The following is a 115343-nucleotide window of genomic DNA, read 5'->3' as shown; positions in this document are numbered from 1 at the left end:
CAGGTCCCTTTTTGCATCTTGTCTATTTTAGATTATTGAGCGTTAAGCTGCTGGCCATTAACCTCGAGAGAGTCATTGCCCATTAGGTAGAGGTAAGTTGCCATTATTTCCTCTGGAGCCTTGATAGATTGTGGGTTTTCAGCAGGATAGGCATTGGCACGCATACCAGTACGGGTAGCACCTGGGTTGATACTATTTGCACGCACATTTGAACCGTCATATTCATGGGCGATAGCTTGCATCATGCCTTCGGTGGCAAATTTAGAGATGGCATACTCTCCCCAGAATGCTTTGCCTTGACGACCAACGCTGCTAGAGGTAAACACCAATGAAGCTTGCGGCGCTTTCTTCATCACTGGAAGTAGAGCTTTTGTCATCATCACTTCTGCAATCACGTTTACCTGCATGACCTCTTTTACCGAATCCATAGAGATATGTTCAAATGGGCCTAATACACCCAACATGCTCGCATTGTGTAGTAGTCCATCTAAGTGACCAAACTGCTGTTCTATGGTTTCAGCCATGTCAGTATAGTTCTGCTCTGTGGCTCCCTTAAGATCCAGCGGTACGATGGCAGGTTTTGGGTAACCAGCTTGTTCAATAACATCATAGACAGCTTCCAATTTCTTCACTGTCTTTCCCAGTAAGATAACCGTCGCACCGTGCTTGGCAAAACTGATGGCAGCTGCACGGCCAATGCCGTCCCCAGCGCCTGTGACTAGGATTGTTTTGTTAATAAGTAGATCTTTTGCTGCTTGATATTCCAACATGGGTCAATATTTCCTATCGGCGGAAAAGCCCGCCACCTCTAGAGTCACTGATGTGATGAACGTGTGTTTAAAACAAATGATTAATTATTGTTCGCATATTCATGAGTTTTTGTGACAAAATTGTAGCTAAGTCAATATATTTGCGTTAACTTGAACTAAGGTAGGGACCTATAAAAGTCCTATTTGGCCACATATGATTGCCTATTGTGACCAAATTTTTTGGGGAAAACAAAAATTATTACAACAAGATTTGGGGAAGAAAGATGAAAAGACTCTTTTTGGGTGTTGCAATTGCATCTGCGCTTGGGCTGACGGGATGTAGTGAGGATAGTGTTGAAGAAATTAAAGATAAGGTAGAGCCTCTAATCCCTGTGTCACATTTGGCCTTTGATCCTGCAAATGGCGTAGTACCTCTGCCAAACGATCTTCTTTTTAGTGGCACCAGTGACGGCACACTTAACCTGCCTGGTGAGGCTGCTGACGGAAGCAGTGATTATACAGATCCTTCTATGGCACTAGGTGCGTTAGATGGTTGGTCCACAACATCCCCAATCTCAATTACGGTAGAGCCTGCAAGTGATCATGATGGCTCTGTGTTGTCATTAGATGTTACCTCTGTGTCACAACCTGGCGCTGTGAGAATGTTTGAAGCGACTGTGGGGGGGGCACTTTCAAGCGACCCTGAGTGTCAGGCTGCAACCTCTGTAACAGCGTGTAAAGTTGGTGAAGAGCTTCAATATGGCGTTGACTTTATCTCAAAAGGTTCAGGTAATACGATTGCTATTATTCCGCTTAAGCCACTTAAGCCAAATCAATCTTATATCTACGCGACCACTAACCTTATTATGGACTCAAAAAGTCGTAGCATAGCGCCATCGACAACTTATGGCCTGCTAAAGCTGGATTTTGAAACTGAGACTTTAGAGACTGACGATCAGAAGCTGTTGCAAGAGATAGTTAACAGTTATGAGAAAGGAATGGCCGCAGCTCACGGCGTCGATGCCGAGTCGATCACCTATTCAGGACTGTTTACCACTCAATCGGTTGCCGATGTCTATGAGACAACTAAGCTACTGATGTTAGATCCAACTCCAGGTAACCCCTTCGCACCTTCAATCTCTCTTCCGCAGCCTCACCCTCTAGGGATCACGGTTGCGCAAGCGGCAGGTTTGACTCCTGCTGATGGCGTTGCATATGCGGTGTCGAGTTTAGCGGATGTTTATACCGCTGAGCTGACTATCCCCACCTTTGGTGCTTGTGATTCGACAAAGTGTTCAGGTATTAGTGGCTCATGGAAAGCATTGGGCGATAGCCCGGTATCTGTACTCCTTGCACTTCAGGCGGGGACGTTAAGCCAAACAAACTTTGGAATGCAAGCTGCGGCTTACAATATTGACCCTGCAGCTGCATTAGCTAATCCTGCATTATTAGCGGGGAAAACTTGGTTACTGGATGATGGAACTGCTGCTGATAAAGCAAAGCATTTGACCAAGTTTAACCCTATTCCACAACCTACAGGGCAAGAGGTTATTCCTGTTCTCATCTCTATGCCTGATGCTGAGCGAGTTGCACAGTTTAGTGCTAGTCAGGGACTGGATTTCACACCACCTACTGCAGGTTGGCCAACCACCATTGCTATGCATGGTTTAGGTGGCGGTAAAGAGATGTCTCTTGCTTATGCTGGCTCTTATGCTGCATTAGGAGTGGCGACAATCGCCATTGATATGCCACTTCACGGTGCGCGCTCTTACGATGCTAACAGTGATGGCGTGTATGAAGTATCTGCAACTGATAAAAGTTTTGGTAGTGTTGTGGGGACTCCTGATGCGTTTGCAAATGGTAATCCTTTAGTATTTATTAATATCGAAAGCACACTGAGTGTCCGTGATAATTTCCGTCAGGCAACTAATGATCATTTAGCACTTCGCGCGTCACTAACTGGTCTTGCTGGGGCACTTGCACAAGCTCAGTATCCACAGATGTTTGATATTAATAATATCAGTGCACAAGGGCTAAGTTTAGGCGCCATTGTTGGGACTAACTTCTCTACTTACGCGAGTACTGGTGTGACTCACCCAGAGTCGGGGCTTGATTTAAGTTATGTTTATAAACTGAATGCGGCATCACTAGTTGCCCCAAGTGGTGGATTTGCTGGGACCTTTATAGGGTCGGCGACATTTGGTCCGTTACTCTTTGCCAATGTGACGGCGAGTGATACTTTCCAAGCATTAGTCGATGAAGCTAATACTGCGGGTTATGAGCCTGGCTCTACTGAGTATGCTACTCTGGTACAAACTGTTTATGCTAACTTCTTGCCTACCTTTGCTTTTGCAGTACAAACTGCTGTGGATAGCGCCGATCCGATCAACCACGCCGCTGCGCTTAAAGCGACTGAACTTCCAATACACTTGATTGAAGTGGTGGGAGACGGTGATATGCATCTACCAGATCAGGTACTGCCTAATCGCGTTGAGAATTTCCCTGTATCGGGTACTGAGCCTTTAATTGCTAATTTAGGGTTGGCCTGTGTAGACACGACAACAACGGGTGCTTCAGGAGCAGTTCGATTCTCTAAAGGTCACCACAGCTCAATTGTGAGCCCTGAAGGTGTTGAAGGCTCTGCAGATGCAACAACTGAGATGCAGACACAAGTTGCTAGCTATGCCCTTACTGCAAGTAAAGGAAGTGGGAGCATTATTGTTTCTAACGACAAAGTTCTTCAAGAGTGTCCTTAACTCCCGAAGAGGTGTTTGCTTTGAGCTATAAATTTAGCTCAGAGTGAACTGTAAACTTGTTTAAAAACCCAGCGAATGCTGGGTTTTTTTATGGTTAACTCATCTATTGTTACTTTTGTTATTAGCCTCTTGGCTGTTAGAATAAGCCTCAATTTTTAGATTGAATTTATACCTATGGGTATTAGATCGATTTGCAGGAGCATATTTTGGAATTTTTGTACGAGTATGGGATGTTTTTTGCTAAAGCGATCACGGTCGTGTTATCGATTATTGCGGTTGTGATTGTTGTTTTAGCGTCTGCTGTTAAGCAAAAAGGCGGTAAAGGTGAGTTAAGGCTGACCAATATCTCTGAAGAGTTGAAGGAGCTGCAACACGATCTTAAAGAGGAGCTGTACACTAAGCAGCAGTTTAAAGCTTACGAGAAGCAACTTAAAGCCGATGAGAAGGCCAAAGAGAAGGCGCTTAAAGAGCAGAAAGAACCTGTCTCTGAGCCAAGAGTCTTTGTAGTTGATTTTAAAGGTAGTATTGATGCCAATGAGGTTTCATCGCTGCGTGAAGAGATCAGTGCCATTATCGCCATTGCAGAGCCAGGTGATGAGGCTATTGTGAATGTAGAGAGTGGCGGCGGTATGGTTCACGGTTATGGCTTAGCCTCGAGTCAATTAGACCGTCTTCGTCAGGCTAATATTCATCTTACAATCTGTGTCGATAAAGTAGCTGCCAGTGGCGGTTACATGATGGCCTGCGTTGCTAATAAAGTGTATGCGGCTCCCTTTGCTATTGTTGGCTCTATTGGGGTGGTTGCACAAGTGCCAAACTTCAATAAACTGCTTAAAAAACATGATATTGATTATGAGCAGCACACCGCAGGTGATTTTAAGCGCACCTTAACCGTATTTGGTGAGAACACAGATGAAGGGCGTGAGAAGTTTCAGCAGGAGCTTGAGGAGACCCATGAGCTATTTAAAGGCTTTATCTCTCAATATCGTCCTGAGCTTGAGCTTGCGAAAGTGGCTACCGGTGAGCACTGGTATGGGCAGCAAGCAATTGAGCTAGGTTTAATTGATGCTATCGCTACTAGTGATGATGTGGTGATGAACTTAGCCAAAGAGCGAACAGTGATAAGAGTGAAGTATCAGCTTAAGAAGAAGTTTGCCGATAAGCTTGCTCATGCGGCTTCTTTGTCTGTAAGCTCAGTGTTTAATAAAATGGCTGAGAAAAACCAGCCATTGACCTAGATGCCGACATCTTGATACCGATTGATATAAAGCCTGCATTTTGCAGGCTTTTTTTTAATTCATTTTTAGCTTTTTCAGAAAGTACTGTTAAATCTTCGCTGAATAATATACAAAATAGGTAAGAATAAAAAAGAGACTCCAGATGAAGTACGTCCAAAGTTACAAGAGGAATATGCTGGTCGGTGATCAATCATACCCTGCCTATCAACTACGTAACCTGCTTAACTACCTTAAGGTGCATTTTGGTGATGAGGTCGTTGATAACTTATGCTCGCAGATAGGTCTTGGGGTATCTGAGTTAGAGCATCTGCAGCTCATCTATGTTTGGCAGGCGGACTTTGCGATGGAGTTTCTACAGCAATATACCCAAGATCCAGAGATAGGTGCCAAAGTGGGCAGTCAGTACCTGGTGAAAGATCTGGATTTTCTACTGACTTTTTTCAATCAATGCAAAACCATAGGCGAATGTCTGCAGTTTGTACTCTCTCACCCTGAGCGGGTAGGAAGTTTTACCGATACTTTAGTGACCAATGAAGATGGCGAGCTTCGTATACGTTGGCTTAACACCGGAAGAATTAATAGAGAGCGTTACTCCTGTCAGTTTCAACATAGTGTGTGTGGTTTAGTCAAAATAGGTTGTGGTTTAGCGGGCCAAACTATTCGCTTTGGGCGAATTTCATTGGCTGAAGAGGAGCGCGATGCGAGCTTTTTAGCCTCAGTGACTGGCGCTGATGTACAGTTTGGTTCGGAGTTTAATGAGTGGTCGATAGAGCATAAATATCTTTCGCTACCTGTGACCTATGATTTTGATCAAAACCTGATTAATACGGTCTCAAATCAGCAACCTTCCTATATTGAACACCTGTTAGATCAACTAAGGAGCTCTTTTCCTGATTGCCCCAATATGGAGCAGATGGCTGAAATACAAAGTATGAGTTCAAGAACCTTAAGGCGTAAGATATCTCAGGCGGGCAGTAGTTATCAGAAGTTGGTCGATCAGGTTCGATCTCAAGCCGCCATCGGTCTTATCTTGTCAGAAGAGCATAAGGTTGAGGACATTGCCGAGGTGATGGGATTTGGCGATGTCAGTCATTTTCGGCAAAGTTTTAAACATTGGTTAGGTCATCCACCAGGTCATTTCTTGAGGCTTAACGAGAAGGCTAAATGAGAACAAGTAGCGACCGTGTGAGTAAGTGGCTTTTCAGCCACTTGGACAGACTAGCTTTGGCAGTTACCTAAACTTGGGGGAAGGGAGTCAATCCACTGTTTAATCAGTATGACAGCTTCTTGATGTACTAAGCTTCTGCCAATGGGAGGCATTCTGTCTTTCGGATTATTCAGCTCCTGCCTGTAGAGTAAAATCGAGTGTTCACCATCTCCCGGGATCAAGTCAAAAGAGAGGCCTTTAGCCCCGCCATCCCAGCCAGGAGGTTGCTTACATACACCATATTGGTAGCTGGTGTGATCGATATGAAAGCCAAGTCTCAGTCCTGAAATGCTCGCAAACCCTTCCGCTCTATGGCAATGAGCACAGTTGATATCGAGATACCCTTTCACTCTTTGGGTCAAGTCGGCATCTTTGTCAAACAGTGATGGTGCCGAGGCAACTTCAGTGATGTTGGGTAGGGATCCGAGTAGCTCCCTATCAGCCCAAAGCTGGAGTTGGTTAACGGTTTGACCTTGATAGTTAATCTCTGTGTTTAACAGGTGAGCTTTGAGTCCAATAGGGGCGATTTTACTTTCGCCATCACGGTTTATCTGGTGGCAAAGTTTACACTCTGCACGGCTAGGAACGTGATAGTCAAACTGAGCGACCTCTCCTTGATGGTTTAACGTATGAGGAATATCGGCACCGCCAAGGGTGAGTTTTGCCTCACCCTCTTGCCAAAGGTAGGGGAGAGTCGTCCAGCCACTTTCTCTGTGGATCAACAAGCGTGTTTCTATCTTTATCTCATTTTCTGCCCCTTTGACTTGGCTATCATAGGGCATGGAGAAGGATTTAGTTAGTACGGTCCCCACTGGGAACTGGAAAGCATCGGTTGGGTGATAGTTGGCTTTTTCCCCTTCAGGTATAAATATAAACCTGTGTTTGCTGGCGTAATTTGTAAAAAGTTGAGTGGAGAGCTCATAGGCAAGACCTGGAGAGACGGGATCCGATGTTGGGCTGACAGGATCGATAAACAGTCCATATTGAGAAAGAGTGTCGCAATCCTCATTCATTAATGCCTCCCAGTTAACTGAGCTGGTGGTTTGTTCACACAATGAGCTGGGAGCTGGGATTACTTCTGGTGTTTCTGTGCTGGGAGAGGTGGGTGTTTCTGTGACTTGGCTGTCGCCATCGCCACCCCCGCATGCCGAGGTAAAAAGGAGCAGAAATATCAATTGGGCTAATAAGCGCATACTTTACCTATATTGTGGCTCTGGTAAGAGAAAAAAGGCCGGGGTTAACCGGCCTCATATTTTTCTATCTAGGAGCTATTACTGTGAACAGCTTGCTAAAGGTAGACGTCTTATCCATTCATGGATAAGCTCAACCCCCTCACCATGGGTTAAGCTACGCCCAATCTCTGGCATGCGATCGCCTGGCTCATTAGTATCCATTCTGAAGTGAAGGATAGAGCGCTCAGGAGCCGATGGCACGACATCATAACTAAGCTCTCCACCACCATAGGCCACTGGTGACTTACAGGTTCCGTGGGCAAACCCATCTGCATAGGGTCTCCAGTACTCCAATGTTAGACCTGTGTTTGAAGCGTTACCTTCAGGGCGATGGCAATGTGCGCAGTTAATATCTAAGTAACCTTTAGCGGTATCCATTAACTGCTCATCTGAAAGCGAAGCTAAATCCGCTTCGTCACCGTCAGTAAATGTAGGAACGGTATCAATGCTTGTCACATCGGGTACACCTTCCAATATACCTGCAGCTTGCCACTTCATGAGCTGATTCATGGTGCCGTCAGTGTAGGTATAGTCTTTGTTTAGGTAACGCGCTTTAGGTCCAATTGGGACAAAAATCGCTGGGCTATCAGGCGCGGCCTTGAACTGGTGACACTGCTTACATTGATTCATGCTTGGTACGACATAATCAAAATCGAGTGTTTCCCCATTATGGACCACCTGCTTACCTTGAATGGCACCCGCTTTTGCTAACACGGCATCGCTTTTCTCTGCATTATAGATATAGGGCAGTGCTGACCAACCAGTTTCGCGGCGGATCAATAAGCGAGTTTCAACCAGATCTTCTTTGTCTAGGCCACGTTCATTGGTATTAGCGGGCAGAGCGAAGGCTTTGCTTATCACAGTACCAACTGGGAAATCCATGCTCTCCTGTGCTGAGTAACTTGCCACCTTTCCTTCGGGTACAAATACAAAGCGGTATTTACTCGCATAATCTGTGAACAGTTGAGTATTCATGTCATAGGGTAAACCACCAGAGTTGGCGCCAGTTGATGGGTCTGAATTATCGGCAAAGAGATTATAATCTGATAAGTTTGGACAGTTAGCACCTAAAAGCGCATCCCAGTTGACCTGATCGCCTGTGGTTTCACACAGGGTTAAATCTCCATCTCCTACCAATCCGCCTTCACCTTCACCTATGGAGCCACCGCCGCCGACTAAGTTACCGCCATCGCAACCCGCTACATCGTCATCGACGCCACAACCGAAGATCTCATCACCAAAGGTGACTGTGTGGACGGGTAAACTGAGTTGAGCACATTTCATTATCTCATCTTGTGTCGGCTCAAATAGGACATCGGGAATACTGAGATCGGTATTATCGTTGGCGTAGAGTCGACCAAATGAAACATCGCCATTATTAGTCGCACAGATATTGTCACTGCCATCTTCGGCAAAGGGTTGCTCCTGTAGGCCGAGATACGCTGCGGTGCCGTTATTGGACAACATTTCACCTAAACCGTCGTACAGAACACCAGGGAACTGACCATGGGTAAGCACATAGGCTTTGATAATATCGTCAATAAGGTAACCGTTGGGTTTTTTACCAAAGTCGGTGATCACATTATCATGGAGGTAGATGTTGCGTGGCGTTGGTCTCCAGCCATCTTCTATGGGTTGATCTGCTTGTCCATAATTAGCGACAAAAGCGTTCATGTCTGGTTCTGCGATAAAGAAGCTAGTGATCGCAACTCCCATGGTATCGTGATTGGTAATTTCGTTATTAAAGATCTCCACATCATCGGTAGAGAGGATGATCATGCCTGTTCCTGGTGGAACGATATGGACACCAGCAGGATTGGCAGAGGCATTAGCAAAGTTCTTGGTGTTATTATCGTACACCTTGTTATTGAAAATACGTACGCTTGAGCCATATCTGTGGTTATTAATCGGTAAATCAAAAACTAAGATACCACCGGTGTTGCCCATGGCTTCGTTATCATAGACATCTGCATATTTCGAGTTCTCAATCTCAATACCTGCAACGTTCTCTTTGGCGATATTGCGGCGAACCACAATATATTCAGACTGACCGACGTAAATACCCGCATCGGCACTGCCTCGAACATAGGTGTCTTCAATCAGAATATTTTCACATTCAACAGGGTAGAGGCCGTAGGCGCCATTGTTTTCATCGAGCTCCCCTTCCCAAACTGTCGCCAAACGTCTAAGAATGATCCCGTTTGTATTTTTAAGTTTAATTCCGTTATTTTTAGCTTCATTCACAGAGAGATCTTGAATGATAACGTTCACTGCATTTTGTACGAAGATACCATCACCGGTTAAGGATTCTGAGAAGTCTAATACTGTCTCCTCCATGCCATATCCCATAATGGTGATATTTTTTGCCATTGAGCCATCACCGTCGACATCACCATCAAATAGTAAGGTTGAGGCTATCTTGAAGTTCCCCTTAGGGAGCACGATAACGTCATTGCTCTGGGCGTTAATCAAGGCTTCCTGAATTCGGATGGTTAGGTTTTCCCCATCTTCAATCATGATTGCTCCCTCGGGGAAGATAGGCGTGGGGTCGGGGATAGGTAGTACCGCAGGCTTATCCTCTACAACCGGGTCATCATCATCCGATGAACATCCACTTAGACTTAGCGCGACGGCACTGGCCACAAGCGAGGGCAGTAACCATGATGGTTTCTTGTTAAACATAGCGTCTCCAGCTTATTTTTATTATTCCTTTCCTAGATTGCACTGACGTACCATATATGCAATGTGAAATCTGGCCAACAACTGATTAACAAGCTTGTATCAATTTGTGTTTTAAAAAAATTAAACGAGATTGGTTTTATTTTTCTTTGTAAAACAATATGAAAGATATGAAAGTAAACGGAGTTGGATTAAGGTGAGCTGATAGAAAATATTTTTAAGAAAAAGCAATAATGACTAGATGCGGAGTGAGGATGTTAAATGATATGAAAGGCCGCATTGCGGCCTTATAAAATTAGCTAAAACGTATTAGATATCGATACCGAAGCCGATGATAAATTGGTAATCATTTTGCTTAGGTATATTGTTATCTGAGTCTGGTTGTGGCTTATTGGTATGATCCCAAACAAAAGAGAGATCAAGATCAAACATGTCGGTTAACTCGATCGAGAAGCCAGCTACCGCATGGTGTGTATAGCCACCGGATGTTTCACTGCCATACTGAAGTCGATATAGGGTGTTGAAGTCGATATCACTGGTGATCTCTGTGTCAAAGTAAGTTTCGACTACTAGCGCTGCACTGCCTTCATCCTCTTTCTCACCTGGTGCAACATTATCAAACTTGGTGTAGTTGTAAGCTGGACCACCACTGATACTCCACTCTGTTTTTGAGTTGTCTATGATGTCGTAACCCACACCGAAGCCGAGTGTTGTTTTGTATTGGATGTTTTTAATCGGGTCCATATAAACTTCCGCAAACACGGGCCTTAAGTAAAACTGTTTTGATAAATACCAATCAAAGTAAGTATTGATACGATGATTATTGATATTGTTCTCACCCTCAGTCTTAGAGTAGTTTCCTAAGTAATCCAGATTATATCTAGATTCTGTAGTGCGGCGCTGAGTATTGGCAATTGCGCTGTAATCAAGCTGTTTGGTATTACCTGAACGTAGATTGGCACCTAAAGATATCTTGCTTGACCAGTAGTTTGCTTCTGTCTGCTCACCAGCGATAATGGTCATTATCTTAGTGCGATCAAACTCTTCACCGCCAATATAGGTTTTGCCATCTTTTACTAGTAACTTTCCAGTCTTGGTGCTCAGATCGGTAAAGCCAACACTGACCAGACCATTACTTTGTAACACCTTAATATCTTCCCAGTCGATATACAGGGTATCAAGCTCATCACTTTCAAATTCAAGCTTGTCATCATAAAGGTTTTTTATTTCGCCCTTTAAGAGTTCAAATGAGGTCAACTGAACCCAATCAAATGCACTATCTGCTGGCGGATAAAGTTGTGCTGGAACCATCTGCTGCTCAGTAGGTTTCATTGGCGTAGTTGCGGATGCGGTAGATGCAAAAGCTAAAGGTGAACATATCGCTAATATACTGGAAACGATAGTGATGTTGTTGAAACGACTCTTCACAAGTCTTCCCCTAATGACTGATATTTGAAAGGGCGAAAATTCTACAGAAGATCCCCTTTTCAAACAAACACTGAGTCAAAGTTTTACCTCATAATGGGATCTATAACGTTTTTTCAATCCAAGGTATGACAAACTCGGCGATATCATTTTGAGCGGCTGCATTTGGATGAATACCGTCTCTTTGCATAAAGTCTGGATTAATGGCTATCTTAGTCATAAAAAATGGCATTAGGGTAATTTGGTGCTCTGCGGCTAGATCTGCATAGACCTGATTGAACATCTTGGCATATCGAGGGCCATAATTTGGCGGAACCATTATCTCTGAAAGGAGTAGCTGACTCCCTTTAGCCTTGGTTAAGGTTATTATTTTTGTAAGATTTTCTTTCAGCTGTTGTGGTGTAAATCCTCTTAGCCCATCGTTACCACCGAGCTCAACCAGAACCAGCTCAGGCTTTACGGAGTCAAGCAGGGCGGGGAGTCTGCGCAATCCTCCCGCAGTTGTTTCACCACTGACAGAGCCATTGACTATCTCATGTTGTGGCATCTTCTTGCGCATTAAGTTAACCCAACCTTGATCTTCATCGACACCATAACTTGCGCTTAGGCTATCACCTAGGATTAATATAGGAGCAGCAATCACTTGAGAACAAGATAGAATGGCCGCTAAGCTCATTAGGCTAAGTGAACGTTTAAGCATCGAGGTAGAGAAGAATTTTATGTCAGAAATCAGTGCAATCACAGTAAAGGCTCTCGTTAAATCAGTGGCTACCCAAGAGGGAGAGCTTACTATCCTCAACGGCATTAATATGGATGTCAAGCAGGGAGAGAGTATTGCGATACTTGGCCCGTCCGGCTCAGGTAAGTCAACCTTGCTTGGGTTACTTGCCGCCCTTGATTCACCAAGCAGCGGTGAGATCATACTCGATGGTGTGGCGTTACACTCCTTGAATGAAGAGAAGAAAGCAGCTCTAAGAAAACAGAAGGTCAGCTTTATTTTTCAGTCCTTTATGTTGGTTGATACCCTCAATGCATTAGAGAATGTCATGTTGCCTGCTGAGCTTGCAGGCATTAATAAGGCGAAGGAGAAAGCGCAGGCTATGTTAGAAAGGGTCGGGCTAAGTCATCGACTGACCCATTTCCCGAATCAACTCTCAGGTGGTGAGCAGCAGAGAGTGGCCATTGCAAGGGCCTTTATTTGTGAGCCTAAAGTGCTGTTTGCCGATGAACCGACCGGAAATCTGGATGCGGCAAATAGCCAGAAGGTTGCCGATATGCTGTTTGAGCTTAACCGTGAAAGTGACACAACGTTAGTGCTGGTTACACACGATCTTGCATTAGCCAAACGCTGCGAACGTCAACTACTGATGAACAGTGGTGAACTAACCGAAGACTCTGAGGCGGAGAATCAAAAGAGGGCTCAGAAACCTGTTAGTCTGCATAGTGTGGGAGCGAGTTAATGGAGATGCAACTGGCTTGGAGGCTGTTTAAACGTGAACTACTACAGGGGCAACTGCTATTAATTGTGTTAGCGATAACACTCGCTGTGTTATCGGTAACAGGTTTAGCGAGAGTAAGTGAGCGTTTACAGATAGCGATTAATGGACAGGCATCTAAATTTATTGCCGCCGACCGAATTATTAACTCTCCTGTCAAGATAGACGAGACTATTTTAGCTAAGGCCGATGAACTCGGGCTGCATCATGTGTCCAGCATGCAGTTTAACTCTATGGTGTTTGCGCAGGATAAATTTCAACTTGTTACCGTTCGCGCAGTCGAGGAAGGATACCCACTAAAGGGTAAGATAGAGCTTAATGAGAAGGAGGGAGCACAGTACTCAGAGCTGCCTAGAGCAGGGCACCTCTGGTTTGAAACCCGTCTTGGAGGGTTATTGGGTTACCCTAAAGTGCTTGAGCTGGGTAATCAAGAGTTTAGTCTGAGCGCCGAGATAGCGCGTTTGCCCGATGCAGGCTTTAACCCCTTTGCCTCTTCACCCGTTGTATTGATGAGGATAGAGGATGTGGCAAGTACAGGGGTTATTCAGCCTGGTAGCCGCGTGACCTATCTTGCACAATTTGCAGGTGAAGCTGAGCAGTTAACTGAGTTTGAAGCCTATGCAAAACCGCTGCTTAACAGCTCTCAGCGTTGGGTGGATGTACAATCTGGTGACTCACCCATCGCCGATGCTGTTAAGCGTGCTGAACGTTTTCTGTTATTGGCCAGTCTACTGGGGATCGCGCTTGCATGTGCTGCAATCGGTATCGCGGCTCAGCGATACTGTCAGCGCCACTATGACGTGGTCGCCATGTTAAAAACCTTTGGGGCGTCAGCAAAACAGATCCGCATCCTGTTTGGTGTTCATCTGCTGTTAGTGACCTTTTTCGGGGTGGTGTTAGGACTTATTGGGGGATTTGTCTTAGATGGGACGATAACGGCATTCTTACCTGCGGAGATCGCAGCTTACTCACCGCCATTATTGAGACCCATACTACTTGGGCTTGCCACAGGTTTTATTAGCGCTTTTATGTTTTCGGCTTACCCGCTAATGAGGCTTCTCTCTATTCCACCTTTGCGGGTGTTACAGCGTCAGTTAGAAGGCTTACAGTTGGGGATGTGGTTGCACCTTATTTTAAGTCTATTAGCCATGGCTGTTCTAGGCTATCTCTACTCTAAGAGCTTACCGCTAACCTTGACGGTCGTGGCTGGCGTACTGTTACTGGGCCTGCTGTTAAGCGTGCTAGGCTTTGCCATGATCCGTGCTGGGCACAGTATCGGTATGAAAACCACCAATCCGCTGCAGCTGGCTTTAGCGGGCTTAAGGCGACGAGCCAAGCAAAATGCGATACAGCTGGTGGGATTTAGTAGCGCCTTGGTCTTACTGCTGACAATTCTGGCTCTTCGCCAAGATCTACTGAGTGAATGGCAAAATCAGCTACCTGAAAATGCACCTAATTACTTTCTGGTGAACATTGCGCCGGATGAGTCTGAGCCATTGGGCGAGTTTCTTGCACAAAACACCGTGAAAACCACCGATATCTATCCCGTTATTCGGGGGCGCCTAATCGAGATCAATGGTGAAAAGTTGATATCCGCAGAGCAGGAAAAAGAGGGTATAGAGGGCAGACGTGGGATCTCACGTGAGTTGAATCTGACTTGGCGTGATGAGCTACCTGAAAACAATGAACTACTTGAGGGGGAGTTTAACGTCAATGATAATGATGTGTCTGTCGAGTCAGGTGTTGCCGAGCGATTAGGGATAAAACTGGGTGATAGCCTTACTTATGTGATTGATAATCAAAACTTGACTGTGAATGTGAGTAGTATCAGGGAGGTGCATTGGGAGACGCTGCAGCCTAACTTTTTTATGATCTTTACTAAAAGCTCACTCTCCTCATTTGCACACACCTCGATGGCCAGTTTTTATCTGGATGAGGGACGCTCAGATGTGGTACTACAGATCATTAAACAGTTCCCTACAGTCTCGATTATTGATGTAGGAAATATGATTAAGCAGCTTCGTCAAATTATCGATCAGGTATCACTTTCGCTTACATTGGTGCTTGTATTGGTGATCCTTGCAAGCAGTTTGGTGATGATTGCTCAGACCGAAGCGGGCATGGCGACCCGTCAAAGAGAGTTGGCGGTATTAAGGACCTTTGGTGCTTCTGGCTGGCTACTTAGAATGGCGACCGGGCTGGAGTTTGCTCTGCTGGGCGCTATTGCGGGGCTTCTTGCTGTGATAGTGGCCGAGTTCACTCTTTACCTGCTGAAAACTCAGGTGTTTGAGCTTAATGTGTATATGCACTGGCCTTGGTGGGGAATAGCACCTGTGTGCGGCGCACTCATTGTGGCCCTCTTAGGTGTGTGGCGCTGTCGTCAGCTGTTAAGTAAGTCCTGTAGTGAACTGTTAAAGTCACCCGCATAGTGATGCGCATAGCGTAATAGATAAAGAGCGATGTCTGCGGATATCGCTCTTTTTGATCTAATAACTTTTTTTGGCCAATATATCAGTAAGGGCATAGCTGAGCTGCGGGAACTTAAATCTGTAACCTGCTTCTATAAGCCTTGTGGGGAGAACATATTGCCCCTGGGTTAATAACTGCGCCATTTCACCTAATAAAGTATTGAGTACAAATGCGGGCATGGGGATAAATGCAGGTCGTGACAAGGTATCCGCTAAGGCTTTAGAGAAAGAGACGTTACTGATCGGGTGAGGCGCTGTTGCATTAAATACGCCGCAGCATGTATTACTTTTTATTAGGAAGAGAATTAAGGAGACCAGATCATCTTGATGTATCCAGCTCATCCCCTGTTTGCCTGAAGCGATAGGCCCACCTAGTCCTAATTTAAATGCTGGTAACATCTTAGGTAGTGCACCACCAGATAGACCCAAAACTAAGCCAATACGGATAACACAGACTCTGGTTTGTTGGGATGAAGCATTTAGTGCTAATGTTTCCCATTTTTGGCAAACGGTTTGAGGGAAGGGAAGTGGCCTCTCATCTGTTTGAGGGAGCATGAAGGTTTCATCGACGGGCTGCGCTTCTTGATTGCCATAAATGCCGATAGCTGATGCGTTAATCAAGACTGATGGTGGTGTTTGGCTTTGTTCAATGAGTTGAGCTAAACGCGCTGTTAGATTCCAGCGACTGTGACATATCTTCTCTTTTTGAGAACTGCTCCAACGTTTGTCAGCGATAGGTTCGCCAGCGAGATTAATCACAACATCAAATCCATCGAGGTTGGCTAAGTCATCTAAACTCGCTAGGTACTGATGCTCTGTGCCAAGACGTTCTCTTGCTTTAGCCGGATGGCGTGAAAGTAGATAGAGTTGATGTTCATCTTCTAAGGCCCTGACGACTTGATGTCCGACAAAGCCACTGGCTCCGGTTATCAATATTTTCATAGTATCTCATCAGCTTAAACATGAATATACTCTCAGAATAGCAAAAATGCTCCTGTTGAACGAATATGACTTAAAGTTGCTAGGCCCAAGGTTTGGCTGCAGATGTCGATCACTTTTCCTGTAAGGTGTTCAAGTAAGAAAAATTGATTATGCTCAACTAATGCGACTTTGGTTTTTTATCGAGGGTTTTAGTTCATGGCTGCCGATAATTCATTGCAGCCATGTTAGGTAGCTCGACTGTTTGTTTTCAGGAGCTAGCAAAAATTAGTCACTGTTTTTGTGGTAGCTCAGCTCCATTGAGACTGAATCGGCAAAACGAAGGGCGTGGGGCTTATCGATTTCAACTTTAGCAAAATCGACCCAGTCATGTTCGCTGGTGATATCGAGTACTTGGCCTGTAAGGTGCTCAAGTAAGAAAAATCGGTTATGTTCAACTAATGCGATGATTTTTTTAGTTCATGGCTGCCGATAATTCATTGCAGCCATGCTAGGTCGACTATTTGTTACCTGTTGTTAGTAGAAATTAGTCACTGTTTTTGTGGTAGCTAAGCTCCATTGAGACAGAGTCGGCAAAACGAAGGGCGTGGGGCTTATCGATTTCAACTTTAGCAAAATCGACCCAGTCATGTTCGCTGGTGATATCGAGTACTTGACCTGTAAGGTGCTCAAGTAAGAAAAATCGGTTATGTTCAACTAATGCGATGATTTTTTTAGTTATCGTGCGATAATTCAGTGCGTCATCCATATTATCGCTGTTTCTCGCTTTCTCGGCGCAGTAGTGGATCTCAGCATTGATTAAGACATCTTGCTTGTTCTGAGTTTCATCATCTTTAATGCCGATGAATGTACGTAGACGTAGATTTTTAATACGAATTACCGCAATTTCTGGTTTCATAATTATTACTAGCTCTATGTTGTAGTTGCTACTAAGCCTATCAATGTATTAGTTAATCAAGAAGGATTTTATTTAAATGCCAAGAATTGATACCCAATCAGTTGCCTATAAAGGCTTCGCCATAATGGCCTTTATCGTGGTGATTTTGGCAGGTATAAAAGCCGCAAGTCCCATTGTGGTCCCCTTTGTTTTATCCGCTTTTATCGCTGTGATCTGTAATCCTGTGATCGGCTGGCTCACTAAGCTACGTGTTCCCAGAGCGTTAGCCGTCCTATTCCTGATGGTCTTTATTGTGATGATGGGTCTATGGCTCGCACAAGTTGTCGGCAGCTCGATTAACGAGTTTTCCAGTCAGCTTCCTCAGTACCGAGATCAACTAGTCGATCAGTTTGGTTGGGTGATTGAAAAGTTACGTACATTTAATATCATCATTACCAAAGAGCAAGTATTGGCTTACTTTGACCCCGGCGTGGCACTTTCCATGACGACGAATATGTTGTCAGGTGTGGGCAGTGTGATGGCGAATCTATTTTTGATCATCTTAACCGTGGTCTTTATGTTATTTGAGTCGGAAACTTTGCCGAAAAAGTTGCACTTTGCGCTGGATGATCCAGACATGAGAATGCAGCAAATTGATAAATTCCTCCAATCTGTTAACCAGTATATGGTGATTAAAACGTTAGTCAGTATAGGTACCGGTGTGATTGTCGGCGTGGGATTGGCAATTATAGGTGTCGATTATGCGCTGTTGTGGGGGGTGGTTGCTTTCCTGTTTAACTATATTCCAAATATTGGTTCGATTATCGCCGCTATTCCAGCTGTGCTACTCGCCTTTATTCAACTTGGCCCAGCGGCAGCTGGTGCAACTGGATTACTTTATTTGGGAACCAATACAGTGATGGGGAATGTCATTGAGCCTAAATATATGGGGCGAGGCTTAGGGCTCTCTACCTTAGTGGTATTTTTGTCATTGATCTTCTGGGGATGGTTATTGGGCTCTGTGGGCATGCTGCTCTCTGTGCCTTTGACCATGATTGTTAAAATAGCACTGGAATCGAGCAAAGGTGGCAGTTGGTTGGCTATCTTGTTGGCTGATGATGTGGATGAGTTAAAGCCTGTTTCTAAGTTAGAGCTAAACCCAGAACTTAAGTCTGAAATTAAGACAGAACTTAAGCCAGCCCTCGAGCAAGAGGTTAAGCCTGAGTTGAAACCTGAAAGTGCGCAGCCTGGAGAGGATGATTCGTCAGAAACAGCTAAATAATACGTAACTACTCGTTTGAAGTAGAAATAATAGTTTGAAGTAAAAATTAAAGTGAATTGAATGCAGTTATTTTTTGATGAATTGAGTAAGGCCACGTTAACCGACGAGGTTAATCGACTTTTCCATGGCCGAGGCGGTGTTTACCCAGGTATGGAGCACCTATGTTTAGATTGGTTTCCACCGGTACTCTTACTGACGAGCTTTAAGCCTTTAGCTGAAGATGAGCTGGCAGTAGCGACCCAAGGCTTAACTCAGTTTTGGGCGGGCCAGCGTGGCGATGAACCTATGAATCTGGTTTATCAGTACCGCAGTGGTGGCCAAACTCATACCGATCTTATTGCAGGTTCGGTGCCAGAGCAGCATACAGTGTGTGAGAATGGCGCTAAGTTTCATGTTCATCTCTTAAGGGGCCAGAATCATGGTCTGTTTTTAGATATGAAGAATGGTAGGCAGTGGGTGAGGGAGCAGGCACAAGATAAGAAGGTGTTGAATCTGTTCGCTTATACCTGTGCTTTCTCAGTGGCTGCACTGCAAGGGGGAGCTGACAGCGTAGTTAATATCGATATGAGTAAGGGGGCTTTGTCTATCGGTAAACAGAACCATCTACTCAATGGTTTTGGCTCTGGTGCTCGTTTTTTTGGTCATGATATTTTTAAGTCTTGGGGAAAACTGACTAAACTTGGGCCCTATGAGATGATCATTGCTGATCCACCAAGTAACCAACGTGGCAGCTTTGTGGCGACGAAAGACTACTCCCGCTTACTAAAACGCTTGCCAGAGCTCTTAACATCTGAAGGTGAAGTCCTCTTGTGCTTGAATGCTCCTGAGCTTGGAATTGAGTTTTTGATGGAGCAGGTGAAGGAGTACAGTCCTAGTCTTGAGTTTGTTGAGCAACTTGAAAATCCACCAGTATTTATAGATGTTGATGTAAATAAAGCCTTGAAGGTATTGCGTTATAGGCGGGTGTAATACCAGTCAGCATAAAGTGTTAACTTCATCGTCTAAAGCTTAGGATGTAGGCGATGAAGTTATTGTTGGCATAGCTTATGGGGAGTATGCCTTTAATACCCTAAGCGCTCATTTAAAATAGAGTGCCCGTGTGATTCGATAATCAGCTCAATTTTGGATCTGTCTAGACTCTCAAGTGATGAGATCTCAAAAAACAGTTTATCCTGAACGTCATAGGGCATCTTCATCATATCCATGAACATGTGTATATTTAGAGAGTCCCCTTCATCGAACAGATCTGCTAATTTTCCTGCTTCAAACTCAACCAGTGCATTCATAACTACTACCTCTTTTGAATGACCCATTTTTATAGGTATCCTTTATTGATAGCAGTTGGCAAGCCGATGCCTAGATCATTTGGCTGTAAAAGGGAGCTCTTTATCACTTATAATTATTAAAAACTGAAAGACTTTCAGTTGAAAATACTGTTTTTGACGGAAATTAGCTTTTTTTCAGGTTTTAAGCTGTTTTTTTGAAACTAAAGTGAAAGTATTCTGTAACTCCTGGCTTTGGGCTGATATAATTTATCTTAAGAAGCGGATTGAACATCGACCTCTTACTTTTAGGCAAAATGTCATCAAAGTAATGACATACCTCAGACCCTACAAACAGTGATTCGGAGTTGTTATGGAAGTTCAAGAATACGAAGGCGCATATTACCAAGTACAAGATGAAGTGATTGAATCTTTACCGGTAGAGATGGATGAAGAAGCGTTTTTGGATTAAGGAACAATCCTTCAATTTACAAGCTGTAAAAATAGCAACCTAAGGGTTGCTATTTTTTTATCTGAAAAAGACTGATTAATTAAGGTTTCCTTTTTCAGGGAGTATCTCAACAATCTCCCATTTCACACCTGTCTTCTGAAGTCTGAGGGTTCGATCATCAATCCAAGGGCTTCCACCTTTCAATCCATGCATCTTGACGATGACAGTGACATCATCGGTAAATTTGCGGAAAAAATCGATATCAATTTCAGCAATCTCAAGTTTAACATCAGTCATTGATAGGTTGAGCATATGGCGCTGAACTGCTGAGGCGATATGGTAATGAGCAATGACCTCTTTCATTGGTTCGTTAACATATTCTTGGGCCTTCTTAATATCTTTATCGATATAGATAGCAGTAAAAAAACCGAGTGAGACATCTTCAGGCGAACGAACCGGCCCGCTGTCCGAGAGTTCAGGACCGCACCCTAGAAGGAAAAACAAACAAAATATCGCTATTATTCTCATATACTTGATACAGAGTGGATTTGGATTAAGTATCGCTATTTAGAGGAAGGTTCGCAAGTAGGCTTTCTGTTTCAAAATTTTAATACTTGACTCAAATCTTAAAATCAGTCATATCTGAAAGGATAAGTGTTAATGGTTATCCACAAAATCTGTGGACAAGTATGTTGAAGACTAGATGCATAACTTTTACGTCATTGATTTTAATGGTTTTATTTTACTGGTTAAAAAGTGACGCATATTTGTAGCAAGCATTTTTATTCAGGTTATATACAGTTAAAGCTCCCTTCGAGATATAAAAAAAGCCTGTCATTGACAGGCTTTTTGCTTTTTCATACGAAATAATTACTCAGCTTGTGAAGCCTGAATAGCAGTCAGTGCGATGGTGTAAACGATATCGTCAACCAGTGCACCACGTGAAAGATCGTTAACTGGCTTACGCATACCTTGGAGCATTGGACCAATACTGATTAGGTCTGCACTTCTCTGTACCGCTTTGTATGTCGTATTACCAGTATTTAGGTCTGGGAACACAAATACCGTTGCTTGACCAGCTACAGGGCTGTTAGGGGCTTTAGATTGAGCAACATTTGGCATAACTGCAGCATCGTACTGCAATGGACCATCGATGATCAGATCTGGACGCTTCTCTTTAGCGATACGCGTTGCTTCACGTACTTTATCAACATCAGAGCCTGTACCTGAGCTACCGGTTGAGTAACTGATCATTGCAACGCGTGGCTCGATACCAAATGCAGCGGCTGAATCGGCTGACTGGATAGCGATATCGGCAAGTTGATCGGCATTTGGATCTGGGTTAATTGCACAGTCACCGTAGATCAGTACTTGATCTGGCATCAACATAAAGAAGATTGATGAGACTAAGCTTGAACCAGGAGCCGTTTTAATCAGCTGTAATGGTGGACGAATGGTGTTAGCTGTGGTGTTTACTGCACCAGAGACAATACCGTCGACCTCGTTTTGCGCTAGCATCATGGTGCCTAGTACCATGTTGTCACCGAGTTGTTCACGGGCAACCACTTCAGTCAGGCCTTTGTGACGACGTAGATCAAGCATAGGCTCGATATAACGCTCACGTGCAGTGTCAGGCTCAACAATCTCAACGCCTTCACCTAAAGTCACGCCTTGCTGTGCAGCGATACGCTCGATCTCTTCACGATTACCAAGAAGTACACACTTGGCGATGCCACGTTCAGCACAGATGCTTGCAGCTTCGATAGTACGTGAATCATGACCTTCAGGCAGTACAACTGTTTTACGGGCTGCACGGGCAAGCTCGGTCAGTTTGTATCTGAATGCAGGAGGGGAGAGTCTGTGCTCACGAGGAGAGTTTTTGGTCGCCGTTTCAATCCAGTTTTGGTCGATATGGCTAGCAACATACTCTTGAACCTCTTCGATGCGCACTGCGTCATCAACAGGGACTTCATGGTCGAAACGTTGAATGTTTAGCGATGTCTGCCAAGTATTGGTATCGATTAGGAATACTGGTAGACCCGTTTCGAATGCTTGCTCACACAATGCCATGATCTCTGGCTCTGGCTCATAGCTACCGGTTAGCAGTAGTGCACCGACTTTTACGCCGTTCATCGCTGCAAGACAGGCTGATACGATCACATCAGAGCGATCGCCAGATGTTACTAACAGTGAGTCAGTCTTAATGTGAGTGACCATGTTAGGGATACTACGAGCACAGAAGGTCACTTTACGTAGGCGACGAGTGTTCATCTCACCAGCATTGATGATCTTTGCACTTAAGTGCTTAGCAAGATCCGATGCGCGAGGGGCAACAAGGTCTAAGTTGTAAGGCACACTACCTAAAATACGCAGTGAACTCTTACCTGGAAGTTGGAACATGCTGGCAGCGTCAGGGCGCTGAACATCTGCATGGTCGAATACTTCTGATAGATCAGGACGTGCGCGACCTTCGTTATCAACAGGTGCACCAATCTTATTGATCATGGCGCCAATAATACGCTTGTTCTTAACACCGCCCCATTTGTTATGGGCGATCTCTAAGCGGTTCATCAAGGCTGTAGCACTTTCGTTACCCGGTGTGGCAACAAAGATGATGTCAGCATCGAGAGATTTTGCGATAGCGTAGTTGATATCGCTTGAGAACGGGTGATTTCTTGTTTGAACTAAGCCTTCAACCACGAGAGTTTCGGTATCGTCAGTGCTCTCCGTCACGCGAGCAATGATCTGCTCCATTAAGACGTCAGTCTTGTCGCCACGAATAAGTCCCTCTGCATGATCCATATCGAAAGGCTCAAGCGGGTTAACAGTTGGCGACTTACTTAAGATAGTCGTTGAACGCTCGGGTCCGCTGTCTTGTGGACGCTGTTGGGCAATCGGTTTGAAAAAGCGAACTTTAACACCGTGATGCTCAAAAGCTCGAACGAGTCCTAAACTGATGGATGTGAGACCGACACCTGTGCCGATAGGGATTAGCATAATATTGCGAGACATAAAAACCTCTGTTTGAAGCTTAGACTGGCGTAGTAATACTACGCCGAACTGTATGGTGCAACTCAAAAATAATGAGTTTTGGCCTGAAACCGCTGAGCGATTTCAGGCCAATGTGTTACTTCAGAAGGCGCACTGCATCTTCTGCGATAACCCACTCTTCATTTGTTGGGATAACCATAGCGATAGTGCCGTTATCTGTTGTGATCTGGCCTTGGTTACCAAAGCGAGCTGCCTTGTTGCGCTCATCATCAACTTCAAAGTTGAAGATCTCAAGCAAGTTAAGCACTTTCGCGCGGATAAGATCAGAGTTTTCACCGATACCGCCGGTAAACACAACTGCATCTAAACGTCCTAACGGTACAGTGTAAGAAGCGATGTATTTAGCTAAGCGGTAGCAGAAGATCTCAAGTGCTAACGTTGCGCCTTTATGGCCTTCGCTGTAACCCTCTTCGATACCACGGCAATCGTTAGTTAGCTCAGAAATACCCAATAGACCACTTTGCTTGTTCATCAGGTTGTTTACTTCATCTAAGGTGTAACCTAAACGGTCAACTAGGTGATGAATGATTGATGGGTCGATATCGCCACAACGAGTACCCATTACCAAACCTTCAAGTGGCGTCATCCCCATAGAGGTATCAACACTCTTACCGCCTTTAATCGCAGTGACTGATGCGCCGTTACCTAGGTGAGCACAGATGATGTTGCTATCTTCGATGTTCTTACCCATAGCTTTAGCCGCTTCACGGCTAATGAATAGGTGGCTAGTGCCGTGCATGCCGTAACGACGGATGCTGTTTTCACGGTATAGCTTGTATGGAAGTGCGTAGATGAAGGCTTTTTCAGGCATAGTCTGGTGGAAAGCAGTATCAAATACAGCAACTTGTGGAAGCTGCGGGAACGAAGCTTGAGCGGCACGAATACCGATCAAGTGAGCCGGGTTGTGAAGTGGAGCTAGTGCTGCACAATCTTCAATACCTTGGACTACGCTTTCATCGATGATCACAGATTGGGTGAACTTCTCGCCGCCGTGGACAACACGGTGTCCGATAGCTTGGATCTGTGATGCGATCTCTGGGTGTGCACCAAGAACGTCTTTAACAATAAACTCAACCGCTTCACGGTGAGATGAGAAGGCACCTAAGCTAGCGTCATGCTTAACACCATTAACTTTCCATTTAATCTTAGCGTCTTCAAGGCCAAAACACTCAGCAAGACCTGAGATCTGGTCATCACCTGTAAGGGCGTCGATAATCGCAAATTTTAATGACGAGCTACCGCAGTTAAGTACCAATACCAGTTTATTTGACATCTTTAAAACCTTTTTACAATGTAGTGAACGTTTGTCACTGAACAATAATGACTTCATTGGTAAAAATACCGAAGCCGCTAGAAGTGCTCTGAGTTCAGAGCGAAGGAACTACTCATTTAGCGCGCAAATGCCTTGGGGCTCTATCATTGCGTGTGCTATTGTAAAAGCAGTATCCCATTCAATCGGTGTAACCTTTGCGCATTCAAGTTCTCAAAACATTGGGTCAAGGTCGTCAATATATGAAAACCTGGCCTATGGTCAGACAACTCAGTTTCTATTTTCCTGAGTATCGCGTTATTCGCGCGACTCAGATCGCTTTGCCTGTTATGCCAATCCTGGCACTACTGGCTGCAGCGAGTCAGCTGTATATCCATGGTTGGGAATTTCTTCCTCAAGCCATAACATTGGCGCTGTTTTTTATTAGCTTGCCTATTCAGGGCTTACTATGGTTGGGTTGGCGCTCACGCCATCCGCTACCTTTAACTTTGCTTGAGTGGTGCGATAAGTTGACCACTAAAATGATCGCCATGGGGATCAGTTGCCGTCCATTAGGACCTAAAGCGTGTTATTTCGATATGGCGCTTATTCTTAAAGCAGCATTCGAACGTTTAGATGAGCAGTATTGGGAAGAGCTTTAATTTCCTCGTTAAATACCGCTCCATCTTAATGCTTAGTAGATAGCGTTTAAGCCTGCATCTACAAAGACTTTCTTAATCTGTTCCATCGTTTCACCTGAAGGAGGGGAGATATCATTAAGCTCATACTCCTCTCCCATCGCTTCCCACTTATGTTTACCTAGCTCGTGGTAGGGAAGTAGCTCGACTTTCTCTACGTTAGTCATAGGTTTCAGGAAGTCGGCCAGTTTTTTCGCTGAATCGATATCATCTGTGTATCCACCCACTACCACATAGCGTATCCAAGTTTTTTGCTGGCGCTTATGTAGGTGCTCTGCAAACTGTAAAGTGCGGTGGTTACTGACCTTAGTGAGGTCGATATGACGTTGGTCGTCAATGTGTTTTATATCCAGTAAAACTAAATCAGTATTGTCGAGGAGCTCATCGATAATTGGGGTATATTTTCTGACAAAACCATTGGTATCGAGACAAGTGTGAATGCCTTCTTTCTTACAAGCTTCAAAAAGAGCTGAGACGAATTCCGCTTGTAAAATTGCTTCACCACCGCTGGCTGTAACTCCACCACCGCTGGATTCAAGAAAAGGGCGGTAGCTGATTATCTGCGACATTAGCTCTTCAACTTCAACATCTTTTCCGCCGTGAAGATCCCAAGTATCGCGATTGTGACAGTACTGACAACGCATTAAGCAGCCCTGCATAAAAGTGATAAACCTTATGCCAGGACCATCTACGGTGCCAAAGGATTCCAATGAGTGGATCCGACCAGTTACTGCCATTGTGACTCCATATGTATACGCTGAATTCCTAATATTGCAACTTTAGCTTTCAAGCCACAATCTTAAGTTTTAAATAAATATACCCAAACTGTTACATAATGCTTAATCTGCATCGAGAACAGTTTGGGTATCGGCTGCACAAGAGGTGCAACCAAGTTATCGCCGTTATTTACCTTTATCTATCAAAGATAATGGTGATTACATACCTTTAGTGAAGGTACGAGTGATAACGTCTTGCTGCTGCTCTGGAGTCAGTGCATTGAAGCGAACTGCATAACCAGATACGCGGATCGTAAGTTGAGGATACTTCTCTGGGTTAACCACAGCATCTTCAAGCATTTCACGATTCATCACGTTGACGTTTAGGTGTTGACCACCTTCACGGCTATCACTGTGAGCGAAGTAACCATCCATCAGTGCCGCTAAGTTAGCACGACGACCATCTTCATCTTTACCTAGCGCATTTGGCACGATAGAGAAGGTATAAGAGATACCGTCTTGAGCGTGTGCAAATGGAAGCTTAGCAACAGAAGTTAGTGATGCAACAGCACCTTTCTCGTCACGACCATGCATTGGGTTTGCGCCCGGAGCAAATGGTGCGCCAGCTGGACGACCGTCTGGAGTCGTACCGGTTTTCTTACCGTACACAACGTTAGAAGTGATAGTAAGAATTGACTGAGTTGGGATAGCGTTACGGTACATCTTCATGTTACGGATCTTAGCCATAAAGCGCTCTACAAGCTCAGTTGCTAGATCGTCAACACGTGGGTCGTTGTTACCAAATTTAGGGTAATCACCCTCGATTTCGAAATCAACAGCGATGCCATTTTCATCACGAACTGGCTTAACTTGTGCAAACTTAATTGCAGAAAGTGAGTCCGCTGCGATTGAAAGACCCGCAATACCACATGCCATAGTACGACGTACGTCACGGTCATGAAGTGCCATCAAGGCTGCTTCATAAGAGTACTTGTCGTGCATGAAGTGGATAGAGTTAAGTGCAGTCACATATTGTACTGCTAACCAATCCATCATGTTATCCAAGCGGCCCATAACGTCATCAAAATCTAGCACTTCAGATGTGATAGCGTCGAACTTAGGACCAATTTGAGTCTTCAGTTTCTCATCTACACCACCGTTGATGGCGTAAAGCATCGTCTTAGCTAAGTTAGCGCGTGCGCCGAAGAACTGCATATGCTTACCCACAACCATTGGGCTTACACAACATGCGATAGCATAGTCATCAGACTCGAAATCAGGACGCATTAGATCGTCGTTTTCGTACTGGATTGAGCTAGTGTCGATAGAGACTTTTGCACAGTATTTTTTGAAGTCTAAAGGTAGTTTTTCAGACCATAGTACAGTGATGTTTGGCTCTGGACTTGGACCCATGTTGTACAGGGTGTGCAAGAAACGGAAGCTAGACTTAGTCACTAAAGTACGGCCATCTAGACCCATACCTGCGATAGACTCTGTAGCCCAGATAGGGTCACCAGAGAATAGCTCATCGTATTCAGGGGTACGTAAGAAACGAACCATACGAAGCTTCATGACGAAATGGTCAACCATCTCCTGAGCTTGCTCTTCAGTGATCACGCCATTTTTGATGTCGCGCTCGATGAAGATATCAAGGAAGCTTGAAGTACGACCAAGAGACATAGCCGCGCCATTTTGGCTCTTAACTGCAGCTAGGTAGCCGAAGTAGGTCCACTGAATCGCTTCTTTTGCATTGGTAGCTGGTAGAGAGATGTCGAAACCGTAGCTTGCTGCCATCTTCTTCATCTGACCAAGTGCACGGTGCTGTTCTGCGATCTCTTCACGAAGTTGCATAGTGTAAGAGAGGTCTTCACCGGCTTCAAAACCTGCTTGAAGTGAACCAAACTGAGCAAACTTGTCGGCCATTAGGTAGTCGATACCGTAAAGTGCGATACGACGGTAATCACCGATGATACGACCACGACCGTATGCATCAGGTAAACCTGTTAGGATACCTGACTTACGACAACCCATGATCTCTGGGGTGTAGATGTCGAACACACCTTGGTTGTGAGTCTTACGTAGCTCAGAGTAAACGTATTTAACGTCTGCGTTTAGCTCACGGCCGTAGGCTTTACAAGAACCTTCAACCATACGGATGCCGCCATTTGGCAACATTGCACGCTTAAGTGGTGCTTCAGTCTGTAGACCAACAATAGTTTCAAGCTCTTGCTCGATGTAGCCTGCTTCATGTGATGTGATTGTTGAGACTTTTTCGGTATCGAAATCAACAGGTGCGTGAGTCGCGTTTTCCTGTTTGATCCCTACCATTACTTTGTCCCAAAGCTGAGTAGTAGCAGATGTTGCGCCAGCTAGGAAAGATTCATCACCCTCATAAGGAGTGTAGTTAGCTTGGATAAAGTCACGAACGTTGACTTCAGTTTTCCAGTCGCCAGAAGTAAAGCCTTCCCATGCGTTTGCAAACTGTTCAGTTTTTTCGGTCATCGTACAAATACCTTTTGGTTGAGATAGATGTTATTGGTTATCGACGTTGGCTTTAGAAAGCAAGGGACCGATACACCAATAGCTAAGTCTTAAAAAGCTTCCTCGCAGTATTCTCTGGAGGAGGAAACTGGTTTCCGAGGTGTTAGCCTCGGAGTGAATCTGTCTTTCTGATACCGATATGAAAATGATCCGTTCTTAATGAATATCGGTTACTAGAAAAATTGGTAAGACCAATTAACCATGGTTATATTAACATAAGCAGAGATAGCCTGCATCTTAATACCTGAGCTTTTGGTCTATTAATTCAAAAACTGTTATCCATGCATCAGTTTTTAACTAAAATAATGTTTGCACCTAGCACTAATGTCAGTTAACCCAGTGATGACAAGTCGCTAATGTTGCGATGATTAGCATCTCTGTTGAAAGTTGATAACAAACTGGTGTTGCGTGTTTGTCACAGCCTTAATCGAGAATTATCTCTCTATCTTGTGAGTTTATCGTCATCACTAAAACTGATATTAATCTTAGGTGTTTTTAATGGCGGGAAAACCTCTCCCGCCATGAACACTCCTGTTATAGAAGCGCTGGGATCCCTGTGATCATGCCTACTGCTAGCATGGCGGCTAAACAGATAACAAAAGCAAGGCCTGGAATGACTAAACGGTCAGTGACGGAGAGAGTTTTAGCACGCTCTTTATCACCGATAAGTCCGTTATTGTCTAAGAACATAGTCAATGCCCATGCTAGAACAGGGTTGGCAACGAAAGAGGCAAAAATACAGATCCCTGCCGCTTGACTGTTTTGAGTGTCTTTTACCATCTGCATACCAGCTTCAAGTAGTGGCAAGAACACACCAACGAGCAGTGCGATTGACATAACAGGTCGCCATACAGTGACATCCATTGGATAACCAATAATGGCCACTGCAATACACATGATACCAAGCAAGATCGCACCCGCTGGAATAGGGCGTTTAGCGATAGCTGCTGGGATCATATAAGTACCCCAAGATGAAGTGATGTTACCGCCACCGACTGCTGTACCTACGATTTGGCGTAGTGAACAGGTTGTCATAGTGTCATCAACATCCATTAGTACCTTGTCAGTGCCTTTAGGGTAGTTCAGCTCCTGGAAAATACGGTGTCCCAAGAAGTCAGGAGACCACATGGCAACGGCCAAGATTGCAAATGGAAGAGAGGCGATAAAGTGTTGCATGTTAGGTAAACCTAATTGCCAGCCATGTTCAGTTGAGCCCCACCAGTAAACAGGGTTTAGATTCGGGATCCCTGGTTCAGTGATAAACTGCAGATCCAATCCGGCACCTAAGCCAAAAGCCAACGCAATAGCGGCGATTGAACACAGTGGGATAGCTAACCAACGTTTACCCACTTTTGCCAAGTAAGCGTAGAGGATCACGTTTGCTAACAGGATAAAGAAGGCGACATAACCTAAGCTATAATCGAGCTGGTGCTTTGATTGTAAGCTACCAGCCCAATCAAAGAGTGAAGTGATCTGACTCTTAGCTCCCATAAAGCCTAAGAAAACCAGCAGGCCACCGGCAACGCCACTACTGGTGAGGTTAACGAGTTTAGAGCCTCCCTTAAAGTAGCTGAGCATGAGTCCAAACAGACCCAATAAGATAGCCAATGCTAATGGATGAGCCCCAGCCAGTGCGATTGCACCGATAAGTGGGATCATAGGGCCGTGGTTACCCGCTAAGTTTGCTTTAGGATTGATAAAGCCTGAGCTGATAATGCAGAAAAGTAGTGCAGGGATCAGCATCTCGACGCGGACAACTTGAATCGCAAAGTCAGCCCCAAGATTGATATGATCCCATCTCTCTGTCAGACCAGCAGCCCATGCCGCCATAACAGCTGAGTACATTACGGTAATACCAATAGTACCTGCGATAGCGGGTACAAGGTCTTCCCATTCAAATCGGAAATCGCGGCCAGGTAGGTTTAAGCCCCAACGCTTAGGCTTCATGATTTTTAGCTCATGGTCTAAATACTCTTCGCGAGTTTCAAACTCAGATGCAGGGCGGTGAAGCTCTCGATAGGATTTCGTTGAGTCTTCGATTTGTTCGTTTTTCACTGTTTCTGACATAATTTCTCATTCTCCGAGAAGAACATAGTGATTCATCTATTGCGATGACAACTTTAATGATCCTTGAGTATTGACCCATGTATTAGGCGCTTGATTAGCTGCACTATAATTACAGAGTTAATTTACCTGCATGATGTGGCAGAGCATGGAGCTGGCTCTGGTTGGTATGCAGTTGTCTTCCCTTACAATTCCGGTTTAATTGGTAAGACCAATTTACCTCATAAATATTAACACAGAGATGAGTCATCTTCATTAAGTATCAATATTCTTGAATCAGGTGATTAAGCTATTTGAGATCCAGTTAACAACTTATATAGGGATCCCTAAATAAACATGGGGTCGGCATATTAATTGCGTAGTTATCTTGTCACGTTTTTCGCGGCATTTGAGCGGTAGATCTCCTCACTGGCAATTAAGTGGCTTAGCTCGACCTATGCCTAATAGTGTGATCATTGTGCCTGCGGGCCTGGGGGAAACTGTGATCGTTGTCACGGATGTTGGCTTTGACGACCTTCTCATTAGGTATGGGGGTTTGGAACTTTAGGGTTATGTTCGCTCGTGATTTCTGCATCAAACTTATTTATATCGATGCAAAATTGGAATTGTTAGCCCTTATAAAGCTGCGGCTTACTCTCGGCTCACTACTTTCCCTGAACAGAGAGTTATCGTGAGTTCTAAGCTGTAAAAATAAAAGTAGAATTAAAACAGTTGCTTGCCTTGTTCTTTCGTTCCCTTGTTAATTTAACATACTGAAACATCCTCTTTCGTGTATCAATTTTATTGATGCTGGTGATAACGAATATCAAATTTTATTGCTCTAAATTTCTGGCTATCTTGTTTGTACAAAACAACAAGCAGATAGATAAGCGGAGATATATGAATGAAAAGTAATTGGTTTCGACGTCACCCAAGGGAGATTAATAAATGACGTCTAATCAAAAGGTTAGTGGGATTACTCTGGCGAGAGTAATGAAAAATAGCGAGGAGATGACTCAGACTGCGCCAGTGAGCTTATACCAACAAGCAGAACACTACGGCAAAAGTAAAGTGGTTAAATCAGCTTGGCAATCTTTTGGTTTAGCGGCGTTTGCTGGTGCCTTTATTGCGTTGGCTTTTGTCTTCTACATCACAGTCACCACAGGCAACGATGGAAGTGCATGGGGTCTAATGCGTTTGGCAGGTGGCTTAGCATTCAGCTTAGGCTTGATGTTAGTTGTTATCTGTGGTGGTGAGCTCTTTACCAGCACAGTGTTAAGCAGCGTTGCTTGGGCTCAAAAGCTAGTGACAGGTCGCGAGCTCATTAAGTGTTGGGGGCGGGTCTATGTAGGCAATCTGCTAGGTGCTTTGATTATGCTTTCTCTGATTATGTCGGCTCGTATGTATGAGCTTGATGGTGGCCAATGGGGCTTAAACGCACTACAGATAGCGCAACATAAACTTCATCATACTTGGTTGCAGGCCTTTGTACTTGGGATCTTGTGTAACATGCTGGTGTGTTTGGGCGTGTGGATGACCTTCTCGAGTAAAGATGCGCTGACCAAAGCTGTGTTACTTATGCTACCTGTTGCCATGTTTGTCAGTAGTGGTTTTGAGCACAGTATTGCCAACCTGTTTATGGTGCCGTTAGGGATCGCTATTTCACAACTCGCCCAACCTGAGTTTTTTATCAGTCTTGGTATTGATGCTGCACAATTTACCGATCTGACAATGAGTCACTTTATCATCAGCAATCTAATCCCAGTGACCTTAGGCAACATAGTTGGCGGAGGCGTATTTGTTGGTTTAGGTTACTGGCTCATTGAAAAGTCAGCTCAAAAGATTAAATCCCCACTTGCTCTTTGCGTACCACAGTTAGAGACCTCAGCTCAAATACACTCAATTTCGACTTCAGGAGTATCGAATAAAATGCCAAAAACAATTCAAAAACTATGTGTGCAAGATCTAATGGATACTAGCCCGTTAACCATCGCTTCAGAGCTGTCGGTCTATGCCGGTCTTGCGTTACTGAGCGATAATGACTGTCGTAGCGCACCAGTGCTTGATGAGAATCAGCACCTACTTGGATTTATCTCTCAGCAAGATTTGTTGCGCAGCTTATGGTCTGAAGAGTTTGCCAGAGGCGTCTCTTATAAGGTGGCTGATTTGATGCAAAAGGAGGTGATGACTCTATCACCACAGGATTCGGTAGCCGAGTTGATTGAGTTGATGGTGGTGGACCGTAATAAACTGTTCCCTGTGAATGAGAGTGGGATCTTAACGGGCAACACCTTCAAAAGCTATGAAGAGCGGTTACGTTGTGCTTCTGCTGATAAACCGAGTGTTTTTCCTGTTGTGGAGAGAGGTTTGTTGTGCGGTGTTATCACTCGTGAGGCGATAGCCAGAAAGGTATGTGATATCTACAAGGTATAACAGCGACATTGGTTAAGCGGCGGAGCTATTATTAGCTCCGCTCTTGTTTGGAATGACTTTAAAACTTATCAATTATTGATTCAGAAGCCTCAATCGATATCTTTTCGTTACTTACCGTTACCTTTTAAGTAGGCGATTGCGGCTCAATCGTCTGGCCTCTGTGATAATACAGTCGCGCAGAGGGTTCTCCCCTGAATCTGCACGCCAGATAAATGAAAGGTGGCGCTGCATATTGAGTTGCGGCGTTGGTAGAATCACCAGCTCACCATTGGCGACCTCTTTCTCTACATCTAAATAGGGTAGACTACTGATATATTGACCATTTTTAACCAAAGATTTTAGTACCGATACCTGCTCATACTCTTTCCACACATTGAGTTTCTCGATAATGCCGTGAATAGCGCCTTCGAAAATTCGTCTTGTTCCTGCACCTTGTTCCCGCAATACCCATTTGGCTTGTTCAAGTTGAGATAAGCTGGCACTTTCATACTTGGCATAGGGGTGATGTGGTGAGGAGAAGACCACAAGGTGATCGTCAATCCAACGCTCCTGATGCAAGCGACTGTCGTCATTGCGACCTTCGATGATGCCAAGATCAAACTCATAGTTAAGTAGTCCATCGATCACATTTTCGGTATTTTCTACCATAAGATCGATCCTTAACTCAGGAAAATCAGTATCAATTCTGCTGATAAGTTCAGGGATCAGATGTTCAGCAGCTGTTTGGCTAGAGCATAAACGGAACCGACCACTGATAAGGTGTTGTTCGTGAAGGCCTAATTCGATATGTTGAGCATCTTGTAGCAAGCGTCTGGCCTTAGGACGTAACCAGTTACCCCAGTGGCTTAATGTTAACCGGTTCCCCTGACGAATAAAAAGTGGTCGCCCCAACAAATTTTCTAATTGACCCAGTGACATACTAACGGCCGACTGGGTCATAGATAATTTTCTTGCTGCAGCGCTGACACTCTCTAGGCTGGCTACGGCGTCAAAAACGGTGATCTGTTTGAGTGAGTACTTCATCTCTACCTGTGACTTCCCTATATGAAAAAAACAACCATTGAAACTATCAATTTAATTGATGGATGCAGAGTTGTGATTTTAGTGTGTATAAATGGGCTTAACAAGCAGAGTTAGCGGTGATGTAGTAGAAGTTAGATGAGCCTCACCCTTTTTAGGTTGATGAGCCTGATATTCAGTTTATTTTAAGTTTTTTATCAAAATAATCTGTAGGTTACAAAATCGAGTATTGGTACGTATCGAAGGTATAAAACCAGTATTGCGCTCTTTTCCACCTAATATGGATGTTAAAGCCGTTTGCTTATCTGGCTGCTTATTTCAGTTGATTAGAAAGTGTTAGAGCGATTTAAGTTACTTCTTATTAATAAACTCAAAGGCTCATTATTCAGCCTTGGCCTGAGTGTGAGTTAATCGCTAGTCGTTGGTAATGTTTAGGTATAAAATCTGCCGTCTGATTCTACTTCCCATGTTTGATTATGTTTTCACTCTCTAAAACAGCACTAATCCTAATCGCGGTTTATTTTGTCTTGTGGTGTGCAGGCCCCGTGTTTATTGATGAGGCTTGGCTTTGGTTAGGGATGCCTGTTTGGTTTTGGTTCTCCTGTATTTTTGCGCCTGTCGTATTGATTTTGTCGCTTATCTTTTTAATGGGCTTGTTAGTGGGAAATAGTGATGACTAATCTAATCCCTCTGCTTATTTACCTAGTACTAAGTTTGGTTATCACTCGTTGGTGGAGTGGTCGTCAAGCCGATGTTGGCCAGCTACATCAAGATAAAGCTAAGCGTTTTTTTATCGGTGGCTCCTTCCTGAATGGCCCTATGTTAGCCCTAACCTTGGTGGCGACTTATACCAGCGCAAGCTCCTTTATTGGCGGGCCAGGTGCGGCATATCAGATGGGGCTTGGCTGGGTGTGGTTAGCCTTGATACAGGTGCCTGTGGCCATATTAACTTTAGGCGTGTTAGGTCCTAAGTTTTTAGCGATGCGCAGTGCAGAGCATACAACCTTAATCGAGTGGCTCGACAGTCGTTACCAACACCCCTGGCTAAGCAGCTTGGCTATTGTGAGTTTAGTGATGGGTTTTATCGCCATGATAGCGGTGCAATTTATTGGTGGAGCTCGCTTATTCTCTGGCGTGAGCGGCATAAGTTATGAGATAGGGTTAGGCCTATTTGTACTAACAGTACTGGCTTATACCTTAACTGGTGGCTTTAGGGCTGTGGTGTTAACCGATGTCCTTCAAGGAGTGGTGATGCTTGCAGGACTGATCTTACTATTTGGCGCAATTCTATCTCAGGGGACGCTGCCTCAGTTGATGGAGAAAGTGAAGGCATATTCACCGCAGATGCTGAGCCCTCATGGAGTGAATGATTATCTCGGTTGGCCTATGATGCTCTCATTTTGGGTATTAATCTGTTTTGGTACCATGGGGCTTCCCCATACTTTGGTGCGCTTGTTAGCGGTTAAAGATAGTCGCTCTTTGAAGCGTGGCATGGTGTGGGGGACGATAATCTGCTTTTTGATGACCTTGCTACCACATCTGTGTGGGGTATTTGGCCGCGCACTTTATCCTGAGTTAACAGTGCCAGATGAGATAATGCCTAGATTGATCTCTGGCTTGTTTCATCCATTTTGGGCTGGTGTGCTGCTTGCTGCGCCCATTGCTGCTGTAATGTCTTCGGTAGACTCTATGCTGCTTCAATCTGCTGTAAGCTTAATTCGAGATGGTGTGATGAAACAGTATCCGAGATTGAGCGCCACTAGGCAGATTAAGCTAACGCGAGTTGCCATGTTGCTAATAACGGTATTGGCGACCTATTGGGCGATTGAGCCACCAAAGATGATAGTGTGGATCAATTTAGCCGCGTTTGGGGCGTTGCAGGCTGTATTTCTATGGCCCATCATTGCTGGGGTGTTTTGGAAAAACATCAGTGGTAATAGCGCGTTTGGTGCCATGGGAGCAGGATTGATAAGCTATCTTGCTTTCCAGCTTAACGCTCCACTTGTGTGGAAGATCCATCCGATAGTTCCCGCTTTAACCATCTCTTTGTTGGTTATGCTACTGATCCATGCTGTCACTCCTCAAGCGAATGTTAAGGTATTGGATGGTGAATCTTAAATAGAATAGAGAAGAGGAGGTTTATCGTGATCTTTGTACAAACAGATGATTAATGGGCCTCACCTTATTTAACTCACTCATATTTATCGTTAACTCCATATACACACTCTTACGGAATTAGTTTATATTTGCGGCCATATAATAACTAGAATGGTCTTAATATGGACAGAACAGTCACAACTCCTTCCCACGATAACTCCTTAGGGAGTGTTAGTCGCTGGCAGATGCCAGATACCTTAGTCATTATCTTTTTTGTTGCTGTAGTGGCAGCAATGCTCACCTATTTTATACCTACCGGCTCATTTCAAACCCAGGAGGTGACCTACCTTGCTGATGGTGTAGAGAAGAGTCGCAGTGTGATTGATCCCAGCTCATTTGCCTATGCGCTTGATGATAATGGAGAGCCTAAGTTAGCACCGGTTGGTTTATTTGAAGGTCATGGTGGTGCTGGTTTTTTCAACTTTGCTTTTGAAGGCTTAGTGTCAGGCTCTAAGTGGGGCAGTGCTATCGGCGTTATCATGTTTATGTTAGTGATAGGTGGCTCCTTTGGTGTAGTGATGGCTACGGGGACCATAGACAATGGTATCTTGAAGCTGATCGACAGAACACGGGGAAATGAATCACTCTTTATTCCAGTTATCTTTGTGCTGTTTTCACTTGGCGGCGCCGTTTTTGGTATGGGAGAGGAGGCGATTGCTTTCGCCATTATCATCTGCCCGCTAATGATACGGCTGGGATATGATGGGATTACGACGGTTATGGTGACCTATGTTGCGACTCAGATAGGCTTTGCTAGCTCTTGGATGAATCCATTTAGTGTCGCGATTGCGCAGGGGATTGCTGGGATCCCTGTTTTATCTGGCGCAGGTGTGAGAGTGATGATCTGGTTTGGCTTTACCCTGATGGGGCTTATCTTTACCATGCGTTACGCCAATAAGATTAAGCTTAAGCCGCTGTACTCCTTTAGTTACCACAGCGATGCCTATTTCCGAGAAAATCAGAGTAAAGCTAGCTTAGATAGCCGATTTAATTTAGGTGATATTCTCGTGCTCGTCACCATTATTGCGACGATAGTTTGGGTTATCTGGGGCGTGGTATCTCAAGCTTGGTTTATTCCTGAGATCGCCAGTCAATTTTTCACTATGGGGGTTGTGATTGGCATCATAGGTGTGATTTTTAAGCTCAATGGGATGACTGTTAATGATGTAGCGACAAGCTTCAAGCAAGGAGCTGCCAATATGCTTGAGCCCTGTATTTTAGTTGGCTGTGCATCGGGTATTTTAATACTGCTTGGCAATGGTGGACCCAGTGAGCCGAGCGTGCTTAACTCCATACTCAATAGTGCAGGGGAGCTTATCGGTCAGCTTCCTAATGCCCTTTCTGCATGGTTTATGCTGATTTTCCAATCGGTATTTAATTTCTTTGTGACCTCTGGCTCGGGGCAGGCTGCGTTGACTATGCCATTAATGGCGCCACTTGCAGATATGGTGGGTGTGACTCGTCAAGTGTCTGTACTTGCATTTCAGCTCGGAGATGGTTTTAGTAATGCAATTGTGCCGACATCGGCGTCATTAATGGCGACATTAGGCGTGTGCCGAGTAGACTGGGGCGACTGGCTTAAATTTATCTGGCGCTTTATGCTGGCGCTGTTTGTGGTATCCAGTGTGATTGTAGTAAGTGCGCACTATTTAGGGTTTAGTTAATCCACTATAGATGAGAGAACAAAAACGGCACCTTAGGTGCCGTTTTACTTTCAATCATATTAAGTGAAGGAGTCTTAGAACTTTACTTCACCTTCTAGGAACCATTCACGACCGCGCGCGTTGTAGATTGAGCGCTGGTAATGTGGCCATGATGTTGCTGTTGGATCAAAGTTTGGTCCAGCATCAAATAGGTTAACGACACCAGCCTTAACTTTAATATCGTCAGTGATGGTGTAACCAGCTGTCAGATTCCACTTAGTTTGTGAAGCAACTTCGTGTGCACTTTCGTCAAACTCAGTACCAGCATCTTCTGCTGACTCTTTGAATGACTTGTACTGCATGCCATGCATGCGAGCCGTGTGATAAGCACCTAATGTTGCTTCGAAATCTTCGATAAACCAACCAAGTACTAGGTTTGCACGGTATTGAGGCAGTCCACCATTATCGATGTCATCTTCAACAGGATCAGTTGGAGCAAGCTGACCTTCAGATAACAGAATATATGTACCCTTGAAGTTAAGCTTAAGCTCACCTAGGTTATTTAGATCCCAGTTATAACCTGCGGATAAGTCGATACCACGAACTTTTTGGAAGGCTAGGTTTTGAGCAACTGCATCAATATGAGTAATGGTGCCATCGGCATCACGTGTCAGCATATTTTCATACTGCTCATATTCACGAGCGGCTTTACTAGCACTGATGTCACTTACCATGTCATCAAGCTTCCACTCCCACAAATCTAATGATGCATTGAGAGACTCTCCGCCCCACACGGCACCTACATTTGCTGTATAACCAGTTTCAGCTTCTAGGTCTTTATTTGCACCCGTTTTAGTGGTGATATGCAGCTCATTACAGATCTCGTTGATTTTTGTATCTGAATGAGGTTGACCAGGTGTACCACCCATAGCTTGACACTGTTTGAAGTCAATGACTTGGTTGAAACCATTGGTTGCATCACCGTATACACGGTGCATGTCTGGTGCGCGGAATACACTGCTGACAGAACCACGAACAAGCAGCTCCTCAAGAGGGCGATACTCGATTGCAATCTGTGGTGATAAGTTACCACCGAAGTCACTGTATCTATCATAGCGAACTGCAGCATCAACAGTTAGTACATCCAACACTGGAATACTTAGCTCTGCATACGTTGCCCAGAAAGAGCGTTCACCTGCACCTGATGAACCACCAGTTGTCAGGATATTGCCTTTAGCTGATTCAGAATCTGACTCTGTTTGGTAGTCTTGCTTAGTGTATTCTGCACCGAAAGCGAATAGTGCATCGCCTTCAGGCATTTCGAAAGCACTACCTGTAATGTTAGCCTGTACGTTCTTTTGTGTTGATTGCGCTTTCTCAAAAGGAGAGTAAGAAGCTGCTTCAACATCGTCAGCAGTCATGTTTTTTAGAAGAGAGTTACCGTTGTCACCAGCTGTGATGTAATCAAACATACCTGCAACTGTTGCATAGCCACCACGGAAAACATCTACATTGGTACGCCCATAGTTTACAGAAGCGTCCCAGTTGTAATCTTCAAAAACTACACCTTCAAGGCCAGCTGTGAAAAAGTAGTTACGAGTTTTAGTTTCACCCATACGGTTACTAAATTCATGTAAGCGGCGAACGTAGTAGTAGTCACCATCTTCAGCATTAGCAAAGTCACCGCCGAGTGCTGTAGTTTTGTCAGCAAATGTTTTGCTTAGGTCACCATTGCTGACAGTTAAGCCATTACCATCAACCTTAATGTCGTAGTCATTGATTGCCATTGGCTCAATGCGGGTAGTTGATTTCGCTTCTGCAAAATCTAGGCGACCCACAAAGCTAATGTCATCGCTTAACTCATAGTTAAAGTTTGTAGAGCTGATAAAACGTGTGCTTTCTGGTTGAAGATCGCGCCACTTTGAACGGTCATAACCACATAAACTACGGGCTGCATCCCAGAAGAATCCGCCTGCTGTACACTCTGCAGGTGTTAATGCACGAGCACCTGAACCGCCAGCAATACGCGCACCGTATGAACTATATTGAGAAAACTCGCTATGAGGAACTTTATCGGTATGAAGACCGAAGTTCTCACGATCAGTCGCTTTCAATTGCTGGTTATCAGTAAACTCAATAAAGCTTGATACGTTACCGCGATCTGATGATGCGCCAACAGAAAGTGCTATACGATCACTTGCTCCGCCACCTTCGAAAGTGTCACCGTGGCGATATTTAAGAGCGATACCTTCAAAGTCTTTTTTCAAGATGATGTTGATAACACCACCAACTGCATCTGCACCATAAACGGCTGATCCACCAGATTGAAGAATTTCAATGCGCTGTACAGCTTCCATTGGAAGATTAGCTGTATCAACGAAGTTATCGGTGCCATTTGCAGGTTTTGGGTATTGGTTAAGACGCTTACCATTAATCAGTGTCAGAGTACGACTTGGACCTGCACCGCGAAGACTGATTGATGAGGCTGCTGGAGTGAAGCCGTGTACTGATTGAGTCGTCATTGCACTTGTTGTGGAAGTTAGGCTTTCTAGTGCATCTTGAATGTTTGTAAAACCTTGTTTTGCCATATCATCAGCGCTTAATACGGTTACTGGTGTTGCAGTTTCCATATCGGTACGCTTAATACGTGAACCTGTAACTTCAATTCTTTCTACTTTTTCATCATCTGTTGCTGCAAAAACTGCTGGTGCAGTCAGTGCTGCAGTTGCTGCGCCACTGATTAATGAAAATCGAATAGCTTTAGCTATTACTGAATTAGACAACATATTATTATCTCCCTGATATAACTTTAAGTTTTATTATTGGTTTTAATTGTTTGCTTCTTGTTCTTAGACGGTCTAAATAGTTTTCACTTTGTTAACTATTGGTGTCCGAGTCTGGATATAAACACATACTGATAACAGGTGCAATCAGCTTAAAGTTGTTACTTAAATAGACCTTGTTGCACCATTTTGCAACAATTCTCGATACTCTTTGTTAACAATTTGGTGTTTTTAATAGTTTTTATCAGTGAGTTATGAAATTGGTGGCGCTTTTTCACTCTGTAAAGGGGAGATTTTGGGTTAAATAAATGTTTTTGGTTAACACTTTGGTAATAATATTTTTTTAGTTTTTTATCATTTAAATTAAAATTAACATTATATTTATTGTGAGTAAGTGTTAGCTTATTTTACCGAATGCTTTACTGTATTAAATTTAACCGGATTATGGAGGGTTTAACTTGCTTTATATTTAAAGTGTTAAATTTAATGTGTTGTGAAAATCTATTTTAATGCTTAGCTCATTGTCTTTTACTTTCAATATTTCTTAGGCGGTTAGAATATTTGGCCTGTAGTGAGAAAGGTAGCGATATGCGACATACAGCACAACAGCTGTTGAGATGAACAACTCTAGTTGCGCAGCATGCGAAATCAGTTCGGTAAACTGACTCTCACCAAAGGAGTGACTTAGCCAGTGTGATGCTTTAAATAGTGCTGTGGCACCAATTACCATAGGAAAGGTGAAAGCAGCGTAGCCAGGTGAGAATGGCAGCCTTAAAAGATGAAAGAAGGCTAAATAGATAACACTAGTCATCAATAGCGCTATGCTAAGCAGGAGCGCAACGATAACCAGTGAAGGCTGGCTACTTACTGTTAAGTATCCTGCGAGCGATAGACTTGCTGGTGCAGCCATTATCGCGATGGTTGGTTTTGCGACATCGGCTATCGGTGCACAGAAAATCAAACGATATAACATGATTGGTAGCATAATGAGGTAGCAAGTCATGCCAAAGTTAAGTGTCGCGTTTGCCAGCCATTGGTACTGAACCCCTGGGAAGGTTACCGCTGCTACTATGATCCCAATGGGTGGTACAAACCAGCTTGGAACCATATGTTCGAGTTTAAAATCGATAGCTCGAAAATAGATGAACATAGCTAAGAAGACTAAATGTATGGCAATTGCAGTAAGCCATAGAGAGAGTCCAAGCCTTGGTAAGTAGAGCCCCAGTGCATTAGAGACAACCATTAAGCCCATGGCAAAAGTTGGGATCACGCTGCCAACCACTGGGTGTGAAAGTTCCTGTTTTAAGATAGTTGGATGAAGGACAAATTTAATCACCAGTGCCATTAACATGAGTGCTGCAACTACGGCGCTGATTAACTGACCGCGTCCATGCATGCTTGGTAACATGTTTTCCCACGCCCAGCCCAAACTGGCAATCGCCAGTGCCAGTCCAGCCATAGGGCTTGGTAATTTCGATGCATGATATGAGATTTTTTTGAATGAGGATTTCATCTCTATTTTCCGGTAAGTAATCTATGAATAGATAGTAGGAGAGTAGAGGTGGTAAGAAAATTTGATTTTAATTAGTCATAGATTAAATGAAACTTAATCTATGACTAGTGGTTAAGTGTTATAAAACTGACTAAAGCTGCGTTGGCTTACGCTTGCACCTTAGGAGGGTGTGACCTAAACCTATCTCATCGATATCCTCATCCACATAAAGGCCTGCCTGTGAAATTAGCGATAACATCTCTTTTGAGTGATACATACGGCTGTCACCGTTTGCCATGGCTGTGAAATAGATAGAGGTGGCGTTAACACAATAGGCTCCCGCTTCAAAAGGTTGTCTATCCCAATAGGTTTCTAAAATACAGAGCTCACTATTGGCATTCATGCTTTGTGCTGTACGAGTTAGGATGCTCAGAATTTGCTCTTTTGAGAAACAATCAAGAAATTGACTCATCCAGTAGAGATCACCGTTTGGACAGAACTCCTGAGACTCTTTGAGCAGATCGCATTGAAAGCCTGATACTCTATCGGCGACGCCTTTCTCTTCGGCGTTCTTTAGGGCGACCTTTAGTTGCCCAGGAAGATCCATGATGGTGACTTTGACATTGCTATCATAAGCCGTACAAGCCAATGCCCATTTACCTGTGTTACCTCCTACGTCGACGATATGTGTTGGTTTAGCTTGGAAAATTAAGGGGAGAAGTTGACCAAAGGCATGGTCTGAATAGTAATGATCGAACTCAAACCAGCTCTTTTTAACCTGCTCTGGTAGCTCGCTGAGGGTAGGGTAGATGGTATTCCAATCACCAAATACTTTAAGCCCTTTTGGCTTACCTTCGACTAATGAAGCTTCAAGTTCAAACATGCCTTGATAGCAAACATCATGAACAAAGTTGAGATTGACCTTTGCCATATCATCCTCAACTAAGAAATGGCCAATTTTATCGAGCAGGTACCTATCCTCTTTCTGCCATAACAGACCCATGCTAAGCCCCATATCGATAAGAACACTAATAGCGTATTGTGATAGTTCGGTCTTTTTTTCAATATCATCTAAGGAGCAACCTTGCTCTGCAGAGGAATCTATCTGTTCTAAAATGCCGAATTTAAGTAGACAACGGGCAACCTGAAAGCTGATGGGAGCGAATGCGATTTTTTGTGCTTCAAATTTTGCGTCGAAAGCGCTGATCTTCATGGGAGATTGGTAAAAAGCCATAGATATTATAGTTCTCATTTTTCAAGATAGGGAGACCTTATCATGATCAACTTAAGTTTGAGTAGGGATTTGATCAATGCATAGGGTAATTGAACACATACTTAGCAACGCTAGGTTGTTATTTTTATTGAAGTGATCGGCTTGTGATTAACCAACAACACTTTTAATAGTGTCAGCAAACAGTGCGGGAAATGTCCCTAGGCTCATGACTAGTAGGATAATGAACCAAAGGCTTGCGACCTCTCCAGCAGTAGAAGGGCTGCTATGACGGGTTTGTGTCGATGATAACATTACCATAATGACTCTAAGATAGAAGAATAAGCCGATAACGCTCGCGATAACTAAAAAGGGAAGTGGCCAAATAACCTGATAAGAGATACTGGCGGTCACCAGATAAAATTTTCCCATAAAACCGAGTGTTAAAGGGATCCCCGCCAGCGAAAGCATGACAATACTGAGGCTAGCGGCATGCAGTGGCTTGCTCCAGAAAAGTCCTGTTAATGCTTCGAGTGATTTTTCCTCCTCCAGCTTCATCAAAATTGAGAAAGCACCAGTTAAGGTTATGAGGTAAGCACTGAGGTAGAAGAGTAGTGCTTCGAGTGGAAAGGTGGGGTTATCTAAAAGATCTGCATTGTGGTTAAACAAAAACAGTAGGATAAGCAGGTATCCAAAATGAGAGATAGAGGAGAATGCTAAAATACGCAAGATACTATTTTGGAGTAGAGCCAGTAGATTTCCAATTAACATTGAGGCCACTGCTACCATACCAATAAGAGTTAAGACTACCTGATTTTCTTGCCAATTACCCAAATGAAATAGCTTCCAAAGTACGACAAATGAAGCCAATTTGGACACGGTAGATAAAAGTGCTGTAGAGGGGAGCGGCGCACCTTCGAAAATATCGGCAACCCACAGGTGACAGGGAACTAAAGAGAGCTTAAAGAGGAGTCCTATCAAAATAAAGATGAGTCCTATTGTGAATAACATAGAGGATGGGGTTGTGTTATTAAGATTTTCTGCAAGATATTGGAATGAGAGGCTGCCTGTTTGCAGGTAGATAATGGCGATCCCCATTAACATAAAGGCTGAGGCCACCGCTGACAGTATGAGGTACTTAATTCCCGCTTCTTGACTGTTCGGCTGACTTTGTGAGTAGGCAATAAGCCCAACAAAGGAGAGGCTCATCAGCTCTAAGCTTAAAAAGAAGCTGGCAAAGTGCTCACTCACTATCATGCCTAATGCGCCTAAGCCCGCAAGCAAGAGTAGAAGGTAAAACTCCTCCTTGTGGTTAGCTTCATGTTTTTCGAGCCAAGTGTGTAGCTGTAACCAGATAAAGATCAATATGCCTAGCAGTAGAACACTGAGCACGACACTCATTGAAGAGAAGCTAAATAGCTCGTCAGAAAAATGGAGTTCACTTAAATGTGAGGCACGTAAAAGAGAGCATTGACTAAAACAGGCGATAAAAAGCCCTGCGCCAGTAATGTAAAATGCTAATTGGTGGCTGCGTTTTAGGGCGATGACAAGCAGTAAAACCAATATTGCAATATTGAGGGTTATCGCTGGTAGATAATGAAGGCTCATAGCTGCACCTCAAGTAGTGGGCTTTCAGGCTGTAAAGGGGACTGAATAAGCGAGAGAATCTCCATGAGCGAGCTATTCACTAACGTGAAAATGGGTTGTGGATGTAATCCCATGATTATCAGGCCTAAGCACATCAACATTAGAGTTAGGCCCTCTTTAACGCTAAGATCTGTGATATGGTGTGTGTGAGCATCATTAAGGCGTTTTGCTCTTAAACCCGCCGAGCTGTTATCGAGGTCGTTTTTTGAGCTGTTATCACTTGATTTTTTATCACTAAAACTAGTCTCAAGGTTTAAGTTCATTCCGAAGAAGCTTTTTTGGATCATGCGTAGTGAGTAAACCGCTGCTAATATCAAGCCAGAGCTTGCTACTATTGCGAATATTGGCGCCTGCTTAAAGGCGCCCAGAAGTACCAGTAACTCCGCGATGAAATTTCCCATTCCCGGCATCCCTAAAGAAGCCACACCAAAAAAGAGTCCCATGGCTGATAGTTTAGGCAAGGTGTGCCAGAGTCCACCGAGATGGTTGAGATCTCGAGTGTGGAATCTATGTTGTATCAGTCCTACTAACATAAACAGAGCGGATGTGCTCAGTCCGTGAGCCAACATCTGCATAACCGCGCCTTGTAGCGCGTAAAAGTTGAAACTAAAACAACCCAATAATACAAACCCCATATGGCTAACACTGGAGTAGGCCACTAAGCGTTTAAGATCTGTTTGGGAAAAGGCCATGATGGCGCCGTAGATAATACTCACACCTGCCAGTGTCATCATCAAGGGGGCCCAAAATTGTGCCGATTCTGGAAACAGAGGCAGAACAAACCTAAGCAATCCATAGCCACCAGTTTTGAGAAGCACCGCGGCTAAAATAATACTGGCAGGGGTGGGGGCTTGAGTATGGGCGTCGGGTAACCAGGTATGGAAAGGAAAAGCAGGTAGCTTGACAATAAAAGCGATAATAAAGCCCAAGCAGATCCATTTAGCTAACTCTGATTGGATGGGAGATTGAACCAACACCTGATAATCGAAGCTTAGTATGCCAGTTTGCTGATAGTGTATGACAGTCAGCGCGATGATACTCAATAGCATCAATAGGCCGCCAGCCTGCGTAAAGAGGAAAAACTTTAAGGCAGCGTAACGACGGTTTTCATTTCCCCAAATAGCGATAAGAAAGTACATGGGAACCAACATCACCTCCCAGAAGACGAAGAACAGCAGCAGATCCATCGCCAAGAAAACACCAATAATCCCAGCTAGAGTCCACAGGTAGTTGCCATAAAAGAAGCCCTTGTGTTGATTAATCTCGCTCCAAGCAGACGATAAACCCACAAGTCCCATCAGCAGAGTTAACAGCAGTAAGACAAAACTCAGTCCATCCATAGCAAGGTGTGCGGTGATATTGAGTCTAGGGATCCAAGCCCTCGGCTCATCAACTAGCCATAACTCCAAGTTTTCTATGTTATTGGTCAGCTTAATGGAGATTAGGAAGGCTAACGTGACGAGTGTGCAGATAGCGGCTATCCACTTAGGGGCATCTTGATGTACGCGTTGGCTCCAACATGCCAGAAATCCACCGATAAGTGGTAGTATTACTAAAGTAAACAGCATCATAATGTTAGCCCCCAAGCGATGGCCAAGATGCAAAAAATCACTAAGCTGGTGCTATAGTGCCTTAGTTGCCCAGTTTGAAAGCGGCTAAGTTGCCGATAGAGGAGTGAGCTTAAACGCTCAAGTTGCCGATAAAGCTGATCGATAATATCTCTGTGGTTATATTTACTGATGAGTCTGAAAGGCTTAATTAATATTAGGTGATAAAGACTATCGAAAGCCCAGCCTGAATGTAAAAATCGCTCTAGTTGTTGTTTAATGCTTACTGAGGATTGACTCGGCTGACTATCAGGCGTGAACACGCCTTTAATAAACAGAAACCAAGCTAAAATGACGGTTAACACGGGTAAAATAATGGGTAGCCAGTGTTCTAATGCGCTAAGAGAGGGAGCTGGTATCTGTGATTGTTCAAGGGCTGTAAAGTGGGCAAATACGCCTTGAGGCTGTATACCGCCTATGAGTGAAAGTAACATTAACGCTATGAGAACTGCTGCCATCGCTCGGGGAGTATTATGGGTACTCGGTCTGTTTAACTTACCAAAAAAGATGACAAAAAATAGTTTGGCACTATACAGCGCCGTAAAAAATGCCCCAATAACGCCACCCCACCAGAGTAAAGGCTGCTGAGCAAGCAATGTCTGTTCTAGGATAAGCTCTTTACTAAAGAAACCTGAGGTCATGGGAAGCGAAGCAAGCGCTGCACACCCTATACCGAAGGAGAGCGCTAATAAGGGTTGAGACTTTCTTAGCCCTCCCATCTTAAAGATATCTTTTTCATGGTGCATGCAGTAGATAAGCGCACCCGCACTAAGAAAGAGTAGGGCTTTAAAGAAGGCGTGAGTCATGAGGTGAAAAACGGCCGCAGAGGCTGAGCCAGCACCAAGTGCGAGGAACATGTAACCCAGCTGGCTGATGGTGGAATAGGCGAGTATGCGTTTAAGATCTGTTTGAGCCAGCGCTGAAGTTGCACCTAAAATTAGAGTGATAACACCGACAATAGCAATGAAATGAAGTACATCAGGAGCTAAACTAAAGAGTTCCATATTTCTGGCAACTAAGTATATTCCTGCGGTGACCATGGTTGCTGCATGGATTAAGGCGCTGACTGGTGTTGGGCCCGCCATCGCATCGGGCAGCCAGGAGTGAAGCGGTACTTGGGCTGATTTACCTGCAGCCCCTGCAAAAAGAAGTAAGCAGCACAGGCTAATGATCCCTGCTCCTCCTTTTGTTAAAAGCTCACTGTTTTGTAAAAGTTGCTGAGAGTGTGCTTGTATCTGTTGAATATTCAGGGTATCAAATTGGTAAAAGATTAAGATGATGCCGATAAGCATGGCGGTATCACCAATGCGTGTGATGATAAATGCTTTGTTGGCCGCCTGACTATTTTTAACCTCTCGATACCAAAAACCGATAAGCAGATAACTGCATAATCCCACGCCTTCCCAGCCCAGATAAAGCAAGATCAAGTTGTCGGCAAGCACGAGAAATAACATGGCTGACACAAACAGATTTAGATAAACAAAGAAGCGACAAATATCTGCATCCTCTTTCATGTAGCAGGCTGAGTAAAGGTGTATCAGCGCGCCGATACAAGTGATGATGGTGATCATCACCAGAGAGAGAGGGTCGAGATAGAGAGTAAAGTTCAATGAAAGCTTATCGATGGTCAGCCATTGACCTAATGAAGTCTGCAGCACAAATTGTGTCTGATCCCAAAGTGCAATATTAAGGCTTAGAGCTAATAGTGCAGCCAAGCTCACCGAGCCCACCCCGATGACTTGTGTCGTCGCAATTTTAGGTTGCCAGAAAAGCAGTAAGCAGGCACTAAGCAGTGGTAGTAGTGGGATTAAGCTAAGTAATATCTCCATATTAGCCTCGCAACTTAGTCAAAGTGTCGACATCGAGGCTTTGTTGTTGTTTGTAGATTTGTACGACTAAAGCCAGACCCACTGCTACCTCTGATGCGGCTAAGGTCAGTACCAATAGGTACATTATCTGGCCGTCATTATTTCCGTGAAGGTTTGATGCCGCCACAAACAGTAAGATGATGCCATTTAACATTATCTCCAATGAAAGCAAGACAAAAAGCAGGTTCCTCCTGCTTAGCAGGCCAAAAGTACCGATGGCGAAAAGCAGGAAGCTTAATATTATGACCCAAGTTGTCTCTATCACGGGGCTGCCTCCGACGCTTTCGACTCCGAGTCCCCATTCACAGGCGAGTTTTCGGTAAGCTTAGAGCTCTTTCTCGCAATATGTATGGCTGCAATTAGAGAGGCGAGCAGTAACATTGCAGCGATTATGACCAGCAGTTTATAGGGACCATATAACTGTTTGGCGAGTGATTTTACTGAGGTGAGTGAGGCCGTTTTGCTGCCCGCTGAAAGCTGCTGGCTTTCACTGTTAACCGTATTTAAAGCTGTCTGTGAAGAGGGGTTATCTAACGGTGTTATGCCGATAAGTAATAATTCAATGACCAGTATTACAGCCAGTAACAGTGGGCCTTTTGCTGTTTTGAGGCTAAATAGCGTCCTCTCATCAATGATACTTTGCTCGCCTTGATGCAGCATCATGGTGACAAAAACAAACAATACCATGACGGCGCCTGCATAAACGATGATCTGCAGCGCCGCAGCAAAAGGAGAGCCAAATAGGAAGAAAATAAGTGCGATGGCGATCATCATAGTGACCAGATAGAGCAAAGCGTGCACTGCGTTATGGGCTGTGACGGTTAATAAAGCTGAGATGACACAGACGATCGCTGTAGTAATAAAGATTATCTCAATCATAATCCTGTCCCTTTGCTGGTGTTGAGGAAAAGCTGCTTTTAACCTTCATGGTAATAAGCTCCTAACATTGATGGGAGGCAACTCATTATGCGCTTCACCTTTCATCTTCCCATTAACCGATTTACCACTGATTTTGTAGAAGTTGTAATCATGGTATTTCCCGGGACCAGAGATAAGCAGGTGCTCTTTTTCATACACCAGATTTTGTCTGTCATATTCAGCCATCTCCACATCCGGTGTTAACTGAATGGCGTGGGTAGGGCAGGCCTCTTCACAAAAGCCGCACATGATGCAGCGTGAAAAGTTGATGGTGAAGCTCTGTGCTTCCCAGCGCCCATCCTCCTTCTCGGTTTTGACCACAGAGATGCAATCAACGGGGCAAGCCACTGAACAAAGGTTACAGGCGACACATCGCTCCTCACCATCAGGGTCTCGGGTTAAGAGGATACGGCCACGATAACGAGGTGAAAGGTAAGGTTTCTGCTCTGGATACTCGACAGTGTCCGCACGGGTAAAAGTGTGTTTTAGGATTGTGATGAGTGTCCTTATTTGACTTAACATGCCACGCTCCTTTTAAAAACCTAAGGTTAATTGCCATACTGCGGTGAGCAGCAGGTTTAACAGTGCCAGTGGGAGTAAAACTGACCAGCCAAAACTCATCAGTTGATCGTACCTAGGTCTAGGTATTGCTGCGCGCAGTAAAATGAAAAACATCACAAAGAGAGCCGTTTTCAGCATAAACCAGATAATGGGAGGGAGCATTGGTCCCTGCCAGCCTCCAAAGTAGAGTGTGGTGATAAGCGCGGAGATAAAGATGACGCCTAGGTACTCACCAATAAAAAACATACCAAATTTCATGCTGGCGTATTCGGTATGGAAACCCGCTACAATTTCAGTTTCTGCTTCGGGAAGATCAAAAGGAGCGCGATGACTTTCAGCGACCCCAGCAAAGAGAAAGAGTAAAAAACCCAATGGCTGACTGAGGATAAACCAGTAATCACTTTGCGCCGCAACTATCTCATTGAGACTAAAGCTGCCAGCGATAACCACGACGCCCATTAAGGCTAGCCCCATAAACACTTCATAGGAGAGCATCTGCGCTGCGGTTCGCATCGCCCCTAAGAGTGCATATTTACTGTTTGATGAAAATCCAGCCAACATAATGCTGTATACAGATAGGGAGCTTAGTGCCAATACAAATAGCAAGGCGTTATCAAATTCAACTATCTGAATATCTGGCGAGAAGGGGATAATCGCGAAGCCCAGTAGCGTCATTATCATTAAGATCATAGGCGCAATAATAAAGAGTGCTTTGTCTGCAAAAGGCGGGATCCAATCCTCTTTTGTGAAGATCTTTATCATGTCGGCAATCACCTGTAGTAGACCAAAAGGGCCGACTCGGTTAGGCCCCAACCTGTCTTGCCAAATGCCTAATAAACGGCGCTCAAGCCAGGTTGACCAAGCTGCTGCAAGGAGCAAAACAATGAGAATGATGAGTGGGGTTAGTAGCGCGCTAAGTTCAATCATCTCTCCTCCTCATTTGAGAGAGGCTGAGTACTCTCTTGCGTTGACGTCTCTGACCGTTTCTGTGCAGGGAGTGGCGTTAATCTTGCCCAAGTTCCAAGCTGTCTAAAATAGTTTGTTGGAACCGAAATAGTGCTTTTTGCTTGGTTTGAGTCAAATAGGCACTCAAGCGCTACTTGAGATCTATCTGAGTACAGTCTAATTTGCTGATTCTCTTCTAGTTGCCACTTGCTTGCTGTCTCAGGATGTATGCGGGCAAGCTTATGTGGCGCCAATGAGGTAAGCGCTTTTGAGTAACTGGCTAATTCAAAATCGGCGTAAAGGTTAGCACTGGGAGTTAACCTAATCTGCTCACTTTCTAATGGCATTGAGGAGTGAGTTTGCTGATAGCCCAACTCTCTTTTGGCCTGCGGATTAGGTGAGAAGATCTGTACTCCTTGAGTCCATGGGGAGGTGGTGCTACTGCTTTGATCCCTTGTGTGATTAACACCTGCACGACTTCCTGCTTGATCTGAGTTCCACTTAGGTGACCACTGATCTGCTGGTAAAACTGAAATAGGTTGCACCAGTGCTTGTCTAAACCCTGCAACTCCCTCCATTGAGTGAGTAAAGGGGCCATTTAAATCTATAGGCGGTTGCTCCTCTTTGACATGTTCAACAGCATCAATGGCGGTTCGAGAACTGGATCTAACAGCTTGTCTGGCGACCCTAAAGGGGGATAACTCATTAAATCTGGCTAATTCGGCAAAGGTTTCAATCGCTTTTAGTTGTGGGAGTTGCTCGGATATCCATAAGACTAGTTCGCAATAGCTGGGTATGCCTATTTGAGTTGATAACCACTGCCATGGGGTTAACCTCTCCTCGATAGGCACCATGGTCGCGAAAGATAACTGTAATCTACCCTCTGAGCTTAAGTAACAGCCGTAGGACTCAGCAAAAGAGGTTGCGGGGAGAATAAGATCGGCCATAGCGGCGGTTTTAGTGAGTAACTGGTCGATGACGACTATCTGTTTGACTTGGTTGAGTGCATCATCAAGCTGAGATTTGTCTAAGTAACGGTAGAGATCTGTTTCCAATATGATTAAAGTTTCGACTGTGCCACTATTTAGCCGCTTAAGGAGTGAGTCTAGCCCTTGGCTTGCGTTTTTTGGATGTGAATTAGCTGTCATCATGCCAAGGTGAAGATCATTTCCATCTTGAGTGACTGCATAAAAGCCTGTGTCTTGCTTTAGCTGTTTTAGGGTGTTGGCTATCTCAATGCTCAAGGAGACTTGTTTCAAATCACGGTTTTGTACGCCAGTAATCACTAGTGGATACTCAGCTGCCATCAAGTCATTAACTATTGCCTTCGCCTCGCTGGATGCGGGTTGCTCAGCTTGTGAATTCAGATGTGTTGTTAATAGTGAGGCGATCTCTTGGAGTAGCACTGTCTGTGCAGCGGAATTTAAGATTATGCTTTGAGTTGCTATGTCGCTAAGTTCACTCCCATGGCTCTGCACAATATGTACCGGTGAGAGTGTGGTTTGGGCTATGTTACGCACCGCATCATCTTGCCAATATTTGATCCCTAACTTGGCTGCTTGTTTTAGCCCAGCATTGCGACTCATCTGCCTCAGACTTAAGGCAAGTCTTGGTGCCGTGTGGGTGATATCTTCATTTATGATAAGTGCAGCATCACATCGCTCAACTTCGGCTAAGGAGATGGGGCTGAGTGAGGTGTCATGGTAGGCACTACAGAGCATATTTAATAACTGAGCATGGCTATCGTCGATACCTAGATAAAACTGCTGCTCACCAAACAGTTTAAGGAGCGCTGCATTATTCTCAATATGGGTGCGCACTGAGCCCACCGCGATGCAGTTTTCATTTGGAGTTTCACAATACTCTGCCAATAGTGTTTGCGCTTGTTCTGGCGTTAATTTATCGGTAGTTTTATGCTCATTATTACGTTTAAGTGGCCACTCAAGCCGCTCATTATGGTTGACATGTTCATAACCAAATAAGCCAGTGTTACAGAGGAAGTGACCATTTACCTCGTCATGGTGACGGTTGGTTATCCTTCTAATGCTGCCGCTACGTTGGCCTAAGTTTATATTACAACCAAGGCTGCAGTGGGGGCAGATGGCGGGGGCTGTTTGTAGATCCCATTTACGACTGTAGTGGTGTGAGAATGGCTTATCGGTAAATACGCCTGTGGGGCAGACTTGTGCAAGGTTTCCAGAGAAGTGACTCTGTAATACGCCTGACTCAGCCCGGCCAAAATAGAGGTGGCTTTTAGAGCCAAACACATTGAGATCTTTATCGCCACAGTAATCACGATAGAAGCGAACGCAGCGGTAGCAGCCGATGCAGCGGTTCATCTCGTGGTTGAGTAGCGGGCCTAAAAACTGATTAAGATGAGTGCGCTTTTTCCCTGAATATCGTCGATTAATGTGCTTACTCATCAAGGTCATATCTTGAAGGTGACAGTTACCTCCCTCTTCACAAACTGGACAATCATGGGGATGGTTGGTCATGATCGCTTCAATGTTGGTTTCCCTAAACTGCTGTGATTTGTCATCTTTAAGAGAGATGATCATGCCTTCAGTTAACGGTGTCATGCATGACATGACTAAACGGCCTCGGGTATCTTCACTGTTTTGATATTGAGTGACGGCGCATTGCCTGCAAGAACCGACTGAGCCCATGGCTGGATGCCAGCAGAAGTAGGGCAGATCTAAACCAAGGGAGAGGCAGGCTTGCAGTAAATTTTGTCCCTTCTCTACGCTATAGCTTTGATTATCTATTGTAAGGGAGATTAAGTTTTCAGTGCCCTCTGGTGACTGTGGTTGATTAGAGCTGTTCATATTTGTCACCCCCAGAACCTTTGATACAAGGAGTGCCTGTCTCATCAATACCTTGTCTTTTTTTATCATGAAAAGGACAGCAAGCTTGATTAATATGAGCTTCGAAATCTTCTCTAAAGTATTTCAGCGCGCTCTGTAGAGGTTCGACAGCTCCTGGGGCTAGGGCACAAAATGTATTGCCAGGGGCGGCAAAGCGGCATAACTCTTCAAGTTGATTGATATCCTCTGGCTCCCCCTCTCCATGCTCAATTTTCTCAAGTAAGACCTGAGCCCAAGGCAAGCCGTCGCGACAAGGAGTACACCAACCACAGGACTCTTGCGCAAAGAATTTAATAAGGTTGAGCACCATAGCCACTGGGCAGTATCTGTCATCCAATATGATGATGGTACCTGTTCCCATTCGGCTACCCTGTTTGCTAATGGTGTCGTAATCCATTGGAATATCCAGATGCTCAGCCACTAAAAAGTCGGTGGAGCCACCACCGGGGAGAAATCCTTTAAGCGTGTATCCATCACGCATGCCACCTGCGTGTTGCTCTATGATATCCCTGATTGGTGTGCCCATTGGTAACTCCCAAAGACCTGGGTGGTTCACTCTGCCGCTAACACCAAATATCTTCGTTCCCGCATCATCGTTAAGACCCAGATCTTTAAACCATTGAGGGCCGAAATGGATGATGTGAGGCAAGTTACAGAAGGTCTCAACATTGTTGACTATGGTGGGCTTTCCCCATAGGCCCGCGACTTGCGGAAAGGGAGGTTTAGCCCTAGGGTTGGCGCGTTTTCCCTCCATGGAGTTGATTAAGGCGGTCTCCTCCCCGCAGATATAGCGACCTGCACTGGTGTGGAGGTGAATATCAAAATCTAATCCGCTTCCCAGTATATTTTCCCCTAAGAGGTTGGCATCTCTGCACTCTTGAAGCGCTTTAGTTAGGCGTTTCTCGGCCAGATAGTAATCCCCACGAAGAAAGATATACCCAATAGACGCTCCTAAAGTCTGGGCACCGATCAGTAAGCCTTCAATTATCTGGTGAGGCGTTTTCTCCATAAGCATTCGGTCTTTAAAGGTGCCAGGCTCCATCTCATCGGCATTAACGATGAGATAACGGGGGGAGGGAGCATCATCGCCTCGAGGCACAAAACTCCATTTAAGCCCTGTGGGGAAGCCTGCGCCGCCGCGGCCTCTAAGGTTAGACTCCTTTAGAGTATCAAGGAGCTGCTCCTGACTCAGGGTTAAAGATTTACGAAAACCTTGGTAGCCGCCCTGATTTTGATATTGCTCAATTGACCAGCAGCTCTCATCATCTGTGATAAAACGAGTTAGCGGATTATGGGGTAAGGTTTGATTCATCAGCTCACCTCGTTAAATGTGCTGAGTAACTTAGGAAGCTCATCTGTTGTCACATTTTCGAAGAGTTGCTTGTTGGCTATCATCACTGGCGCCTTATCACAGGCACCTAGACAGGGCAGTGGGATCAGGGTAAAACGGTTATCAGGTGTGGTTTCCCCTGCCGTGATGTTTAATTGCTGCTTCAGGCATTGACGAATATGCTCACCTCCCATTAAGTCGCAACTGATCCCGTCACAGGGATGCAGCACAACTTTACCGACTGGCTGCCGAAAAATAAGGTTGTAGAAGGTGGCAACACTGTCAAGATCGGCAACAGGGATCTGAGTGTAGAGCGAGAGGGCATGCAAACTTGCATCGCTGACCCAGCCACGCTCAGCTTGTATCAGCTTGAGTGCATCAATCGTGATCCCCGCAAGTTGCGGCGAGTGGGAGATTAACTCATCGATACCCTGTTGCTCTTTTGAGCTCAGCGAGATATCAGGGGTCTCAATGACAGAGACTGGGATGGTTTGTTGCTCTTTAGTTGCCATAACCTCTCCTACCTATCCACATCAGCCATCACAAAATCGATACTGGCCAAGATCACAATGAGATCTGCCACCATTAAGCCTTTTGCCATTTTAGGTATCATCTGTAAGTGAGCAAAAGAGGGGGTACGAATACGAGTGCGATAACTGGTATTGCTGCCATCACTGATAATGGTGTAGGCGTTAACCCCTTTGGTTGCTTCAACTGCGAAACAGGACTCACCTTTTGGCATAACCGGTCCCCAACTGACATTGAGAAAATGCTGAATTAAGGTTTCGATATCATGCTTGCTACGCTGGCTTGGTGGCGTGGTTAATGGATGATCGGCTTTGACTTCGCCCTCCGGCATGTTGTTGATGCATTGCTGGATAATCTTGACACTCTGTCTCATCTCCTCAACCCTAAGTTGGCACCTGTCGTAGGCATCACCTTTGTGTCCAGTAGGAACCTCAAAATCATAATTTTCATAGCCAGAATATGGGCGAGCTTTACGCAGATCCCACTCTAGACCCGTGGCACGTAAACCAGCGCCGGTGATATTCCAATCTAAGGCTTCTTGGGTGTTGTATTGACCAATACCGATTGAGCGCCGCTTTAGTATGCTGTTTTGCATCACCATCACTTCATACTCGTCGAGTTTTTTGGGGAACTCATCGACAAACTCCTGCATCATGGTGTCCCAGCCTTTGGGAAGGTCTTGAGCAAGCCCACCAATTCTGAACCAGCTTGGGTGCATACGTGCTCCCGTTATCGCCTCGATGATCCCGAACAGTTTTTCTCTGTCGATAAACAGGTAGAAAATGGGAGAGAGTTGACCAACATCTTGAGCAAAGGTGCCAAAAAACAACATATGGCTTAAGATCCTAAAACATTCAGCCAGCATGACTCGGATACATTTGACCCGCGCGGAGACCTGTATATTGGCTAACTGTTCAATGGCCAAGATATAGGGAAAGTTATTCATCACTCCCCCTAGGTAGTCGATTCTATCTGTGTAGGGAATAAAGCCATGCCATGTCTGGCGCTCTGCTATCTTTTCGGCCCCCCTATGGTGGTAGCCAATATCAGGCACTGAATTGATGATATGCTCGCCATCGAGTTGCAGGGCGATGCGAAAAACCCCATGAACACTGGGATGGTTAGGTCCCAAATTTAAAAACAGATAGTCATTGTCTTTATTACTCTGCTCCATTCCCCAGCGTTTGGGATCGAATTTGAGTGCTTCCTGTTCAATGGCCAGACGTTCATCGTCTAAGCTAAAGGCTTCAGTCTCAGTGGCTCTACAAGGGAACTCTTTACGTAGCGGGTGACCCTTAAATGTGGGAGGAAGCAGCAGTCGATAGAGGTTGGGGTGATCATTAAAGACGATACCAAACATATCCCAAGCTTCACGCTCATACCAGTTAGCCGATGGCCAGAACGCGGTAATGCTGGGGATATCTGCTTGGTCGTTGGCCAGCGCGACTTTGAGCCTGATATCTTGATTACGGCTAATCGAGCAGAGTTGGTACACTAAGGTGAAATCTTGTGCGGGTAGCTTGTCTCTATCTAGCCTTAACCGTTCATCGACGCCGTAGAGATCAAGTAAAAGATCAAAGGGCTGGGGCATGGTTTTAAGCAATTTAAGGGCTGGGATTAACTCTATCTTATCTATCCAGAGTGTGAGTATGCCGTCGATGCATTTTTGCTGCTCTACTGAGTCGCTTAATAAACTTTTAAGCTCAGGTAACATCTCCAGAGTTAACATCTGTTTTATGTTGCCTGATTGGCCATTTTTTGCTGATACCTCCTGAGTGAATATGCTCATGCTTACACCTCATCTGGCGGTGTGAGCTTATCGGCTTTGATCCTCTGCTCGTGCTTTTCATCACGCATATTGCGACAGACAAACGCTTGTATCTCTTCGGGGGTAATAGTGCGATTGAGTGGTCTTGCTTGGCGGGGGGCACCATCCTTAATCGCCTCCTGAAGTAGTGTCAGACCGTACATTAAGGCTTCGGGTCTGGGAGGGCAGCCTGGAACATAAAGATCGATAGGAAGAAAGCGGTCGGCACCTTGCACCACACTATAGACATCATACATGCCGCCTGAATTAGCGCAGGATCCCATGCAGATCACCCATTTAGGTTCTAACATCTGATCATAGAGGTGTTTGATGACCGGTGCCATCTTAAGGAAAACCGTACCAGATATCACGATTAAGTCAGCCTCTCTGGGAGTGGCGCGTATCACCTCTGAGCCGAATCTGGCGATATCATGACGGCTAGTAAAGGAGGTGGCCATCTCAACATAACAGCAGGAGAGCCCAAAATTAAAAGGCCAGAGAGAGTTGCTTCGACCCCAAGCCACTAAATCTTCGAGTCGAGTAACAAGCAGGTTTTTCTCAACGACTTCCTGCATGGTTTGAGTTGAGGTTGGAATTATCTCAGGTTTACTCAGTTGCCAGCGCATGGCTACTCCCCTTGTTGTCTTTTACCCCAATTGAACGCACCCTGTTTAATCTCATATATCAAAGCAATAAACAGGGCTAAAATGAAAAGTCCAGCTGTGGTTAATCCTGGCCAGCTGGTTTCAAGTACGACAAGGGACCATAGGTAGAGGTAAACGGCTTCGATATCGAAGATGACAAAGGAGATAGCGATTAAGAAGTAGTTAACGTTCCAGCGGATGTTTGTATCCCCCACGGGCACAATACCTGATTCATAGGGGTAGCTATTTTTCCTTTTTTGACCTCTGGGATTGAGCGCATGGGAGACGAGCAGCATTGTCAAAGTGACAATGATGATAGCGAAAGAGTAAAAAATAAAACTCGCAGATACCATAACCTAGCGCCTTATTCTTTGTTTCTTATATTTTATTAGCTTGTTTTTTGCTGGTTAAATTATAAACAGTAATGTGCAAGCTGCCTGATTTATGAACAATGATCAAGTTTTAAAGCAGGATTTATATGTTAAAAGTCTCGCCAAATACTTCTGATTTGATACTACAAAGCCTTCAAATAGCGAAAAGAAACGAGTTAAACCCTTGCCATGATTAAACCAGACGAGAGTGCCCATCTTGGTACATAGCTTTTAACTGATCATCAATTGCCTTTAAAACATCTGAGCGGGTGATAACACCAATGAGTTTGTTGGATTCATCTATGATGGGGTAAATTTTGGGTTTTGCGTGGGTCATCTGCTGAGCCAGATCTAAGACGGAGCCATCTGGACGAACAGTGAGGGGTTTATCATGCATGAGATCGCCCACCACATAATGATTTTCATTTAGGTAAGTGGCTTCAAGCATCTTGATTAAACAGTCCTGCTCAGAGAGGAAACCTACGACGTAATTATTCTCATCTATTACTGGTCCGCCAATCTGTTTTGCGCGAAGAAATATCTCAACCGCTTCAGCAATGTGCATATCAACAGTAAAGGTTACTGGACGTCTATTCATGTAGCTGGATATTTTAATTGATTCCATTTTAACCCCTTAATTGCAACTAGGTAGTCTTGTCTGCCATAGTGAGCTTAATGATGAGTGGATGACTCTTTGGTTGATTTTTATTCCACTATTTATAAGGTTAGTCTGAAAAAAAAATTTTGTTGAAGAATATAGAGAAATTATCTACGGCTAGCTTGATATGAAAATCTTATACCAATTAGTATAAGACAGTAGTCAGCTCAGAGCTGTTTTAGGCAAACTAGTTCAAGGCGGATAACTGAAGTAATGGTGACTCCCTTGGGAAGTTATTCAACGAAGAAGTAGGCAGCCTAAAACGCTCCTAAAAGGCGAGTCTTAGCGCTTCTGAATACTACGTCATCGAGTTTGATCGTAGAGCAACTATGCCCTTCACTCGCTTCCTTGTCTCACAAGCGCTAAGTTCTCGCTGAGTGACTACATCTTTATACTAAATGGTATTAGCTGAAAACAGATAGGGTTTTCACATAAGATGTGTGCAAGTTGAATCTATAGGCTGTTATTTGATAGAGGTTAAAGGAAGAGTGATGAGCCACCCATTGAGCTATATTGGTCGTCAGACAAGCCGCAGTGACTGAGAAGCAAGAAGGGTGACTATTCTTGAGGCTACCCTTAGGCTTATTGTTAAAGAGGGGATACGTGGTGTACGACACAGAGCCGTGGCCAAAGAGGCGGGAGTTCCTTTAGCGTCTACCACCTATTACTTCAAAGATATTAAAGTCTTGATCAGTGACTCTTTAACTTATTTTGCGGAGAAGACACTATGGATGAACAAGGCCTTGGAAGCTCGCAGCTTTGAGTTGATAAACTTTCTAGGTGAGGATGGAAAGAGTCGTGATGATGAGCATCTAGTGAAATATTTAACCCAGTTTATCTGTGAGCATATTCGTGAACAGGTTAAGCATAGTGACGATAGGATTTTAGAGATGGCCTTTCATGAGGAGGCGCTGCGAAATCGTCAACTGGCAGGGGCTATCAAAACCTTAGATGATTCATTTTTAGCGACAATAACGCTCTTTTTTCAAAAGCTAGAGTCTGATACTTGTCTAGCCGATGCCTATCAGGTGCTGGGGTTGATTAAGCTACTTGAGTATCAATATGTGATGAGGGGCAATATTGATGAAGATAAAGCCCAATTTGAATCTATTGTTAACGCTAGCGTTCGAAAAATCATTGGTCACAGGGAGTTAAAATCTGAGGCATAAAAAAAACCAGGCTTAGCCTGGTTTTTTTATGCCTTCAGAGAGGTATGTTTACTGAATATTTTCAGCGTCACCAAATTCACCTTGGAACAGGATAGATGACAGGTAGCGCTCGGCTGCAGAAGGTAAGATAACGACTATATTCTTATCTTTAAACTCCGGCAGAGCTGCAATGCGGTTGGCAGCAACAACTGCGGCCCCTGAAGAGATCCCAACTAAGATCCCCTCCTCCTTCATTAGACGCTGAGCCATCTCAATTGACTCTTCGTTAGAGACAGCCTCGACGCGGTCAATCATCTCAAGATCTAAGTTGCCAGGAATAAAGCCAGCCCCAATACCTTGGATCTTATGTGGACCAGGTTTAACCTCAACACCTGAAATGGTCTGTTGAATGACAGGTGAGTCAACCGGCTCAACAGCAACAGAGGTGATTGCCTTGCCTTGCGCATTTTTTATGTAGCGGCTAACACCAGTAATGGTTCCACCAGTACCGACACCTGCGACAACAACATCGACTTCACCATCGGTATCATTCCAGATCTCAGGTCCAGTGGTTTTCTCATGGATCTCAGGGTTAGCTGGGTTATCAAACTGCTGTAAAAGAACATACTTCTCTGGTGCTGATTGACGGATCTCTTCCGCTTTATCAATAGCCCCTTTCATGCCTTTAGCACCTTCGGTAAGCACCAAGTTAGCACCTAGGGCCTTGAGCAGTTTACGACGCTCTAAGCTCATTGTATTTGGCATGGTCAGAGTAAGCTTGTAACCACGGGCTGCAGCCACATAAGCGAGGGCAATACCTGTGTTACCTGATGTTGGCTCAATCAACTCTTTATCTTGAGTTAATGTTCCTTTTTTCTCAGCGTCCCAAATCATGTTGGCGCCGATACGACATTTTACGCTGAAGCTTGGGTTTCTAGCTTCAACTTTTGCTAATACATTACCTGGGCTAACGCGCTTAAGACGAACAAGAGGGGTGTTACCGATAGTATGTGAATTGTCTTCGAAAATTTTGCTCATGGGTCGCTTGCTCCTAACAATATAGTACTTAAATGATAATGACCTTTGACGGCATTAGAAGTGATTGTTTGTTCTTCTTTATTCCATTTGGTTATTAATGTATTAGTTCTTATTAATAAAACCTAAATTGTTTTAGTAGTAAAAGTGTTAATCTATTGCTGCGAATTATTAAAACTCCTCTATCTCAAGAGTTTAGTGATTGAATATAGTTTAATTTCAGCCAAGGTGTAAACGCTTGGCTTTGAACTGGATAACAATAATTAAAAATAATAAGAAAGTGACTTGATATGATTAGGGAAAATCCCAGTGTCGACTCTAAAACAATGGTAACTCCTTTCGCTTTTGAGATCGCTCCAGAACTTCTTTATAGCCCCCTAGCCAGCCCATTAAAAAGGGGGGGAGCCATGATCATTGATGGGTTGCTGGTGGCTGTTTTAGCTGAGCAGGCAGGTTGGGTATTTATTCTTCTTGTTGGCCTAACCTTACTTATTCAGAAAAAAAGTCGTCAATTGGGGAAGATCTTCAAGTGGGGACTCTACTCACTCATGTTTGTCATGATGATCTTTGTCGCTTTTGATAATCTCATTACCACTACTTCCTCAAATACTCCTTCACAAGAGCAGGGGAAGCAGGTTGAAGGTGTTGAGCTTAGCTCCTTTCAAGTGTTAGGTGAGATACTTGATTACGCGCCTAAGCTGGTCAGTTTTAGTCAGTGTAGTGATATGGCTTGTGCAGAAAGCGAACTGGCGGAGCTACTTCCCGCTGTTACAACATCAAGTTTAACTTATGCTGAGAAGAGCTCGGTATTAAAAGGTGCTATTGAGGAGCTCCCCCTTTCGGCTGCTGAACAAAAAGCGTTATTGGTGAGAGTTGAAGTAGCGCTTCCTCCCATTGATAGCAATAAGAGCATCGAGCCATTACCAAGCTTAGACCCTGATGTCGATGAAGTCATAGCACAACCACTGCCTATCGAAGAACTCCCATCTCAGGCGTCAAGTAAACTTGAAAAGCAGCTTTCAGAGCTTGATAAACAAGAGTTTGAGGAGGTGGAAGAGGGCGATAAATACAGTCTCCTTTCATGGGCAAAGGGTATGCTCAATGATCTGGGCTTAGGATTTGGCTGGGCAGCGTTTTATTTTACCGTCTTTACCGCCTGGTTTGATGGTCAGACATTGGGGAAAAAATTGTTCCGCATTAGGGTGGTGCAACTTGATGGAACTGGTTTATCCCTCTGGGATGCTTTTGGTCGTTATGGTGGCTATGGTGCTGGTTTTGCGACAGGATTGTTGGGTTTTTTACAGATCTATTGGGATGCGAATAGACAAGCGATTCAAGATAAGATCTCGGCGACGGTTGTCATCGATCTTAATAGATTGAAACAAGTGGAGCCTAGCTCCTGTGATATACCTGAACGTCAGGGAGATTAATTCATTGAAATTTACTATCGACATCAAGAAATTGGTGAATTAAGGTCGAGGTGGGTATGGAGTTAATTACTTTGCGATTTGAAGTATTAGGAGAGTAAGTTGCGAATATTAGTCGTCGAGGACAGCAGGGTTGTGTCTCGTATTTTACAACACCTTATCGCACAAGAGCTGGGCTGCGAAGTCGATTTTGCTGAAGATATGGCCACAGCCAGACTACTTCTAACCCAGCATAAGTACTTTGTGGCTATTACCGATCTTAACCTGCCGGATGCGCAAGAGGGAGAGATAGTTAAACTTGTTCAGGGGCATCAGACACCTTGTATAGTATTGACTGGTAGCTTAGATGGTCAGCAGCGAAAACGTCTGCTTCAACTGGGCATCGTTGATTATATTTTAAAAGAGAACCGTTTTAGCTATGAGTATGTGGTTAGGCTCGTTACACGACTAAAGCGTAATGAGAAGGTTAAAGTGTTGGTCGCCGACGACTCGATGGTGAGTCGGAAGTTTGTTAGAAGTTTACTTGAGCAACAACTCTTTCAGGTGATTGAGGCTGATGATGGCTTATCGGCACTAGAGATATTGAAGTCTCAGCCCGATATTACCTTGTTAATCACTGACTACAATATGCCCGGTTTGGATGGCTTTGGTTTGATTTTAAAGGTCAGAGAGAGCTTTACTCGGGAGGAGCTCGCGATTATTGGCCTCTCAAGTGATGATGATGAGAGTCTGTCGGCTCGCTTTATCAAAAACGGTGCTAACGATTTCCTGCAGAAACCTTTTGTTCATGAGGAGTTTCATTGTCGGGTACTTAACACGCTAGACTCCTTAGATATGATCAGGAAACTCTGGGAACAGGCAAATTTAGATTATCTGACCGGTGTTTATAATCGGCGCTATTTCTTTAATCTGTTTGAAGAGCAGCTGCAACAGATTGAGCAGAAAAAAACCAGCTTAACCCTTGCCTTGCTCGATATCGATTTTTTCAAAAAAGTAAATGATACCTATGGTCATGATGTTGGTGATGAAGTTTTGGTAGAGTTTGCTGCTAGATTGAAGCACTTCTTTGGTCAACACTTTACGGTTGCACGTTTTGGTGGTGAGGAGTTCACCGTTGCATTTAGAGGTTTGAATGAGGATAAGGTCTTCTCTTTAATGGATAAGTTTCGTGCTCAACTTGAGATTGAGTCAATCCAGACCTCCCAAGGGCCGCTTAATGTTACTGTAAGTACAGGCATTGCTGGGCTCAGCGATGAGAGCTTAGATGACTTATTACAACGTGCTGACAAGGCACTTTATGATGCAAAAGAGCTGGGTAGAAACTTAGTCTGTATTGAAGGGAATGAGTAAACGACTTTGTGAACTGTTATTAAATAGAGGCTATTGAGTGGTTTAGGAAGAATTATCTCAGTGGCTCACGGTTTAATCATTGTGCGAAACTGCTTGAAGGGAGTTTGCCGAGCTCTGTTTAGCGCAATCAATATAATAAAAATAATATCATCTTATGGACAATTTTTTGCTCAAACAGCTCCTCCTTGTGTGCCTATGTTTCACCTGTCTCCCCGTTTATTCTACCGAAGAGTTGCAAGCTCCACTTGGCTTTGAGATCACTACCGGAGCCGCGGCAGGCTTCGTTGACAGCAAGGCATGTGCAGTTTGTCACAATGAGTTGTATCAATCCTATCAAGAGGTGGGAATGGCAAACTCGTTTTTTCCGGCAAAGGTGGAACATGCGCTTGCGAACTATAATGCTGAGCCTTTGTATCAAAGCGCGAGTCAGCGCTATTACCAGATGCAAAAAACCGATAGTAAGATCATCTTCAAGCGTTATCAAAAAGATGCTGATGGTAAGCTGATTAACCTGTTTGAACAGAGAGTAGATTGGTTTTTAGGCTCTGGTAATAAGGTGCGTAGCTATCTGTATCAAACTGAAAATGGCCAGCTCTTTCTGCTTCCAATTGATTGGTATTCTGAAACTGGCGAGTGGCAGATGCACCCCGGATTTGAGGAAAAAGATCACTCAGGGGTGTTAAGAGAGGTGAACCGTGAGTGCATGTTCTGTCATAACGCATATCCTCAGGTAGAGCAGGGCAGCGATATTGCCTGGAAACCAAATCTATTTCCTAAAAACTTACCCCATGGCACGGGTTGCCAGCGCTGTCACGGTCCAGGTGCTAAGCATATTCAAACGGCACTCGATGTAGAGTCTTTAACAGATATCCGCAATGCGATCACTAACCCTGCCAAACTTTCCAATCGTCAGCGTGACTCGGTATGCTTGCAGTGTCATCTGCTGCCATCTGGCGCTATCGTAGGTCAGCGCCGTTTTGACCGACCTATCTACTCATTTCGTCCCAGTGAGTTTATCAATGATTATCTCTTACATGTCGATGTCGTGGATGCAGAGCTGCCAAAAAGTGAGCGATTTGAGATTAACCACCAAGGCTATCGCTTTTTACAAAGTCCCTGTTATTTAAAAAGTGAGGGCAAGCTAACGTGCATTAGCTGCCATAACCCCCACAAAAAAGTAACCCAAGAGGAGAGAGTTGAGCATTTCTCTGCTGTCTGTAAAAACTGTCACACTCCACATCAAGCGATTGTCTCTGAGGATATTAAAAACAGTAAGGATTGTACTGGTTGTCATATGCCTAAAAGGCGTACTCAAGATGTGATCCATGCGGTGATGACAGATCACCGTATTCAAGTTCAAAGTGCTTCAGCCAGAGAGCGACTCGCCCCTATGGATAAAGTTGCCCCGAAAATCAATGCGCTTGATTTTTTGTTACCCAACCTATCTCCTAAACACGCCGAAGGTGAGATCTATAAAGCGGTATCGGTATTACAAAGTTTTACCTCTCCTAGCATGGTGGATAAATTACAGGTCAACCTATTGAAATCTGGGCTCAAAGAGATCACCCCTTGGCTAGTTTTAGCCAATGCTCAGATTAATTTAAAACGCTTTCAAGACGCTGAGAAAACATTGAATAGGGCACTTGAAATAGAGAAGGCTAACCCTAAAGCTCTGCAGCTATATGGGGTTGCTATGCTCACTCAGGGGAAGGTAGAGCTGGCGGAAAGTCTGTTTAAACAGGCGCTGGTGCAACTGCCAAACTCTGCTGATCTTAATTTTAATTATGGATTACTGCAGCTTAATAACTCGAACTATAAAAAAGCTGAGAAGCGTTTTCAAAAGGCAATATCTCAGCGGCATAATCTCGCCATAGCTTGGTACTACTTAGGCTACTTGGCGAATAAAGAGAGGCTTAGGGAGCAGGCCATTGCCCACTTTAAGCGGGCCTTGGAGATTGACCCAAGTCATACTCGCTCCTATATCGCTATTGCTGAAACGTATATTAAACTTGGCAAACATGAGCAGGCGTTACGCTATTTAATCCATGGTCGCAAGGTTGCAGCTCAACCGGGCCTAATCCTTAAAAAATTGAAACAGCTTCAGAGTCGGCCCCAATAGTGATTGTTTACTGTTTGGGTTTTTCTTCGATAGAGTTTGATTCAACTCGCCAAGGAAAAGAGCCCATCTCTACTTGAAACATCATGTTCCAAGTGTTGATGGGGAGCCACTCATTATAGAAAGCCCACTGCTGGTATTTTGGTAACTTAAGGGTATTTGGCATCTGATAAAACCTGGTGCCTTTTTTAAACTCCGCAAAGATAGCCTGCTGTAGATCGATAAAAAAGGTTTTGGTATCGGCTAAATCTGATTTTCCTCCAACAGCTTCCTTAGCATAAGAGTGTGAAAAGACAGCCTTGGTAAAATCCAGCTGTTCAAGCTCATCGAGTGTCCTCATCAGCTCCTTAATATTAAAGTCAGCAATTGAAAAGGGCATGCGCTTTGGCGTTACAATATCTGCGATATAGGCTACTTTCTCTTTGGGTAGCAGAAACGCGGTCATTCCCAAACCATGATTAATACCAAAATAGTGCAGTTCAATTTTTTTGCCGCCAAGTTCAATATCTTTGCGTTTTCCGATCCATACCTCATCGGGCATGGCTAACTCACCATGGGGATTCTCCTTCATCCATTGAGCCGCTTCCTTATGTGCAACTATTTTGGCGCCTTGCTTCTGAAAAACTTGTCCCCCTTTCGCATGATCCCAATGGTTATGGCTGTGCAAAAGATAGCGTATCGGCTGTTTAGTGATTTTTTGGATCGCCTTCAATAGGCCTTGAGAGTGAGTAGTATTCATGGGATCTATCACAATGACGCCATCATTAGTGATGATAAACATGGAGAAGTAGCCTAAATTAGGATCCCCATAACGGTATACGTCATCAACTACTTTTGACACATGCTCTTGAGCTGTAACCTGATAACTGAAGGTGAGTTGGAGCATCATCGCCGTTAAAATTAGAAATAAACTCGTTTTATTTACCATCTTTATTCCCTCCAAAGTGATACTTATACCGCGTATTAGAATTTACCGTTATTGTTCTTCCATTCTGATTTTGGGTGGATAACTTCTCTGGTGTCCCAGTGCTCAATAATTTTTCCGGCCTCTAACCTAAATAGATCATAAAAGGAGCTATGTTGACCTTGGTAGTGACCTTCACAGGCTGATAATACAAAGTTTCCCTCAGCCAATATTCGGTGTGATTTGTCATACCGCATTGAAAACCTTCCATCTATATCGGACTCAGATAAAGCCACGTGAACCGATGACAGGCTGCTGAGTTTAGGGTTATGCTCGATATAGTGGTCAATATCTATGTAGTGAGACAGCTTATTTAGTTGTCGGCCAATGAGGACTTCATTAACGAATGATTGTACAAGTTCACGATTTGATTCGGTTTTATCAAGATCTGATACCTCTGCAATACCATCAACCATACTGCGGCCTGCAGAGTTGGGCCCTTGGCGACTTTGAATATTATCCCAATGCTCTACGGTTTGATCTCCCTCAAATCTGAACATCTCAAATCCAACTCTTTGGCTACTAAAGTCATATTCTGTGTGAGCAAATACAAAATCGCCGTCTGAAAAAATCCGTACTATGTTGACTCGGGGAGAGGTTTTGGAAAGTCTCTTAAACAGGGCTGCTAACCCTTCGTCACCTTCGTGAGTTTGGGGGTTATGTTGAATATACTTACTTTGATTGACGACCTTTACTGATTCAGGATCGCCAGTTTCTATTCCTTTGAGTAGGGCATGAATAAGCTGCTTTCGTCTTGAGGTCATAGAGGCTCCATCTCACCTTGAGTTTATCTATTTCAGGCAATAATTAGCTATATAAGATTTTGCTAAATAAAATTTAACCTACAGCGTTTGCTGCTCTATTTCAATCATGGTTATATCACTTGAAACCTTAGTACTGTTTTCAGCTTTTCTGGAGCGACTTTACGAGGATCGCTAAGGTATATCTCTCGGTGTACCTTAGAGCGGCGTGTCAAGCCTTGGGCTTGTGCGAAAGATTCCATCTCTTCGAAGGTGTGAGACTCATTCTCAAATGGTCCCAAGTGCAGCATTTGAATGCATCTTCCCTCGGCAATGGTTGTAAACTTTACCTGTTCTAATAGCGGATTATCTCGCTTGCTCTTTACAAGGTGGAGCATCTCTTCATAGAGGGCTGTGTCGACAAATTTAGGTTGGCGGATCATCAGCTGATAGACCAAGTCTTTCTTATCTATTGTGCCTAAGAAATCTGCTTTAGCCCTGTCATTGATATCCCAAATACCCTCTAACGGGTAGACGGTGAAATCGAAATAGCCACTTGGTTTTGTCGTCATTGTTTTAGGATGCATCTTTATCGTATAAGCCAGAGAGTAAAGCGTGCCGATATACTCTGTAAATACCGCATCTTCGGGGCTACCTTCGCCTGACAGAGTGATGAAGTTTGACGGCGGAACTTCAAGCAACTCGGGCTTATTTTTGGGGATATAGAGACTCTTTTCCTTTTTACGCCACTCATATTTATCAGACATGGGTTCTTCCTTAATTATCTGTTATTTGAATACAATAACACTGCGCAAGCAGTGAGTAAGTAAGGAGTTAGTACTAGTTGGTTATCTTGCAACATTGAGAGGTGATGGAGAAATTGAACTGGCGGTTTAATCAGGCATTGAATCAACAGGGGGCTTTATCGTGCCCCCTTAGTACGGCTAACTGAGAACTTACTCTGGCGCAATCTCAGGGTGTTTGTAGGCTTCACGATACTTATCCACCCACATGGATGTGGCACCACAGATGGCGACTGGCATCACAATAAAGTTGACGATCGGGATCATTGAAAATAGGGTGACCGCGGCGCCGAAACTAAAACTGCTCCCTTTGGTTTGGTTAAGGGCAAACTTCATATCGTCGAAGGGAACTTTATGATTATCGAATGGATAATCACAATATTGAATCGCCATCATCCAGGCACTGAACATAAACCAGATTATCGGTGCAAAGGTTTGCCCGATAAATGGGATCCAGAATAGAATCAGACAGATAATTGCTCTGGGTAGGTAGTATTTAAGTTTTTTCCACTCTCTACCTAAGATACGCGGAAGATCTTTAACAAGGTCAACCGTGGTGCCTGTGTTGAGATCTTTTCCCGTAAGGTGCTGCTCGACCTTCTCGGCCAATAAACCATTAAAGGGCGCGGCCAACCAGTTCATTACTGAGCTGAATAGAAACGAGAGCACCACAAGTAAGGTGAGCACAGCTAGTGGCCACAAGAGGAAGTTTAGCCAACTTAAGTAATCGGGCAGTTGAGAGGATACCCAGTTAAACATCAGTTCGAGTTGGCCGATGGCGAAGTAGATAACGCTCGCGAATAGCACTAGGTTTATCATCAGCGGGATAAACACAAAACTTCTTAGCCCTTTGGTTTTGATCAAGCTAAAGCCATCAAGAAAATAGTTAACGCCACTTTTTTTGGGTCTTTCAGCAGTTTGGTTCATAAAGTCGACACAATAATTAATTAGAAGAATGCTTAAATGGATTGTGTTCCAGTCAGATGGTGATGACAAGCAGTAAATAGACCCAAGTACAATAAAAACGTTACAAAATACTGCTCGCTTTGGTAAAGTAGCCCCCAGAAAATCAATACTCAAAAAGCTCTGTTCCGCTAATTTGCGACTATTTTTAAATTAGCTGAAAACGACCTAACTGGCACCATGAGACTCAAACAGATAAAACTTGCTGGATTTAAGTCGTTTGTCGATCCAACTAAGATCCCATTTCTCAATCCCCTGTCTGCCGTTATCGGCCCTAATGGCTGTGGTAAGTCCAATATTATCGACGCCGTACGTTGGGTATTAGGCGAAAGCTCCGCTAAACACCTGCGTGGTGATTCGATGGCGGATGTTATTTTTAATGGTTCTACCGCCAGGCGACCTGTTTCCGTGGCCAGTGTAGAGCTGTTATTTGAAAACCAAGATGGGCGACTATCGGGTGAATATGCTAGCTATCAAGAGATCGCTGTTAAACGACAAGTCACTCGTGACGGAGACTCAAGTTATTTCCTTAATGGACAGAAGTGTCGCCGTAAAGACATTACTGATCTCTTTATGGGAACAGGCCTTGGTCCACGTAGTTACGCGATTATTGAACAGGGGACTATCTCTAGACTGATTGAGTCTAAGCCTCAAGAGCTGCGTGTCTTTATCGAAGAAGCGGCGGGGATCTCCAGATATAAGGAGCGTCGCCGTGAAACGGAAAATCGTATTCGCCACACCCGTGAAAACTTAGAGCGACTGGCTGACATCCGCACCGAGCTGAGTCGACAGTTAGATAAACTGGCCGAGCAAGCGTCGGCGGCAAAGCAGTATCGAGAGTTAAAGCAATCTGAGCGTAAGTTAGATGCTGAGCTTTCCGTGAGTCGCTTTAGTGAGTTAACGCTTCAAATGGAGAAGTTAACCAATGAGATTAACCAGTTAGAGGTGGAGCTGGCTGAATTTCTTGCGCTAAAGGAGAGTACCGAACTGAGCTTAACTCAGCTGAAGATTCAGTTGGTTGAGCTTGATGGGCAGGAGCAGAAGCGAGTTGAAGATTTTTATCTTTCAGGGACCCAAATCGCAAAGCTTGAGCAAGATCTAAAACACAGACAGCAGCAAGATGCTCATATTGATAAACGTATCGAAGATATTGTGGCGAAAGTTGCAACTCAGCTTGAACAGCTTAAAGCAGATGAAGCGCTTGCGGCCAAACTCTCCAGTGAGCTTGCGGATAAAGCGCCGACCTTTGATAACTTGAGTGATCAAGTTGAAGCGTTCAAGTTACAGCTGACGGAGAAAGAGTCTCAAGGTGAAATCCAGTCTCAAGCTTTGAGCCATCAAAAAGAGCTGGTCTCTACTTATCGGCTTGAGCAAGAGATGAGCCGAGGTAAGTTAACCAATCAGCAATCAAAGCTAGAACACAAGTTACAGCAGCAGATTAAGGTGAAGCAGCAGCTCGAGGAGCTGGCCACTCAGGCCAATGACTCCGAACAGCGTCAATCCGAAGAGCTTGAGCAGTTGAGTGAGGAGTCTAGCATTCAGCAGGAGCTAATCGATGAGCTAGATCAGCAGTTCGATATAGCCAATCAGACTCAGGTTAAGTTAAAAGCGAAACAGGAAGCATTAAACCAATCTTTAGCCGAGGAGCGTGGGCGCTTCTCCTTAGTATCTAAACTGCTTCCCGATGAAACTGACACACAAGAGCAAGCTTTGTGGCAGATACTCGATGTACAGCCCGGTTGGGAAAAGGCGGTTGAGTTACTGTTTGATGGATTGTTAAAAGTGCCAGCTTCGCAAGAGAGCTGTGAAGCAGGTTTTGCGCTATTTGAACAACAAAATTGGCATGGCGTCACAGCCAATGCCAACTTGTCTCCTTGGCTTGCCAATGTTCACTGGGTTGAGTCGTTAGCGTTAGCCAAACAGCAGCTTGAGTCATTAGCGGAAGATCATCGTATCGTTACTGCTGATGGCTATCTGCTCGGGAGAGGCTTCTGCATCAAAAAAGGGACAGATTCGTCATCGCTTGTTCAGCTAAAGCGTGAGCAGGAGGCGCTGGAAGCGAGTATTACGGAGTCAGAGATTCTGTTAAAAGAGGTTAATCAAAGCAGTCATCAGCAGAAGGCGCTGCTGGAGTCCTTGACACAGGAGTTGAAACTCGGGCATGTTCGATCACAGCAGCTTAAACTCTCCATGGCTGGACTGAGTTCTCAATTAGCAGCTTCTAAGCAAAGAGCGGCAGAGCAGAAGGTGACGCTTGCAAAGTTAGAGGCCGAATCGCAGCAACTGCAGCTTGATATCGAGCAGACCCAAGGCGAGGAGCGTTTATTGGTTGACACCTTGAGCCAAGGTGAAGCCTTGTACAAAGAGGCGAGTGCATCGTTAGCCGTACTTGATGGTGAGCATCAAGCGCACCTGACTCAAGTGCGCACCCTAAGAAGTCAGATTGATGAGCTTAAGCAGCAACAGAGCCTTGCTGGTAATAGTATTCAATCTTTAAAGACTAAAGTTGCTTTAAAGGAGCAAGCGGTTTTCCAGCAAAAGGAGCGCATAGATGAGCTTAAGCTGGCTAAACTCGCACTAGAGCATCAACTGGTTGAGCAAGACAGTCAAGGTGATGGTCAGCTCAGTGCATTAACTAAACAGTTAAATGAAGCATTGGCGCAACAACAGGTTAAGCAAGATGAGTTAGCGCAATTACGACAGCAGCAAGCGCAAGTGCAGGAAGCGAGCGATAGCGCAGGATTAAAGAAAAAACAACAGCTTGGAAAGATAGAACGCTTGACTCAATCTATCAGCACGTTAAAGTTACGTCGAGAGGGAATAAAAGGTCAGGCCGACAGTCAATCTATGCAGTTAAAAGAGCAGCAGATTGAGGTGGAGCTAGTTCAGTCTACTATGGATATGAATATCACTTTAGCTGCAAGACAACGAGAGCTTGAGCGGATCAGAGCGAGAATTGTCCATCTCGGCGCGATTAACTTAGCTGCGATTGAGGAGTTTGAGCAGCAGAGTGAACGTAAATCTTATTTAGATAGCCAAGATGCCGATCTAACTAAGGCCTTGACCAGTCTAGAGGAGGCGATCCGTAAGATTGATAGGGAGACAAAGACTCGCTTTAAAGATACATTCGATAAAGTAAACAAAGATTTAGGTTTACTTTTTCCAAAAGTCTTTGGTGGTGGTAGCGCACACTTGGCATTAACCCACGATGATCTGCTTGAGACCGGTGTGACCATCATGGCAAGGCCGCCAGGTAAAAAGAATAGTACAATCCACCTTCTTTCTGGTGGAGAAAAAGCGTTAACCGCTTTATCATTGGTGTTTGCGATTTTTAGACTGAATCCAGCACCTTTTTGTATGCTAGATGAAGTTGATGCGCCTTTAGATGATGCCAATGTCGAGCGTTTTTGTCGCTTGGTCAAAGAGATGTCACAAAGCGTGCAGTTTATCTATATCAGTCATAATAAGATCACCATGGAGTTGGCGGATCAGCTGATAGGTGTCACTATGCATGAGCCGGGAGTTTCACGTATAGTTGCGGTAGATATTGAAGAAGCGGTGGCGATGGCCGACGCGGTATAACAATTTATAGGAAAGACAGGGTAACCAATGGAAAATTTGCAACTGGTATTGTTTGTATTAGGTGCGATTGCAATTATCGCGGTACTTGTGCATGGTTTTTGGTCCATCAGGAAGCAGCAACCTAAATCGTTAAAAGAGAGCCCAATGTCAGGGTTCTATAAAGATCAAGCGTCAGTAAGAGACTCGCAAGGGTTTGATGCCGACGGTATTGGTGAAGTAAGAGTAAGAAAAGAGGTGCCTGTTACAGGCAGGGAAGAAAAAGAGGATAAGCCGGTTCAAGAACCCGCTTTTACGGCCGCGCCTAGTCGCGATGTAGAAGATACGCGTCAAGAGCAAGCGTTTGCTTTGAGCGATGAGCCAGTGCAACGTGCTGCTCGTCAACGTCAAGAGCCAGTCCTCTCTATGGGGTCAAACGCTAAAGATGATGAAGTTCAGATGGAGTTAGGTTTAGGACAAGATAGCCAAAGCTCACTGTTTGAGACTGTAGAGCAAGAGAGCGTGGTTGAGCCGACTCCTGAGCCAGAGGTGAAAGCTGAAGAGCCGTTAGGTGAGCCTAAAGATGTCTTGGTGTTACACGTGGTGGCCAATGAAGGTGAAGAGCTAAATGGTGCAGAACTACTGCCTTGTTTATTATCATTAAACTTTAAGTTTGGTGATATGGATATTTTCCATCGCCATGAAGATAATGCAGGTACTGGTAAGGTGCTCTTCTCATTGGCCAATATGGTTAAGCCTGGTGTCTTTAATCTGGATAACATGGAGCAATTTACCACAGAAGGTGTCGTGCTATTCATGACCTTGCCTTGTCATGGTGACCCATTGATGAACTTCTCAATCATGTTGAATTCAGCTCACCAACTTGCCGATGATGTTGGTGGTCGACTACTCGATGGCGGACGAGCAGATTGGAGTGAAAGTACCAAACAGCTTTATCTGCAGCGTATTCGTGCTCAGCTTGATTAATCATACTCACTGGTAAAGATTAAATTAGAAAGGCCGCCTTGCGGCCTTTTTCACGTTTAACTGGAAATATAAAATGCACGCGATAGAAGAGATCAAACAACTAACTGAGACAATCAATGAGCATAATCACAGCTACTATGTTGAGGATTCACCCAGTGTTCCAGATGCTGAATATGATCGTTTAATTAACCGCCTTAAGCAGCTTGAAGGGGAAAATCCCCACTTGTGTCTGCCGACCTCTCCAACCCAGAGAGTGGGTGGAATGGCGCTGGCTAAGTTTGATCAGATAACTCACCTTAAACCTATGCTCAGTTTAGACAATGTGTTTAGTGAGGAGGAGTTTGAGGCTTTTTATAAACGCATCAGTGATAAAACCAGTGAAGCACCAAACTTTTGTTGTGAGCCTAAGCTCGATGGATTGGCGGTAAGCATACTCTATCGAGATGGTGTGTATGAACGTGCTGCAACTCGTGGTGATGGCACCACTGGCGAGGATATCAGCGAAAATGTACGCACAATTCTCTCTATACCACTTAAGCTACGTGGTGATAGTTTCCCACCTCTTCTTGAGGTGAGAGGCGAGGTTATTATGCCTAAGAAAGCCTTTGATGCTCTCAATGATAGAGCGAGAGCTAAAGGTGAAAAGCTGTTTGTTAATCCAAGAAATGCGGCAGCAGGTAGCTTGAGACAGTTAGACAGTAAAATTACTGCTAGCCGAGCTTTAGGATTTTACGCCTATGCGCTTGGAGTGGTTGAGCCTGAAACATGGGCGTTGGCTGACACCCACTATGACCAGTTAATGCAACTTAGAGCTTGGGGATTCCCTGTTAGCGCCGAGGTAAAACAGTGCGGTGATGTTAGCTCTGTGGTGGCTTACTATACCGACATCATGACTCGCCGTGACTCCCTCGATTATGAGATTGATGGCGTGGTGATCAAGGTCGACAGTATTGAGCATCAAGGTCAGTTAGGTTTTGTGGCTAAAGCGCCAAGGTGGGCTACAGCCTTTAAGTTTCCCGCCCAAGAGGAGATGACACTGCTCGAAGGCGTCGATTTTCAGGTCGGACGCACTGGCGCTGTAACCCCTGTAGCGAGACTTAAGCCTGTGTTTGTCGGTGGGGTGACGGTATCGAACGCGACCTTACATAATGCCGACGAGATAGCTAGGCTTGGGGTAAAAGTAGGGGACACCGTTATTGTTCGCCGCGCGGGTGATGTGATCCCACAAATTGTTGCCATTGTTGCTGATAAACGTCCCGATGATGCTCGTGCAATTGAGTTTCCTGATTCTTGTCCTGTGTGTGACAGCATGGTTGAACGTGTTGAAGGTGAGGCGGTGGCACGTTGTACTGGCGGTCTGTTCTGTGAGGCGCAGCGTAAAGAAGCGATTAAACATTTCGCTTCTCGCAAAGCACTAGATATTGATGGCATGGGCGATAAGGTTGTTGAGCAGCTGATTGACAAGGAGCTGGTTGAAAGCCCAGCAGATCTGTTTAAGTTAACAGCATCGGCAATCACTATGTTAGATCGTATGGGGATGAAGTCGGCCACCAATTTAGTGGCGGCCATTGAAGTGGCTAAGACCACCACATTTAATCGTTTCTTGTACGGACTAGGAATTAGAGAGGTAGGAGAGGCGACCGCAGCTAACTTGGCGAACTACTTTAAGACCTTAGATAAGCTTAAAGCGGCCGATGCCGAGAGCTTTATTAAGGTCGATGATGTGGGCACTATTGTGGCTCAACACCTAACGCACTTCTTTGCTCAGCCTCATAACCTTGAAGTGGTTGATAAGTTAATTGAAGCGGGGGTCAACTGGCCCGAGATTGAAGAGGTCGCTGAAGAGTCGCTTTCGCTTAAGGGACAAACCTGGGTGTTAACAGGCACATTAACCCAGTTAAATAGGAATGATGCGAAGGCAAGACTTCAGGCGCTTGGTGCTAAAGTCGCTGGCAGTGTCTCAAAAAATACCGACTGTCTAGTGGCAGGCGAAGCTACTGGCTCTAAGCTGACAAAAGCTCAAGACTTAGGGGTCAAAGTTATCGATGAAGAGGCGCTTTTGCAGTTACTCTCCGATAGCGAATAAATATCATACCTCTCTGGATACCGCAACTGTGCAGTATCCAGACTCCCGTTTCTCTCCTATTCATCCTTCATAGCGCTTTCCTTTGTAATATCGCGTAATACGAATATCTAACCTTTTTGGCTAGTTTTAGTGCTGCTTGTCTCTAGCTGTTTAAGGGATAAGTTTCACTATTATCTAATAGACATAAAAGGAATTTCCCCATGAGTAAAGAAAATCAGGTTGGACTATTTCGCGTTTCCTATGTGATCTCCCCTTCAGTTGCTGGACATCCCTTATTGGGGGCAACTCAGCTTAGGCTGGAGCTAGTGGTTAATACTGTCGATAAAACAGTGAATGGCGTTGGTCATGTTTTTCAATCGACCAATCCACCTGTGAATGTGATCTCACAATTCTCTGGTGAATGGTCCTATATGTGTACCATGGATTCGTGCAACATCTTAGTTGTTGCAGATGGCTTTGACTTCTCATCCATTCTTATTGGTGGGCATCCAGTCGAGCATAAAAATGCAACACTGCGCATGTCGCTTGGTGAGGATTGGCAGTCAGGTGTGGCTAATTTCTCATACCTTTACGAAGGTGAGTGGTATGAAATTGAGGCGGCTCAAGTTGTCGTTTCAAATGACGAGACCCAGCAGAATCTAGATGCGTTGACCACATTTACCACGGCTAATAAGCCAAAAGTCTCGGTGCAGTAATAAGTTAGTGGGTCATCTTCTGTAGCCCTTGGTTAACTTTGCCTAGGGCTATTTATTTAGTAAGGATTGAATTTACCTGATTAGTCACCATATGAATATAAAGAGACTGATAAGGTAAGTTCGTGAATTTTAGCAATATCACTTGGCTTGATGATAATGGCCATATAAAACCACCAATATATCTGTATTTCATCTTAATATTTCTTGCCAGAGGTTGGTGTATTTTTATCGCTTCGTTAACTCAGGCAAGTGATCGTGCAGGTTTAGTCGCACTTTTTTACCCACAAAAAGCTGATTTCATGATGGCATTAGCGGCTGGAGCGGGCGCACTGCTGCTTTATGGTTTTATCATCGCAGAGCGCAAACGTTCGCCAGCTTGGGTAAGGCCTTTGTTTAACCAGTTTAGGTGGGTGTTACTTCTGCTGTTGCTGGTGGATGGCGGCTTGTTAATTGAAAGAAGCATTAACTCACACTACTTATACAGTTGGAGCATGGGATTGGATGGATTAATTCTTTTTTGGAGTTTTATCTATCTATTTAAATCTAAACGTTTGAGTCACTACTTTTCTGATTGGAAAAAAGAGGAGTGATCTCTGCTTAGTTTAGCGTTTCATTTTGATAAAAAATAGCGCTGCTAAAAGCTGCGCTAAAGGATCTTTACTTAACGTAATAGAGACGTGAGGTCACAACACCCTGTCACGATCCTAAGTCTTACAAATACCTTGTTAAATCAATCGATAATACCTTGATATCTTCAACAAAAAAGGACAATTGACAGCAACACTCTTTAAGGTGACAAGATGGGGTCTCTTAGTCACCTCTAAGAACAGAAGAACTATAACACTAACCCTTATTGCATACAATATCCTTTCTGGTTTTATTCTAAACATACCTCTTTAGCTCATCAACTTAACCTCATTGATACAACTTACAGGGTGAAAGTGCGGGTATTTTATATGCTGTATTTATCTATTTATTCTAATTTATATATTAAAATGTAATGAATGGGTGGGTTATTGATGTTGGAGTTGCGGTAAAGTTCAGTTAATTATAAATTGTTTGAAATTTAGCTTATTACAAATTTCTCAATGATCTATAGTTATCTCATTAAGTTAAGTAGGTTTTTATTTAGAGTATTATACTTAAGTTAGCATCAGGTCTGAAACTAGACCCATTTACCGAATATTTCTCATTCTAACTTGTCTATTGATAGGGAGTTTAACGGGTTGGCTAGAGCCGAGCAGGTACATTTACCCTTAACTAAGTTACAGATTGGACTCACAATTAAGCTGCCACTGTCATGGAAGAATCACCCGTTTCTGTTTAATCGTGTCCAGATTAAAGAGGAAGCGCAGATTGAGTTGATTAAAAGCTTAGGGGTTCCCTATGTGATCTTGCTATCTGGCCATGAGCTTCTGCCAGAAGAGGAGGAGATCAGCAATGATAATGTTGAGGAGGTTAAGCAACAGACCCCAGAAGTTGATATTAAGATGGAGGTGCGCAAATCCTTAAGACTCAGTCAGCAAAGGTTCATTAAAAGTGTCAACGATACTCGCACAGCGTTTAGCAAAACAGGCAGCGATCCTGAAGGGGCCTATCGTAGCTCTGCTGCAATCGTTGAGGAGATGCTGGAGCACATGTCTGAAGTTGAACTTCCTGAACTTGCGCTTGTTAGTGCAGGGGAGTCCGACAGTAGTATCACTCAACATGGGATCTCCGTTGCTGTTGTCGCCTTGATGATAGCGAAAACCATGAACTTAAATATGTCCGATATGAGAGATATCGCCTTAGGCTGTTTGTATCATGATATTGGTAAGCTAAAGGTGCCGGATACTATCCGCCGTAAGCGGGGGGCGCTCACAGATCATGAGGCCAACTTTATGAAGATGCACCCTAATTTTGGCTATGACATGATGAGCAAGTCTGGGCTTTTCCCTGAAGCCGTACTCAATATTATTCTTCATCATCATGAGTTTATCGACGGATCCGGTTATCCAGATGGTTTGGAGGGCAAGAAAATTCCACTTCCCACCCAGATTGTCAGTCTGGCAAATGATTTTGATAGACAATTATGGGCCGAGAGTGTCCGCTCCCCCCAAGTGGCCTTAGGTTATCTGTTTAAAAAGCGGGCAGGGAAGCATGATGAAGCACTCATCTCCAGTTTAGTGAAGATCTTAGGGATCTATCCTCCAGGCACTATAGTTCAGCTCTCAGATATGAGCGTTGGCAAGGTGATGATGACGACCAAGGAGGTTAAGCAGCCGCAAGTGTGGGCATGCGAAGAGGATGGCAGTGAGTCAAATTTACGCTTCTTAATTCAGGAGAAAGTAACCGTTGAGAAGGTGTTAAAGGTTGAAGATCTGTCTGAGGGCGCGGTGAAAACATTGCAACCTGAGATGGGAATTAGCTTCTATTTCAACAGTGCACCAGAGAGCTAACTCAACCTTAATTGCAGTTCTTTCTTACTAGTATCCTAATACTGCATTCGCTATGATGTCTCAAATTGTAGCTGTATCGAGTTGACCTTGAAGATTAACACAGTAAGTATTGTAGGTTGTGGCTGGTTTGGTTTGCCACTGGCAAAAGCGTTAGTGAAGCAGGGTTTAGCTGTCAGTGGTAGCAAAAGAAGCGCCAAAGATGCGTTGGCCCTTGGGCTAGACAATATCTGTGGATTTGTCTTAGATCTGGATAGCACGGACGGTAATCAAGCCCAACTCAATGCTAAATTACGCACCGATGCGATAATCATTAATATCCCTCCATCAATTCGAAAGTCTCCCGGCGCCTATATTCGACGTTTAAAGCAGTTAAAGCATCTTATTGCAGATCATCAATACCAGAAGCTTATCTTTATCAGCACTACTGGTGTGTACCCCTCATCCGAAAAGCTCGTGACAGAACAAGATGCACAAGCCCACTCTGAGGCTAGTGAGGTGTTACTGCAGGCAGAGTCGCTCTTTAATCAGGCTAGCAATGCCTGTGTAATACGTTTTGCAGGGCTCGTCGGACCTGCAAGACACCCTGGGCGATTCTTAGCCGGTAAAACTGAGCTTGCTGGTGCAGACTCTCCAGTGAATATTGTACACCTCGATGATTGTGTCGCTGCAGTTGCTTGTGTGCTATCGAGTGGTAAGGTCTCCGATACCTATAACCTTTGCGCCCCAAGCCATCCGACTAGAAAAGAGTTTTATACTAAAATGGCGCAGTCACTCTCTTTAGTTGAGCCTGAGTTTGGTGATACTGAGCAAGCAGGTAAGGTCATTGATGGAAGTAAAATCTCAACTGAGCTGGGATTTGAGTATCAACATCAAGATCCGATGAAGATCAGTTTTACGTGCTAAGTGTTTTTAGATAGTCATATTAATGGAGATAAGATGAGATCAATTACAAACCCTTTAATGGCGTTGCTTCTTCTTTTTACCGCTATGTTGTCAATGAGTGTTGATGCTAACCCCTACGTGGAGGGAGTCGATTATACTCAAGTATCTGGGATCCCAGAGTCCAACACTCCAGTAGTAAGGGAGTTTTTCTCCTATAACTGTCCCCACTGTTATCGCCAAGACCCTCTTTTTGAGGAGACTGAAGCTCTGCTAAAGGGCAAGGTTGAATTTGCTAGGACACCTATTGGTGCGGGGCGAACCAGCTGGATCTTGAGCCAAGAGGCTTATTATTTAGCTGAAAAGTTTAAGATGGCTTCTCAACTTCATGGCAATATTTTCAAGCGGATACATGAGAAAGAGGGCGCATTTACCCGCAAGGATCAGCTAGCTGAGTACTTTGTTAAACAAGGGGTTAAGCGTGAGGATGTGGACAAAGCCATGAGCTCTGCCGATGCAAGCTTAGCTATCTCTAATTATGATACCCAAGCGCAACTTGCTGGAATACGCGGTGTGCCTTCGTTACTGGTAAACGGAAAATACCTTATCTCTTCAAAACACAGAACGGCAGAGGAACTCGCTGATCTGGTGACCTACCTATCTGAGCTTGAGGATAAACCTTAGTCCTCATTAAAAAACCGCAACCAAGCTCTTGGTTGCGGTTTTTTGTTTGAGGGACTTGTTTAAACGTAATTAGCGAGTATTACTTGTTTTCGAGTAAGATTTTCCTTTGCCACTGGCTGTTGAGTTGCTAGAGACTGTTAAATTTTTGGCGTAGTTAGAGAGGACTACCGTATTATTACGTTGACCTGAGGTGATACCTGAAGTGCGTAATCTCTCATAGACAACTTTTTTGATCACACTACTGCCACTGAACTCTGAGCGGTAGTTGTTATCTTTAATGGTGGCTGTGTTGGTGTTGTCGATAAATAACGCTGGCGCATTTTGTGCCTGCTCGTTGATTGTATTGTTAGTTATGGTCAGATCTTTATTGCATTTTAGTGTGCTGGCATTGTTCTTGATTGCGTTGTAAACCAAAATTGCTGGGCCGTGAAGCTGCTGTACAGCCGTGTTATTTGAGATGGTGACTGATTGGCTGCATTGTGAATTGTGCTCAGCATCGCCACCCATCCAGATCCCTGAGTTACCATTGCGGCGTACAGTGTTACCTGAGATGGTACCGAATGACGCATTGGAGCGAATAGCTCGGCCCTTGTTATGTTGCAAAACATTATCTTTTATTTCAAAGGGATTGCTGCTGGTACCAATCGTTGCGTTACGGCTGCCAATATAGTCACCAGTGACAGAGTTATTGATGCTCTTGTTAAATGTGATTTTGATATTGCCGTCACTTAGGCTAGTGATATTCGTTACTTTTAACCCTTTATCTTTCTTGCGAGAATCAGCTTTATCATAGATGTCCACTATGTCACCGTTGCTGATAAATTGCCCTTTTTTCTCATTTATCGTCGCTGTATTACCTGAAACTGATGTTAGGTCTGTGCCTCTTGCAAACAGGCCTAAAGAGTCATCGGCATTATGATCTATTGTTGAATTTATAATTTTTAACCCTCCTCGAATCGCTTGGAAGATATAACCACCTGCTGTACCAGCCATGAGTGGATTTACATCGGTGCTGTTAATCTTTTTACGGCGGTAATTAACGTTATCTAAAGTAATATTACTGCCGCCGTTTTGACCTCGGACAGCTACTGCTGGGGCGTTGGATAACTCCAGATTCTTCGCTGTTACATTACTGGTATTAAAAAAGTAGAGGGTCTCACCACCCACTTTAGGGGAGAGGGCTACCTTTAGATTACTATTGGTTCTGTGGTTATTATATAGATAGGTCGAATCTGTCTTGCTTATACCTGATAACTCATAACGATTCCCACCCAGATGGCGGGAGTCGGTGAACTTCATGTCTGACGGTACTTTTTCATAAGTCGTATCACCATTAAAAGTGACGATATAACTTTTGTCTGTACTATCACGGATAAACTGCTCTGGTGCACTATAACCAGTATCTAATTGAATAACTGCCGTTGAGTCGCTTTTAGAAGTGATGGAGCTCGCTTCAAGTTTACCTTGGGTAAATGGGTATTTGTCATGGGTCAATGAGAGATTGTTGATGCGAACATTATTGCTATTAAAGAAGCTAATGCCGTTAAGTCCGGTGGTGTTGCCATCAATATTTTGATTAAACCCAATGAATTTAATGGTGGTGTTATTCGTACCTGCTCCTTTGATCTGTAGATATTTACTTGAGGTTTTATTGGCGATGGCAATGCGGGAGTTGTTGAAACTGTAATTTTTACTTGAGTGTTTACTTTTTGCGCTAACAGTTACAGGGGCTGCAAAATTAAAACTGCCGTTACCAAATACGAGATCAACATCTTTACTTGTGGATTGTTGAATGGCAAAGTCTGTAGCGCCTTTCATGCAGGCACTATTGTCTGTGTTTGTTTTTAAAACCCCCCAATCCTTTACGTCAATTTTACAGTAGCTTGTACTGCTACCTGCACTACATGTATTGGGTGTTGAGCAGGCAAAGGCTTGTCCTGCTAATGAGGCGCCGATAAGTGCCAGCACGCTTGTTGTTTTTCTCATACGTTTTCTCCATACAATGGTTATTATAATCTTATTTGTATGACAAATAACCTAGCATAGATGAAGATGAAAAAGCGAAAAAAATATTTTTATTGCAATTTTGCAGGATTTATCACTGGTGGTTCACTATTTATAGCGGTTGCTATGGATGGAATGTGGCTTAATCCCTATTAATAAAGATTGAATATGTAGTATGAAACCTTATTACTCTACCTGCTTTTTACGTTTCTCTTTAATGAAAGGCGTATCAATAGGGGGGATAAAAGTTCTCACCGAATCATTATTATTTACTCCGAGAAAGAGTAATCACTCCTTCTATCATCTTAATCGCAAGCCCGCTCATTTAGTGACTCTCGCGCTGAAAGTAGGCGAAGAATGCCACTAATCTTGACGATCTGTCTCCTACCTTAGTCTAACGTTTACCGTTCAAACACTAATAACTTTACGTGGACGTCAACCCGTAAGTGGTTGTTATATAGTAACAATACATAGTTGTAATACGAAAGTTGCCGTGTGCGTTAGACTAAGGTCGCGATTGTTGTTGTCTTGTTGCTTGATAAATTAACTGAGACTTAAATATAAAAATCATCACAGAGGAGTCGCTATGAGTTTTGAAAGCAACGACAAAGCGGAAGGTTACTGGCGTGAAAACTTACGTTTAGTGCTTGGCTTATTAGCCATTTGGGCAGCAGTTTCTTTTGGCTGCGGTATTTTATTGGTAGATGTGCTCAATGAGTTTCATTTCATGGGCTTCAAATTAGGGTTCTGGTTTGCACAGCAAGGTGCAATGTACGTGTTTGTGGCGCTGATTTTTGTTTATGTCGCTAAAGCGAATGCATTAGACAAAAAATACAATGTTCACGAAGACTAACATATAGCCTAGATAAGGAGCGGTGAGATGGATGTACAAACTCTAACGTATTTAATCGTGGGCGCAACGTTTGCCCTCTATATTGGAATTGCGATCTGGTCCAGAGCCGGATCGACAAAAGAATTTTATGTCGCAGGTGGTGGTGTCCATCCTGTGATGAATGGTATGGCGACAGCGGCCGATTGGATGTCTGCAGCGTCATTTATCTCGCTTGCCGGTATCGTTTCGTTTGTCGGGTATGATGGCTCTGTATACCTGATGGGTTGGACGGGGGGTTATGTTCTGCTAGCGCTTTGTATGGCACCTTACCTACGTAAGTTTGGTAAGTTTACGGTACCTGACTTTATCGGCGACCGTTACTACTCGCAAGCAGCACGTACCGTTGCCGTTGTGTGTGCCATCTTTATCTGTTTCACCTATATCGCGGGTCAGATGCGTGGTGTGGGCGTGGTATTCTCACGCTTCCTCGAGGTTGATGTTGAAACCGGTGTATATATTGGTATGGCCGTGGTCTTCTTCTACGCTGTACTCGGTGGAATGAAAGGCATTACATACACTCAGGTTGCACAGTATTGTGTGCTTATTTTCGCTTTCATGGTGCCAGCTATCTTTATCTCTGTGATGATGACAGGCCATGTATTGCCACAAATCGGCTTTGGTGCTGAGCTTATTGATGCTGCGGGGAATGGTACCGGAGTCTACTTATTGGATAAGTTAGATGGCTTATCGGCTGAACTCGGTTTTGCGCAATATACCGAAGGCTCTAAGAGCATGATTGATGTGTTCTTTATCACTGGTGCCTTGATGTTTGGTACTGCTGGTCTACCTCACGTTATTGTCCGTTTCTTCACTGTACCTAAAGTAAAAGATGCACGTGTATCAGCGGGTTGGGCTCTTGTGTTCATCGCTATCATGTACACCACTGTTCCTGCTCTTTCAGCTTTCTCTCGTGTAAACATGATTGAAACTATTAATGGTCCAGAATCAACGGGTGTTTCTTATGAAACTGCGCCTGAGTGGATTAAGAACTGGGAGAAGACAGGGCTTATTACATGGGATGATAAAAATGCTGATGGCAAGATCTACTATGCTAAAGGCGCTGAAAATGAGATGAAAATTGACCGTGATATCATGGTCTTGGCAACGCCTGAAATTGCTAACTTACCAGCTTGGGTTATCGCACTGGTAGCAGCAGGTGGCTTAGCGGCGGCATTATCAACTTCTGCTGGTCTGCTGCTCGTTATCTCAACCTCGGTCTCTCATGATCTGTTGAAGAAGAACTTTATGCCGGATATCTCAGATAAGAAAGAGTTGATGTTTGCTCGAATCGCAGCAGCGCTCGGTATTGTGATGGCAGGTTACTTCGGAATTAATCCACCAGGCTTTGTGGCCGCGGTGGTAGCGATAGCCTTTGGTTTAGCTGCATCATCACTGTTCCCAGCGATTATCATGGGGATCTTCTCTAGAACCATAAACAAAGAGGGGGCGATTGCTGGTATGGTCATTGGCTTACTGTTCACCGCCTCTTATATCGTGTTCTTTAAGTTTGTTAATCCAGAGATTAACAATGCAGATCATTGGTTTATGGGGATCTCTCCTGAAGGTATCGGTATGTTAGGTATGTTTGTAAACTTTGCTGTTGCCTTTGGTGTGAGTAAAGTGACGGCTGCAGTTCCTGCTGATGTTGTGGAGATGGTTGAGTCAATTCGTTTCCCTAAAGGGTCTGGCGAAGCACACGACCACTAAATGATATGACTTTATGTTACTGAGTAAAAGAGCGCTTAGGCGCTCTTTTTTGTTGTCTGTCATTCAAGATTCATTTGTCCAGCTTATGATCATAATGAGCGCAAGGGGATGTATTCATCAAAAGTAACCTTAGATAATTTCGCCTTTAATTTTTTAAGGCTTAATGATATGAAAAAATGTTTACTCTTGGCTGCACTCTTTATGACCTTTATCTCTCCTGATCTGCTTGCGCAGAATTTACTTAAAGATGCCGTGCGCTTGAATCGGGATATTAAGGAGAGTAAGGCTGAGTATAAAGATGATCTTCGCCGTACTGAACATAAGTTGAAAAAGGCGAAAAAGAACGCAAAGGAGTTGGCCGACGGTAGTTACACTAAACATCAGTTGAGTAAGGCGGAGCGCAAAGCCGCAAAGAGAGTTGAGAAAATAAAAGATGGTTTAGATCCAAGAGATGAGATTAGTGACAAGCTTCGTCGTGATATTAAGCGAGAGAAGCGTAAAGCGGTAGATAACTGGCTAGCTGAGTAAGCCGCTTTATTTTGTTGATTAACTCTGTTACCTATCTAGCTCCACTCTGAGCTTTATCAAGTAAAGGACGACACGTATGTTTAGAATCATTGGAACCATCACCCTCGTTGCCGCATTGAGTGCCTGCAGTCAGGATGAAGCGACATCTTTGCCAAACAATCTCCAAGCTGAGGTTGTTCAGCAAGGTATTGATGCCAAGCCTTACCAGCTACAGCAGACTCTTTTCTTTGGTGGCGATATCCTGACCATGGTTGGTGATAATCCCGAGTATGTCGAAGCTGTTGTTGAACGTGAAGGCAAAATTGTATTTACCGGCAGCCAAGCTGAGGCATTTAAACGCTTTGAGGGGAAGGCAGAGCAATACGATCTAAAGGGCAATACTCTGATGCCTGGTTTTATTGAGCCTCACCTTCACCCCTCAATTGCAGCGTTGATGTTACCGAACGAAGTGATAGCGCCACATGATTGGGTGCTCCCAGATGGTGTGAAAAAAGGTGTGCAAACCCCTGAGGGTTACATTAAGCGCTTATCGCAGTCGATTAAAGATAATGCTAAATCTGACAAGATGTTCTTTGTATGGGGTTATCACCAGCTTTGGCATGGCGAGTTAAACCGTGAGACTCTCAATAAGCTTTCACCTGATAAGCCCGTTGCGGTTATTCATCGCTCATTTCATGAGATTTTTCTTAATGATAAAGCCATTGAGATGTTTGGTATTAAAGAGAGTGAGTTTAGTGGCAATCCTCAGGTCGATTGGAAAAGTGGACATTTTTATGAGGGAGGCTGGTTAGCTTTAGTACCTAAGATTAGCCATATTCTGGTTGATCCACAGTCATATAAAACTGGTCTAGCTAAGATGACCCAACTTATTCGTAAAAATGGTATTACGACAATAGCTGAGCCAGGCTTTCCCAGCTCAGATTTTAAGATGGAGTATGATCTGCTTAAGCTGGAGATGGATAAAAAGCCACCTTATGATGTTTACCTGATCCCTAACGGCACTCAGCTGTACGCCATGGCGGGAAATGATAATCAGAAAGCGATGGAGGTGATGGAAACCCTGCCAGAGCAGTACAATACAGACAATATTAAGTTTCTGCCTAAACAGGTTAAGTTGTTTGCTGATGGCGCTATCTACTCTCTTTTGATGCAGATGAAAGAGGGTTATCCCGATGGCCATCAAGGGGAATGGATGACACCATTGACTCTGTTTGAAGAGCAGCTGAGTCTGTATTGGCAAAATGATTATAAGATCCATGTTCACTCCAATGGCGACCTCGGTATTCAGCAGGTGCTTGATTACAACGTAGAAGATCAGCAGCGCTTCCCTAAAAAGGATCACCGCCTTACTTTGCATCACATGGGATACTTTACTGATAAGCAAGCCGATGAGATTGCAGGTTTAGGAATTGAGGCGTCAGTTAATCCTTTCTATCTTTGGGCGTTAGCAGATAAATATGCAACCGACGGTTTAGGGACTGAGCGTGCAGAGTCGCTGGTTCGGGTTAAATCGCTAACAGACAGAGGAGTGCCTGTTTCATTTCACTCAGACTTTGCCATGGCTCCGGTCGAACCGCTGACCTTAGCTTGGACTGCTGTTAATCGAGTGACGGCTAACAATAGAGCGCTTTCTCAAGAGCAACGTATTGATGCCTATACCGCGATGAAAGCGATCACTTCGACGGCTGCGAGAACGTTAAATCTTGAGAAAACCATTGGTACAATTGAAGAGGGGAAAACCGCTAATTTCACGATATTAAAGGAAAATCCATTAAAGGTAGAGCCTATGGATATCAAAGATATTGCTATTTTAGGCACGGTTTTTCATGGTGAAACTCTGGTCAATAAAGCGAACAATCTAAAGCATTAATAACACCTGTTTAATCTAGTGGCTTAATAGGGTCAAATGGACCCTATTAAGCCCCAATTTTTCTCCTCTACACTGTATAAACTTTAAAGTGAACTGCTCTTACTCCATTAGTCGAATACCTGCATTAGGTTGAATTTGGTATTGTTTTATTATCTCAAATTGTGGCAGTCGATCTATGGATGCAAGTGAGCTTCAACCCATCACAGATTTTATTCAAGGGCTTGTCCCCTTCGATACATTGTCTAGTTCGACGCTAGATCTATGTTGCAAAAGTTTAAGTGTTGGCTATTACAGCAAAGCATCTGCCTTTGTTCCTTTGGATGAAACAGACCCTCAGCTTTACATTGTCCGTAGTGGCGCTTTTGAGGTAAGAAATGATGATGGGGAGCTACTTGATCGATTGGGAGAGGGGGATTATTTTGGTTTCCCTTCACTCCTGTCAGGTGAAAAAGTCAGTAATCGGGTGCGCATTTTAGAAGATGGTCTAGTTTATCACTTGGACCCTGATACCTTCGATTATCTGCGTGTTGAGAGCCGGCAATTTGATCGCTTTTTTAACCGTGCTTTCGCCAAACGCCTTCGTCATCAAGCTAGGTTTAAAGCGAAAGAGTTAACCACGACTAGCCGAGTCAGCTCCTTGATGTCGAATAACCCTCTTATCATCGATATCAACGCCTGTGTCAGAGATGCGGCGAAGAAGATGCGTGAGGCCAGAGTCTCCTCTGTGCTGGTAATTGATAACCATAAATTGTGTGGGATCTTAACCGATAGGGATCTGCGAAATCGCGTGTTGGCAGAAGGGCAAGATGGCAGTTTACCTGTACATCAAGCCATGACCACTCAGCCAAAGGTGCTCAGCTCTAACGCCTTAGTGTTTGAGGCTATGCTCTTGATGAGTGAGCATGGTATTCATCATCTGCCCATTGTCGATGATGAGAGAGCGGTTGGCGTTTTGACCAGTACCGATATTCTACGTGGGCAAAGTTCGCAGCCTCTGCTCTTGATTGGCGAAATAGAGCGCCAAAACAGCTTAGACAGTCTTATCTCTGTGAGTAAACAGATCCCACTGCTCCTACAAAACTTAATCAGTGCCGATGCTAGGGCAGAGGAGATTGGTCGGGTACTGACCTCTGTCACCGATGCGTTGACACGTAGATTGATCATATTAAACCAAAAGCTGCTCGGTGAAGCGCCGATGGCTTTTTGCTGGCTGGCCTTTGGATCTCAGGGGCGACAAGATCAGGCCGCCTGTTCAGATCAGGATAACGGTTTGCTGCTTGCCCATGAGCCAGATGAAGCGGCATCAGGCTATTTTGAGGCGTTAACAAAAGCTGTGTGTAGCGGTTTAGATAAGTGCGGCTATATCTACTGCCCAGGCGATATTATGGCGCAAAATCCCAAGTGGCGTTTGAGCCTCTCCCAGTGGCAAAATCGGTTTGCTAGTTGGGTGAATACACCTGAGCCTAAAGCCTTAATGCATGCCAGCATCTTTTTCGATATGCGCTCGGTGTTTGGCCCCGCTTCCCTGTTCGATAGCTTACAGGACAAGGTACTAGCAGAGACCAAAGACAATGATATTTTTCTGGCTGGAATGACAAATAACTCGCTGGTCGAGTCGCCACCTTTAGGTTTTTTTAAGAAGTTTGTGCTCGAACGTGATGGTTCTGAAGTAAAGGGGATTGATCTTAAACATAAAGGTAATGCGCTGATTAATGACATCGCACGTGTCTATGCCCTGTCGGCAGGGATTAAAGAGGTTAATACGGCAAAACGGATCCGAGTGTTAATGGAGAAAGATATTATTAACCGCAAAGATGCACTTAATCTTGCCGATGCCCATGAGTTTATCGCTCATATGCGGCTCTCTAATCAGGGGTATCAACATACTCACACTATGCCCATATCTAACTATTTGCAACCCAAGCACCTCTCCTCTTTAGTCAGGCATCAATTGAGGGATGCTTTTAAAGTCGTTCATGATGCTCAGTCCGGTATAAAACTGAAATTTACTCGGAGTTTCTGATTTGCTGTCTCGCTACCTTTTAAAAAGCAAACTCTGTTGGCGCGCCTTTCGGGCTGAGGAGCAAGCTCTTAAGACCTATTACCATGGACAGCAATCTCTACTGGATCTCGATGTTGAGCGTGTCCCCATGTTGGCTATCGATCTAGAGATGACAGGGCTTGATGCCCAGTTTGATCAGATCTTAAGTATCGGCATAGTGCCGATAGAAGAGGGAAGGCTTATACTGTCAAAAGCTGAGCATAAATTGGTGAAAATAGAGGGTAGTGTCGGCCAGAGTGCCACGATCCACGGGATCTTAGATCATCACCTTAATAGAGCGGTATCTCCAGAGGAGGCGATGAGCTGGTTTTTAGAGCGATGCCAAGGACAGATGCTGGTGGCTCATCACTCTCCCTTAGATTTGGCATTTTTACAAAAAGGGCTATCAACACATTTTCGCCAGGGAGTGACCTTGATGGCTATCGACACCTTAGCGATAGAGAAGCGCAGGTTAATGCGTCAACATGAAGTGCTTAAGGAGGGGGCTTTGCGACTTGGTGCAAGTAGAGCGCGTTACGGTCTACCTGTTTATGCCGCTCATAATGCTTTAATTGATGCCATAGCCTGTGGCGAGCTGTTGCTGGCTCAGATCAGTGCCATAGGCCAAGGTGAAAGAGTAAAACTGACAGAGTTACTGGCTTAACTTGACATGATTTAAACTGGTGAGTTGATTAATTCAGTGGATTCCACTTCATTAATATCGCCTTAAGATCGGCAATCTTATAGGGCTTACACACTATATCATCCATTCCACACTGCTTACATTGCTCTATCTCGGTTGAGGTTGTTCCTGCGGTGAGTGCGATAATAGGGTTCGTGTAATTTTGTTTACGCAGCTCTCTGGTGGCCTGAAACCCATCGACAACGGGCATTCTGCAATCCATAAAAACGATATCGACCTCAGTGTTGCTTAAAAAATCTATCGCCTCCTGACCATTATCTACCATAAATGGGGGGATGTTGAATTTGGCCAACATCATCTTTATCAATGTCTGATTGATGTGGCTATCTTCGACGACTAATACCTTTAATGAGTCAAAGTCAGCGTAACTAAACTCAGTTGGCTGACTCGTTTGTTGGGCTTGTGTGATAGCTAGCGGTAGGGTGACGGTAAAACTGCTGCCCTTATTGGGCTTGCTTTCAAGTGCTATCTGGCCAAGCATCTCATTGACGAGCAGTTTGCAAATAGTTAGTCCTAAACCTGTGCCTTCGTAGAGACGATTACTGCGGTTGTTTACCTGAATAAAAGGGTCAAATAGGTTGGCGAGGTGCTCTTTGGGGATCCCACATCCAGTATCGGAAATGACAAACCTAAATGAGGATTGATGCCAATCAATCTTGATTGAGATCTTACCTTTGTCGGTAAATTTGATCGCGTTACCAATAAGATTGACAAAGATCTGCTTAATTCTGTCTGGATCTCCTAAGAGGTTTTCAGGTGTCTTGGGATCGATCTCAAAATCAAAAGCTAACCCTTTTTCAGCAGCTTGAGCAGCAAAAGTATTTTGAATGACTTTAGTGAGTTCCAGTGTTGAAAAAACGACCTCGTTGAGCTCCAACATTCCTGCATTTATCTTACTGATATCTAAAAGATCATTAATGATGACTTTGAGTAGCTCTCCCGATTGAACCATGTTTTTGAGCAGTTTCTCTTGGTGATCGCTTAGCCTTGTTTCAATCATCAGCTCGGTATTACCCAGCAAGCCATTTAGCGGGGTTCTTAGTTCATGATTTATCATGGCGACAAAATCTTTTGTTGAGCGTTCAGACTGTTCTGCACGAGTTTTCTGCGCCAATGTTTTATCCAGTAGCGCCTGTCTTTGGTAGGCTGCAAATATCATATTAGAGAAGAGAAATAGCTGCTTTTCAATCGTCGCCAACCAACTGTTTGGTACGGATAAATTGATATAAAGTGAGCCTAGAGTGTGTTGATTTTCACCTATTTTGACGATGAGTTGTCGATGGGAGTATTCACAGTCCATTGCTTGCTCTTTGTTATAGGGCGCCCATTGAGTAAATGTGCCAGCTGAAAAGTTGGCTTGATGACTGGTTTTTTGCTTATTTTTAAACACAAGCTGACTAGACTCAATATGTTTTAGTTTCGCTAATGTGTCCATCAGGCTTTGTAGGAGTTCATTTGAGAGAGGTTGCTGGAGAAAATTTTGATTAAACTCTAATAGGATCAACTCTAGGCTGCTTTTAAGTTCTATCAAGGCTATGTCTTGGCTGGATTTTTTTTGAATCGAAGAAAGTGAAGCTTCAACCTCCTGCTTAGCAAAATAGAGTTCACGACTTTTCTGGTTGAGTAGTTTTTCCGCCTCTAATCTGGCACTACGCTCCCGCTGTGCTTTTCGGGTAAGTACAGCAATGGTCTTGATTAAGTCAGCCTCTTTATTACTCATAAACCAATAGCTTTCCTATCTCACTAATTTTATCTTTTAGATGAGTGTTTTATCGTTATTTGTGAGCGAGTAAAAACAAAAAAATACGATATAGTTACTACTGCTCATAGAAAATTAAAACTTTAGAAACATACATTTAAAGCTAGTGGATAGGTTAAGTTTTGGCAATTTTTTCCAGTAAGATGAAGGTTAATGTTTTGTTCTGGCGGCAGCCAAATTAAGAGATGATTCCAAGATCGCTTAAAGAGCCATAGATTTAGTTACATTTGTACAGTTTCATTCCTAAAGAATATTTTCTAGATTGGTCTTAATAGTGATTATCTTAGTAGTGAGTTTATCGCTTTCAGACTGGGAGTAGACTTATGCCATTACCCTTACTTTGGCTTGGAGGCGCAGCAATTGGTGCAGTGCTGTTAGCCGATGAACGAGAGAAGCGTCATCAATTAGAGTTAAAGCGACGCAAAGGGATAGCCCCAAAAACCTTTAAAGAGGGGGAGCATCTCCCGCTCGCACCGAGTGTGTGGCAAGCCGGGCACAAGAAAGTGCAACCACAGCCTGGCTCAATTATCTGCTGTTTTGTTTATGGTTTGATTGAGCATACTGGGATATGGCTGGATGAACATACGTTAATTGAGTTACATGGCAGTGGTTTAGTGAGAGCGGTATCTACTAAACGTTTTTTAGCGGGGCGTACTGGTAGCAAAATCTTTGTGGCTTGCAGTCATGATCATCAGGTTCTTGTGGAACCTGCCATGTTAGAAAAGGCGCAGCAGGCTATTTATACCTACCGAGAGTATGATCTTTTCGATAATAACTGTCATCGCTTTGTCTGGTCCTGTTTAAGCGGTAAAGAGGAGTCGCTATCTAGCTTTAATGATCTCAATCAACGTCTGGCAACTTACTTTAACCAGAGTCTCTACTGGGATGAAGCTGAGTTGGATATCTAGTAAAAACTTAAGAGTTGCATTCATTGATTGAGGCGAGATAGCCCTTATCTATGTAGATGAATCTGATAACAATTGTAAATAACTAATAGCATAATGAGATTGACAGCCTACCACTAGCAAACATCTCCCTGAAAATAATTGACCTTAAGCTCAATTATTGAAAATTATTGACCCATCACCCAAATATCTTGGTATTGTTGGTATGGTTTATGACGCGCCTGATTGAATATTGATGGCGGCAATGACCCTATCTATTGCTATGTCATAACACACTATAAAAAATTACCTAGTGCATTGCCGAGTATTATCTCGTGTTAATCGCAGTAGAGAACATCACTATCGACACCAGGAAAACATTATGCAAATCGGAATACCAAGGGAGATCCTTAACCAGGAGAGCCGGGTAGCCGCGACACCAGCCACTGTTGTTCAGCTTAAGAAATTAGGTTTCAGTGTTGTGGTGCAACGCGGTGCCGGCGAGGCAGCAAATTTTAAAGATGAAGCGTATCAAGAAGCGGGTGCTGAAATCGTTAGCCTCGAAGAAGCGTTTCAAGCGGATCTCATATTGAAAGTCAATGCGCCTACTATCGATGTAGATACCGGCGTTGATGAAGCCGATCTATTGAAAGCCGGTGCGACAGTGGCAAGCTTTGTATGGCCAGCTCAAAACCCTGAGTTGTTAGAGAAGTTTAAGGCGAAGGGGATCAACCTACTTGCCATGGATATGGTGCCGCGTATTTCGCGTGCTCAATCTCTTGATGCTCGTAGCTCATTAGCGAACGTAGATGGTTACCGCGCCGTTATCGAAGCCGCGAACCACTTTGGTCGTTTCTTTACCGGACAGATCACAGCCGCGGGTAAAGTGCCACCGGCGAAAGTCTTAATCATTGGTGCTGGTGTTGCAGGTCTTTCAGCGTTGGGAGCTGCGGGGAGTCTAGGAGCTATCGTTCGCGCCTTTGATACCCGCCCTGAAGTGAAAGAGCAGATTAACTCTATGGGCGCCGAGTTCTTAGAAGTTGATTTCGAAGAGGAGTCTGGCTCTGGTGATGGTTATGCCAAAGTCATGAGTAAAGAGTTTATCGAAGCTGAGATGGCGCTGTTTCGCGAACAGGCTAAAGAGGTTGATATCATTATCACCACAGCACTTATCCCCGGTAAACCTGCGCCTAAGCTTATCCTTGAAGATATGGTTGGCTTAATGAAGCCTGGTAGTGTCATTGTCGATCTGGCGGCGGCTAACGGCGGCAACTGTGAACTGACTGTTCCTGGCGAAGTGGCAGTGGTTAACGATGTGACCATTATCGGTTATACCGAACTGTCGCGTCGTCTTCCGACACAAGCAAGTCAGCTCTACGGCACGAACTTAGTGAATCTACTTAAGCTGATGGTACCAGAGAAAGATGGCAACTTTGTGATTGATTTCGAAGATGAAGTTGTTCGCGGCGTGGCAGCGGTTAAAGATGGTGAGATCACTTTCCCACCGCCGGTTATCCAGGTCAGCGCCCAACCTCAAGCCAAATCGGAAGAGGCGGTAGCAGAAGTTGTTGAGAAGAAAAAGAACCCTTGGATAAAACCGGGTTTAGCTGTGGTTGCGGCAGGTCTATTTGGCTTAATCGCGAACTCAGCGCCAGCAGATTTCCTGCAGCACTTTAGTGTCTTCGTGCTTTCCTGTGTTGTCGGTTATTACGTGGTTTGGAATGTGAGTCACTCTCTTCATACACCTTTGATGAGTGTGACTAACGCGATCAGTGGCATCATTGTAGTGGGTGCTTTAGTACAGATGAATAGCGACAGTACGGCGGTACTCATCTTATCCGGTATCGCGATACTTATCGCTTCCATTAACATTGCCGGTGGTTTCACCGTCACTCAGCGTATGCTGAAAATGTTCCGTAAAGACTAAGGGGATTGACGAATATGTCTATAGGATTATTAAGTGCAGCTTATCTGGTTGCTGCAGTCCTGTTTATCTTCAGTCTTGCAGGCTTAAGTAAGCAGGAAACCGCTCAGCGCGGTAATATCTTGGGTATTATCGGTATGGTGATTGCGATTATTGCAACCCTTGCAAGTACTCAAATCGAAGGAAACAGCTGGATTGTTACCGGTGCGATGGCCATTGGTGCTGCAATTGGTGTGCGTTTAGCACTGAAAGTTGAGATGACCGAGATGCCTGAGCTGGTGGCAATTCTTCACAGTTTTGTAGGATTGGCTGCGGTCTTGGTTGGTTTCTCTAGCACGCTAGATCATGGCTCCTTAATGGATGCGGTAACAGGTCAGATAGATCCTGTTGCCAAAACCATTCATGATGTCGAGGTCTTTTTAGGGATCTTTATCGGCGCGGTGACCTTTACTGGCTCTGTGGTGGCATTTGCTAAACTCAGAGGGTTAGTGAAGAGCGCACCTAAGTCACTTCCTGGCGCGCATTGGTTGAACCTAGGGATGATAGTTGTCTCTGTGGTACTGGGTATCTACTACATGCAGACTGATGCTATCACTGCATTAGTTATTATGACCTTCATCGCATTTGTCTTTGGCTATAACCTAGTATCGGCGATTGGTGGGGCGGATATGCCAGTGGTTGTCTCTATGCTTAACTCCTATTCAGGCTGGGCGGCAGCGGCAGCAGGATTTATGTTAGGCAATGACCTGTTGATCATCACAGGTGCACTGGTAGGTAGCTCTGGTGCTATTCTCTCTTACATCATGTGTAAGGCGATGAACCGCTCATTTATCTCTGTGATCTTAGGTGGTTTTGGTAGCGAAGGTGGCACTATGGCTGCTGGCGATGCTGAGCAAGGTGAGCACCGTGAAGTGCAGGCTGATGACGTCGCAGAGATGTTGAAGAATGCGCGTAACGTTATCATAGCACCTGGTTATGGGATGGCGGTTGCTCAGGCCCAATATCCGGTTGCTGAGATCACTCAGAAACTTCGTCAACGCGGCGTGAATGTGCGCTTTGCTATCCACCCTGTTGCGGGGCGTCTGCCTGGTCACATGAACGTACTTTTGGCTGAAGCAAAACTGCCTTACGATATCGTTATGGAGATGGACGAGATCAATGAAGATTTCGCTGATACCGATGTGGTGCTGGTGATTGGAGCTAACGACACGGTTAACCCTGCGGCGAAAGAGCCTGGCAGTCCTATCTCTGGTATGCCAGTACTTGAAGTATGGAATGCGGAAAACGTGGTGGTATTTAAGCGTTCAATGGCAACAGGTTATGCCGGTGTGCAAAACCCACTCTTCTTTAAAGAGAATACAGAGATGCTATTTGGTGATGCCAAAGAGAGTGTTTCTAGGATTTTAGCTAGCATCTAATTTGCTTGTGTTAGCTAAAAAATAGCAATGCCAGTCAGCGATGACTGGCATTTTTTTCACCTTTTTATGGCACAGAGTTATTTAACCCATTTATATGTTTGATACAGCTCAACCTTAAGTTTGAATGTTTTGTATTTAATCTCAGCATTGAGTGTTGTTAAATGAAATTAGTTTCATATTAGTCATTAAGCTCATGATCTAGATTGGTATTCGGTAGCTACTGCGTTTGAATTTTATGGCCTTATGTAACTTATGACAGTTTTGCGGGTTAACTGATTAAATAGCAGAGGCGTGATTATGGAAAGCACTAAAGTTAGATTGAGAAACGATCAAAACAACCACCTTAATGATCAGATTGAACAGTTTGATGATTTTGCACCTATGGTGAGAAAACCTAATACGCAACTCTATAGTTCGCTTTGTGAAGCATTTAATAGTGATGAGGTCACCTCAATCTATATTAGAGGTTATAACTAAGTTATTCGCTTAACTATTTAGCCCTGGCCTGTTAGTCCTTAACAGGCTTGATAACCGACTCCTAGCTTAGCTGTTTCTATCCTGCATTTCTTCAACCATGGATGCTTTTGTTTGCAATGGCATTATGAGGTTAGCTTTACTAAACTTTGTAGATTCATATAGTTTGTTGGCTAAGGGTTATGGCAAAGTGACCTATATCAACCTTTTATCTCTGCGCTATCCCAAAGATCTTGAGCGGGAGCTGAACTACCTAGAGCGAGTTCATCGCTTTTTTAGTTACTCCATCTCCAATATGCTAGGCTTGATTTTTGGTGCGAGTCTTATCTCGGTTATTCTCTATTACTACGGTGCGATGGTTGGAGAGATCCAACTTCTATTTGCATGTACTGCTGTGGTTGCCACATGTGTCTATTCAATCTCTAGATATGTTGATAAACATAAGCCAGAAGGGGAGTTGTTGGCAAACTTACTGATCTCTAGAGTCACTTTAGGTTGTGTCATAGGGATCTTATATGGCGTCGCGGTTTTTCTGCTGCCTAAGCCTATTGAAGAAGCCAGTGTGCTTTTTCTTCTCTGTATCTATCTTGCCTCCATTGCCGTTGCTATTTTTCAGTATTCTGTGATACCGACTTATTACATCTTATTTAATTTCAGTATGTTAATCCCTGTTATGCTTTACTTCGTTATTTATCCAAGCACCTTTGGCTATCTGATGATTTTAGTGCTGATATCCGGCTCATTTATGTTCATATCGAAAGGGTTTAAGATCTCTAAAAATGAGATACATTCGATCACTGTTAATTTAAGGCTGCAGGCTGAGGTTGCCGAGCACGTACTGACTAGGCAGAAACTGCAGGAGATGGCGCTGTACGATAACCTGACGAAGGTGGCTAATCGTCACCTTTTTGAAGAGAGTGCTGAGGATTCTCTTGAGCGTGCTAAAGATCAAAAACAGTCCATGGCACTGCTCTATATCGATCTTAATAACTTTAAAGCTATCAATGATCGCTTTGGTCATGAGGTGGGCGATAAGGTGTTAATTGAGGCTGCTAACAGGATTAAAACTAAGATACGACATACGGATCTTGTTGCTAGATTTGGCGGCGATGAGTTTGTGGTTGTGCTTGAAAATTACAATCTTGATGTGGTGAGAGTCGACCTAATCGATGCCATTCGCAGTGTATTAAATGAAGATATACTGATAGAAGGTCAGTTGCTTGAATTGAGGGCTAGTATAGGTGTTTCTATTTTCCCCAATGATGGCAGTAGCTTGAGAGACTTACTTCATAATGCTGACACCCATATGTATAACCAGAAGAAACACTAAATAAATTTAGACTGAGGTCGTCACTAACCTGAACTAAAATTAAAGGAAAGAAAATTAGTTAACTCCTTTTCTCGTTTGCGCAAGCAGGCAGTTAGATGCGTTGGAGTCGTGTAGTGAACAGGCTGAATCAGAATAACCTTGTTGTAATGGGCAGTTTTAATTGGCGACATGGTCTGCTGCTTGCCGTCGTATTTGTTCCTTTATTATGGATTTTTAGTTTTGATCCTATCCCACAAACCTCCGTTTATCATGAGTTTGCCGATCAAAGAGATCTCATTTACCTGCCTAATTTTATGAATGTATTGTCTAATATTCCTTTTCTTATTATTGGTGTTTTAGGACTTTATCAAGCGATGTCCATCTATCAATGGCGAGTGTTAAATGGTTGGACACTGCTGTTCATAGGGATTTTATTAGTATTTGCAGGTTCATCTTATTATCACTGGTCGCCCAGTAATGACTCGTTAGTCTGGGATCGTTTACCCATGACATTTGGATTTATGGGACTTTTTGTCGCCTTGATAGGTGAATATGTGTCAAGCAAACTCAGCGAGATGATGTTACTTCCAGCTCTGCTCATTGGGGTCTTATCTGTCTCCTATTGGCATTGGACCGATGATCTCAGGCTCTATTATTGGGTGCAGCTGGTGCCTCTGTTAACGCTGCCCATTATCTTGTTAATGTTTCCTCGGGTCTATTCCCATCACAAGTTACTTTTTTTGGCTTTTACCTGTTATATTCTTGCCAAAATCGCAGAGTTTTATGATCTCAAAATCTTTCAGGCCACAGGAGAGTTGATAAGTGGACACACAGTTAAACACTTATTAGCGGCAAGTGGCTGCTATTTCATACTCTGCATGTTAAGAAATAGAGTTGTCATCGCCAGAGCATCACGGGGGAAAAGTCAGCGTAAACAGAAGAGTTGATACAAAAACACCAGCGCGATGGCTGGTGTTTCTCGATATCTATTGCTCGTTAAGGTTAACCACAAAAATGCTTAACGGCTTTGCTGACCAGCTCTATTCCCGTCTGATCACAAGGAGGTAGCTCTGCATCACTTTCATTAATCGGTGTGACTCTGTCGCCCCACTTGATCAACGCGGCCGCAGAGGTGAGTCCAGCACCAAAGGCGCAGGATAGAATAGTTTGCCCTGGCTGTATCTTACCCTGTTCAAGGGCATCACAGATGGCGATAGGGATAGTTGCCGCTGAGGTATTACCATAGTTTGCAATGTTCACAATTGCTTTCTCTTTTGGAATTTTCATGCGGCTAATCAGTGTATCGATAATACGTTCGTTGGCTTGATGAGGGATCACCCAGTCGACATCATCTTTACTGAATTCACATTTTTCAAGCACCTTAGTACTCAACTTACCCATGCCAGCGATTGCACGTTTAAAGATCTCTTGGCCATTAAACTCGATGTAGAAGTCCAGAGAAGCTGCGCTGAATCTGTCCATAGCTGTACCGAAGCCTGCTTTTAGGATATCACGACCGGCAGGATCATTATTAAGCTCATAACCCAGTACACCGATAGGTTCATCTGTTGCTTCAAGTACTACAGCGCCAGCACCATCACCAAAGAGTACGGCAGTTTCTCTACGTGACCAATCTAAGTAAAATGAAAGACGTTCTGCGCCAATCACCAATACTTTTTTGCACTGTCCACTTTTAATTTGTGAGCTGCCTAAGCCTAAACCGTAAAGGAATCCACTGCAGGCTGCATTAATATCAAAAGCTGCACAGGTTGCACCTACATTGGCTTGTACCGTAGAGGCGATATTTGGGATCAGAGTATCAGGACTGGCTGTTGCTAAGATGATCATATCTAAGTCACTGCCTTCGATGCCTGCTGCAGCAAGCGCACGCTTTGCTGCCACAGAGGCAAGCTCAGAGGTGTTTACGTGGCTGATATGACGCTGACTGATGCCTGTACGTGGTTTAATCCACTCGTCCGAAGTCTCGATGAAAGTAGAAAGGTCATGGTTTGTTAGGGTTGCTGGTGGAACACATTTTCCCCAACCGGTAATTGTGGCGTACTGCATCTGGTTTTCTCTCAAATAAAAAAGGCAGAACCTTGGCTCTGCCTTATCAAACATTAGTTTAGCTTAACAAGTCGCCCATGTTTCAACTGTGATCTATACCACTTGTTGAGCGACAAGGTCGCGTATTGCGTCAGCGGCATGCAGAATATGGGCACGAAGAAGTTCAACGGCTTTGTCAGTCTGCTGACTTTTACAGAAACTGAGCAGATCACGGTGATCTTGTTCGGCGCGTGGGATCCCGCCAGCCAGTAATAATTGTAGACGTATATAGCGGTCACAATTGGTGTTCAAACCATGCACGACTTCTAAAGTATGCGGACGGTTTGCTGGAGAGTATAAGCATGTGTGGAAGCGTGTATTAAGCTCACTCCATGTAGCAACGGCATCTTCTTGCTTAAAAGCTGACTCTAGCTCACCTAATACTTTTTCAGCTTGAAGGAAATCTTCATCTTGTAAGTTAGGTATGGCTTTAGCTAATAGATCGGTTTCGATCATGGCTCTGAGTTCGAACAGTTCGGTAACTTGTTCAACTGACAGTTCAGTGGCTGTTGCGCCCTTATGGGCTTCAAACTTCACCAAACCTTCAGCTTCTAACTGAAGTAAGGCTTCTCTTACAGGAATACGACTGACATTTAGCTCTTCAGCTAATGCACTTTGACGTAGCGGTTCACCAGCAGCGATATCACCAGAAAGAATTTTTTCTCTAAGCACTTCTACAACAACTTGAGTGCGAGTTTTATGGATAATAGGTGTTGATCGGCTCATAAATTTGGTTTTGACTATTCGTTATTCTATTTTATCCTTCTAAGATTACCGTTATTGCCAATATAAATAAAGGGAAACTATCTTCCCCTTATTTAATTTTATTATTCTAATTGATTTAAAATGTCATCACTTTAGGGTCGGTTAGTTTTAATTCATCGGGTAAAATTGATTCTGGCATATTTTGATAACAGATGGGGCGCTCAAATCGCTTCATGGCTTGACTGCCTACCGAGGTGCTGCGACTGTCTGTACTAGCAGGATAGGGGCCGCCATGATTCATCGAATGGCACACCTCTACACCCGTAGGCATTTGATTGAAGATAAGCCTGCCGACATGGTAAGCCACGGCTTCAATGAGCTCGCGGTGCCTTGCCAGTTCACTCTCGTTTCCATGGATGGTGGCGGTTAATTGCCCCTCTAACTCCTCAGCAATCTGAAGCATCTGCTCCTGAGTGTCACACTCTACGAGTATTGCACAAGGTCCAAACACCTCTTGTTGTAACTCTTTAGATGCTAAGTATGTGCTGGCAGAGACTCTAATTGCCGTTGGACGAGTTTGATGGCTCGCGCTGGCAGCTTGTCCTTGGGCAATTAAATTAACCTGTGTGTCTTTAAGTAGTGCATCGACTTGTGCTTGATAAGTGGATGCGATACCGGGTGTCAGCATTGCTGCAGCCGGTAGAGTAGAGATATCTTCTGTCATGGTTGCGATATAACGGTTTAGTGCTTCACCGGTTTGAGCAACAATGAGCCCTGGACTGGTACAGAACTGCCCATGTCCCATCAGCATGGATTGAACTTGAGTGCTAGCTAACTGTTCTGCTTGTTCTGACAAGATTTGTGGCAATAGAAATTGTGGGTTGGTTGAGCCTAGCTCGCCATAAAATGGGATCGGCTCAGCTCTTGCCGCGCATAAGTCGGCAAGTATTCGTCCAACTTTAAGGGAGCCAGTAAAGCCAACGGCTTTTATCTCGCTCTGATTAACCAGCTGGGTCGATACTTGTGGTGTGTTGCCTTGGATTAAACTAAATACACCAGCAGGCATATTACAGCGTTTACTTGCGGTTTCAATTGAGCGAGTCACTAGCTCACTAGTAGCGGCATGTGCGGGGTGGCCTTTAACGATAACGGTGCAACCTGCTGCTAACGCTGAGGCGGTGTCGCCGCCAGCGGTTGAAAATGCCAGTGGAAAATTTGAGGCACCAAATACCGCAACAGGGCCAAGGGGAAGTTGGCCGAGTCGAGTATCGGCTTTCGGGAGCGGCGTACGCTCTGGATTCGCTAAATCCACCAACTTAGGCTCGAGTGGTGCACGAAGTGTACTGGCAAATAATCTCAATTGCCCACAGGTTCTGCCTGTTTCTCCTTGAAGCCTAGCCATGGGAAGCCCTGTTTCGAGATGAGCAGCGGCTGTGATGACCTCTATATCAGCTTGGATCTCATCGGCGATGGCTTCTAAAAATTCGGCGCGCTGTACCGGTGTGGTGGAGCGGTACTGAGTAAATGCGCGTTTCGCCGCTTTCGCCGCAGCAGTAATATCTTGATTTTTTGCGCTGGCAAATTGCCAATCAAGTGGCGTATTATCCACTGGGTTGAAGCTGGAGAAAGTAGCCGCTTCGCCTGTCCATTCCCCTTGGATATAGTGTTTGCCTGAGATCTGAGTTTTAATTGTCTTTGTCATAATATTTCCTGAATAATGCTGTTAATTAACAAGTGATAGTTGTGAAGGCTAAATCACTTGAAAACCAAACGCGTAGGGATCGCTATCATCGACTGTGATGGTGTTTTTGCCTGTAATACGTGCCCAACCTTGAATACTTGGCATGATGGCGGGGTGAGCGCCAACTTGAGTGGCTGACTCAATGCGGCCAATAAATTGGCTGCCAATAATGCTCTCGTGAGTATATTGATCGCCAACCTTGAGCAGCCCTTTAGTGTAAAGCTGCGCTAACCGGGCACTTGTTCCTGTACCACAAGGTGAACGGTCGATAGCTTTATCACCGTAAAATACTGCATTAGCACCGTCAGAGCCTTCGCTGATGGTGTCGCCTGTCCACAATACGTGTGAAACTCCAGATACCGTAGGATCATCTGGATGTATACAGCTTAATTGTTCGTGAGCTATCTGCCTTATAACTGGGCTCCAGCGCAAGATGTCGGCGGCAGACCAATGCCTTAAGCCAGGGTAATTAGATTGAGGTTCGACGATGACGTAGTAGTTTCCACCATATGACACGTCGACCTTTAATGGGCCTAACTCTGGTATATCGAGAATGACATCACGATGGGCAAGGTAAGCGGGTACGTTGTAGATTTTTACCCAGTCGACCTTGTCTCCAGTCTGTTGAAAATCAATATTTATCTGACCTGCTGGTACATCTATTACCAGTTTTCCAGGGGTGTTGGCCGATAGCAGCCCAGATTCAATTGCAGCGGTTACGGTTCCGATAGTGCCATGACCACACATGGGCAGGCAGCCACTGGTTTCGATAAAAAGGATAGACGCGTCGGCGTTATCGCTACAGGGGGGGTATAAAAAAGCCCCCGACATCATATCGTGGCCTCTGGGTTCAAACATCAGGGCTTTACGGATCCAATCATAGTGATTGAGAAAGTCCTGGCGCTTCTCGCTCATGGTGCGGCCCTTAAGGTTCGGGTGGCCACTGGTGACCAAACGAACCGGATTACCGCAGGTATGAGCATCGACGCAAAAGAAGGTGCCTTTTAACATCTATGCTTTACTCCATTTTCTCCTTCACATCGAGACCTAAGCTTTTGTTACTGATTATCTCGATGTTCGGAGAGTGTCTGTTTTATCAATGGACTAGCTGTTGAGCTCTCTTTTCGATGCCTAATCTAGATTGTACTTATTGAGATCGATTCGTGTCTCCATCGCCTCTTTAATGACACTCTCTACATAGTCACGTTCGTCACCGATTAAAGTCATACGTGGCATACGAACATTTTCGCTGCCGCGGCCAACTATCTGTTCAGCCAGTTTGATACATTGAACCAAAGTGGGAATGGTATCGAGGCGTAGCAGCGGCATAAACCAGCGGTAGATTTCGCGTGCTTCTTCAATACGACCAGCACGTGCCAGCTTAAATAGGGTAACAGACTCACGTGGGAATACATTGGTGAGGCCAGATATCCAACCCGTCGCGCCTAAGAAGATACTTTCGAGTGCGATATCATCGACACCACATAGAATATTAAAGCGATCGCCAAATTGAGATTGTAGCTCTGTTAGGCGTCGGGTATCTGTGGTGGACTCTTTAATCGCGACAATATTCTCCTCTTGAGCAAGAATCGCCGTCATCTCTAAGTTGATATCAACGCCATAGCTGACAGGGTTGTTGTAGATCATGATGGGGAGATTAGTCGCACGGGCAACGTGTTGGTAGTGCGCTACCACTTCACGGTCGGTACCGCGATATACCATAGCGGGTAGAAGCATCAAGCCATCAACACCGAGCTCTGCTACATCTTGTGCATACTTGGCGGCTTGCTCGGCTGTGTTTTCGGTACAACCGGATAATACGAGAATACGGCCTTTAACCGTTTCTACTGTGTGTTTAATAAACTCACGTTTCTCAGTTGGACTTAAAGAGGCATTTTCCCCTATGGTACCGAGTGCGATGATGCCATCGATCCCATCATTAATAAGGTCTTCCAGCATACGGGCATTCGATTCATAGTTAATCGAACCATCATCGTTGAACTGGGTTGAGATTGCTGGGAACACACCTTGCCAATTTACTTTCATCTTAACTACCTCTTTTACTTTTTATGCCGGTATAACCGGGGTTAATTCCATTGATTTTTTGGACTTGCCTTAAAATTTATGTATATTGTATACAATAATACTAAAAAGAAAAGCCTCTTTTGGTTGAAATTTATCCCTGTTGTTGCCAAATACTATATATTGCATACAAAGAATAAGAAAGGAGTGCGCCATGAAGCTAAACAAGCTGCCATTAGAAGTTGTGGAAAATCGTCAACAATTCATAACACTCGATGCTCATACAGAGGGTGAGCCACTTAGGATCATTACCTCTGGTTACCCAGAGATCTTAGGCGAGACCATATTGGAGATGAGGGAGTATGTGACCCAGCATCTAGACAGATATCGCACTTTGTTGATGCATGAGCCAAGAGGTCATGCCGATATGTATGGAGCATTGCTCACTCGCCCTGTATCTACAGAGGCCGATTTTGGCGTGCTGTTTCTACATAATGAAGGGTATAGCAGCATGTGTGGCCACGGTATTTTAGCTTTGGTGAAGGTGATGTGTGAAACAAACACGATTTTATTAGGCCGTGAGCCAAGAGTGATAAAAATCGATGCACCAGCAGGGCTTATTACAGCTACTGCATCACTTGATGAAGAGGGGAGTGTTCAGGCCAGCTTTGAAAATGTCGACTCTTGGGCCGAAGCAATTAACTGCAGTGTTATGGTAGAGGGCTTAGGTGAAGTTAACTATGATATTGGCTTTGGTGGTGCGTATTATGCCTACATAGATGCTGATGCTTTGGGGATCAGTTGTGGTAGAGAGAATGTCGCCCAACTTATCGACCTAGGGAGGCGAATTAAACATGCTGTTATGGACAGTCATCCTCTAGCTCACCCATTAGAGAGTGAGCTTAGCTTTCTCTATGGCACTATTTTTACCTCAAAGGAGGTTACAGAGAAAGCTGTGCACTCCCGTCATGTGTGTATTTTTGCTGATGGAGAGGTGGATAGATCTCCCACTGGAACAGGTGTTGCTGCAAGAGCAGCGCTGTTATATGCCAAAGGTGAAATCGGGTTAAACCAGCCTCTGGTGATAGAGAGTATTGTCGATGGAAGAATGACGGTGAGTGCATTAAGAGAGCAAGATTTTCATGGCAAAAAGGCGATTATTCCACAGGTGTCAGGTCGCTCCTATATTACTGGTCAACATCAATTTATTGTCGATCCAGACGATCAATTCCAAGATGGTTTTATTTTACGTTAAATCTGAAGTTTGATCCCCAATGACAGTGCAAAGTTAATAATATGAGAGCGTCATGACAAAGATTAATCATCGAGAAGATAAACAGAGCAACCAAAAAGCTGTAAAGGTAACGGTTATTGGTGCTGGAATTGTTGGTCTGGCAACAGGAATAGAGCTGCAAAGAGCAGGGTTTCAGGTCGAGATCATCGATAAAGAGGGAGTCGGGGCTGGCGCATCACAAGGGAACGCTGGTCATTTTGCCACTGAGCAAGTGTTTCCACTGGCAGATCTTAGCTTACTGCCTAAACTGCCAGGCATGTTGCTCGATCCATTAGGGCCATTTCGTATCCGGCCTGCATATTTTTTCAAAGCTTTGCCTTGGTTTTGCCGATTTCTCGTCAATATGTTGCCCAGCAAAAGGCTGCACAACGGCCAAGGAATTAAGCGGCTCAATCAAGCTTCTATTACTGCGATGGAGGAGCTGACTAGTTTTTGCAACTGTCAGGAGCTGCTCTTATTAAATGGCAGTCTTTTGGTATTTGAGGGAACGGCAATTGACGAGGTTGAGAAGGAGTTTAATTACTACCGTGATGCTGGGGTTGAAGTTAAATTACTGACGGGTGAAGAGGTGAGAGCGCTGGAGCCTAGCTTAAGCCCGTCGGTGACCCATGGACTCTTTTTTACCCATGTTGGACATACAAGCGATCCTTATCAATTATGCCAAGCTTTTTCACAAAAGTTTATCGCCTTAGGGGGGAAGCTGAGTATTGGTGAACTTAGTGAAATTAAGCCAACAGATGGCGGTAAAACAGGCATCAATTTGGCTCTATCCTCAGGATATATAGTCAATACCGATAAGCTCGTTATTGCATCAGGTGCTTGGTCTAAACCGTTTGCGAAACAGCTAGGCCATAAAGTGCCGCTGGAAACTGAGCGGGGTTACCATTTGATGATGCCCCAAAAAAGCAGTTTGTCACGCCCTGTTGCCTCCTATAATCGTAAATTCATTATCACCCCGATGACGGAGGGGACGCGACTGGCTGGAACCGTGGAATTTGGTGGCTTACAGGCACCATTGAATGAGTCTCGCGCTGACTGTTTATTCCCCCATGGCAAGGCCCTACTGCCTAATCTGTTTGCCGATGCGAAGGCCAGTGATGGTAAGCGCTGGATGGGATTTAGGCCCTCTTTACCGGACAGTTTGCCAGTCTTGGGGGGCAGTTCTAAGCATGCGAATGTGTTCTTCTCATTTGGACACCAGCATTTAGGACTGACCTGGTCGGCGGTAACGGCTAAGCTTTTAGCTCAAGAGATGTCAGGTGAACAACCTGATATTGATTTGAGTGATTATCGGGTTGAAAGGTTTAGATAAACGCTTTGCTCAGCCTTCGAATGAAGGCTGAATATATTTTCTATGTGTTAATTTTTATCTGAATTGGTACTGGATAGATTATTGAAGGTCACACCTTCAGGGTTATTTATCGCCTCCAGCGGGGGGATGTGCAGATACTTCTACGAGACGCCACTAGCACATCCCTGTGGGCTTTACGGCAGCTTCCATGCAGCCAAAACTCGCAGCCGTATCTACACCTGTTCATGAGTTTCTTCGATTTGGCTTTACTTGGTTGCGATTCGTAACTTATTTTTGCCCTTTTATGTGTTCGCGGCAGAAATTAGTCCAATACAGGACTAACCCCTTTGCAATACTTTCTCATCAGTTAGAAAGGCATGGATTCCGTCTAGCGATAACCTCTAAGTTCATCAGTGTTTGCACTTTTATACAGTAGTATCGGTTTTGTGCCGTTAATCTCTAAATTTTGTGTAATCAGTTCACGTTTTGATATTGAGTGAAAATAAAAATAGATGTAGATTCAGTAAGATGAAAGTGTGCGACTAAGTTTTGTCTGAGAGTGTATTAGATACAATTTAACTATGCATGTCTCAATACGTTGTATTAATGAGATATATAGTGTTAATTCCCGTGCACGCTTTCCCGAGAGGACTTGGCAAAACGCGCAAGTCGTATATTAAAATGTTAGTGCTCTAGGAGAGCTATGAGCGAAAGTTCTATTAAAAACATCCGAAACGGGGTCATTGCTTCAGTAGTTGCAGGCATCATTCTGTTGCTAATACCTACAGTACGTGGTTACGCCGCTTCTGCATTAGATTGGGTATGGTCTGGCGTAAAATGGCTATGGAATAGCCTTTTTGAAAGTTATTCTTTCTCAGGCTGGTTTCTATTGGTTATCTTTGTACTTGCTATCATTGGCTTCTTAACAATTTTCTTTGCTATAAAAAGCAATTTCGACGTACCTGAACACTCTGACTACAAGGAAGATTCAATATTTAATATAAAATGGTGTTGGAGTTGGAGCGGTCACGAAATTACTAATTTGTGGTGCTTTTGTCCCTCTTGCGATGCAACTCTTGTTTATGATGATAGTTCTAAAAATAGTTTTTATGAGCCCACAGTAACTCATTTCATATGTGAAAATTGTTCAAATACTGTCAAAGGAACAATTACTGGTGGTGCCAAATCATATGCGCTTGGAGCTGTTCGCAGAGAAATAGGCCGAAGAATCAGAACTGGTGAATACGAGCACTAACAAGAGACTATGGCGTCAATAGTTAATTTTGAGCTTTTGGCGCTTCCCACACTTTCCCCAAAAAAAGGGCCATCTCTTAGCATCGAATTTAACGTTACAACCATCTTCCTGATACAGGCAATTATCGCCACTTTTTTCGGTTTTCCAGCAGCAACTAATCGCTGATAAGTTTGTTTGAAAACTGGGTTAGACTGAATTGCAGACATCATAGCCATGTATAAAACTGTTCTGACTTGGTGCCTTCCTCCTTGAATTTTTCTTTGGCCTTTGAAACGGCCACTTTCCTTATTTATCAGTGCATAACATTCAGTGCAACAAAGCCACCCATAATTTCTGATGATTATTTGAGTCTGCCATGTTCTTCTGCTCTGTGTAATGCCACGTAATACTATTTTGTTTGATTGAAACTTAATGTGAATAGGTATTGTTACCGAGGTGAGCATCGGTATTTGCTATGTCCAATGTATTGACAGCAAACCATCATTCGCTTGGTAGGTTGTCTCAGTACAGGTGTATAGGACTTGGGGTTATTGCTATGCCACTAGCACTATCTTTTCTAGTAAATAATCACTCCCGCGAATGATCCATTTAATTAAAAGGAAATTATGATGACGCATCAATGCAAAGGACATTTTAGTTGTGCATGTGGAAACCCTCTATGGAAAACCTTAGTACCTAAAGGTGCTAACTTACTATCCTCGAGTTCAAAATCTATTAAGGCGGATAGTCAGTCAATAGCTTGCGACACACAGCGGGATATGATATTCCACGCGATAAATGGGGGCACCATCCAAACCTTAGCGGGTGGGGAGAATTAGATATACGGGTCAGTGTAAAATTTAATTGATACCCATACATTTACTAATCCCACTACCCATTTTTGGACTTTTACTCTAACTAATTGTTGTCCAAAAATGAGTTTTAACAGGAGTCCATTTACAGCACCTACTGCAGGCAATAAACACCAATGAAGCCTTGGTACTCAGCAAATAAGCCAAGTACGAAACTAGCCAAATGAAACCAGTTTTAAAAGATACTTGAAACTGGTTATCAGACAAGTTTACAAACTAGTTGCCATAACTGTTTCAATCTCATCGACCGTTCTTGGGATATTAATAGACAAATTTTCATGACCATTTTGTGTCACAAGAATGTCGTCCTCTATTCGTATCCCCATACCGCGATAGGCTTCTGGTACGTCGGTTGCTGAAAGTGGAATGTAGATCCCTGGCTCTATGGTAAACACCATTCCAGACTCAAGCTTACGCCATTGTCCATTTTCATCGTGATAAGGGCCGACATCGTGGACATCCATCCCTAACCAATGTCCGGTTTTATGAATGGTGAAGCGCTTGTAACTCTCTGTGCGCATCACCTCCTCGATAGTACCGCTCAGTAGGCCAAGTTCGATGAGTCCTTGTGCCATTACTGTCATACAGGTTTCATATAAACTGTTCCAACAGGCTCCTGGAGTGACTTTAGCAATGGCGGCATCGAGAGCCTTCAGTACGAGTTGATAGAGGAGGCTTTGAGCTTCGGTGAACTTGCCATTAACGGGATAGGTACGGGTGATATCAGAGGCATAGTGCTCAAGCTCTCCACCTGCATCGATAAGTAACATCTGGCCGTCGGCCAAATTGCAGCAGTTTTCTTCATAATGCAAGCAGCAGGCATTGTTACCTGAAGCCACAATATTTGGGTAAGCAACCTCGCTGCAGCCATATTGAGAGATTGCAAAATTGAAACTTGCTGAAAGCAATGCTTCATTTACGCCAGGCTTACAGGCCTGCATAACCGCGATATGTCCAGCAGTGGAAGCATGTACTGCAGCTTTTATCTTATCAATTTCATGACTGCTTTTTATGACTCTCATTGGATGAAGCACTTTTGCTAACGGCGTGAGTGTTCGGTACTGCTTGATGGTATCAAAACTACAGCTTTGCCTCTGGTAACTTAACCAGCCAACAACTTGGTTCGAGAAGCGGCCGAGTTCATCACTGATAAATAGATTAGTGTGATCGGTTAATTTAGAGAGTAGAGCTTGTTCAAGCTCAGCAATATCAAAAGCATCATCAGCCCCATATTGGCTAACTGCACCAAGCACACCTGCACGTACGCCAAAACTCACCTCTTGGGCTTCATCTTTAGGTCGGCAAAGTAAGGTATATGAATACCCTGTATCCTTGCTTTCATCAGAGTATAATAGTGCGACAGCATCTGGCTCATTAAAACCCGTTAAGTATAAGAAGTCATTATCCTGCCTGAAATGGTATTTTATATTTTTGCTTCTTACTTTTTGTTGGTAGCCGCTAATAATGACAAAGCTCTTATTGGGTAGTGCATTAAATAGTGCTGTTCTACGGTTTTGATACATTGTGCTAATCATAAAAATACTCATATCATCGACAGGCTAAGCAAAAGTTAACTGAAATCGTGGCGGATTGATTACTTGAATGTAGCTACTATATTTGTATATTTTATCCGTGGCAATCATGGTGTAGAAAACCCATGAGAATAGCGGTGCAATTTATGGAAATGGATGGGATAATGTCCACAGATATTTATATGGAGTTAAACTCGTGAGTCGAGCAGTTTTTTTAGATAGAGATGGGGTTATCAATATTGATCATGGCTATGTTCATATGGTCGATGATTTTGAGTACGTTGAAGGCGTATTTGATGCTTGCCGCTCACTAAAAGAGATGGGTTTTAAGCTGGCGGTTGTAACAAACCAGTCAGGTATTGCGCGTGGCTTATATAGTGAAGATCAATTTCATTCTCTAACGGAGTGGATGGATTGGAACTTTGTAGATAAAGGTATCGAGCTTGATGGTATCTATTATTGCCCTCATCATGCTGAAAAAGGCTTAGGTGAATATAAGCAAGAGTGTGATTGCCGCAAACCTAAGCCTGGAATGATGTTGTCAGCAGCTGAGTTTTTAAAGTTGGATTTGACTCAGTCGGTCATGGTGGGTGATAAGCGTGATGATATGCTGGCAGCTAAAGCTGCGGGGATCCCAATAAGAATTCTGGTGCGCACAGGCAAAGAGGTGACAGATGAAGCGGTTGCTGAAGCGAGTGTCGTTCTTGATTCAATTGCCGACGTACCTAGATATTTAAAGAGTTTATAAAAGCTTTGTAAGAGGTATCCACTCCTGTTTTATTTGAAGCACCAATTCACACTTGGTGCTTTTTTGTTGCTGTAATAGGGAAGAGCGGTTCGATATTTACACGTTTTGATTGTAAAGCGTGCGCTTGGATCAAATCTTAAAATAAACGCTTGTGTTCAAAATCCTTATCCCTATAATGCGCAACCACTGAGACGGCGCAGCAGGCTTCCAGCCTAAAGTAACTGTCACAGTGTGATGAAACAATGAAACGTATTCATCAGGTAGAAAGCGGTTTAAGTGGTTCGTAGATGTGGCTTACATATAAGAGTATTTATCTCTTCTGTTTAAGAAAGCGTCGCTTGAAAAACTTCTTAAAATAAGCGCTTGACGCCAACCACGGAGAGTGTAGAATACGCCTCCTCAAGCCAATGACCAAGCGTCAACGGCAGCATCTGAAATATTGGTGCTAACGTTCTTTAGCAGCCTTGAGCGCTGAACGTAGTTCTTTAAAAAATTATCAAGTAATCTGTGTGGACACTCACAGGTGTTGAGTTATTCGAAATTGTCTTCTGTTCTTCGGAATGTTGGCAATCAAAATATTACTCAATGAATGAGTGTTCATAAGTTGGAGCGATAGCTTCAACAATTTATGTACAGTTTGATATCACTTTTTAAAGTGATAAACAAAGTATTCATTGAGCCGTTCTTTATCCTTAATAGGATGAGAACAAAAAACTTTAATTGAAGAGTTTGATCATGGCTCAGATTGAACGCTGGCGGCAGGCCTAACACATGCAAGTCGAGCGGAAACAGGAGAGTAGCTTGCTACTTTCGCTGTCGAGCGGCGGACGGGTGAGTAATGCCTAGATATCTGCCTAGTCGTGGGGGATAACAGTTGGAAACGACTGCTAATACCGCATACGCCCTACGGGGGAAAGGAGGGGACCTTCGGGCCTTTCGCGATTAGATGAGTCTAGGTGGGATTAGCTAGTAGGTGAGGTAATGGCTCACCTAGGCGACGATCCCTAGCTGTTCTGAGAGGATGATCAGCCACACTGGGACTGAGACACGGCCCAGACTCCTACGGGAGGCAGCAGTGGGGAATATTGCACAATGGGCGAAAGCCTGATGCAGCCATGCCGCGTGTGTGAAGAAGGCCTTCGGGTTGTAAAGCACTTTCAGCGAGGAGGAAAGGTTGTGTGTTAATAGCACATAGCTGTGACGTTACTCGCAGAAGAAGCACCGGCTAACTTCGTGCCAGCAGCCGCGGTAATACGAGGGGTGCAAGCGTTAATCGGAATTACTGGGCGTAAAGCGTACGCAGGCGGTTTGTTAAGCCAGATGTGAAAGCCCCGGGCTCAACCTGGGAATTGCATTTGGAACTGGCAAACTAGAGTCTTGTAGAGGGGGGTAGAATTTCAGGTGTAGCGGTGAAATGCGTAGAGATCTGAAGGAATACCGGTGGCGAAGGCGGCCCCCTGGACAAAGACTGACGCTCAGGTACGAAAGCGTGGGGAGCAAACAGGATTAGATACCCTGGTAGTCCACGCCGTAAACGATGTCTACTCGGAGTTTGGTAACTTAGTTACTGGGCTCCCAAGCTAACGCATTAAGTAGACCGCCTGGGGAGTACGGCCGCAAGGTTAAAACTCAAATGAATTGACGGGGGCCCGCACAAGCGGTGGAGCATGTGGTTTAATTCGATGCAACGCGAAGAACCTTACCTACTCTTGACATCTAGAGAAGCCAGCGGAGACGCAGGTGTGCCTTCGGGAACTCTAAGACAGGTGCTGCATGGCTGTCGTCAGCTCGTGTTGTGAAATGTTGGGTTAAGTCCCGCAACGAGCGCAACCCTTATCCTTATTTGCCAGCGAGTTATGTCGGGAACTTTAGGGAGACTGCCGGTGATAAACCGGAGGAAGGTGGGGACGACGTTAAGTCATCATGGCCCTTACGAGTAGGGCTACACACGTGCTACAATGGTCGGTACAGAGGGTTGCGAAGCCGCGAGGTGGAGCTAATCCCAGAAAGCCGGTCGTAGTCCGGATTGGAGTCTGCAACTCGACTCCATGAAGTCGGAATCGCTAGTAATCGTGGATCAGAATGCCACGGTGAATACGTTCCCGGGCCTTGTACACACCGCCCGTCACACCATGGGAGTGGGCTGCACCAGAAGTAGATAGCTTAACCTTCGGGAGGGCGTTTACCACGGTGTGGTTCATGACTGGGGTGAAGTCGTAACAAGGTAGCCAGGTAGCCCTAGGGGAACCTGGGGCTGGATCACCTCCTTACCTATACGACTAACTCGACACCTGAGTTGGCAATAAACAGCATCCGTGCGTTTATTGCACACAGCACATCCGTGTGCTTGAGTGTTCACACAGATTACTTGATAGAAAGAAAGAGAAATATATCGAAAGGTATTTTTGAGGATTTTGATTCTTAATCAAGGCACTTGATGAGTCTCGCAGGGAGTGTGCTTTAGCACATGACTGAGAAATGAAGAAAGTAACGATGAGTAAGGGTTAAAAGAGCAAAAAGAATGGGTCTGTAGCTCAGCTGGTTAGAGCGCACCCCTGATAAGGGTGAGGTCGGTGGTTCAAGTCCACTCTGACCCACCAATTCTTTTCTACTCTGTGTTAGTTTAATACTCGTTTAGGTGAACTAAACGTCGCATTAAACTGCCTTGATTAGAATGCGAATTGGCTTCGCCATTTAACTAGTGATAGCTAATTGGTTACTTGATATATTCTCAACTGCATGTAAATGGGGCTATAGCTCAGCTGGGAGAGCGCCTGCCTTGCACGCAGGAGGTCTGCGGTTCGATCCCGCATAGCTCCACCATTTACTGCTCATGGATAGAGATGCCAAAGATAAACTAACACTTTATCTTTGGCTTTTTTAAGCCCGCTCTTTAAAAATTTGGAAAGCTGATAGTATTAATTTAACGATTAATGCGAAATAAATAATTGAGTTCTCAAACACTTAAATCAAGTGCCGAACGACATTATGAAGGCTAGTTAATAGCGATTAATAATGAAGTTCATGAGTATTCTTTTGGCGAAAGTAAACACCATTAGTTGCGATACGACTGTCTGAGCTTACCCGCTCAAGACAACGGATTGGTTTCTTTGTGAAACTTATTTGGGTTGTATGGTTAAGTGACTAAGCGTATACGGTGGATGCCTTGGCAGTCAGAGGCGATGAAGGACGTAGTAACTTGCGAAAAGCGTTGGCGAGCTAGTAACAAGCATTTGAGCTAACGATGTCCGAATGGGGAAACCCACTTACATAAGTAAGTATCATTAACTGAATACATAGGTTAATGAGGCAAACCCGGGGAACTGAAACATCTAAGTACCCGGAGGAAAAGAAATCAACCGAGATTCCCCTAGTAGCGGCGAGCGAACGGGGATTAGCCCTTAAGCGTAGAGGGTGTTAGTGGAATGAGTTGGAAAGCTCAGCGGCACAGGGTGATAGCCCCGTACATGAAAACTAACTTTACGTGAAAACGAGTAGGACGGGACACGTGACATCTTGTCTGAACATGGGGGGACCATCCTCCAAGGCTAAATACTCCTGACTGAC

General features: G+C 44.3%; 85 protein-coding genes, 2 tRNA genes, 2 rRNA genes and 2 pseudogenes. 44 read left to right on the top strand and 47 right to left on the bottom strand.

Annotated features, from left to right (window positions below; genetic code table 11):
• Window positions 1-32 precede the first annotated feature (32 nt).
• Window positions 33-770 carry a YciK family oxidoreductase gene (locus tag K0625_RS00450; RefSeq protein WP_220107859.1) on the bottom strand — a complete coding sequence of 246 codons (738 nt, stop codon included), beginning with the start codon at window positions 768-770 and terminating at the stop codon, window positions 33-35.
• Between the two features lie 263 nt (window positions 771-1033).
• Between K0625_RS00450 and K0625_RS00445 the strand changes: the two genes are divergently transcribed.
• The 3 genes from K0625_RS00445 (at window position 1034) to K0625_RS00435 (ending at window position 5911) form a co-directional block, all read left to right on the top strand.
• On the top strand, window positions 1034-3505 hold the full coding sequence (locus K0625_RS00445; RefSeq protein ID WP_220107858.1) for a VolA/Pla-1 family phospholipase: 2472 nt from the start codon (window positions 1034-1036) through the stop codon (window positions 3503-3505).
• A 206-nt stretch (window positions 3506-3711) separates the two neighbouring features.
• Window positions 3712-4743 (top strand): protease SohB, encoded by a 1032-nt coding sequence (sohB, locus tag K0625_RS00440; protein ID WP_220107857.1) that lies wholly within the window; start codon window positions 3712-3714, stop codon window positions 4741-4743.
• Between the two features lie 142 nt (window positions 4744-4885).
• Entirely contained in the window at window positions 4886-5911 is a 1026-nt protein-coding gene (locus K0625_RS00435) for an AraC family transcriptional regulator (RefSeq protein WP_220107856.1), read from the top strand.
• A 50-nt stretch (window positions 5912-5961) separates the two neighbouring features.
• On the opposite strand, the gene K0625_RS00430 is transcribed toward K0625_RS00435, so the two are convergent.
• The 4 genes from K0625_RS00430 to K0625_RS00415 form a co-directional block, all read right to left on the bottom strand.
• Window positions 5962-7143 carry an SO2930 family diheme c-type cytochrome gene (locus K0625_RS00430; RefSeq protein ID WP_220107855.1) on the bottom strand — a complete coding sequence of 394 codons (1182 nt, stop codon included), beginning with the start codon at window positions 7141-7143 and terminating at the stop codon, window positions 5962-5964.
• A gap of 78 nt (window positions 7144-7221) precedes the next feature.
• Window positions 7222-9864, bottom strand: coding sequence for a parallel beta-helix domain-containing protein (locus K0625_RS00425; protein ID WP_220107854.1), 2643 nt, complete (start codon window positions 9862-9864; stop codon window positions 7222-7224).
• A 306-nt stretch (window positions 9865-10170) separates the two neighbouring features.
• A complete protein-coding gene (locus K0625_RS00420) occupies window positions 10171-11289 on the bottom strand; it encodes a DUF481 domain-containing protein (RefSeq protein ID WP_333473825.1) in 1119 nt (372 codons plus the stop codon).
• Between the two features lie 100 nt (window positions 11290-11389).
• The gene (locus tag K0625_RS00415) at window positions 11390-11962 is read right to left on the bottom strand and encodes an arylesterase (RefSeq protein ID WP_220108167.1); all 573 of its coding nucleotides are present in this window, start codon (window positions 11960-11962) and stop codon (window positions 11390-11392) included.
• Window positions 11963-12005: 43 nt separating this feature from the next.
• Between K0625_RS00415 and K0625_RS00410 the strand changes: the two genes are divergently transcribed.
• Window positions 12006-12746: an ABC transporter ATP-binding protein gene (locus K0625_RS00410; RefSeq protein WP_220107853.1), complete on the top strand. Its 741-nt coding sequence runs from the start codon at window positions 12006-12008 to the stop codon at window positions 12744-12746.
• Window positions 12746-15211 carry an ABC transporter permease gene (locus K0625_RS00405; RefSeq protein WP_220107852.1) on the top strand — a complete coding sequence of 822 codons (2466 nt, stop codon included), beginning with the start codon at window positions 12746-12748 and terminating at the stop codon, window positions 15209-15211. The genes K0625_RS00410 and K0625_RS00405 overlap by 1 nt, the downstream gene beginning before the upstream one ends.
• Window positions 15212-15268: 57 nt before the next feature.
• Here the strand turns inward: K0625_RS00405 and K0625_RS00400 are convergent, their stop codons facing one another.
• The 3 genes and pseudogenes from K0625_RS00400 to folX form a co-directional block, all read right to left on the bottom strand.
• On the bottom strand, window positions 15269-16192 hold the full coding sequence (locus K0625_RS00400) for a TIGR01777 family oxidoreductase (RefSeq protein WP_220107851.1): 924 nt from the start codon (window positions 16190-16192) through the stop codon (window positions 15269-15271).
• A 264-nt stretch (window positions 16193-16456) separates the two neighbouring features.
• Window positions 16457-16648: pseudogene (locus K0625_RS24510) on the bottom strand (dihydroneopterin aldolase); the annotation flags it as partial.
• Window positions 16649-16715: 67 nt separating this feature from the next.
• On the bottom strand, window positions 16716-17087 hold the full coding sequence (folX, locus tag K0625_RS00395) for a dihydroneopterin triphosphate 2'-epimerase (protein WP_065187262.1): 372 nt from the start codon (window positions 17085-17087) through the stop codon (window positions 16716-16718).
• Between the two features lie 76 nt (window positions 17088-17163).
• On the opposite strand from folX, the gene K0625_RS00390 reads away from it, so the two are divergent.
• On the top strand, window positions 17164-18348 hold the full coding sequence (locus tag K0625_RS00390) for an AI-2E family transporter (RefSeq protein WP_220107850.1): 1185 nt from the start codon (window positions 17164-17166) through the stop codon (window positions 18346-18348).
• Window positions 18349-18408: 60 nt separating this feature from the next.
• Window positions 18409-19317, top strand: coding sequence for a class I SAM-dependent methyltransferase (locus tag K0625_RS00385; RefSeq protein ID WP_220107849.1), 909 nt, complete (start codon window positions 18409-18411; stop codon window positions 19315-19317).
• 92 nt (window positions 19318-19409) lie between these two features.
• On the opposite strand, the gene K0625_RS00380 is transcribed toward K0625_RS00385, so the two are convergent.
• From K0625_RS00380 to ackA, 4 genes are all read right to left on the bottom strand, one after another.
• Window positions 19410-19661 (bottom strand): hypothetical protein, encoded by a 252-nt coding sequence (locus tag K0625_RS00380; RefSeq protein WP_438944480.1) that lies wholly within the window; start codon window positions 19659-19661, stop codon window positions 19410-19412.
• A 496-nt stretch (window positions 19662-20157) separates the two neighbouring features.
• The gene (locus K0625_RS00375) at window positions 20158-20589 is read right to left on the bottom strand and encodes a hypothetical protein (protein WP_220107848.1); all 432 of its coding nucleotides are present in this window, start codon (window positions 20587-20589) and stop codon (window positions 20158-20160) included.
• 342 nt (window positions 20590-20931) lie between these two features.
• Window positions 20932-23073, bottom strand: coding sequence for a phosphate acetyltransferase (gene pta / locus K0625_RS00370; RefSeq protein ID WP_012325498.1), 2142 nt, complete (start codon window positions 23071-23073; stop codon window positions 20932-20934).
• Window positions 23074-23188: 115 nt separating this feature from the next.
• Entirely contained in the window at window positions 23189-24385 is a 1197-nt protein-coding gene (ackA, locus tag K0625_RS00365; RefSeq protein ID WP_012325497.1) for an acetate kinase, read from the bottom strand.
• A gap of 194 nt (window positions 24386-24579) precedes the next feature.
• Here ackA and yfbV point away from each other — a divergent pair, with 194 nt between their 5' ends.
• Window positions 24580-25023, top strand: a complete 444-nt coding sequence (yfbV, locus tag K0625_RS00360; RefSeq protein ID WP_065187265.1) for a terminus macrodomain insulation protein YfbV — start codon at window positions 24580-24582, stop codon at window positions 25021-25023.
• A gap of 32 nt (window positions 25024-25055) precedes the next feature.
• Here yfbV and pflA read toward each other — a convergent pair whose 3' ends face one another.
• The 3 genes from pflA to K0625_RS00345 form a co-directional block, all read right to left on the bottom strand.
• Window positions 25056-25796 (bottom strand): pyruvate formate lyase 1-activating protein, encoded by a 741-nt coding sequence (gene pflA, locus K0625_RS00355; protein WP_220107847.1) that lies wholly within the window; start codon window positions 25794-25796, stop codon window positions 25056-25058.
• Between the two features lie 198 nt (window positions 25797-25994).
• On the bottom strand, window positions 25995-28277 hold the full coding sequence (gene pflB, locus K0625_RS00350; RefSeq protein WP_220107846.1) for a formate C-acetyltransferase: 2283 nt from the start codon (window positions 28275-28277) through the stop codon (window positions 25995-25997).
• 573 nt (window positions 28278-28850) lie between these two features.
• Entirely contained in the window at window positions 28851-30383 is a 1533-nt protein-coding gene (locus K0625_RS00345) for a DUF3360 family protein (RefSeq protein ID WP_012325493.1), read from the bottom strand.
• Between the two features lie 969 nt (window positions 30384-31352).
• Here K0625_RS00345 and focA point away from each other — a divergent pair.
• Complete coding sequence (gene focA, locus K0625_RS00340) at window positions 31353-32792, top strand: formate transporter FocA (RefSeq protein WP_232846876.1); 1440 nt, start codon at window positions 31353-31355, stop codon at window positions 32790-32792.
• 117 nt (window positions 32793-32909) lie between these two features.
• Here the strand turns inward: focA and K0625_RS00335 are convergent, their stop codons facing one another.
• On the bottom strand, window positions 32910-33815 hold the full coding sequence (locus K0625_RS00335) for a LysR family transcriptional regulator (protein ID WP_012325490.1): 906 nt from the start codon (window positions 33813-33815) through the stop codon (window positions 32910-32912).
• Between the two features lie 473 nt (window positions 33816-34288).
• Between K0625_RS00335 and K0625_RS00330 the strand changes: the two genes are divergently transcribed.
• The 3 genes from K0625_RS00330 (at window position 34289) to yfcC (ending at window position 37633) form a co-directional block, all read left to right on the top strand.
• Window positions 34289-34492: a YhdT family protein gene (locus K0625_RS00330; RefSeq protein WP_220107844.1), complete on the top strand. Its 204-nt coding sequence runs from the start codon at window positions 34289-34291 to the stop codon at window positions 34490-34492.
• Window positions 34485-35930, top strand: a complete 1446-nt coding sequence (gene panF, locus K0625_RS00325; RefSeq protein WP_220107843.1) for a sodium/pantothenate symporter — start codon at window positions 34485-34487, stop codon at window positions 35928-35930. The genes K0625_RS00330 and panF overlap by 8 nt, the downstream gene beginning before the upstream one ends.
• Before the next feature lie 161 nt (window positions 35931-36091).
• Window positions 36092-37633: a putative basic amino acid antiporter YfcC gene (gene yfcC / locus K0625_RS00320; protein ID WP_220107842.1), complete on the top strand. Its 1542-nt coding sequence runs from the start codon at window positions 36092-36094 to the stop codon at window positions 37631-37633.
• Window positions 37634-37707: 74 nt separating this feature from the next.
• Here yfcC and K0625_RS00315 read toward each other — a convergent pair whose 3' ends face one another.
• From K0625_RS00315 to K0625_RS00235, 17 genes are all read right to left on the bottom strand, one after another.
• Entirely contained in the window at window positions 37708-40398 is a 2691-nt protein-coding gene (locus K0625_RS00315) for a TonB-dependent receptor (protein ID WP_220107841.1), read from the bottom strand.
• A 541-nt stretch (window positions 40399-40939) separates the two neighbouring features.
• Window positions 40940-41908, bottom strand: coding sequence for a TDT family transporter (locus K0625_RS00310; RefSeq protein ID WP_220107840.1), 969 nt, complete (start codon window positions 41906-41908; stop codon window positions 40940-40942).
• A 130-nt stretch (window positions 41909-42038) separates the two neighbouring features.
• The gene (locus K0625_RS00305) at window positions 42039-43121 is read right to left on the bottom strand and encodes a methyltransferase (protein WP_220107839.1); all 1083 of its coding nucleotides are present in this window, start codon (window positions 43119-43121) and stop codon (window positions 42039-42041) included.
• 147 nt (window positions 43122-43268) lie between these two features.
• The gene (locus tag K0625_RS00300; RefSeq protein WP_220107838.1) at window positions 43269-44705 is read right to left on the bottom strand and encodes an NADH-quinone oxidoreductase subunit N; all 1437 of its coding nucleotides are present in this window, start codon (window positions 44703-44705) and stop codon (window positions 43269-43271) included.
• Window positions 44702-46315 carry a complex I subunit 4 family protein gene (locus K0625_RS00295; protein WP_220107837.1) on the bottom strand — a complete coding sequence of 538 codons (1614 nt, stop codon included), beginning with the start codon at window positions 46313-46315 and terminating at the stop codon, window positions 44702-44704. The genes K0625_RS00300 and K0625_RS00295 overlap by 4 nt, the downstream gene beginning before the upstream one ends.
• Entirely contained in the window at window positions 46312-48180 is a 1869-nt protein-coding gene (gene nuoL, locus K0625_RS00290) for an NADH-quinone oxidoreductase subunit L (RefSeq protein ID WP_220107836.1), read from the bottom strand. The genes K0625_RS00295 and nuoL overlap by 4 nt, the downstream gene beginning before the upstream one ends.
• 1 nt (window position 48181) lies before the next feature.
• Window positions 48182-48484, bottom strand: coding sequence for an NADH-quinone oxidoreductase subunit NuoK (gene nuoK / locus K0625_RS00285; protein WP_220107835.1), 303 nt, complete (start codon window positions 48482-48484; stop codon window positions 48182-48184).
• Entirely contained in the window at window positions 48481-49098 is a 618-nt protein-coding gene (locus K0625_RS00280; protein WP_220107834.1) for an NADH-quinone oxidoreductase subunit J, read from the bottom strand. The genes nuoK and K0625_RS00280 overlap by 4 nt, the downstream gene beginning before the upstream one ends.
• A gap of 45 nt (window positions 49099-49143) precedes the next feature.
• Window positions 49144-49659: an NADH-quinone oxidoreductase subunit NuoI gene (gene nuoI / locus K0625_RS00275; RefSeq protein WP_220107833.1), complete on the bottom strand. Its 516-nt coding sequence runs from the start codon at window positions 49657-49659 to the stop codon at window positions 49144-49146.
• 12 nt (window positions 49660-49671) lie between these two features.
• Window positions 49672-50625: an NADH-quinone oxidoreductase subunit NuoH gene (nuoH, locus tag K0625_RS00270; protein WP_220107832.1), complete on the bottom strand. Its 954-nt coding sequence runs from the start codon at window positions 50623-50625 to the stop codon at window positions 49672-49674.
• Window positions 50622-53468: an NADH-quinone oxidoreductase subunit NuoG gene (gene nuoG / locus K0625_RS00265; protein WP_220107831.1), complete on the bottom strand. Its 2847-nt coding sequence runs from the start codon at window positions 53466-53468 to the stop codon at window positions 50622-50624. Before nuoG ends, nuoH begins: the two co-directional genes overlap by 4 nt.
• Entirely contained in the window at window positions 53455-54819 is a 1365-nt protein-coding gene (gene nuoF, locus K0625_RS00260) for an NADH-quinone oxidoreductase subunit NuoF (RefSeq protein ID WP_220107830.1), read from the bottom strand. Before nuoF ends, nuoG begins: the two co-directional genes overlap by 14 nt.
• The gene (gene nuoE, locus K0625_RS00255) at window positions 54819-55349 is read right to left on the bottom strand and encodes an NADH-quinone oxidoreductase subunit NuoE (protein WP_220107829.1); all 531 of its coding nucleotides are present in this window, start codon (window positions 55347-55349) and stop codon (window positions 54819-54821) included. Before nuoE ends, nuoF begins: the two co-directional genes overlap by 1 nt.
• Before the next feature lie 8 nt (window positions 55350-55357).
• A complete protein-coding gene (gene nuoC, locus K0625_RS00250) occupies window positions 55358-57154 on the bottom strand; it encodes an NADH-quinone oxidoreductase subunit C/D (protein ID WP_220107828.1) in 1797 nt (598 codons plus the stop codon).
• Window positions 57155-57156: 2 nt separating this feature from the next.
• On the bottom strand, window positions 57157-57747 hold the full coding sequence (locus K0625_RS00245; RefSeq protein WP_220108165.1) for an NADH-quinone oxidoreductase subunit B: 591 nt from the start codon (window positions 57745-57747) through the stop codon (window positions 57157-57159).
• A 53-nt stretch (window positions 57748-57800) separates the two neighbouring features.
• The gene (locus K0625_RS00240; RefSeq protein WP_012325471.1) at window positions 57801-58169 is read right to left on the bottom strand and encodes an NADH-quinone oxidoreductase subunit A; all 369 of its coding nucleotides are present in this window, start codon (window positions 58167-58169) and stop codon (window positions 57801-57803) included.
• A gap of 211 nt (window positions 58170-58380) precedes the next feature.
• Entirely contained in the window at window positions 58381-58812 is a 432-nt protein-coding gene (locus tag K0625_RS00235; protein WP_220107827.1) for a CBS domain-containing protein, read from the bottom strand.
• Window positions 58813-59399: 587 nt separating this feature from the next.
• On the opposite strand from K0625_RS00235, the gene K0625_RS00230 reads away from it, so the two are divergent.
• On the top strand, window positions 59400-60014 hold the full coding sequence (locus tag K0625_RS00230) for a TetR/AcrR family transcriptional regulator (protein ID WP_333473824.1): 615 nt from the start codon (window positions 59400-59402) through the stop codon (window positions 60012-60014).
• A 48-nt stretch (window positions 60015-60062) separates the two neighbouring features.
• Here K0625_RS00230 and cysK read toward each other — a convergent pair whose 3' ends face one another.
• Window positions 60063-61031 carry a cysteine synthase A gene (cysK, locus tag K0625_RS00225; protein WP_012325468.1) on the bottom strand — a complete coding sequence of 323 codons (969 nt, stop codon included), beginning with the start codon at window positions 61029-61031 and terminating at the stop codon, window positions 60063-60065.
• Window positions 61032-61318: 287 nt separating this feature from the next.
• Here cysK and K0625_RS00220 point away from each other — a divergent pair, with 287 nt between their 5' ends.
• From K0625_RS00220 to K0625_RS00210, 3 genes are all read left to right on the top strand, one after another.
• Window positions 61319-62458, top strand: a complete 1140-nt coding sequence (locus K0625_RS00220) for an RDD family protein (protein WP_220107826.1) — start codon at window positions 61319-61321, stop codon at window positions 62456-62458.
• A gap of 99 nt (window positions 62459-62557) precedes the next feature.
• Complete coding sequence (locus K0625_RS00215) at window positions 62558-63805, top strand: diguanylate cyclase (RefSeq protein ID WP_220107825.1); 1248 nt, start codon at window positions 62558-62560, stop codon at window positions 63803-63805.
• A 166-nt stretch (window positions 63806-63971) separates the two neighbouring features.
• A complete protein-coding gene (locus K0625_RS00210) occupies window positions 63972-65924 on the top strand; it encodes a tetratricopeptide repeat protein (RefSeq protein ID WP_220107824.1) in 1953 nt (650 codons plus the stop codon).
• Between the two features lie 7 nt (window positions 65925-65931).
• Here the strand turns inward: K0625_RS00210 and K0625_RS00205 are convergent, their stop codons facing one another.
• From K0625_RS00205 to cysZ, 4 genes are all read right to left on the bottom strand, one after another.
• Window positions 65932-66849: an MBL fold metallo-hydrolase gene (locus K0625_RS00205; protein ID WP_220107823.1), complete on the bottom strand. Its 918-nt coding sequence runs from the start codon at window positions 66847-66849 to the stop codon at window positions 65932-65934.
• A gap of 35 nt (window positions 66850-66884) precedes the next feature.
• Window positions 66885-67649: a nuclear transport factor 2 family protein gene (locus tag K0625_RS00200; RefSeq protein WP_220107822.1), complete on the bottom strand. Its 765-nt coding sequence runs from the start codon at window positions 67647-67649 to the stop codon at window positions 66885-66887.
• A gap of 110 nt (window positions 67650-67759) precedes the next feature.
• On the bottom strand, window positions 67760-68392 hold the full coding sequence (locus K0625_RS00195; RefSeq protein ID WP_220107821.1) for a GyrI-like domain-containing protein: 633 nt from the start codon (window positions 68390-68392) through the stop codon (window positions 67760-67762).
• Between the two features lie 189 nt (window positions 68393-68581).
• Window positions 68582-69355, bottom strand: a complete 774-nt coding sequence (gene cysZ / locus K0625_RS00190) for a sulfate transporter CysZ (RefSeq protein ID WP_220107820.1) — start codon at window positions 69353-69355, stop codon at window positions 68582-68584.
• A gap of 216 nt (window positions 69356-69571) precedes the next feature.
• Between cysZ and K0625_RS00185 the strand changes: the two genes are divergently transcribed.
• The 8 genes from K0625_RS00185 (at window position 69572) to K0625_RS00150 (ending at window position 80718) form a co-directional block, all read left to right on the top strand.
• Window positions 69572-72973, top strand: coding sequence for a chromosome segregation protein SMC (locus K0625_RS00185; RefSeq protein ID WP_220107819.1), 3402 nt, complete (start codon window positions 69572-69574; stop codon window positions 72971-72973).
• Window positions 72974-73000: 27 nt separating this feature from the next.
• Window positions 73001-73936, top strand: a complete 936-nt coding sequence (gene zipA, locus K0625_RS00180) for a cell division protein ZipA (RefSeq protein ID WP_220107818.1) — start codon at window positions 73001-73003, stop codon at window positions 73934-73936.
• A gap of 73 nt (window positions 73937-74009) precedes the next feature.
• The gene (gene ligA / locus K0625_RS00175) at window positions 74010-76022 is read left to right on the top strand and encodes an NAD-dependent DNA ligase LigA (RefSeq protein ID WP_220107817.1); all 2013 of its coding nucleotides are present in this window, start codon (window positions 74010-74012) and stop codon (window positions 76020-76022) included.
• A 200-nt stretch (window positions 76023-76222) separates the two neighbouring features.
• On the top strand, window positions 76223-76717 hold the full coding sequence (locus K0625_RS00170; protein ID WP_220107816.1) for a DUF1842 domain-containing protein: 495 nt from the start codon (window positions 76223-76225) through the stop codon (window positions 76715-76717).
• Window positions 76718-76839: 122 nt separating this feature from the next.
• The gene (locus tag K0625_RS00165; protein WP_220107815.1) at window positions 76840-77307 is read left to right on the top strand and encodes a DUF2919 domain-containing protein; all 468 of its coding nucleotides are present in this window, start codon (window positions 76840-76842) and stop codon (window positions 77305-77307) included.
• A gap of 636 nt (window positions 77308-77943) precedes the next feature.
• Entirely contained in the window at window positions 77944-79155 is a 1212-nt protein-coding gene (locus K0625_RS00160) for an HD-GYP domain-containing protein (protein WP_220107814.1), read from the top strand.
• A gap of 87 nt (window positions 79156-79242) precedes the next feature.
• Entirely contained in the window at window positions 79243-80058 is an 816-nt protein-coding gene (locus K0625_RS00155; RefSeq protein WP_220107813.1) for an SDR family oxidoreductase, read from the top strand.
• A 33-nt stretch (window positions 80059-80091) separates the two neighbouring features.
• Window positions 80092-80718 (top strand): thiol:disulfide interchange protein DsbA/DsbL, encoded by a 627-nt coding sequence (locus K0625_RS00150; protein WP_220107812.1) that lies wholly within the window; start codon window positions 80092-80094, stop codon window positions 80716-80718.
• Between the two features lie 69 nt (window positions 80719-80787).
• Here the strand turns inward: K0625_RS00150 and K0625_RS00145 are convergent, their stop codons facing one another.
• Window positions 80788-82704: a hypothetical protein gene (locus K0625_RS00145; protein ID WP_220107811.1), complete on the bottom strand. Its 1917-nt coding sequence runs from the start codon at window positions 82702-82704 to the stop codon at window positions 80788-80790.
• 604 nt (window positions 82705-83308) lie between these two features.
• Here K0625_RS00145 and K0625_RS00140 point away from each other — a divergent pair.
• The 6 genes from K0625_RS00140 (at window position 83309) to K0625_RS00115 (ending at window position 90424) form a co-directional block, all read left to right on the top strand.
• The gene (locus tag K0625_RS00140; RefSeq protein WP_012325450.1) at window positions 83309-83575 is read left to right on the top strand and encodes a DUF4212 domain-containing protein; all 267 of its coding nucleotides are present in this window, start codon (window positions 83309-83311) and stop codon (window positions 83573-83575) included.
• 27 nt (window positions 83576-83602) lie between these two features.
• Window positions 83603-85321, top strand: a complete 1719-nt coding sequence (locus K0625_RS00135) for a sodium:solute symporter family protein (protein WP_220107810.1) — start codon at window positions 83603-83605, stop codon at window positions 85319-85321.
• 168 nt (window positions 85322-85489) lie between these two features.
• Entirely contained in the window at window positions 85490-85849 is a 360-nt protein-coding gene (locus K0625_RS00130) for a hypothetical protein (RefSeq protein ID WP_220107809.1), read from the top strand.
• Between the two features lie 76 nt (window positions 85850-85925).
• Entirely contained in the window at window positions 85926-87719 is a 1794-nt protein-coding gene (locus K0625_RS00125) for an amidohydrolase (protein ID WP_220107808.1), read from the top strand.
• Window positions 87720-87894: 175 nt separating this feature from the next.
• Window positions 87895-89742, top strand: a complete 1848-nt coding sequence (locus K0625_RS00120) for a DUF294 nucleotidyltransferase-like domain-containing protein (RefSeq protein ID WP_220107807.1) — start codon at window positions 87895-87897, stop codon at window positions 89740-89742.
• 4 nt (window positions 89743-89746) lie between these two features.
• A complete protein-coding gene (locus K0625_RS00115; RefSeq protein WP_220108164.1) occupies window positions 89747-90424 on the top strand; it encodes an exonuclease domain-containing protein in 678 nt (225 codons plus the stop codon).
• A gap of 28 nt (window positions 90425-90452) precedes the next feature.
• On the opposite strand, the gene K0625_RS00110 is transcribed toward K0625_RS00115, so the two are convergent.
• Entirely contained in the window at window positions 90453-92183 is a 1731-nt protein-coding gene (locus K0625_RS00110) for an ATP-binding protein (RefSeq protein WP_220107806.1), read from the bottom strand.
• 362 nt (window positions 92184-92545) lie between these two features.
• Here K0625_RS00110 and K0625_RS00105 point away from each other — a divergent pair, with 362 nt between their 5' ends.
• The 6 genes from K0625_RS00105 (at window position 92546) to K0625_RS00080 (ending at window position 99178) form a co-directional block, all read left to right on the top strand.
• Window positions 92546-93130 (top strand): TMEM222 family protein, encoded by a 585-nt coding sequence (locus tag K0625_RS00105; RefSeq protein ID WP_220107805.1) that lies wholly within the window; start codon window positions 92546-92548, stop codon window positions 93128-93130.
• Window positions 93131-93488: 358 nt separating this feature from the next.
• Window positions 93489-95033: a Re/Si-specific NAD(P)(+) transhydrogenase subunit alpha gene (locus K0625_RS00100; RefSeq protein WP_220107804.1), complete on the top strand. Its 1545-nt coding sequence runs from the start codon at window positions 93489-93491 to the stop codon at window positions 95031-95033.
• 14 nt (window positions 95034-95047) lie between these two features.
• The gene (gene pntB, locus K0625_RS00095) at window positions 95048-96448 is read left to right on the top strand and encodes a Re/Si-specific NAD(P)(+) transhydrogenase subunit beta (protein ID WP_220107803.1); all 1401 of its coding nucleotides are present in this window, start codon (window positions 95048-95050) and stop codon (window positions 96446-96448) included.
• 297 nt (window positions 96449-96745) lie between these two features.
• Window positions 96746-96925: a hypothetical protein gene (locus tag K0625_RS00090; protein WP_220107802.1), complete on the top strand. Its 180-nt coding sequence runs from the start codon at window positions 96746-96748 to the stop codon at window positions 96923-96925.
• 124 nt (window positions 96926-97049) lie between these two features.
• Window positions 97050-98252, top strand: a complete 1203-nt coding sequence (locus K0625_RS00085) for a GGDEF domain-containing protein (RefSeq protein WP_220107801.1) — start codon at window positions 97050-97052, stop codon at window positions 98250-98252.
• Window positions 98253-98347: 95 nt separating this feature from the next.
• Window positions 98348-99178 (top strand): ceramidase domain-containing protein, encoded by an 831-nt coding sequence (locus K0625_RS00080; protein WP_232846859.1) that lies wholly within the window; start codon window positions 98348-98350, stop codon window positions 99176-99178.
• 55 nt (window positions 99179-99233) lie between these two features.
• On the opposite strand, the gene K0625_RS00075 is transcribed toward K0625_RS00080, so the two are convergent.
• The 5 genes from K0625_RS00075 to dapA form a co-directional block, all read right to left on the bottom strand.
• Entirely contained in the window at window positions 99234-100298 is a 1065-nt protein-coding gene (locus K0625_RS00075) for a ketoacyl-ACP synthase III (RefSeq protein WP_012325437.1), read from the bottom strand.
• Window positions 100299-100391: 93 nt separating this feature from the next.
• Window positions 100392-101063, bottom strand: coding sequence for a GntR family transcriptional regulator (locus K0625_RS00070; RefSeq protein WP_220107800.1), 672 nt, complete (start codon window positions 101061-101063; stop codon window positions 100392-100394).
• Between the two features lie 115 nt (window positions 101064-101178).
• Complete coding sequence (locus K0625_RS00065; RefSeq protein ID WP_220107799.1) at window positions 101179-102744, bottom strand: aldehyde dehydrogenase (NADP(+)); 1566 nt, start codon at window positions 102742-102744, stop codon at window positions 101179-101181.
• A 48-nt stretch (window positions 102745-102792) separates the two neighbouring features.
• Window positions 102793-103794, bottom strand: coding sequence for a 4-hydroxyproline epimerase (locus K0625_RS00060; RefSeq protein WP_220107798.1), 1002 nt, complete (start codon window positions 103792-103794; stop codon window positions 102793-102795).
• A 120-nt stretch (window positions 103795-103914) separates the two neighbouring features.
• Window positions 103915-104829, bottom strand: coding sequence for a 4-hydroxy-tetrahydrodipicolinate synthase (dapA, locus tag K0625_RS00055; protein WP_220107797.1), 915 nt, complete (start codon window positions 104827-104829; stop codon window positions 103915-103917).
• Between the two features lie 190 nt (window positions 104830-105019).
• Between dapA and K0625_RS00050 the strand changes: the two genes are divergently transcribed.
• The 3 genes from K0625_RS00050 (at window position 105020) to K0625_RS00040 (ending at window position 108645) form a co-directional block, all read left to right on the top strand.
• A complete protein-coding gene (locus tag K0625_RS00050; protein WP_220107796.1) occupies window positions 105020-106060 on the top strand; it encodes a proline racemase family protein in 1041 nt (346 codons plus the stop codon).
• 52 nt (window positions 106061-106112) lie between these two features.
• On the top strand, window positions 106113-107411 hold the full coding sequence (locus K0625_RS00045) for an NAD(P)/FAD-dependent oxidoreductase (RefSeq protein WP_220107795.1): 1299 nt from the start codon (window positions 106113-106115) through the stop codon (window positions 107409-107411).
• A gap of 682 nt (window positions 107412-108093) precedes the next feature.
• Window positions 108094-108645, top strand: a complete 552-nt coding sequence (locus tag K0625_RS00040) for a hypothetical protein (RefSeq protein ID WP_220107794.1) — start codon at window positions 108094-108096, stop codon at window positions 108643-108645.
• A gap of 22 nt (window positions 108646-108667) precedes the next feature.
• On the opposite strand, the pseudogene K0625_RS00035 reads toward K0625_RS00040, so the two are convergent.
• Together K0625_RS00035 and K0625_RS00030 are read right to left on the bottom strand one after the other, a co-directional pair.
• Window positions 108668-108944, bottom strand: a pseudogene (locus K0625_RS00035) (transposase); the annotation flags it as partial.
• Window positions 108945-109705: 761 nt separating this feature from the next.
• Complete coding sequence (locus K0625_RS00030) at window positions 109706-111031, bottom strand: aminopeptidase P N-terminal domain-containing protein (protein ID WP_220107793.1); 1326 nt, start codon at window positions 111029-111031, stop codon at window positions 109706-109708.
• A 193-nt stretch (window positions 111032-111224) separates the two neighbouring features.
• Here K0625_RS00030 and gmhB point away from each other — a divergent pair, with 193 nt between their 5' ends.
• The 5 genes from gmhB to K0625_RS00005 form a co-directional block, all read left to right on the top strand.
• On the top strand, window positions 111225-111776 hold the full coding sequence (gene gmhB, locus K0625_RS00025; RefSeq protein WP_220107792.1) for a D-glycero-beta-D-manno-heptose 1,7-bisphosphate 7-phosphatase: 552 nt from the start codon (window positions 111225-111227) through the stop codon (window positions 111774-111776).
• A gap of 717 nt (window positions 111777-112493) precedes the next feature.
• Window positions 112494-114046: ribosomal RNA gene (locus tag K0625_RS00020) — 16S ribosomal RNA — on the top strand.
• Between the two features lie 253 nt (window positions 114047-114299).
• Window positions 114300-114376, top strand: a tRNA-Ile gene (locus K0625_RS00015).
• Window positions 114377-114523: 147 nt separating this feature from the next.
• Window positions 114524-114599, top strand: a tRNA-Ala gene (locus K0625_RS00010).
• 311 nt (window positions 114600-114910) lie between these two features.
• Window positions 114911-115343, top strand: a 23S ribosomal RNA gene (locus K0625_RS00005); the annotation flags it as partial.

The organism is Shewanella nanhaiensis, from assembly GCF_019457885.1.
Lineage (GTDB): Bacteria > Pseudomonadota > Gammaproteobacteria > Enterobacterales > Shewanellaceae > Shewanella > Shewanella nanhaiensis.
This window is presented reverse-complemented; position numbering and strand designations above follow the sequence as displayed.

Excerpts from the sequence above, each read along its gene's own strand:
- K0625_RS00450 (WP_220107859.1), bottom strand. The coding sequence starts at position 770 with ATGTTGGAATATCAAGCAGCAAAAGATCTACTTATTAACAAAACAATC.
- K0625_RS00445 (WP_220107858.1), top strand. The coding sequence starts at position 1,034 with ATGAAAAGACTCTTTTTGGGTGTTGCAATTGCATCTGCGCTTGGGCTG.
- K0625_RS00435 (WP_220107856.1), top strand. The coding sequence starts at position 4,886 with ATGAAGTACGTCCAAAGTTACAAGAGGAATATGCTGGTCGGTGATCAA.
- K0625_RS00430 (WP_220107855.1), bottom strand. The coding sequence starts at position 7,143 with ATGCGCTTATTAGCCCAATTGATATTTCTGCTCCTTTTTACCTCGGCA.
- K0625_RS00425 (WP_220107854.1), bottom strand. The coding sequence starts at position 9,864 with ATGTTTAACAAGAAACCATCATGGTTACTGCCCTCGCTTGTGGCCAGT.
- K0625_RS00415 (WP_220108167.1), bottom strand. The coding sequence starts at position 11,962 with ATGAGCTTAGCGGCCATTCTATCTTGTTCTCAAGTGATTGCTGCTCCT.
- K0625_RS00410 (WP_220107853.1), top strand. The coding sequence starts at position 12,006 with ATGTCAGAAATCAGTGCAATCACAGTAAAGGCTCTCGTTAAATCAGTG.
- K0625_RS00405 (WP_220107852.1), top strand. The coding sequence starts at position 12,746 with ATGGAGATGCAACTGGCTTGGAGGCTGTTTAAACGTGAACTACTACAG.
- K0625_RS00400 (WP_220107851.1), bottom strand. The coding sequence starts at position 16,192 with ATGAAAATATTGATAACCGGAGCCAGTGGCTTTGTCGGACATCAAGTC.
- folX (WP_065187262.1), bottom strand. The coding sequence starts at position 17,087 with ATGAAACCAGAAATTGCGGTAATTCGTATTAAAAATCTACGTCTACGT.
- K0625_RS00390 (WP_220107850.1), top strand. The coding sequence starts at position 17,164 with ATGCCAAGAATTGATACCCAATCAGTTGCCTATAAAGGCTTCGCCATA.
- K0625_RS00385 (WP_220107849.1), top strand. The coding sequence starts at position 18,409 with ATGCAGTTATTTTTTGATGAATTGAGTAAGGCCACGTTAACCGACGAG.
- K0625_RS00380 (WP_438944480.1), bottom strand. The coding sequence starts at position 19,661 with ATGGGTCATTCAAAAGAGGTAGTAGTTATGAATGCACTGGTTGAGTTT.
- K0625_RS00375 (WP_220107848.1), bottom strand. The coding sequence starts at position 20,589 with ATGAGAATAATAGCGATATTTTGTTTGTTTTTCCTTCTAGGGTGCGGT.
- pta (WP_012325498.1), bottom strand. The coding sequence starts at position 23,073 with ATGTCTCGCAATATTATGCTAATCCCTATCGGCACAGGTGTCGGTCTC.
- ackA (WP_012325497.1), bottom strand. The coding sequence starts at position 24,385 with ATGTCAAATAAACTGGTATTGGTACTTAACTGCGGTAGCTCGTCATTA.
- pflA (WP_220107847.1), bottom strand. The coding sequence starts at position 25,796 with ATGGCAGTAACTGGTCGGATCCACTCATTGGAATCCTTTGGCACCGTA.
- pflB (WP_220107846.1), bottom strand. The coding sequence starts at position 28,277 with ATGACCGAAAAAACTGAACAGTTTGCAAACGCATGGGAAGGCTTTACT.
- K0625_RS00345 (WP_012325493.1), bottom strand. The coding sequence starts at position 30,383 with ATGTCAGAAACAGTGAAAAACGAACAAATCGAAGACTCAACGAAATCC.
- focA (WP_232846876.1), top strand. The coding sequence starts at position 31,353 with ATGAAAAATAGCGAGGAGATGACTCAGACTGCGCCAGTGAGCTTATAC.
- K0625_RS00335 (WP_012325490.1), bottom strand. The coding sequence starts at position 33,815 with ATGAAGTACTCACTCAAACAGATCACCGTTTTTGACGCCGTAGCCAGC.
- K0625_RS00330 (WP_220107844.1), top strand. The coding sequence starts at position 34,289 with ATGTTTTCACTCTCTAAAACAGCACTAATCCTAATCGCGGTTTATTTT.
- panF (WP_220107843.1), top strand. The coding sequence starts at position 34,485 with ATGACTAATCTAATCCCTCTGCTTATTTACCTAGTACTAAGTTTGGTT.
- yfcC (WP_220107842.1), top strand. The coding sequence starts at position 36,092 with ATGGACAGAACAGTCACAACTCCTTCCCACGATAACTCCTTAGGGAGT.
- K0625_RS00315 (WP_220107841.1), bottom strand. The coding sequence starts at position 40,398 with ATGTTGTCTAATTCAGTAATAGCTAAAGCTATTCGATTTTCATTAATC.
- K0625_RS00310 (WP_220107840.1), bottom strand. The coding sequence starts at position 41,908 with ATGAAATCCTCATTCAAAAAAATCTCATATCATGCATCGAAATTACCA.
- K0625_RS00305 (WP_220107839.1), bottom strand. The coding sequence starts at position 43,121 with ATGGCTTTTTACCAATCTCCCATGAAGATCAGCGCTTTCGACGCAAAA.
- K0625_RS00300 (WP_220107838.1), bottom strand. The coding sequence starts at position 44,705 with ATGAGCCTTCATTATCTACCAGCGATAACCCTCAATATTGCAATATTG.
- K0625_RS00295 (WP_220107837.1), bottom strand. The coding sequence starts at position 46,315 with ATGATGCTGTTTACTTTAGTAATACTACCACTTATCGGTGGATTTCTG.
- nuoL (WP_220107836.1), bottom strand. The coding sequence starts at position 48,180 with ATGGAGATATTACTTAGCTTAATCCCACTACTACCACTGCTTAGTGCC.
- K0625_RS00280 (WP_220107834.1), bottom strand. The coding sequence starts at position 49,098 with ATGATTGAGATAATCTTTATTACTACAGCGATCGTCTGTGTCATCTCA.
- nuoI (WP_220107833.1), bottom strand. The coding sequence starts at position 49,659 with ATGTTAAGTCAAATAAGGACACTCATCACAATCCTAAAACACACTTTT.
- nuoH (WP_220107832.1), bottom strand. The coding sequence starts at position 50,625 with ATGATTGAACTTAGCGCGCTACTAACCCCACTCATCATTCTCATTGTT.
- nuoG (WP_220107831.1), bottom strand. The coding sequence starts at position 53,468 with ATGAACAGCTCTAATCAACCACAGTCACCAGAGGGCACTGAAAACTTA.
- nuoF (WP_220107830.1), bottom strand. The coding sequence starts at position 54,819 with ATGAATCAAACCTTACCCCATAATCCGCTAACTCGTTTTATCACAGAT.
- nuoE (WP_220107829.1), bottom strand. The coding sequence starts at position 55,349 with ATGGCAACTAAAGAGCAACAAACCATCCCAGTCTCTGTCATTGAGACC.
- nuoC (WP_220107828.1), bottom strand. The coding sequence starts at position 57,154 with ATGAGCATATTCACTCAGGAGGTATCAGCAAAAAATGGCCAATCAGGC.
- K0625_RS00245 (WP_220108165.1), bottom strand. The coding sequence starts at position 57,747 with ATGCAGGAAGTCGTTGAGAAAAACCTGCTTGTTACTCGACTCGAAGAT.
- K0625_RS00240 (WP_012325471.1), bottom strand. The coding sequence starts at position 58,169 with ATGGTATCTGCGAGTTTTATTTTTTACTCTTTCGCTATCATCATTGTC.
- K0625_RS00235 (WP_220107827.1), bottom strand. The coding sequence starts at position 58,812 with ATGGAATCAATTAAAATATCCAGCTACATGAATAGACGTCCAGTAACC.
- cysK (WP_012325468.1), bottom strand. The coding sequence starts at position 61,031 with ATGAGCAAAATTTTCGAAGACAATTCACATACTATCGGTAACACCCCT.
- K0625_RS00220 (WP_220107826.1), top strand. The coding sequence starts at position 61,319 with ATGATTAGGGAAAATCCCAGTGTCGACTCTAAAACAATGGTAACTCCT.
- K0625_RS00205 (WP_220107823.1), bottom strand. The coding sequence starts at position 66,849 with ATGGTAAATAAAACGAGTTTATTTCTAATTTTAACGGCGATGATGCTC.
- K0625_RS00200 (WP_220107822.1), bottom strand. The coding sequence starts at position 67,649 with ATGACCTCAAGACGAAAGCAGCTTATTCATGCCCTACTCAAAGGAATA.
- K0625_RS00195 (WP_220107821.1), bottom strand. The coding sequence starts at position 68,392 with ATGTCTGATAAATATGAGTGGCGTAAAAAGGAAAAGAGTCTCTATATC.
- cysZ (WP_220107820.1), bottom strand. The coding sequence starts at position 69,355 with ATGAACCAAACTGCTGAAAGACCCAAAAAAAGTGGCGTTAACTATTTT.
- K0625_RS00185 (WP_220107819.1), top strand. The coding sequence starts at position 69,572 with ATGAGACTCAAACAGATAAAACTTGCTGGATTTAAGTCGTTTGTCGAT.
- zipA (WP_220107818.1), top strand. The coding sequence starts at position 73,001 with ATGGAAAATTTGCAACTGGTATTGTTTGTATTAGGTGCGATTGCAATT.
- ligA (WP_220107817.1), top strand. The coding sequence starts at position 74,010 with ATGCACGCGATAGAAGAGATCAAACAACTAACTGAGACAATCAATGAG.
- K0625_RS00170 (WP_220107816.1), top strand. The coding sequence starts at position 76,223 with ATGAGTAAAGAAAATCAGGTTGGACTATTTCGCGTTTCCTATGTGATC.
- K0625_RS00150 (WP_220107812.1), top strand. The coding sequence starts at position 80,092 with ATGAGATCAATTACAAACCCTTTAATGGCGTTGCTTCTTCTTTTTACC.
- K0625_RS00145 (WP_220107811.1), bottom strand. The coding sequence starts at position 82,704 with ATGAGAAAAACAACAAGCGTGCTGGCACTTATCGGCGCCTCATTAGCA.
- K0625_RS00140 (WP_012325450.1), top strand. The coding sequence starts at position 83,309 with ATGAGTTTTGAAAGCAACGACAAAGCGGAAGGTTACTGGCGTGAAAAC.
- K0625_RS00135 (WP_220107810.1), top strand. The coding sequence starts at position 83,603 with ATGGATGTACAAACTCTAACGTATTTAATCGTGGGCGCAACGTTTGCC.
- K0625_RS00130 (WP_220107809.1), top strand. The coding sequence starts at position 85,490 with ATGAAAAAATGTTTACTCTTGGCTGCACTCTTTATGACCTTTATCTCT.
- K0625_RS00125 (WP_220107808.1), top strand. The coding sequence starts at position 85,926 with ATGTTTAGAATCATTGGAACCATCACCCTCGTTGCCGCATTGAGTGCC.
- K0625_RS00120 (WP_220107807.1), top strand. The coding sequence starts at position 87,895 with ATGGATGCAAGTGAGCTTCAACCCATCACAGATTTTATTCAAGGGCTT.
- K0625_RS00110 (WP_220107806.1), bottom strand. The coding sequence starts at position 92,183 with ATGAGTAATAAAGAGGCTGACTTAATCAAGACCATTGCTGTACTTACC.
- K0625_RS00105 (WP_220107805.1), top strand. The coding sequence starts at position 92,546 with ATGCCATTACCCTTACTTTGGCTTGGAGGCGCAGCAATTGGTGCAGTG.
- K0625_RS00100 (WP_220107804.1), top strand. The coding sequence starts at position 93,489 with ATGCAAATCGGAATACCAAGGGAGATCCTTAACCAGGAGAGCCGGGTA.
- pntB (WP_220107803.1), top strand. The coding sequence starts at position 95,048 with ATGTCTATAGGATTATTAAGTGCAGCTTATCTGGTTGCTGCAGTCCTG.
- K0625_RS00090 (WP_220107802.1), top strand. The coding sequence starts at position 96,746 with ATGGAAAGCACTAAAGTTAGATTGAGAAACGATCAAAACAACCACCTT.
- K0625_RS00085 (WP_220107801.1), top strand. The coding sequence starts at position 97,050 with ATGAGGTTAGCTTTACTAAACTTTGTAGATTCATATAGTTTGTTGGCT.
- K0625_RS00080 (WP_232846859.1), top strand. The coding sequence starts at position 98,348 with ATGCGTTGGAGTCGTGTAGTGAACAGGCTGAATCAGAATAACCTTGTT.
- K0625_RS00075 (WP_012325437.1), bottom strand. The coding sequence starts at position 100,298 with ATGCAGTACGCCACAATTACCGGTTGGGGAAAATGTGTTCCACCAGCA.
- K0625_RS00070 (WP_220107800.1), bottom strand. The coding sequence starts at position 101,063 with ATGAGCCGATCAACACCTATTATCCATAAAACTCGCACTCAAGTTGTT.
- K0625_RS00065 (WP_220107799.1), bottom strand. The coding sequence starts at position 102,744 with ATGACAAAGACAATTAAAACTCAGATCTCAGGCAAACACTATATCCAA.
- K0625_RS00060 (WP_220107798.1), bottom strand. The coding sequence starts at position 103,794 with ATGTTAAAAGGCACCTTCTTTTGCGTCGATGCTCATACCTGCGGTAAT.
- dapA (WP_220107797.1), bottom strand. The coding sequence starts at position 104,829 with ATGAAAGTAAATTGGCAAGGTGTGTTCCCAGCAATCTCAACCCAGTTC.
- K0625_RS00050 (WP_220107796.1), top strand. The coding sequence starts at position 105,020 with ATGAAGCTAAACAAGCTGCCATTAGAAGTTGTGGAAAATCGTCAACAA.
- K0625_RS00045 (WP_220107795.1), top strand. The coding sequence starts at position 106,113 with ATGACAAAGATTAATCATCGAGAAGATAAACAGAGCAACCAAAAAGCT.
- K0625_RS00040 (WP_220107794.1), top strand. The coding sequence starts at position 108,094 with ATGAGCGAAAGTTCTATTAAAAACATCCGAAACGGGGTCATTGCTTCA.
- K0625_RS00030 (WP_220107793.1), bottom strand. The coding sequence starts at position 111,031 with ATGATTAGCACAATGTATCAAAACCGTAGAACAGCACTATTTAATGCA.